The sequence below is a fragment of the Halarchaeum sp. P4 genome, from assembly GCF_051195175.1.
In the GTDB taxonomy this organism is placed as follows: Archaea; Halobacteriota; Halobacteria; order Halobacteriales; family Halobacteriaceae; genus Halarchaeum.
Genome location: NZ_JBNTKC010000002.1, coordinates 319,165 through 428,062, shown reverse-complemented (window position 1 = coordinate 428,062; position 108,898 = coordinate 319,165). Strand labels below are relative to the sequence as shown.

Genomic DNA, 108,898 nt, shown 5'->3' with positions numbered 1-108,898 from the left:
ACGCGCTCCTCGTCGCTCAACAGCTCCTCCGGCGGCTCCGACTCCGCTGACGTCTTCGTCTCTGGCTCCGCTGGCGGAGTTTCCGGCTCGGCCTCCGGACTCGACGTTGGCGCCGACGCCTCGGACTCCGGCGGGGAGTCAGTCCCCGGGGCGGTCGGTCGGACGTCGAGGCTCCCGCGGCCGCCGAAGCCCCGCCACGCGTACGCGATGAGGACTCCGACGACGAGCGCGCCGACGACGAGGCCGCCGATGAGGGTCCACGGCGTGCTCGCGCCCTCGACGAACACGACGGTCGGACCGCCGGTGGGGAACGACTGCGGACCGCTCCACGTCAGCGCGCCGTTCGACAGCTGCGTCTCCGGTTCGGCGCTGTCGGGCGTGTAACCCTCCGGCGGGTAGACCCGGAGCGTCTGACTCGCGTAGAGGTTGCCGAACCAGCCGCCGGCGAACACGTCGCCGAGCGTCAGCTGGTCGCCGGAGGCGTTCGCGAAGTTCGTCCACGTGAAACTGAGCGTGAGCCGGCCGACCCCCGTGCCGTCCGAGTGGTTTGTGACGTCGTGGCTACGGGAGGGGTCGGTGATGCGCATCGAGCGGCCCGTCTTCTGGGCGGCGGTGTCCGCTGCCGAGCGGAACGCCGCGAGCGACGGGCCGCCCTGACCGCTCTCGAACTCCGTCGAGAGGCGCTCGAACGCCTGTCTGTCCGCGGAGTCGTTCAGTGGGTATGCCACCGTGACGGTCCACCGCGCGTCCCCGTCCGACTGGAGGTGGACGCCGATCGTGGTGCTGGAGGAGGCGGGCGCCGCGGTATCGGCGGGGGCGGCGACCGCACCGGCGGGGAGGGCGAGGACGACGGCGGTGACGGCGAGCGCGAGGAGGGCGGCCTGCCGCATGATCAGTTTTGAGTGGTCCTCCCGGCGGCAAAACGCTTTCCATCACCCGCACGGCGGACGAAAATCGGCTGACGCCCGTCGGACGTCCGCGAATGCTCCGCATCGTTTTTGTCGACAGCCACGCAAATGACGCGTATGCCACGGCTCCCCGTGCTGCTCGCCGCCCTCCTCCTCGTCGCCGTTCCCGCGCCCGCGTTCGGCGGTGTGACGGCGGACGCCCCCACGCTCAGCGGGGATACGACCGCCGCAACCTCGCCCGTCGAACTGGGTGACGTCGACGGGAGCGCGACGAACGTCCTCCTCCTCGACGGCCCCCAGACGTCCGGCTTCGCCCGGGCCGACACGGCCGTCACGGTCACGGTCGCCGCGTCCCACACCGACCTCGACGGCCGCTACTCGACCTACGACTTCGAGGCGCGCTGGGCCGCTGCCTCCAACGACAGCGAACGCCTCGCGGTCGTCCGGAACGCCACCGACGCCGCCGCGAACTGGACCGCCGACATCGCCAGCGACGAGGCCACAGCGCGCGAGGCCTACCTCGACGGCGACATCTCCGCTGGAGCGCTCGTCCGGCAGGTCGCCCTCGACAGCGCCCGCGCCGACGCGCTCGCAAACTACCTCGCCACCGTCCGCGAACGCACCAGCGCGCTCTCCGAGGAGAATGCCAGCGAGATGCGGAGCAGAATCGCCGCGCTCCGCGGGGAAATCGCCGCCTACGGCGCCGGCACTGACGGGTCGCTCCGCGACGAACTCGCCGCTGCCGTCGCCGGTGACCGCCCGCCCATACGCGTCTACGTCGCCGCCTCCGAGAACGGCCTCGTCCTCGCCGCTCTCGACGACGGCACTTACTACCACACGACCTACCGCGTCGACAACTACGACGCCGCACCCGCCCCGAACGTCGACCTCGGGGCGTTCCTCGAGTCGCTCCAGCGCCTCTACCCGACGACGATGAACCTCTCCGCCTCGAACGGCGGCCGCCAGTCGTTCGGCGCGCCCGCGGACGCCCACCTCTATCAGGCCGTCCTCGGCTACAGCCGAACCACGGACGTCCAGAGCACGCTCGTCGTCTACTTCGACCCGAGCACGAACAGCGTCTACCGCGAGGACAAACGCCTCGCGACCGACGACATCGTCACGCGCGACGCCGTCACGCGCACGGAGGACAACACGACGCTCGTCGTCAACCGGACGTACGCCGGCGGCCCGCTCCGCGTCGCCGTCCAGAACGCCACCGGCGCGCCGCTCACCGCCGCCGTCCGCGTGAACGGCACGCCGGTCGGCACGACCGACCCCGACACCGGCGCCGTCTGGGCGCTCTCGCCCGCCGGCGCGTACAACGTCACCGCCGAGCGCGGCGAGACGACGGTAACGATCAACACGACCGCTGTCGACCCCACCTCCGACTGACCCGTACCTTCTTCAGCGGTGACGCGGCCACTCGGGGAGGTGCCACCAGACTCGCGCGGCGTCACCCCCGTCGTCGGTGTCGTCACCCTCCTCGCGTGCTGTGTCGTCGCCGGGAGCGTCCTCGCCGTCACCGTCACCGACGCCGGAACGGCCGCGCTCACCGCGCCCGCAGAACCCGTCGTCCTCGACGTGAGCGCCGCGAGCGACGGCACACTCACACTCACGCACCGCGCAGGGCCGACGCTCGACGTGCATGACCTCCGTGTCGTCGTTGCCGTCGACGGCCGGCCGCTGCGCTCACAGCCACAAGTACCGTTCGTCGGCACACCCGGCTTCGACGGCGCGCCCGCCGGTCCGTTCAACGCCGCCACCGACTCGACGTGGACCGCGGGCGAACGTGCGACTCTCTCCGTCGCCGGGACGAACGCACCCCAGTTCCGCCCGAGCGCGCTCGTTACTGTACAGGTCTATCGGAACGACGCCAGAATCGCCGCCGTCGAGACGCGGGTTACTCCTGCGTCTGCTCCTCGGGAACGCGCGCGAGCGTCGTGATGGCGACGTCCGGCTTGTAGGAAGGCCCCATCGTCCGGTGTTCGATGGCCTCGAAGCCCGCGTCCCGGAACATCCGGTCGGCCTCCGCCTCGTCGTAGAAGAGCATGATGGCGTCAGCGAGCTTCTGGAAGAGCGTCGAGCGCGGGTAGTTCGGGCCGACGACGAGCACCTTCCCGCCCGGCTTCACGACGCGGCGGAACTCCCGGAGTGCCGTGACGGGGTTCGGCCAGTACTCGATGGACCCCGAGGACCACACCACGTCGAAACTGTCGTCCGCGAACGGCAGGCGCTCGGCGTCGCCGAACGTGAACTGCACCGGGTCGTGCTTGCCGAGCTTCGCCCACGCCTTCTCCAGTTGCCCCTCGCTCTGGTCGAGCGCGTAGACGTCCTCCGTGTACTGGAGGAGGCCCTCCGTCCCGAAGCCCGTCCCACAGCCGACGTCCAGCACCCGGTCGTCGGCGTCCAAGTCCAGCATCTCGAGGGCTTCTGCCCGCATCGACTCGTTCCAGATGAACGGGTTGACGCGGTCGTAGACCTTCGAGAGATACCGGTAGAAGAGTCGGGCCCGCGCTTTGTCTTCGAGGACTCCCATTGTCGACTCGTAGCCAGGCCTCGGACATAAGTTCCTGTCTTTCAGCCGCTCGTCGGTTTCGCAACTACCTTATACGCGTTCGTTCAATTCCTCCCCGTTAGCCCATGCCGAGGCCAGAGGTTCTAGAACGAATACAGGAGGCCGAGCAAGACGCCGACGACATCGTCGCCGACGCCGAGCAAGAACGCGAGGAGCGCCTCGCCGAGGCCCGGCAACGGGCCGATGAAATCCGGCAAGAGGCCGAACAAGAAGCGACCGAGCTGAAAGAAGAGCGACTCGCCGAGGCCCGCGAGGAGATCGAGGCCGAGAGCGAACGCATCATCGAAGAGGGCAACGCGGAGCGCGAACAGCTCCGTGCGACGGCCGAAGAGAACGCCGACGAGGCCGTCGAATACGCCCTCGAGGAGTTCGAGGAGGCGGTGCATGCTCAGACCTGAGCAGATGAGCAAGGTGTCCGTGACGGGCACCAAGAACGTCATCCGGGACGTCATCGAGGTCACGCACGACCAGCGCGTCGTCCACCTCACCGACTACGACGAGAGCGTCGAGGGCTTCTCCTCGGGCAACCCGCTCGAGGGCGCCGACGAGGCGTCCGAGAAGCTCGTCACGGTCCGCTCGCTCATCAACATCCTCGACGTCTCCGAGGAGGACGCGGGCCCCGCCCGCATCGTTACCGACGAGGCGCTCGAGGAGGAGTTCGAGGAGGTCCGACAGCAGGTCAACGAGCTCGACGACCGCCGCGACGCCATCGAGGGTGACCTCGAGGACATCGAGGAGGAAATCGCCGCTGCCGAGCCGTTCGTCGAGCTCGGCATCGACCTCGACCTGCTCCACGGCTACGAGAACCTCGACGTCGTCGTCGGGAGCGGTGACACCGACGCCGTCGGCCACGCACTCGCCGACGCGAGCCAGATTCAGTCCTACGAGGTCTTCAGCGAGGGCGACGTCTTCGCCGCCGTCGCGTACCCCGAGTCGGGTGCGCCCGAGGACGCGCTCTCCGAGGCGCTCGTCGGCCTCGACATCGAGCGCTACGCGATCCCCGACGTCAAGGGGTCTCCCGACGAGTACCTCGAACACCTCGAACACCGCAAGCAGCAACTCGAGTCCGACCTCGAGAGCGTCGAGTCCGACCTCGAGAGCCTGCGTCTCGAACACGCCGGCTTCCTCCTCGCCGCCGAGGAGAAGCTCAGCATCGAGGTCCAGAAGGCCGAAGCGCCGCTCCACTTCGCCACGACCGAACACGCCTTCTTCGCGGAAGGCTGGATCCCGACGAAGGACTACGAGGGGTACGCGAGCGCCCTCAAGGACGCGCTCGGCGAGCGAATCGAGGTCGAGGAACTCGAGCGCGCCGAGTACGAACCCCCGGAGCACGAAATCGGTCACGGCGAGCAGGAAGCCGCGACCGACGGCGGCACGGCCGACCAGCCGCCCGTCGTGCAGGACAACCCGAAGGTCGTCGAGCCCTTCGAGATGCTCGTCCGGGTCATCAACCGACCGAACTACTTCGATCTCGACCCGACGATCATCCTCTTCCTGACGTTCCCGGTCTTCTACGGCTTCATGATCGGGGACGTCGGATACGGTGTCCTCTACACCGCGGCCGGTTGGCTGATGTACACGCGCATGGACAGTGACGCGCTCGCCGCCCTCGGCGGTGTCACCGTCATCTCCGGGGTGGCGACCATCGTCTTCGGGATACTGTACGGGGAAGTGTTCGGCTTCCACCTCATCAGCGAGTACGTCTGGAACGGCCACCCGCCGCTCCACAAGGGCCTGATGCCCGCGAACGCGCAGTGGGCGCGGCTCTGGCTCATCGTCTCCGTGCTCGCCGCACTCGTCCACCTCACGCTCGGCTACGGGATTGATACTTACAAGCGCCTCCGTCACGGGGCGTGGGACGCGCTCACCGAGGGCGCCTCCTGGGCGATCCTCATGGTCGGGCTGTGGGTCTGGATCTTCAGCCGCGCGATGGAGAGCGCGAAGCCCGCGCTCCTCTTCGACGCACTCTCCGGCCAGCCGCTCGGGTTCACCGGGTTCTCGCCCACTGTCGGGTGGGTTGCACTCGGTATCGGCGTCGTCGGCTACGCCCTCCTCATCTACGCGGAGGGCGCCATCGGCGCCGTTGAGGGCGCGCTGAACTCGCTCACGCACGTCCTCTCCTACACGCGGCTCGCCGCGGTCATGCTCGCGAAGGGTGGGATGGCGTTCGTCGTCAACCTGCTCTTCTTCGGTGCGTACGAGACCGAAGGCGAGTTCCACTTCATGACCAGCCACGGTTGGAGCTACGTACAGTCACACCACCCCGAGGCGCAGTTGATGTTCGGGGGGCTCGTTCACGGCCCCATCACCGCCGTCATCGGCGGTCTCATCATCTTCGTCCTCGGTCACGCCTTAGTGCTTGCCCTCGGTGTCACCAGCGCCGGTCTACAGGCCGTTCGTCTGGAATACGTCGAGTTCTTTGGGAAGTTTTATGAAGGCGGTGGGGAGAAATACGAACCGTTCGGCCACCAGCGAACCTACACCACACAGGATTAACCAATGTACGACATTCTCGTCGCAGCCATCAACATGTTCGGACTGATCGCACAGCAGAGCGCGGAAGCGACCGTTGCGTTCCCCGCAAAGGCGGGTGCCGCACTCGGCGTCGGTATCGCCGCGCTCGGCGCGGGTATCGCGGAAGGTGGCATCGGTGCCGCCGCCGTCGGCGCTATCGCGGAGGACCGCGACTTCTTCGGCATCGGTCTGCTGTTCACCGTCCTGCCGGAGACGCTCGTCATCCTCGCGATCGTCGTCATCTTCATCGTTTAAATCCACGATGAGTCTCGAAACGGTCGCGGAAGAAATCAGGAAGGAGGCCGAGGAGACGGCCGAGGCCATCCGGCAGGACGCCGAGGAACAGGCCGAAGATATCGTCTCTGCGGCCGAATCGGAGGCCGAAGACATCGTCTCTGCGGCCGAAGCCGAGGTCGAGCGGGAGATCGACCAGCTGCGCGAGCAGGAGCTCTCTAGCGCGAAGCTCGAAGCCAAACACGAGCGGATGAGCGCGCGGCGCGAAGCGCTCGACGACGTCCGTGACCGTGTCGAGTCGCGTATCGCCGACCTCGACGCCGACCAGCGTCGGGAGCTCACCGAGTCGCTCCTCTCCGACTCCCTCGCGGAGTTCGCGGAGGACGAACAGCTCGCCGTTCACCACGCGCCCGGCGACGCGGACCTCATCGAGGACCTCGTCTCCGAGCGCCCGAACGTCGCCGTTGCCGGCGAATACGACTGTCTCGGCGGCGTCGTCGTCGAGAGCGAGAGCTCGCGCGTCCGAGTGAAGAACACGTTCGACAGCGTCCTCGAGGACGTCTGGGCGGACGAACTGAAGCAGATTTCGAACCGACTGTTCGACGAGCAATGAACGTCATCAGTCGCGACGCGTCGAACTACTCCTACGTGAACGCCCGTGTGCGTTCGCGCTGGGCGGCCCTCTTCGGCGAAGAGGAGTACGACAAGCTCACCCGCATGGGTCCGAGCGAGATCGCCCGCTTCATGGAGGAAACCGAGTACGGCCCCGAGGTCAACGCGCTCGGGTCGCGCTACACCGGCGTCGACCTCATCGAGTACGCGCTCAACCGGAACCTGGGCCGGCACTTCGAGGACCTCCTCGAGTGGTCGCAGGGCACGCTCTACGCCCTCATCTCGCGATACCTCCGCAAGTTCGACGCGTGGAACGCGAAGACGGCGCTCCGCGGCGTCTATTCGGAGACGGACTCGACCGTCATCAAGGACGACTTCATCCACGCCGGCGAGTTCGACGAGTCGCTCCTCACCCGCCTCCAGGAGTGCAAGACGGTCGAAGAAGTTGTCGAGACGCTAGAGGGCACGCTCTTCGGCGAGCCCCTCCAGGAGGCGCTTGGCGACTACGAGGAGACGGGGTCACTCGTCCCCCTCGAGAACGCCGTCGACTGGACGTTCTACGACAACCTCCTTCGGGGCCTGAACGCCGCGACGGAGAGCGGCACGCGGGAGTTCGTGAAGTTCCTGCAGGCCGAAGTCGACTTCCGTAACGTCCGGAATGCGTTCCGTCTCGCCCGCAGCGGCGGGAACATCGACCCCGCGGACTACTACATCAAGGGCGGACGGCTCTTCGAGGCGAACGAGCTCTCCTCGCTCGTGGACAACCGCGATGAACTCGTCGCTCGGCTGCGCGGCAGCCGCTACGGCGACGAACTCGGCCCCGCGCTCGAGACGCTCGAGTCCACCGAGTCACTCATCGGCTTCGAGCATGCGCTCGACGGCGCGCTCCTCGGCTACGCCGACCATCTCTCGCACGTCTTCCCCCTCTCGGTCTGTCCCGTCCTCGCGTTCATCCTCGCGAAGGAACGGGAGGTCGACAACATCCGCGCCATCGCGCGCGGCCGGGAAGTCGGGCTGAGTCAGGAGGAGATCGAGCGGGAACTGGTGATCCTATGAGCCAGGAAATCGCCGTCATCGGCACCGCCGAGTTCACGACGGGGTTCCGCCTTGCGGGCGTCCGCGAGTTCCGGAACGTCCCCGAGGAGGAGAAGACGGAGAAACTCGACGACGCCGTCGAGGACGTCTTCGCCACCGAGGACATTGGCATCATCGTGATGCACGCCGACGACCTCGACTACCTCTCCCGGAAGGTCCGGGAGCGGGTCGAGACGAGCGTCGAACCGACCGTCGTCACCATCGGTGGTGGCGCCGGCGGAAGCAGCGGGATGCGCGAACAGATCAAGCGCGCCATCGGGATCGACCTGATGGCGGAAGACGAAGGTGAGAACGAATGAGCCAGGCAGACACCGTAACAGACTCCGGCGAAATCGCGAGCGTGAGCGGTCCGGTCGTGACCGCCACGGGCCTCGAAGCCCAGATGAACGACGTCGTCTACGTCGGCGACGAAGGGCTGATGGGAGAGGTCATCGAGATAGAGGGCGACACCACGACCATTCAGGTCTACGAGGAGACCTCCGGGATCTCCCCGGGTGAGCCCGTCGAGAACACCGGCGAACCCCTGACCGTCGACCTCGGTCCGGGCGTGCTGGACACCATCTACGACGGCGTCCAGCGTCCACTCGACGTCCTCGAGGACGAGATGGGTGCATTCCTCGACCGTGGGGTCGACGCCCCCGGGATCGACCTCGAGAAATCGTGGGACTTCTCCCCGACGGTTTCGGCGGGCGACGTCGTCGAACCCGGCGATGTCGTCGGTACCGTCCCCGAGACGGTCAGCATCGAGCACAAGGTCCTCGTCCCGCCGACCTTCGAGGGCGGCGAAGTCGTCGAGGTCAACGAGGGCGAGCACGTCGTCACCGAGCCCGTCGTCGTCCTCGACAACGGCGAGGAAGTGACGATGCACCAGGAGTGGCCGGTCCGTCAGGCCCGTCCCTCCACGGAGAAGTTCACGCCGACCGAACCTCTCATCACGGGGCAGCGCGTGCAGGACGGCCTCTTCCCCATCGCGAAGGGTGGGACGGCGGCCATCCCCGGTCCATTCGGCTCCGGGAAGACCGTCACCCAGCAGCAGCTCGCGAAGTGGTCCGACGCGGACATCGTCGTCTACATCGGCTGTGGCGAGCGCGGGAACGAGATGACGGAGGTCATCGAGGACTTCCCCGACCTCACGGACCCGAAGTCCGGCAACCCGCTGATGGCGCGGACGACGCTCATCGCGAATACGTCGAACATGCCGGTCGCGGCCCGCGAGTCCTGTATCTATACGGGTATCACCATCGCGGAGTTCTACCGCGACATGGGCTACGACGTCGCGCTGATGGCCGACTCCACCTCTCGGTGGGCGGAGGCGATGCGCGAAATCTCCTCGCGGCTCGAGGAGATGCCCGGCGAGGAGGGCTACCCGGCTTACCTCGCGGCGCGCCTCGCGCAGTTCTACGAGCGCGCGGGTCGCTTCGAGACCCTGAGCGGCACCGAGGGGTCCGTCTCCGTCGTGGGCGCGGTCAGCCCGCCCGGTGGTGACTTCTCCGAGCCGGTCACTCAGAACACGCTCCGTATCGTGAAGACGTTCTGGGCGCTCGACGCGGACCTCGCGGAGAGTCGGCACTTCCCGTCGATCAACTGGACGGAGTCATACTCGCTCTACAAGGACCAGCTGGACCCGTGGTTCGAAGAGAACGTCTCGCCGGACTGGCCGGAGGAGCGTCAGTGGGCGGTCGACGTCCTCGACGAGGAGGACGAACTGCAGGAGATCGTCCAGCTCGTCGGGCGTGACGCGCTGCCGGACGACCAGCAGCTTACGCTCGAGGTCGCGCGCTACCTGCGTGAGGCCTTCCTCCAGCAGGACGCCTTCCACGACGTCGACACCTTCTCCCCGCCGGAGAAGACCTTCCGCATCCTCACGGCGATCCACACCTACAGCGAGGAGGCGTTCGCCGCCCTCGAGGCAGGTGCGCCGGTCGAGGAGATCACGTCCATCGACGCCGCGCCGCGGCTCAACCGTATCGCGACGCAGGAGGACTACGAGGAGTACGTCGACGAGCTCGAAGAAGAGATTACGGAACAGCTTCAGGCCCTGTACTAATGAAAGAGTACCAGACAATCACGGAAGTCAGCGGCCCGCTGGTGTACGTCGAGACGGACGAACCCATCGGCTACGACGAGATCGTCGAGATCGAGACCCCGAGCGGCGAGATCAAGCGCGGCCAGGTCCTCGAGACCGCCGAGGAGTTCGTCGCGATTCAGGTCTTCGAGGGAACCGAGGGTATCGGTCGGGACGCGTCCGTCCGGTTCCTCGGCGAGACGCTCAAACTCCCCGTCACCGAGGACCTCCTCGGGCGCGTCCTCGACGGCTCCGGGAACCCGATCGACGGCGGTCCCGACATCGTCCCGGACGAACGCCGCGACATCGTCGGCGCGGCCATCAACCCGAACGCGCGCGAGTACCCCGAGGAGTTCATCCAGACGGGTATCTCCGCCATCGACGGGATGAACACGCTCGTTCGCGGGCAGAAACTCCCGATTTTCAGCGCGTCCGGGCTCCCGCACAGCGAGCTCGCACTCCAGATCGCCCGACAGGCGACCGTCCCGGAGGACGTCGCCGAGGAGGGCGAGGAGACGGAGTTCGCCGTCGTCTTCGCCGGCATGGGTATCACGCAGGAGGAGGCGAACGAGTTCATGGACGACTTCGAGCGCACGGGCGCGCTCGAGCGTTCGGTCGTCTTCCTAAACCTCGCTGACGACCCCGCCGTCGAGCGGACGGTCACGCCGCGGATGGCGCTGACCACCGCCGAGTACCTCGCGTTCGAGAAGGACTACCACGTCCTCACGATCCTCACGGACATGACGAACTACTGTGAGGCGCTGCGCGAGATCGGCGCGGCACGCGAGGAGGTCCCGGGGCGCCGTGGCTACCCCGGATACATGTACACCGACCTCGCCCAGCTCTACGAGCGCGCCGGGCGCCTCGAGGGCGAGGAAGGGTCGGTCACGCAGATCCCGATCCTCACGATGCCGGGCGACGACGACACGCACCCGATCCCCGACCTGACCGGGTACATCACGGAGGGGCAGATCATGCTCGGCCGTGAGCTGAACAGTCAGGGTGTCGAGCCGCCCATCGACGTGCTGCCGTCCCTCTCGCGGCTGATGGACGACGGCATCGGCGAGGGCGTCACGCGCGCCGACCACAGCGGCGTCTCGGACCAGCTCTTCGCCTCCTACGCGGAGGGGAAGGACCTTCGCGACCTCGTGAACATCGTCGGTCGCGAAGCGCTCGACGAGCGCGACAACAAGGTCCTCGACTTCGCGGAGGCCTTCGAGGAGAAGTTCGTCGACCAGGGCTTCCACACGGACCGCACCATCGAGGAGACGCTCGATCAGGCGTGGGAAGTCCTCTCCATCCTCCCGAAGACGGAGCTCTCCCGTATCGACGAGGATCACATCGAGGAGTACTATCACGAGGAACCCGCCCCCGAGGCCGAGGAGGCCGAGGGTGGCGACGCCGAAGAAGCGGAGGTCTAACTCACGATGGCCGAGGACGTCAAGCCGACGCGCAAGAACCTGATGGAGATCGAGGACCGTATCGACCTCTCCGAACGGGGCCACGACACGCTCGAGCAGAAGCGTGACGGCCTCATTATGGAGTTCATGGACATCCTCGACCAGGCCCAGGACGTCCGGTCGGACCTGGAGCAGGACTACGAGGACGCCCAGCGAACCATCAACATGGCGCGCGCCATGGAGGGTGACGTCGCGGTGCGCGGCGCGGCCGCGGCGCTCAAGGAACACCCGGAGATCACGGTGGAGTCGCACAACATCATGGGCGTCGTCGTCCCGCAGATCGAGGCGTCGCGCGTCCGGAAGAGCCTCGACCAGCGTGGCTACGGCGTCATCGGCACGAGTTCCCGCATCGACGAGGCCGCGGAGGCCTACGAGGAACTCCTCGAGACCATCGTGCTCGCCGCGGAGGTCGAGACGGCGATGAAGAAGCTGCTCGACGAAATCGAGAGCACGAAACGCCGCGTCAACGCACTCGAGTTCACCGTCCTCCCCGATCTCTACGATTCGCAGGACTACATCGAGCAGAAGCTCGAGGAGCAGGAGCGCGAGGAGATCTTCCGCATGAAGAAGGTGAAGAACAAGAAGGAAGAAGAGGAGCGCGCGGCGGCCGCCAAAGCCGAAGCCGAATCTGAGGCCGAGACCGAGACGGCGGACTGACGCGACGCTTCGCTTCTCTTCGCTCTCTTTGTCGTCGGAGCTATGGCGCCGGCGCGCGAATGTCCGGTCATGTCCTGTCAGCGCTGTGGCGCCGAGACGGTGGCGTTTCGCGTCCCCACGACCCTCCGCGAGCACCTGCCGGACGACCGGCCGGGCGCGGAGCTCTGCACGCGCTGTCTCGCCGTCGCGCCCGTGGACGACCCGCCCGAGGACTATCCGGACTTCCGCGAACAGGTGAGCGGGGCGTTCCCGCGCAACGACGAGGCGGGCGTCGCGCTCGCGTGCCTGCTTGCGCTCTTGGAGTCGCTCGTCCTCTACCGCGAGGAGGTGGCGGCCGTCGCGACGTACGCGGAGACGCACGGCGCGGACACGCTGATGTTTTTGGAGCGCGTCGCATCGGACGACTCGCTCGATCCGTACTTCGACGTCGGCCGGCGCGCGCGCCAACTCGAGCAGTTCATCTGACGGACGCGGACGTCCTCGCTGTCGGGCCGTAACCTCTTATCGCGTGCTCCTGATAGCGTGTCGCATGGAATCGCTCGCGACGCGCGTCACCGAGACGCTCGCGGAGGAGATTGGCGAGGGGCCGTTGATCGGCGTGAGTTACTACGACGAGGACGGCGTCGGGCACGTCTTCCGTTCGGAGTGGGCGGCGGAGCGATACGACCCGGCGGAGATCGACGAGATCGTCGAGGAAATCCGCTTCGAGGGGCTCGGTCAGGTCGTTCACGAGGGGACGCAGAAGGAACGCCTGCATGCGACGGTGCGCGTCTACGACGACGTCGTGAACGTCGTAGTGCCGGTGGAGGAGACGCGCGGCGTCGCGCTGGCACTGCACCGCGATGGTGACTACGCGGTTCGTGGGGTCGTCGGCCACATCGAGCGGACGCTGGACGACGCGGGAGCCATCGAACGCTATTCGGGGTGAGTGTCGTCGCGCGGGAACAGGCAGAAATAGTGACGGCGGAGGCGAGGCGTGCGCGTCGTCGCGTTCAGACGGCGCCCTGGATGACGCCGCTGGTGCGGACGACGAAGTAGCAGACGAAGGCAAGTGCGAGGAGCCACTGACCGACGGAGACGTCCTCGGCTTCGCCGGTGGCGGCCTTGACGATTGGGTAGGAGACGATGCCGGCGGCGATGCCGTAGGCGATGCTGTACGTGAACGGCATGATGAGGATGGTGAGGCCGGCGGGGATGGCGTGCGTCACGTCGTCCCAGCGGACCTCGGTGACGTTGGAGAGCATGAGGACGGCGACGACGACGAGGGCGATGTGGCTGGCGTACTGGGGGATGGCGGCGGCCAGCGGCACGAAGGCGAGCGAGAGGAGGAAGAGGACGCCGACGACGAGCGCGGTCATGCCGGTGCGGCCGCCTTCCTCGACGCCGGTTGCGGACTCGACGTAGGTGGTGACGGTGGAGGTGCCGAGCATCCCGCCGACGGTGGTGCCGACGGCGTCAGCCATCAGGGGTTTGTCGGCGTCGGGGAGGTCGCCGTTCTCGTCGAGGAAGCCCCCGACTTGGCCGACGCCGACGAGCGTGCCGGCGGTGTCGAAGAAGTCCACGAAGAAGAACGTGAAGACGATGAGCGCGAAGCCAAACGCCTCGACGTTCTCGAAGCCGCTAAGGAAGGCGCCGACGAGCGGCGTGATGTCGTAGGTAGCGTCGGGGAAGGCGCTCGGTTGGACGCCGCCCTGCTGGACCCAGCTCCCGATGAGGGTGCCGGGGGAGACGACGCCGGCGAGGGTGAGGACCGCGCCGACGGCGGTAGTGGCGAGGATGCCGATGACGATGGAGCCCTTGACGCCGCGGGCGTAGAGCGCGAACGTGAAGAAGAGGCCGAGGACGGAGAGGACGGCGACGGGGTTCTGCGCGAGGTTCCCGAGCGTGAGGAGGGTCGCGGGGTCGTCGACGACGACGCCCATCGCCTGCAACCCGATGATGGCGAGGAAGAGCCCGATACCGGTCCCGACGGCGAACTTGACAGGTTCGGGGAAGAGCTTGATGACGTACTCGCGCGCGCCGACGGCGGTGAGGACGATGAAGAGCAGACCTTCGACGACGACGGCGGCGAGCGCGGTCTGCCACGGGATGCCGAGGGTGCCGACGACGGTGAAGGCGAAGAAGGCGTTGAGGCCGAGGCCGGGCGCGAGGCCGAACGGCCGGTTCGCGTAGAACGCCATCACGAGCATCGCGACGGCGGAGGCGACGAGCGTGACGACGGCGATCATCTGGATGGTCTGGGCGTCGCTGTAGCCCGCGAGGTCGATGCCCGGCGTCTTGCCGTCCGCGGCGAGGATGGTCGGGTTGACGACGACGATGTACGACATCGCGAGGAACGTCGTGATGCCGGCGACGACTTCGGTCCGGAGGTCGGTGTCGTGCTCCCGGAAGCCGAAGTAGTCCGCGAGTGTATCGGTGAGCCCCATAACGTATGCCCGTGCATAGCTCCTGCTGTCGACTTAACGCTTACCAACTCTGTTGCACAAATGTGGGTATCTCTGACGACTACCGAGTCTGACGACACACGAGCGTGTCGAAAACGAGCGGGGGGTCGCGGGCTCAGTCGAGGCGGGCGAGCGCGCCGGTGGGGGCGCCGGTGCGCTCGGTGGCGCGTTCGATACCCTCGTCACCGGCGGCGATGAGCGCGAAGACGCCGCCGACGTCCGCGTCGGCAGTGTCGACGATGTCGAGGAGGAGTTCCTGGGTCTCGCCGGAGCGGATGAGGTCGTCGACGACGAGGACGGTCTCGCCGGCGTCGACGGCGGACGCGGGGAGGTAGTAGGTGAGTTCGATGCCGGACTCGAGGCGCTGGCGGGCCTCGATGAACTCGTCGACCGCCGTCTCCTTGGATTTCTTCGCGTACGCACAGCGCGCGTCGTAGTAGGAGGCGAGCGCGGCGGCGAGCGTGATGCCGTCGGTGGCGGCGGTGAGGACGACGTCCGGGCGGCCGAAGTCGAAGGACTCGGCGGCGACGGGCGCGACGAGGTCGAGGAACGCCTGGTCAAAGACGACGCCGGAGTTGTCGACGTACCCCTCCTCGTCGAGGCGGACGCGGTCCTCGAGTTCCGCACGGAGGACGCGCTCGCCGACCTCGGAGACGACTTCGCGGGCGCGCTCGGCGCTCGGGAGGACGTGGCCGTTCACGTAGCGGTTCAGGTCGCCCGCCGGCAGACCGGTCTCCTCGGCGAGTTCGTCGTAGGTTCGTGTCTCCTTCAGCGTCCGCAGGACGGAGACGGCCTGCAGCTGGAGGGCGGCCTTCTCTGCGCGGTTCATACCGCTAGTCACGTTTGCAAAACCTTGAATAGCTCGGATTACTTTCCGGAAGAAAAATCGCAGTCTTGCGTAATCGTGCTGTTATTCGTCCGCGTCGAGCAGTTCGGAGGCGGTGACGAGCGCCTCCATCTCGACGCCGTGCTCGGCGAGGAGTTCCTCGCCGCCCTCCTCGCGGTCGACGACGAGGAGCGCGCGGTTGACCTCCGCGCCGGCGTCGCGCAGCGCCTCGACGGCGTCCACGGCGGACTGGCCGGTGGTCGCGATGTCCTCGACGATGACGACCTCCTCGCCGTCCTCGAGGCGTCCCTCGATGCGGTTGGCGGTGCCGTACTCCTTGGCCTTCTTGCGCGCGATGACGTAGGGGACGTCCGCGGTGATGGCCGTCGCCGCCGCGAGCGGGACGCCGCCGAGGGCGACACCGCCGAGTTTCGTGTCGGCATCGACGCGCTCGGCGAACGCCTCGGCGATGAGGCGCAGACAGCGCGGGTCCGTCTCGAAGAGGTACTTGTCGACGTAGTAGTCCGAGGTGCCGCCGTGCGACAACTCGAACTCGCCGTACTGCACCGCGTCCGCGTCCTGTAGGGCCGTGATGAGTTCGTCGTCCGTCATTGGACGAACGAGGGGTTGGGACGCCGATAAACGACCCGATTGTTCGCGGCCGCGCCGGGCCGCCTACGCGTCCCGCGCCGCGCGGATGTCGCGGAACGTCGTCACCTCGATGTCGCGCTCGGCCGCGCCCGCGACGACGCGCTCGACGCGCTCGGCGGTGACGGTGTCCCACGCGCTGTGGCCGGCGAGGACGCCGACGCCGCCACGGTCCGCGAGCGCGTCGAGGTACGCCTCCACTTCGAGGTCGGTGAGGTGGCTGGTTTCGAGGTAGGAGCGGCGTAGCTCGGAGAGCGGGCGGCCGGGCGGGTTCGGGAGCGAGCGGACGCTCGCGTTCCCCAGCACGTCGTAGTGGTTGGAGACGAGTTCCCACGTGCGGACGTCCGCGGCGTCGTACGGCAGGACGAACGACTGGACGTCGAGGCCCATCTCCTGAAAGTCCTCGGCAGAGCCGACGATTTCGTCGTGGAGTGTCGCGTCGGTCGGCCGGAGGACGCTCTCCCCGGCGTCGAACGAGGCCCCGAGCGGCGTCTCGAAGACGACGGTGGGGCCGTCCTCGCTCGGCCGCGTCTCGCAGACTCGACCGATTGCGCGCCGGTCGCCGTCCACGACTTCGTACTCGTCGCCGGGGACGACGCCGTGGTCCTCGCCCGGGTAGACGTGCTCGTCGACGACGACCCGGTCGTCCGCCGCGTCGGCGTCGCACTCGAGGCGGTGGGTGCCCGGATAGCGGTGCCGTCGCCCGTGCGAGACGATCTCACAGCCCGCAGCTTCGAGCTCGTGGAGGCGCGCGGCGTCGTGGGTGTCGGGGCCGCCGACCCACGAGGAGACCACGGCGAAGCAGGCGGGGACGCCGGCGCGTTCGAGCACCGGCCACACTTTCGCGTCGTCGGCCACGTGGCCGTCGTCGAACACCAGCACGAGTCGTCCGTCGCTCATGGGGGCTGCTGTCGCGCACAGTGCCTAAAACGGTCGGATACCGGTCATCGAGGAGGCGCCGTGGCGAGCGCGCTACCAGGGTTCGTCCTTCAGCCCGAGGAGGTAGGCGACGCCGTTGGTGAGGACGTGGAGCACGGGCGTGAGGACGAGCACGACGAGGACGACGGGGAGGGTGAAGGTGTCGCGGAACCAGCCGGGCGCGGCGACGGCGGCGAGCGCGAGGGCGACGACGACGAAGTCGAGTTGGTCGAGGAGAGGGAAGGCGGCGCCGCGCTCGCGACCGCTGCGGCGTTTGATGAAGGAGGCGAGGATGTCGCCGAGCATCGCGCCGAAGGGCAGCGCGAGCATGACGGCGGGCGGGAAGCGGGGGAGCGAGACGCCGAGCGCGCCCGAGACGGCAGGCGCGGTGGCGTTGAGGACGAGCGCGAGCGCGGCGCCGGCGAGGGTGCCGACGAGGGTGCCGCGCCACGTCTTCCCGTCGCCGAGGAGTCGTTTGCCGTCCCGCCACGTCCGTCCGCCGTCGATGGGGCGGCCGCCGCCGGCGAGGACGGCGGCGTTGTTCGGGACGTACGCGGGGAGCATCGTCCAGAACGCGATGAGGACCGCCGTGACTGCGTTCATGCCTGTCGGGACTTTCGCCGGGCGCTTAACGACTGGGTATCGCCGGCGGGGACAGTTAAGGCGCTCCCGGCGGAATCCCGACACATGATTCCGCCCATCGCGTCGCGCTTCGTCGCCGGTGAGACGCCGGCAGAGGCGCTCGAACACATCGAGACGCTGAACGACCGGAACGTCACGGGCATCCTGAACTTGCTCGGCGAGCACTACGAGGAGCGCGCGCCGGCGGACGCGGACGCGGAGACGTACCGGCGGCTCGTCGGCGACATCGAGGACGCGAGCGTCGACGCCTGCCTCTCGGTGAAACCCTCCCAGATTGGCCTCGGCGTCGGCGACGACGTCTTCGAGGAGAACCTCGGCCGCATTGTCGAGGCCGCCCAGGAGGAAGGCGTCTTCGTCTGGGTCGACATGGAGGACCACACGACGACGGACGCGACGCTTGATGCCTACGAGCGCTACGCGACCGAGTACGACGGCGGCGTCGGCGTCTGCGTGCAGGCGAACCTGAAGCGCACCGGCGAGGACCTGACCCGCCTCGCGGGCATCCCCGGGAAGGTCCGACTCGTGAAGGGCGCCTACGACGAACCGGCGTCCGTGGCTTATCGGGACAAGGCCGAGGTGAACGAGCGCTACCGGGAGTACCTCGAGTACATGTTCCGCGAGTTCGAGGACGGCGTCGCCGTCGGGAGCCACGACCCGGAGATGATCGACCACGCCATCGACCTCCACGAGGAATACAGCACCTCCTTCGAGTTCCAGATGCTGATGGGGGTGCGCGAGGACGCGCAGTTCGACCTCGCCGAGGAGTACGAGGTCTACCAGTACGTCCCCTACGGCGGGAAGTGGTTCTCTTACTTCTACCGGCGCGCGATGGAGCGCAAGGAGAACCTCCTCTTCGCGCTCCGGGCCGTCCTCGGACGCTAACCCTTATCTGCACGCCCGCTAACCAGTACGACAATGAGTACGTGGAAGCGGGACGCGGCGAGCGGCCTCGTCGTCCTCGTTCCGATATTCGTCACGCTCTACCTCCTCTACTGGGTGTTCTCGAAGATTGCCGCCCTCGCGCTCGTCGCGACCCAACTCGACAACCCGTATCTCGCGGTCGTGCTGGCGCTCGTCGTGCTGGTCCTCGTGATTTTCGCGGTGGGCTACCTGATGCGGACGGCGCTCGGGACGTTCCTCGAGGACCAACTCGACGACGCGATGAACCGCCTGCCCGGCCTCCGCATCGTCTACAACGCCTCGAAGATGGCGGTGGAGACGGCGCTGAACGGCACCGAGGAGTTCCAGAAGCCCGTGAAGGTCGAGACGTGGGACGGCATGCGGATGACGGCGTTCCGCACGGGTCAGCGCGCGCCGGACGGCCGCGAGTTGCTCTTCATTCCGACGTCGCCGAACATCACCTCCGGGTTCGTCGTCGAGGTCGAGTCCGAGGACATCATCGAGACGGGCGAGACGTCCGAGGACGCGCTGACGCGCGTGCTCTCCGCGGGCTTCGGGAGCTCCGAGCAGGAGGACGTCCAGAAGTACCTCGACGGCGACGACGAGGACGAGACGGCGAGCGGGGACTGACGGCCGCAGTGTGCGCCGGCGGGACGCCATTCCACGGCGGCGCTCGCCGCGACGAGAGGTCGTAGGGCTTTATCGGTCGGGGGCCTGAACCAACGACTCGATGGACGCTTGGCTGTGGGTCCTCGCGGCCGTACTGCTGGTGTGGGCGCTCGTGTCGACGCTCGACCGGAACGGGATGCTCCCCGAGTACGTCGGCACGATGGGCCCGATGGTGACTGTGCACACGAAACGTGGCCGCGAGCTACTGAACTGGCTGGCGAGTCCGAAGCGCGCGTGGCGGGCGTGGGGGAACCTCGGGCTCGGCGCGGCGCTGATGGTCGGGCTCGGAATGTTCGCGTTCCTCGTCGCGAGCGCCGCGAGCATCGTCCAGAACCCGCCGGCGGCGACGTCGCCGGTCTCACAGCCACGCAACGTCCTCGTGATTCCGGGCGTGAACGAGTTCCTGCCGCTGGACGTCGCGCCCGAAATCGTCCTCGGCCTCCTCATCGGGATGGTGGTCCACGAGGGCGGGCACGGCATCATGTGCCGCGTCGAGGACATCGATATCTCCTCGATGGGCGTCGTCCTCCTCACCCTCATCCCGATGGGGGCGTTCGTCGAACCGGACGAGGAGAGCCAGAAGCAGGCCGCCCGGGGCGGGAAGGCCCGGATGTTCGCCGCGGGCGTGACGAACAACTTCGTCCTGACCGCGCTCGTCTTCCTCTGTCTGTTCGGCCCCGTCGCGGGCGCCATTTCGGTCGCGCCGGGCGCGGCCGTCGGCGGCGCGCTCCCCTCCTCGCCGGCCTCGCAGGCGGGCATCGGGCAGGGCGACCGCGTCGTCGCCGTCGAGAACCAGACCGTCGCGAACAACTCGGACTTCGAGGCGACGCTGGCGGCCTTCGAGGACCGTGCGGTCTCGGTGCGCCTCGCGTCCGGCGAGACGGCGACGGTGAACCGCTCGCTGCTCGTGCAGGCGGCGCCGACGGCCGGGCCGTTCTCGTCCGTCTCCATCAACACGACGGTGACGGCGGTGAACGGCACGCCGGTCTACACGCGCGCCGGCTTCGAGGACGTCGCGTCGAACCACTCGCTGGCGTCGCTCACGCTGCTGAATCGCTCGTCCGGTGAGACGCGGACGGTGACGGGGCCGCTCGGCGCGCTCGCGGTCGTCCAGCAGGACGGTCCGGCGGCAAAAGCGGGCCTCCCGACGGGTGAGCCGCTCGTCATCACGCGCCTCGACGGCCAGCGCGTCGTCGACTACGACGACGTGAGCGCGGCGCTCGCGGACACGAAACCCGGCGACACCGTCGGCGTGACCGCCTACGCCAACGGGTCGTTCGAGAACTACACGGTGACGCTCGGCGACAGTCCGAACTCCGAAGTGGGCTTCCTCGGCGTCCTCGGGACGTACGGCACGTCTGGAGTCTCCTTCACGGACTTCGGCGTCCACCTCTATCAGGCGGGAACCTACCTCTCCTACATGAGCGGTGAGACGGGCGGTGACGGCGTCGCCGGCTTCGTCCGTGCCGTCGCGGCCACCCTCTTCCTGCCGTTCATCAGCCTCGTCGACCCGTCGCTCACCTACAACTTCGCGGGCTTCTACGGCTGGAACCTCAACTTCTTCACCGTCGAGGGCGCGCTCGGCGGCCTCGGCGGCGGGGCGTTCCTGCTCGCGAACGCCCTCTTCTGGACCGGGTGGATCAACCTCAACCTCGCCTTCTTCAACTGCATCCCGGCGTTCCCGCTGGACGGCGGCCACCTCCTGCGCACGAGCGCGGAGGCCGTCGTCTCCCGACTCCCGATCTCGGAGAAGCGCGCGGCGGTCCGAGCCATCACCACGGGTGTCGGCCTCATCATGGGGGTCAGCCTCGTGTTGCTCGTCTTCGGCCCCCGACTGCTCGGGTAGGCGCGGGCGCGACTGGAAAAACCCTTGAAGGGACCGTGCCAACCGTCATGTATGGTTGAGGCCCCCGAGACGGCGGAGGGCTGGTACGCCCTGCATGACTTCCGAACCATCGACTGGGACGCGTGGCGCGACGCCCCCGAGCGCGAGCGGCGGCGCGCCCTCGATGAGGCCGAGTCGTTCCTCGCCGACCGCGAGGCGCTCACCGGGAGCGAGGAGGGCGATTCGGCGACGTTCAGCGTGCTCGGCCACGACGCCGACCTGCTGTTCGTCCACTTCCGCCCGTCGCTTGACGAGTTGGACCGCATCGAACGCGCCTTCGAGGGGACGGCGTTCGCCGAGTACACCGAGCGGACCTACTCCTACGTCTCCGTCACCGAGGTCTCGGGCTACGTCAGCGACGAGTACTTCGAGGACCCGGAGAGCGTTGACGAGGGCCTCCGTCGCTACATCGAGGGGAAGCTCACGCCCGAGATTCCCGAGGACACCTACGTCTCCTTCTACCCGATGAGCAAGCGCCGGGACCCCGAGTACAACTGGTACGACCTCTCCTTCGAGGAGCGCGCCGATCTGATGGCGGGCCACGGCGATGTCGGCCGCGAGTACGCCGGCAAAATCACGCAGGTCATCGCCTCCAGCGTCGGCCTCGACGACTGGGAGTGGGGCGTGACGCTCTTCGGCGACGACCCGACGGACATCAAGGACATCGTCTACGAGATGCGTTTCGACCCGGCGTCCTCGAAGTACGGCGAGTTCGGCGACTTCTACGTCGGCCGGCGCTTCCCGCCCGCCGACCTCCCGGCGTTCATGGCCGGCGAGACGGTGCCGACGCCCGAGGGCGAGGGCGGCCATCACGGCGAGTCCGGACACGGCCACGGCGAGGGCGGTCACGGCCACCATCACGGCGGCGACGCCGAGTCCGAGGGCGAGGAGAGCGAGGCGTCGCTCCGCGAGGAGCTCGCGGACCTCGACGTCTACGCCGGCCAGCCACACGGCGAGGACGTCTACGCCGTCGGCCTCTACTCCGAGGCGGACGTCGATGAGCTCGAGGCGGAAGTCGATGACCTCGCCGAGAGCTTCGACCACTACGACACCCACGAGGGGACGGACGTCTACGCACCCGTCGACGGCGAGGGTCCGGCCGCCGTCGTCTCCCTCTGGGAGACCCAGAGCGCCGCGGACACGGCCGCCGGCTTCCTCACCGACCTCCCCGGCGTCACGAATCGCGTCGGTGAGGCCGAGGACGGCTGGGGGACGATGGGGATGTTCTACACCGTCAAGCCCGAGCACCGCGAGGACTTCGTCGAGAAGTTCGACGTCGTCGGCGACGCGCTCGCCGACCAGGAGGGCCACCGCGAGACCCGCCTCCTCGCGGAGACGGACGACGAGAACGCCTTCTTCATCGACTCGCGCTGGGCGTCCAAGGAGGACGCGATGGCGTTCTTCCGCAGCGACGCCTTCCGCGACACCGTCAAGTGGGGTCGCGATGTCCTCGCGGACCGCCCGCGCCACGTCTTCCTCGCGTAACCCCCGGACGGCCTCCCGGTCGTCGTTCTTTCACGCCGTCGAGCGACGCCGCTCCCGTCGACTCCCCCTGGGTGCTACTGACTAGCACGCTACTGTGTCGGGTGTGCGTCGCCACGCGGTCACGCGATTCCTCTCCGTCCCTCAGTAAAAAGCTACGAAACAGGACGACCCCCTGGCTTCGCGTGGAAACCGCAATACTGCGTGGGGTCGGCCCGACCGACGACCACTTTCACTCCGCACTCCGCGACGGAAAAAGGCGGCCGCGCTCAGTCAGCGAGCAGGCCGGCCTCGCGCAGGTCCTCGCCGTCGACGCTCGTCCGGTAGTCCTCGTGGGCCATCCCGTCGAAGCGCTCGACGCCGAAGTTCTCCGCGTAGAGCTCCGCGACGCGCTCCTGCTCCTCCTCGGAGAGGCGCGGCGTCTCGGGGGCCGCGCTCCACTCGTCGATGTCCGCCTTCGAGCGGAACGTCGGCGTGACCGATGCGACCTCCTCGCTGGCGAGGAGCCACTGGATGGCAGCCTGCCCCAGCGTGCGCTCGCCGTCGCGCTCGAGGAAGCGCAGCGTCTCGATCTTCTCCCAGCCCGTCTCGTACCACTCGTCCGGCCGGAAGCCCCGGTGGTCGCCCGACTCCAGCTCGGTGTCCGAAGTCACCTGCTCGTTCAGCAGGCCCGAGGAGTGCGGGACGCGCGGGATGAGACTCGTGTCGGCGCCCTGCTCGCGGACGTACTCCACGAAGTGCCGGTGGACGTCCTGCTCGAGGAGGTTCCCGACGTACTGGACGCCGTCGAACTCCTGGTCGATGGCGAACTCGCCCTCCGCGAGCCAGCCGATGGACGGGCCGAGCGCGAGGCCGATAGCGCCGACTGCGCCCTCCTCGCGGAGTTCGTCCAGCAGTTCGAGGACGTCCGGCGTGATCTCCTCGACGTTCGCGTTGTGGAGCTGGAGGTAGTCCACGTAGTCCGTGTCGAGCCGGTCCAGGCTCCTCTCGACGGCGTCACGGAGGTAGTCCGCGTCCATCTCCTTCGGGAGTTCGCCGTGGCCCGCCTGCGGGTTGTTGTAGAAGTCGTAGCCGACCTTCGTCGCGACGACGATGTCGTCGTGCTCCGCGAGCACCTCGCCGACGAGCTCCTCCGAGCGGCCGTGGCCGTAGACGTCGCCCGTGTCGAAGTACGTGATGCCCTGCTCGAGCGCGTACTCCATCATCTCGATGGCGTCGTCCTCGTCGCGGTCCCCCCACCAGTCGGTGCCGACGGTCCACGCGCCGAACCCGACTTCGCTAACCTCGACGCCAGACTCCCCGAGTTCGCGATAACGCATACGTGACCGTTGGGGCGAGCGACACTTAGCGGGTACGGTTCCGCCGTCACGCGCCGCGACGCCGTCGTCGCCCCCGGCTCGACACCACACTTTTGCCCGTGGTCTCCGTTCACACACCCGTGCTCGAACTCTACCAGGCCGAAGGCTGCCCGCACTGCGAGAAGGTCCGGCAGAAACTCAGCGACCTCGGCGTCTCCTACGTCGCGCACAACCCCCGTCAGCCCGGCGGGATGGGTGGCGACGTCCGCAACGAGGTCACCTACCAGGAACTCACCGCCGGCGGCGAGGACCAGATTCCCTTCCTCGTCGACACCGACCGGGAAGTCACCATGTACGAGAGTGACGACATCGTCGAGTACCTCGAAGAACACTACGCGTAACGTTCGGCGACGCGCGAACGGCTCCACGGAGAGCCGTCGCTTCTCACTATCGTTCGCAGAGAAAGTGCACCGGCCGGGAATTGAACCCGGGCTATGAGCTTGGGAAGCTCATGTCCTACCACTAGACCACCGGTGCACACGTCGTGTGCCCCGTGCATCGCGGACTGCCGTTCCGCTCAACACCGGTGTGCTCGCTTCGCGTCTTTCGCTAATCCGCTCTCCCACTTGAACGTAGCGCTTCCGGAGTGGACGGCCGTTCACCTTCTCGGGGGTGGCGAGTGGGTTTTAGTCGCCAGCGGGCGAAACGCCGACGATGACGGATATCGAACCTCTAGACCTGCGCTTTTCGGCCGACGAGCTCGCCGAACAGCGCGCGCACATCGAGTCGTTCATCGAGGAGCGCCTCGACGCGGCGGGCGTCGAACGCGCCGTCCTCGGCCTCTCCGGCGGCGTCGACTCGACGACGACGGCCTACCTCGCCGTCGAAGCCCTCGGAAAGGAGAACGTCCACGGCCTCGTGATGCCGGGTGAGGTGAGCGACGCGGACAACATGACTGACGCCGAGCGCGTCGCCGAGGAGTTGGGCATCGAGTACGACGTCCTCGAAATCAACCCTATCGTGGACGAGTTCCTGAACGCCGTCCCGGAGGCGGAGGGTGACCGGCTCGCCGTCGGGAACGCCCGCGCGCGGACGCGAGCGGTTCTGAACTACCTCGTCGCGAACCACGAAGGCGGGCTCGTCCTCGGGACGGGCAACCGCACGGAGGCCGCCATCGGCTACTTCACGAAGTACGGCGACGGCGCGGTCGACTGCCACCCCATCGGCAACCTCTACAAGCAGCAGGTCCGCCAGCTCGCCGCGGACCTCGGCGCCGCACAGGAACTCGTGGAGAAGACACCGACCGCCGGCCTCTGGGCGGGCCAGACCGACGAAGAGGAAATCGGCATGGACTACGACACGCTCGACGCCGTCGTCGCGCTCACCATCGACGGCGAGGTCCCGCCCGAGGCGACCGCCGATATCGCGGACACCACCGTCGAGAACGTCCAGCACGTCCGCGACCTCCACGCGAAGAGCGAACACAAGCGCCACGTCCCGCCCGCACCCGAGCAACTGTTCTGAGGCCGTCGCCGCGGCGCCGGCGGGATCGGCGTCGGACGGCCGGTTCGCGTCCGCGTGTCGGCGCTTTCCAAAGGTCTTTGCCGCTCGCCGGGCTACGTTCGGCCAATGGAAGAGGCCGACCGGGCCCGTGCCGCCGCGCGTGAGGCGGTTCGGGACGTCGAACCCGCAGACCTCCGCGCCGCCATCGACGAGCGGCTCGCCGAGGGGTCCGCCGTTCCGGGAGCGCTCGTCCTCCTGAGTTCGCGCGCGGTCCCCGGACAGGCCGACGAGGACGGCCTCGACCGGCGTGCGGCCGGCGTCCAACTCGTCTACGAGGGTCTCGCGCTCACGCGCGACCTCGTCGAGGAGGAGCCGTGGCTGGCGAACGAGGCGTCCGATCTGCCGGCGGACCTCGACGTCCTCGCGGCGGACGTCCTCGTCGCGCGCGGCTTTCGGTTGCTCGCACGCACCGACGCCGCGGATGCCGCCGTCCACACCGTCCGCGAGTTCGGCCGCGAGCGCACCGACACGCAGGAGCACGTCGAGTCCACCTCGCGCACCCTCGAGGCGTCCGTCTTCGATCTCGCGGCCGTCGCGGGCGCGACGGCGGCCGGCGGTGACGCGCCGCTCTCGCTGCGCCAGTACGCGGTCGGCCTCGCGGACTCGTGGGGCGCCCCGCCGCTCGGCGGCCCGGAGGACGTCCTCCCGGAGCCCATCGAGGACGTCCTCACGCGCGTCGCGGGCGGCCCGGCCGCCGACGGCGACGACGCGGCCCGTCCCTCCGCGACCGACCCCTGAGAGTGCCACCCGACCGGGGCGAGATTCGCCGATGAAACGGCGGCGCTCCCGGCCGACTGACGCCCGCGAATCGAAACCCCTAAAGTCGGAACCGGACTACGAAAGAGTGCCTGCCTGGGTAGCTTAGCGGTAAAGCGCGTCCTTGGTAAGGACGAGACCCCGGGTTCAAATCCCGGCCTAGGCTCTTCTCGCTGTCTCACGCCGACGAGCGTTCGCTCTCGTTCTCGCGTCGCTCTCCCGGATAGCCAGTAGTCCCGTCCATCGCCGTCGCTGGCCGTTCACGTAGCGGTGTCGCACGCACGAGAGTGGGTGGCGACGCTGGCCGACTCGGGAAAGGGGTGAGAACGGGAGAGGGGAATAGAGCGCGTTAGACGGATGGGAACGTACGGAACGCGCTCGGTTGCCCGGAGGGTCCCGATACACGTAAAACTTCGTCAGACGGCATTCGGGGGGAAGGACTACGGCGGGCGCGCCCCACCTCGCGAGCATGCACGGAACCGGTGTGCCGCTGGCGACGCCGTTCGACGACGCGGGCGACGTCGATCACGACGCCCTGCGCGAACTCACCGCGTGGACGGCGGAGCGCGGCGTCGACTTCGTGGTGCCCTGCGGGTCGAACAGCGAGTCCGAACTCCTGACAGTCGAGGAGCGCGCGGCAGTCATCGAGACCGTCGTCGAGGCGGCGCCCGCGGACACCCCCGTGATGGCGGGGACGGGCCATCCGGGGCTCGTGGAGACGCGCGAGCAGACACGTCGCGCGGCGGAGGCGGGCGCGGACGCGGCGCTCGTCGTCTCGCCCTACTACTACAAGCACGCGGAGGCGTCCATCGGGACGTACTATCGGGAGGTGGCCGACGCCGCGCGGCTCCCGGTCTACCTCTATAACGTCCCGAAGTACACGGGCGTCACGCTCTCGCCGCGCCTCGTCGGCGAACTCGCTTCCCACCCGAACGTCGCGGGGATGAAGGACTCGGGGAGTGACCTGGAGGGGCTCATGCAGTTCCGCGAGGCCACCTCCGAGGAGTTCGAGTTGTTCGCGGGGAGTGGGGGGACGTACGCGCACGCCCTGGAGGCGGGCGCGGACGGCGGCATCCTCGCGCTGGCGAACGTCCTCCCGGAGCGCACGGCCGAAATCTACCGGCTCCACGAGGGGGGGAAGGACCGCGAGGCCCGGCAGGTGAACCGTCGGTGCGTGCGGCTGAACCGCGCGGTGACGAGCGAGCACGGCGTGCCGGGGCTGAAGGCGGCGATGCGGGTGCGCGACCTGCCCGCCGGTCGGGCACGCAGCCCGCACCAGCCGGTCGGCGACGACGTCGCGTCGAAACTCGACGGCCTCGTCGCCGAGGCGTTGCCGTAGCTAGTCCTGGACGGGCGTGGCGCGCGTCGCGGTGGCCTTGAAGGAGGCGACGACGGCACATCCAACGGAAATATCGAGGCGCTCGACGCTCTCGGCCGTGAGCAGCGCGTCCAGCGGCGCGTCCGCGCCGACATCAACGCGCACGCGGGTGACGGCGTCGCCGGACTCGACGTCCGTGACGGTGCCCTCGAAGCGGTTGCGCGCGCTCGTGGCGTCGCTCGGCGGCACGTCGTCGGGCGCGTGGAGGGTGACGGCGTCCGCGCGCACCGACACTTCGACGTCGTCGGTGTCCGGCGGGACGAGCGCGCGGACGGGGCCGGCGGCGGTTTCAACGGTGCCGAGTTCGCCGGTGCGCTCGACGACGGTGCCGGCGAGGACGGCGACGGTGGTTTCGGCGATGGCGGCGTAGCCCGCGCGGAGGCGCTCGAAGCGCGCGAGGAGCGCGCGGGCGTCCTCGGTGAGCGTGGTGCCACCACCGGAGGCCCCGCCCCGCGTCCGTTCGACGAGCGGGCCGAAGGCGTCCTCTAACTCGTCGAGGCGGCCGTGGGCGCGCGAGTAGGAGCGCCCGAGGCGCTCGGCGGCGGCGTTCAGCGACCCCGCGGTGTCGATGGCGCGGAGCAGGGCGGCGTCGCGCGCGCCGAACGCGACGTCGTCGGCGTACAGGCGGGCGTCGAAACCGGCGTCCATGCCCTCCCTTCCCGCCGGCCCAGCAAAACGGTTATGTCGCCCCGCCCGAACCGTTGTATCTATGAGGGAACAACGGTCGCGGCGCGCGTTCCTCGCGACGGCTGGCGCGGCGGGTGTCGGGTTGCTCGCCGGCTGTGGCGGGGCGAGCGGGGGCGAGCGGACGTCGACGCGCCGCGGCGACTCACTCACCGTCTTCCACGCGGGCAGCCTCACCGCGGCGTTCGACGACCTCGAGTCGGCGTACACGGAGACGCGCGACGTCGCCGTCGCACAGGAGTCAGCGGGGTCGGTGCGGTCGACGAAGAAAATCACGCAGCCACCACACCGCGCTGCCGACGCCCTCGCCGTTGCGGACTATCGGCTCCTGCGGGACGGGCTCCTCCCTGACTACGGCGACTGGTACGCGCTCTTCGCGACGAACGCGATGACCGTCGCCTACACCTCGGACTCGAAATACGCCGACGAGTTCGGCCCCGAGACGTGGTGGGACGTCCTCGCGCGCGACGACGTCACGGTCGGGCACTCCGACCCCGCCGTCGACCCGAACGGCTATCGCGCGCTGATGGCGATGCACCTCGGCGCGACTGCCTTCGAGGGCGAGCGCCTCTACGACGACGCGACGGCCGAGGCGCTGGCGGCGAACGCCACCGTCTCGGCGAGCGACGAGGTCGACCTCCTCGGCCAACTCCGTTCGGGGAAACTCGACTACGCGTGGTCCTACCGGTCGTTCGGCGCGAGCCACGACGTCGAAACCGTCGACCTCCAACCCGAAGTCGACCTCTCGACGGCCACGGAGGCCTACGCCGAGCACTACGCCTCGGTGTCCGTCGAGGCCGGCGATGCCACCTACACGGGTGCGCCCATCGCGTACGGCATTACCGTCCCGAGCACCGCCGAACACCCCGAACGCGGCGCGGACTGGATTGCGTTCGTACTCGGCGACGGCGCCGACCACCTCCGCGCGAACGGCTTCGACGTCCTCGACACCGCCGTCGTCCCGAACGCACACGCCGATGCCGTCCCTGACTCCGTGTTGGAACGAGCGGAGGCACGCGAAACGCTCGGGCCGCTCGCCCTCTAAGCCGTGCGGACCCCAGACCTCGACGCCCGGACGCTCGTCCTCGGCGTCGCCGGCGTCCACGTCACGGTGTTCGCGCTCGCTGGGTCGCTCGGCCACCCGACCCTCTACGTCGTCTTCGCCGTCGCCAGCGCCGGCTTTTTGGGACTGCTCGCCGGTCGTGGCGCGTTCGGTGTCGCCGCCGCGCTCTGTGGGGGGACGCTCCTCGTCGCGCTCGCCTACCCGCTCGCGACGCTCGTGACGTTCACGACGCCGACCGCGGTACTGGATGCCCTCGCCCGCCCGGACGTCCGCCGAACGCTCTACGTCTCCGTCTACGGCCCCCTGCTCGCCACGCTGCTCGCTGGCGTGCTCGGTGTTCCGCTCGCTCTCCTCCTCCGCCGGGGGTTCGCCGGGCAGGCCGCGATCGAGGCGCTCGTCGACCTGCCGCTCGTCGTCCCGCACAGCGTCGCCGGCCTCGCTGTCCTCCTCGCGTTCGGCCAGAACGGCGCGTTCCCCACGCTCCCCGTCCTCGGGGCGACGCCCGGCCTCGTCCTCGCGCTCGCGTTCGTCGGCGCGCCCTACCTCGTGAACGGCGCGCGCGAGGGCTTCGAGGCCGTCGACCGGGACGCCGAGCGCGCCGCGCGCTCGCTCGGCGCCTCGCGCTTCGAGACGTTCCGCCGCGTCACCGGCCCGCTCGCGGTTCGCGGCGTGCTCTCCGGGGCCGTCCTCTGCTGGGGGCGCGCCGTCTCCGAGTACGGCGCCGTCGCCGTCGTCGCCTACAACGTCGCCGTCTTCTACCCGCCCGCCGGCGAGCGCGTGCAGGCGATGTTCGGCTCCGTCTTCGTCGTCCACGAGCTCGACGTGAACTTCCAGTCCGCTGTCGCCGTCGCCGTCCTGCTCCTAGTGGTGTGCGTCGCCGTCTTCCTCGCCGTCCGCGCGCTCACCCGCGAGACCGGGAGGTGGACCTAGATGCTCCACCTCGACGTTCAGACGACCGTCGGCGCGGACGCCTTCGACGTCGCCGCCGACCTTACCGTTCGGGACGGCGAGACGCTCTGTCTCCTCGGCCCCTCCGGGAGCGGGAAGACCCTCCTCCTCGAGGTCATCGCGGGCTTCCGAGACTACGACGGCACCGTCGAACTCGACGGCCGCGCGCTCGACAATCGCCCGCCCGACGAACGGGACCTCGGCGTCGTCTTCCAGCAGTACGCGCTCTTCCCCCACCTCACCGTCCGCGAGAACGTCGCCTTCGGCACGAACTATCACGACGACGTTCGGGACCCGGACGCACTCCTCGAGCGACTCGGCATCGCGGACCTCGCCGACAGGGCACCCGAAACGCTCTCCGGCGGCGAGAAACAGCGCGTCGCCCTCGCGCGCGCCCTCGCCGTCCGCCCCGACGCCTTCCTCCTCGACGAACCGCTCTCCGCGCTCGACGTGCCGACCCGCGAGCGCCTGCGTGCGGACCTCGTGGACCTGCTCGCCGACGAGACCGCCGTCTACGTCACCCACGACCGCACCACCGCGCGCGCCGTCGCCGACCGCGTCGCCGTCCTCCGTGACGGGCGTATCGAGCACGTCGGCCCCGTGCGCGAGGTGTTCGAACGCCCCGCGAGTCGCTTCGTCGCGGAGTTCACCGGCGCGAACTGCGTCCGGAGCGACGCCCTGCCCGACACCCTCGACGCACCCGAGGGCCTGCTCGCCGTCCGCCCCGAACACGTCACCGTCGGGACCGAGGCCGGCGATGGCGGTGGCGTGCCTGCGACCGTCGAGCGCGTCGTCCGCGAAGACGCCGCCGTCCGTGTCACGCTCGCCGTCGGCGACGCGACCCTCGTCGCCTACACCGCCGAACGGCCGTCCGCCGACCCCACCGTCGCCGTCCCCCGCGAACGCTGGCACCGCCTCACGTGAGCTATGCCTTTATCCGATCGACGGCCCTCGCCTCGCGCATGGAACGCGACCGCTGGGACGCCCTGTTCACGCGGGCGGCCGACTACGACGTGAGCCTCGAGGAGGTAGCGGCGGCGCTCGGCGAGCGCCGGGGTGACGATGACTGACGACGACTTCGCCGACGCCCCGGACGTCTCGCGCGTCGTCGCGGACGCCGACGTCCTCGCCGCCGACCTGCTCGTCGGTGGCGACGCCCGCGACGCCCTCGACGTCGTCCGCGCGCACTCGTGGGTGACGCTCGTCGCGAGCGACCCCCTCCTCGACGACGCCGAAGCCGTCATCGCGGACCTCGCAGACGCCGACCTCGCCGCCGACTGGCGCGAGAGAATCGAAGGCCTCGTCGAGCCCGTCGACCACCCCGACGGTGACCACCCCGCGCTCGCTTCCGCCGCCCACGGGAATGCCGCGCACGTCCTCACCTTCGACGACGCGCTCCGGAACGCGAAGACCAACGCCACCGTGAAGAAGTACGTCACGACGAGTTTCACGACGCCGAAGGGGTTCGCGCGCCTCTTCGACCCCGAGCGCCTCTACCCCGAGATTGTCGGCGGCGACTACCCCGGTCCGGACCGCGACCCGCGGGCCTGACGCCGACTCGCGCGTCGCCTCTCCGTCCGTCTACTCGCGCTTCGCCAGCCAGTCCGCGAGGTCGTCGAGCGCGCGCCCGCGGTGGGAGAGTTCGTTCTTCCGCTCCGTGCCCATCTCCGCGAACGTCTCGCCGCCATGCTCGAAGATGGGGTCGTAGCCGAACCCGCCCTCGCCGCGCGGCGCGACGATTTCGCCCGGAATCTCGCCGTCGAACGTCTCCACCGTCTCCGCGTCCGCGTACGCCACCGTACAGCGGAACGACGCCGAGCGGTCCTCGAGGCCCTCGGCGAGGTGCCAGACGCGCTCGACGCCGAGCGTGTCCTCAACGTAGGAGGAGTACGGCCCCGGGAACCCATCGAGCGCGTCGATGAAGAGGCCGGCGTCGTCCACGATGACGGGATCCACGCCGCCCGCCGCCTCGAACGCCTCGCGCGCGCCGCGGGCCGCGATGTCCGCGAGGCTGTCGCTCTGAATCTCCGCGTAGTCGTAGTCGAACTGCTCGACCTCAACGTACTCGGAGAGATACTCGGTCGCCTCCCGGACCTTCCCCGGGTTCGTCGTCACGAACTGCAGGCTCATGGGTGAGCCTGCGACGCCGCGCCTCAAAGAGAATGCGAAAACTCAGTCGTCGACGACGACTTCGACGGCCTCGTCCACCGCGGACTCCTCCTCGCTCTCGCCCTTCTGCTGCTGCCAGAGGAGGACGCCGGCGACCGCGAGGACGACCCACGAGCGCCAGTTCGCGAGGTTCAGCGTGTAGCCGACGCCGAACGGCTTCTCCACGAGCATCCCCTCGCCCGGCTGCCAGTAGGCGGACAGCATGTTCGAGAGCGACGGGCGCTCGAAGTTGTACGGCACACCGAACAGTTCCCCGGAGGAGGGTTTCTCCGACATACCTCGGGCTATGGAGGGCGGTGGGAAGAACCTTTCCGCTTTCTCACTGGTAGCGCCCCCGGCCCTCAATCTCGCGCAACTGCTCGATGACCGCCGGGTCGCCCGCCTCCCGGTACGCGGCCTCCGCGGCCTTGATCAGGGGGTCGGGGTCGTCCGCCGTCCCGCGAATAGCGCCCTCGAAGACGTGGAGGTCCATCGCGTAGTCCTCTGCGTCGTCCGTGTAGTAGCCGAGGCCGAAGTCGATGAGGTGGACGCGCTCCTCGCCGTTCGATCCATTTCGCACGACCCGGACGTTTCGCGTGGTGGGGTCGCCGTGGACGAAGCCCGCGTCGTGAATCGCCGCGAGGTGTTCCGTGACCGCCGCCACGCGCGCCTCGCTCAGCGCGTCCCGCAAATCCGCGTCGCCGACGCGCTCCAGTTCGAGCGTGCTCCCCGGGACGTCCACGTCGAAGACGACGGGCGTCGAGACGCCGTTGCGCCGCGCCTCCGAGAGCAAGCGCGCCTCGTGGGTCGTGCGTTCCCGGCGGAGGCGCGCGTCCAGCGCGTCGTGGCGGTACGCCTTCGGCCGGCGCGTCTTCGACACCGTCTCCGACCCGACGTCCACGACGGCCTCCGCGCCCCGGACGTCCGACGCCTCGCCCGCGCCCGCGAGCAGGACGTCCTCGTCGGCGTCGCGCCACGTCACGGGGACTTCGTCCGGCCGGAAGTCCGGGTCGACGTGGGAGTCCTCGACGGCGAGCGTGTCGCCCGCCCGGTACATCTTCGCGCCGAGCACCGCGATCATCCCCGCGTTGTCACGCAAAAAGCGTGGCTCGGGCGCGTAGAACACCGCGCCGCGCTGCTCGCACATCGACTCCAGCATCTCGCGGAGGCGGGCGTTCTGCCCGACGCCGCCACCCAAGACGAGTTCGTCCCGGCCGGTCAACGAGAGGGCTCGCTCCGCAACCTCCGTCAGCATCGCGAAGACGTTCTCCTGGAGGCCGCGGCAGACGTCCTCGACGGGCGTGCCGTCGTCGTACTCCTGCTTGGCGGCGCTCATGATGCCCGAGAAGGAGAAGTCCATCCCCTTCACGACGTAGGGCAACTCGACGTACTCGCCGTCCTTCGCGTGCTCCTCGACCTTCGGGCCGCCCGGATGCGACCAGCCGACGTGGCGCGTGAACTTGTCGAGGGCGTTCCCGACGCCCGTGTCCATCGTCTCGCCGAGCACGCGATAGCGGCCGTTATGGTAGCCGAGGACGTGCGCGTTCGCGCCCGAGGCGTTCAGACAGACCGGCGAGTCGAACCCCGAGCGGTGGCGCCCGATTTCGAGGTGCGCCACCATGTGATTCACGCCGACGAGCGGGACATCGAGTGACTGGGCGAGTGCGCGCGCCGCCGACCCGACGATGCGGAGACACGGCCCGATGCCCGGCCCGCGCGCGAACGCCACCGCGTCGATGGGGCCCTCGGCGTTCTCGAGGGTGGCCTCGATGACCTGCGGAATCGCCTCGCGCATGTGCTCGGCGGCCTCGCGCGGGTGAATGCCGCCGCTCTCGGGCTGATACGCCTCGGACTCGATACGGACCGAATCAGTTTCCGAGTCGAACACCGCGGCGCTCGCGCACCACGCCGTCCCCTCGATCCCGACGACGCGCATGAAAAGGAGGGAGTTACCCGATTAGTTCCACTCGGTGTAACCGCACTTCCCGCAGTGCTTGCGGTCGGAGTGGTCCGCGAGGAACGTGTCGCCACAGCGCGGGCACTGCTCCTTGGTCGCCTCGCCTTCCTCATTGTAGTAGTCCGAACGGGGCATTATTCCTCAGCCTCCGCCTCGGCGGCCTCGCCCTCGGCGTCCGCGCTGATCTTGTTCCGCTCGAGCATGTGGTCCTGCTCGACGTCGAGGGCAGCCTCAGGGGACTCGTAGACCTTCGCGTAGCCCACGGTCTTGCGCATCCCGAACTTCGTGTCGAGGTTGTGAATGACGACCTCGTCGCTGTCCTTGTCCAGCGTCGCCGCGAGCGAGTCGCGGACGGAGAGGCGCGACGGCGTCGCTTCCTCGTGCGTTATCTCGAACTGGACCTGCCGGCGGTGAAGGAGGGGATTGTCCTCCTCACTGAGGATTTCGATTTCCATGGTCAGTTGTCATTGACTAAGGCGTCGAACCGAGTAAAAGCATTACGAACGACCTTTTGCTGCGCTCGGTGCGCGGAGCGCGCCGAGCGCAGCAAAAGATCGACCAAAAGTCGTCGTCGCCCCCTATGGGGGCGCCTTGACCCGGGCGTGAAGCGCTCGGACAATCGCGCGACTACTGGGTCCTAACGGACCGCTCGTCGCGCGAACGCTCGGTCGCCCGACCGAACGCTTTTCTTGTCCTCCGCCATCTCCCCACCTATGCCCCCCACGGTAGTTCGATGAGCACGGCGTCGCTCCAGCGCCTCGGTCTCGCCGTAATCCTCGTCGGCGGCTTCCTGACGACGACCAGCACGGGAATCTTCGCCGCCGTCGGCTTCTACGGGATGCTCGCGGGCCTCGCTGTCGTCGCGCTCGCGTGGCTCTACGACTTCGAGCCACGCTCGTAGGAGACGTCGACGGGGAGTAATTAGCGCTCGACTAACTGCCAGAACTCCGCGGTCGTCTCCAACTCTCCTGCGAGCTCTCGGACGCGCTCGCGGAGGCCGGCGCTGACGTTCGCGCGCACCATCCCCTCGCCGGGCTGGCCGTAGACGACGGTCGCGTCCGTGGGCGCGTAGAGCACCGCGGGGACAGTCGCGAGGTCCTCCTCGCCGGTGACGACGATGCGCGTGGGTTCGTCGGCGTCGATGGCCGCGACGAGTTCCTCGACCAGTTCGGCCGAGAGCGTCCCCGGCTCGGACGCGACCTCGACGACCGTGGCGGCCGCGGGCAGGTTCGCGGCCACCTCCGGGTCGACGGCCTCGCGCTCGGTCTTCCCGTCCACGACGGCGACGTGTGGAGTGACGCCCGCCTCGCCGAGGTGGTACGTGACGACGTCACCGACGGTGACGATGGGGTCGCCGGCGTCCGCGAGGAGGTCGAACGCGTCCGTGAAGACGGGGCCGAGCGGCTCCTTGAACGACGCGCGCGCGCTCTTCGGGAGGGTGGCGACGGCGTCGGGCACGACTCCTCGTTAGCGGACCTTCAGCGCGTACTCGCCGGGCTCCGTGACCTCCATCTTCTCCGCGATTTCGGAGTTCTCGGGGTGCGTGATGACGACGTAGCCCGCCCAGTCCTCGGTGAGGTCGTTCGACCCGCAGTAGGGGCAGACGTCCTCGTCGGGTTCGACGATGCGGTGGCAGTCGTGACAGGCGAGGCGGTTCGACGCCATCTATTCGGCCTCCGGGTTCTCGTCCGCCGCGCGGAGCCACTCGTGCTTGCCGAGACCGGGCTGTTTCGCGGTCAGACCGATCTTCGACTCGCGGGGGTTGCGCTCGTCGATGCTCTTCGTGACGATGCGCGCGCGGACCGCGTCGCCGACGCCGAGGATGTCGCTGGACTCCCGGGAGGAGAGCTGCTGGTTCTGCTCGTCGTAGGCGAGATACTCATCAGAGATCTGGCTGACGTGGAGCAGGCCGTCGACGGGGCCGATGCCGACGAACGCCCCGAAGTTGACGACTTCGACGACTTCGCCGTCGATGACCTCCTGCATCTCGGGGTCGAACGTGACGGCGTCGAACTCGGCTTCGTAGTAGACACCGGGCCGGTTCGGGAGGACCGCCCCGTCGCCGATGTCGTGGACCTCCGTGACGGTGACGACGCTACCGAGGTCCTCGTCCATGCGCCCCTCGAGTTTGTCCTGGAGCAGCCGTTTCACCAGGTCGGGTGAGACGTCTGCGAGGTGTCGCGGGGGAACTTCTACCGTGTCCTTCAGGCGTGCGCGCTTGTACATCTATGGTTGAGTGCGTGTGAGTTGATTCCGGCCCCTTAAATGGATTACCGGAACGCCGACCGCGAGCACGCGCTCGCGGAGGGGGCCGTCGTTCGTGCAGACGGCGTCCACCGCGCCCGACTCGGCGAGCGCGACGAGTGCGTCGTCCGCGTACTGTCCGTCCGTCTCCTCGGTGTCGCAGCGGGCCGCCAGGTCGGTGCCGACCGACGCCGCGGTCGCTTCCTCGCCGTTGCCGTCCGCGAGCTTCGCGAGCTCCGCGCGGACGACGTCCGGCACGACGGCGTCGTAGTCGCCACAGACCCGGTCGAGTTCGTCGAACACCCGGACGCCCACCTCAACGGGCATCATGAGGGCGTTCGCGTCGACGGCGACCCGCTCCGACATCGCTACCCCTGCAGGCGGCCGATGCCGATGAGCCGCCAGCGCGCGCCGACGCGCCGATTGATGGCGATGACGTCGCCTTCCTCGGCACAGACGGGGCGCTTGAGGTTCACTTCGCACTCGCCGTCGCGCGCGGACGTGACTGCGCCGACGGTGGTGGCGGTGCCGACGGTGAGCATCAGGGGCTCGCCGGTGTTGATGGGTTCGATGGTCTCGCCTTCCTCGGCGCCGACGAGGCGCTCGAGGAGGTCGACCTCCATCTCGAAGGACTCCCACGTCGGCGGGAGCGCCTCGGGGTGGCCGGCGACCTGGCCGGCAAGCGCGTCGCCCTTCGTGAGGCTCGGGTCGAGGCCGGTCCCCACGCCGAGGAGACCGCCGGGGGAGACGGTCTCGACGTTCTCACCGCCCGCCTGGAGCGAGCGGACGTTCGTCGTGATGGGCTGCCACTCGGACTGGCCGCCCTCCTCGATTTCCCGGCCTGGCCGGAGTTCGAGGTCGTCGCCCTCGTCGAGTTCGCCGGCGACGAGACTCCCGCCCAGGACGCCGCCGGTGAGACCTTCCCACGTGGTGCCGGGGCGGTTGATGTCGAAGGAGCGCGCGACGTACATCCGGGGATCTGCCTCGGGGTCGCGCTCGGGTGTCGGAATCTCCTCCTCGATTGTCTCGATGAGGACGTCGAGGTTGATCTCCTGCTCTGCCGACACCGGAACGACGGGCGCGCCCTCGGCGACGGTGCCCTCGACGAACTCCTCGATCTGCTGGTAGTTCTCGCGGGCCTGCTCGGCGTCGACGAGGTCCACCTTGTTCTGCGCGATGACGATGTTCTCGATGCCGATGATGTCGAGCGCCATGAGGTGTTCCTCAGTCTGTGGCTGGGGGACCTCCTCGTTCGCGCCGACGACGAGGACGGCGCCGTCCATGAGCGCCGCACCCGAGAGCATCGTCGCCATGAGCGTCTCGTGGCCGGGCGCGTCGACGAACGACACCGTCCGCGCGACCTCGGTGTCGACGTCGTGGTCGTCACAGTGCTCCTCGACGGTGTAGCATTCGGGGGGTTCCTCTTCGGGGCAGCGACGGAACGTCGCGTCGGCGTACCCGAGACGGATGGAGATGCCGCGCTTCATCTCCTCGGAGTGCTGATCGGTCCATTCGCCGGACAGTGCGCGCACGAGAGTCGTCTTCCCGTGGTCGACGTGTCCGACCAGACCGATGTTCACCTCCGGTTGTCGGTGAGTTCCTGCCATGAAGTAATCTTGCGGGTACTTCGCCCCGCAGAAATGATAAAGCCCCCGATTCGGCGCGCCCTGGCGGCCGCTCGCGCGCCGACGTGGACGTATTTACGAGAGGGGGAAACTATTTCTTAGACGCGTCTAATCCATACGTATGAACTACGTCGCCACGCCCGACCGTCGCCCGAGACGGGCACTCCCTCGCCAGCGGAGGCGGGTGTCGTGAACTCGTTCGCCGACTTCTTCGTCTCAGTCACCGGACCGAACCCCGTGATTCAGGCGCTCGTCGGCGGTATCGTCATCGCCGTCCTCAACCTCATCGGCGCGCTCGGCATCCTCGTCTGGCGCAACCCCTCGGAGCGCGCGCTCGACGGTGCGCTCGGCTTCGCGGCCGGCGTGATGCTCGCCGCGAGTTTCACCAGCCTCATCCTCCCCGGCATCGACGCCGGCGGCCTCGTCCCCGTCCTCGTCGGCCTCACGCTCGGTGTCCTCGTCCTCGACCGCGCAGACCGTTGGGTTCCCCACGTCCACGTCCTCGTCACGGGCCGCAAGCGCCCGGACTCCGGCAAGGTCGAACCCGACGGCGGCGAGAGCGAGGCGTCCTCCGCCGGCCTCGACATGGACGGCCGCGTCGCCTCCGTTCTCCTCTTCATCGTCGCCATCACCATCCACAACCTCCCGGAGGGGCTGGCGGTCGGCGTCGGCTTCGGCTCCGGCGACCTCGGCGAGGCGCTCCCGCTGATGCTCGCCATCGGCCTCCAGAACATCCCCGAGGGGCTCGCCGTCGCCATCGCCGCGCGGAACGCCGGCCTCGGCACGCGCTTCTACGCGATGGTCACCGGCCTGCGCGCGGGACTCGTCGAGGTGCCCGTCGCCGTCTTCGGCGCGTGGGCCGTCCTCGTCGCGGCGCCCATCCTCCCCTACGCGATGGGGTTCGCCGCGGGCGCGATGCTCTACGTCATCTCCGACGAAATCATCCCGGAGAGCCACGCACGCGGTTACGAGCGTACCGCCACGCTCGGCACGATGGCCGGCCTGATGGTGATGCTCACCCTCGACGTCGCGCTCGCCGCCTGAGCGGACGGGACGCTTAACCGCGTCAGCCACTTCCCCTCTGGCGTGCGCGAGTTCGGCTTCGAGTTACGCCTCTGTGCCCACCTCGAACGAGACTACCCGGTGGTGTCGCGCCAGCTCGGGACGAGCGTCCGCGCCGCCGGCGGGCGCATCGTCGACGTCGTCTGCCTCACGCGTGGCCCCGACTTCGACGCCCGCACCGAACTCACCCCGGCGACGATTCCACCCGAAATCCTCGCGGCGGACGTCGGCGTCGGCCGCTGGCGTCGCGTCACCGACGCCTTCGACGGCCCGCCCGCACGCGCCCGCTCGCTCGCCGAACGCGGCCGCGACGCCGGCTTCCTCGAACTCGCCCGACGGGACGGCCACGAAGTCGTCCGGCAGACCGTGCGCTACCCCGACGACTGGGTCGGCGACATCGTCGGCATCGAGAACAAACCCGACCTCGACACGCCCGGCAACCTCGCCGACCAACTCCGCCACGACGTCTCGCTCGGCGTCCTCGACTACGCGATTCTCGCCACGGAGTCCTACGTGACGCGCGCGCACCTCAACCGCCTCCCCGACGAAGTGGGCGTCTGGCGCGTCGACGTCGACGACACGGACCCCATCGAAGTCGTTCGGGAGCCGACGCGCCTCGACAGGGACGACTGGGGCCTCGAACCCGGCGAGACACACCCCGGCAGTCGCGAGGTCCACCCCGTTTCGCCCGACGCGAAAGCCATCCAGCGCCGCCGCGTCGCCGAGCGCGCCTACGGGAAGGGCTGGCGGACGTACGAGCTACCCGGGTGCGCGAACATCGACCCCGACTGGGGCGCGGAAGCCGGTATCGAGACGCTCCCCTTCTGTGCGTACAAGGACCGCCTCGTGGCCGCCGCGAGCGAGTGCGGCCCCGACTGTCCGGGCTACGAGGAAACCGAGGCATCCGACGTCGATTTCGACGCCGAGCGCGCCGCCCGGCAGGCGTGGACGCCCGAGTCGGGGAGTGTGCGCCACCAGTCCGGCCTCGACCGCTGGACCTAGAGCTCGAAGACTTCGCCGTCGATGCCGAGGGGCTCCTCGAAGGCCTCCTCGGGTGGGTAGCGGTGCGCGACGTGCACGACCCGGAGCTCGTCGGCGTTCAGGTCGTCCGCGAGCGCGAGCGCGCCCTCCTTCGTCATGTGTTTCGTGCCGAACGTCCGCGGGACGCCGTCCGCGTCCTCGTCGCGCCCACCGAGCGGGTGGTACTCGCAGAGGCTCGCGGGGACGATGCCGTCCGCGAGCAGGAGGTCGGGGTCGCGCAGGGCGTCCCGGGAGTCCGCGGGCACCCGATAGCTCGTGTCACCGGAGAGCGCGAGTTTCGCGCCCGTCTCGGGGTTCTCGACGACGACGCCGTAGGTGAGGAGCGGCGGGTGGTCGACGGGGACGAGCGTGACGTCGAAGCCACACACTCGGAAGGTCTCGAACGGCGTCTGCGGGTGGACGGAGACGGTGTCGAGGTAGTCGTACTTCCGGCGTATTGTCGCCGCGACGGACTCCTCGGTGGCGGGGTCGGTTTCGTCCGCCGCGTAGACGGGCAGGTGGTCGAGGAGCCGGTAGACATTCCCCATGCCGTCCAAGTGGTCGAAATGAATGTGGGTGACGACGGCGGCGTCGGGGAGCGCGACGTCCTCGCGGAGGAACTGTTGGCGGAAGTCCGGGCTGGTATCGACGAGGAGGACCTCGCCCGTCTCCTCGTTCTTCACGTGCACCGAGGAGCGGGTGCGTTCGACGCCGCGTTCTTTCGCGGCGAGGCAGGTGTCGCAGTCACAGCCGGGCCGGGGCGTGCCCGCCGTGTCGCCGGTGCCGAGCAGGGTGACGCGCATCACCGGGTACGTCGTGGGGCCCGCTCTTAACTCCCGTCACATCGGCACACGCCGCGACGGCCGCGGGCGGGCGCGGCGACGGCGTCAGTCGCGTGGCTCCGCCGAGTCGGGTCAGTCGTCGGCGTGTGCGTGGTCGTGCTCCTCCTCGTCGGAGTCGATGGCCTCCTCGAGGCTGTCGAGGTTACGGAGGTGGTCGCGCTCCTCGAAGGACTCGACGGCGTCCAAGAGGTCCTCCTGTGAGAGCGTCGTGCGGTCCTCGACGAGCGCGTCGAGGACGGCTTCGCGGAGGACGAGGCGGAGGTCGCTCCCGGTGAGGCCGTCGGTGTTCGCGGCGATCTCCTCGGGGTCGAAGTTCTCCACCTCGATGCCGCGCGTGACGATGCGGATGATGTCCGCGCGCATCGGCTCCGTCGGCTTCGGGAAACTGAGAATCTCGTCGAAGCGCCGCCAGACTGCGGCGTCGAGTTCGTCCGGGTGGTTGGTCGCGCCGACGAGCAGGACGTCGTCGCGCACGAGACTCATCTCGTCGATGGCCTTCAGGAGCGTGTTGACGGCGCGCTTGATGGCGGCGTGCTCGTCGCTCGTCCGTGTCTTCGCGACGAAGTCGAACTCGTCGATGAAGAGGATGCAGGGCGCGAGGCGTTTGGCGACCTCGAAGACCTTCTCGACGTTCTTCGCCGTCTCGCCGAGGTACTGGCTCGTGATCATCGAGAGCTTCACCTCGACGAACGGCAGGTCGAGGCGGTGGGCGAGCCCGCGCGCCGTTGAGGTCTTCCCGGTGCCGGGCGGGCCGACGAAGAGGAGCTTCCCGACCTCGACGAGGCCGACTTTCGCGAGGTAGTCGCGGTGCTCGATGGCCTTCGAGACCTTCGCGGTCTCGGCCTGCTGCTCGTCGGTGAGGACGAGGTCGTCGAGCGTCGTCTCGATTTCGGCGGGCGCCTGCACCTCGACGAGGTCGAGCATCTCCTCGTCGTCCTCGTCGAACATCTCCTCGAGGAGGCCGTCGATCCACTGCGGGTCGGCCTGCACGGGCCGGTTGGCCTCGCGCGCCGCCTCGTAGTCGACGCCGTCGAAGTCGTCCTCGTAGACGGCGGCGAGCGCGGGGTTCTGTGCGAGCCGCTCGGGCGTCGCGCGGTTCGCGTACCACTCCTTCGCCATGTCGTCGTCGACGAGGCGGATGCGACCCGAGAAGGAGTCCTGCTCGGTGAACATCAGGCTCGCGACTTCGTCCCACGGGTCGGCGATGCCGGTCGCCTCCGCGACGGCTTCGCCGGTCGCCTGTGGTGGTCGGGGAACGCCGTCGCCGTCCCAGAGCGCGCTCCGGACGGCCGGCGGGAGGTCGTTCTCGTCGAGGTCAGTGTTGCGCTCGTAGACGCGTGCGGTCAGAAGGAATTCCACCACGTCGAGCGCCCGGTCGGTCATTACCCCCTAATTTGACGCTCGCGCCGCATAAGACCGTCGGACGACCGGCCGCTCAGGACTTCCGGACGAAGAAGACGACCGGCCGACTGTGCTGGTAGCCCTGATGGGTGCGCTCGGTGTACCGGCTGGTGTCGATGGTCTCGCGTACCTCGTCGGCGTTCCGCTCGAGCGTGATGATGACGGGCGCGTCGCGCTCGCCGAGTGTGTCCTGCTGGGTGGTGCTGGCGACGCGTGCACCGTACTGGCTGAAGTACCACGGGAGCGGGAGGCGCGCGAACCACCCCTCGTAGCCACCGGTCGAGATGTTCAACGTCGGTTGGCGTGTGAGGTCGTTCGGGTTCGAGAACTCGGAGCCGTAGAACAGCACGTCGATGCCCTCGTGGCCGACCGAGCGCTCCCGGACTTCGGCGAGCGTTGGCTTCATTTCGCCGGCCGGCTGGGCGTACTGGACGAGCGGGTTCGAGGGGTCCTGCGGGGCGGCGTAGCTCGTGTAGCCGGCGACGCCGCCGACGCCCGCGGCGCTCACGAGCAACACGGCGGCGGCGACGCGGAACGCGAACACGTCGCCCGAGGCGTACCCCCGCTTGCCGATGCGGTAGACCCACGCGACGCCGACGGCGGCGGGGAGCGCGAGCGGCGCGACGACGTGTGTCGCGAGCCACCCGGCCATGATGTCGGTGATGATGGCGTAGCCGAGAACGCTCGCCGCGCCCCAGTAGAAGCAGAACTCGACGATGTCGCGTGGCTCCGTACTGCCGTAGCGCTCCTTCAGGAAGCCGACGACGGCGAAGCCGAGCGTGACGCTCGCGGTGAGCGCGAGAATCTTCGCGAAGCGCGCGAAGAAGTCGACGGTGGAGTGCTCGCTCATCCCGGCGTGCCCCCACGTGCTCGCGAACTTCGACCACGTGCCGAGCGTCGCCGTCCCGACAACCGAGAGGAGCGCGTCCAGACTCGTGAACGCCCCGTACACCTCGGGGATGGGCGCGTAGAACGCGACGACGACGACGAACCACCCCGCGGCCGACGCGACGAGCGGGAACGCCCACGGCCGGAGGTCGCGTGCCGTGTCCCGAACGAGGTCGTAGGCGGTTCGCCCGGGCCCGTCCTCGGTGAGTCGCGCGACCAGGAGGCGTCTGTCGACGACGAGGGCGAGTGAGCCGAGCCACGCCACCGGATAGAGGAGGGCGTTCTCCTTCATTGTGAACGCGAGCGCGAACGGGAGCGTGCCCGCGTAGAGGTAGCGCGCCTTCCCGGTGGCGCGCGCGCGCAACCAGAAGCCGAGCGCCGCCATCATGCACGCGGCGACCATCAGGTCGTTGCGCATGAACCGCGAGTAGTAGAGGAGCGGCGCGCTCGCGGCGAGCAACAACCCGAACGCGACGACTTCGTCGTCGGCGAGGTGGTCCCGGTAGAGGTAGGCGCAGAGTGGGAGGAGCGCGCCGAAGACGGCGACGACGAGGCGCGCGGTGAAGTCGGAGGCACCGAACACGTCGAAGACGACGCCGTTGACGTGCGGGAGGAAGGGACCGTGGATGATGGGGCGATACTCCCACTGGCCGACGGCCATGTAGTGGAGAATCCAGTCCGCGACGCGCCCCTCGTCCTGGTGGGCGACGCGCGCGCCGAGCGCGAACAGGCGGGCGCCGAGCGCGAACGCCGCGACGACGAGGAGGGCGGGGAGGGGCCGGCGGAACCGACGAAGGCGCGGGTCCATGGCGCTACGGTGGGCCGGTGCGCCTAAAACGCTTTAGGAGACGAAGCGGGTGTGGCCGTCGCTCAGAAGTGTAGAGCGACGGTGTAGGTCGGCCGGCGGAAGCCACACGTGGAAACCACGGTAGCCTGAAAGGGGCCACCCGACCGTGCCGTCTCTTCACTCTCGTCGCCGCACCCGTAAAAGCCCCGCGATGGGCGGTGCTCCCTATTCGTCGGGGTGACAGCGCTTGATGGCCTCTCTGACGGCCTCCTTGCGCCCGAGGAAGGTGAGGTGGTCGCCCTGCTGGAGGGTGAAGTCCTCGCTCGGGACGGAGTTCTCGCCGTCACGGCCGACGAGCGCGATGATGCAGCCGTTGGGCAGCTGCTCGTCGAGTTCGCCGATGGTGCGCCCCACGAGGTCCTCGGCGGTGACCTCGATTTCCTGGACGTCGCCGGAGCGCCCGATTTCGGTCATCCAGTTGGAGAGCGCGGGGCGCTCGATGAGGTTGTCGATGCTCCACGCGGTGGCGAGCGAGGAGGAGACGGCCTTCACGCCGAGCTCGCTGAAGGCGTCGATGTTGTCGGGGTTGTTGACGCGCGCGATGATGGTCTCGGGCTCGAACTTCGCGTCGACGAGCTGGCTGACGAGCAGGTTCGCGTCGTCGTCGCCGGTGGCAGTGACGACGATTTTGGCGTTCTCGATGCCCGCCGACCGTAAGACGTCCATGTCCGTTCCATCCCCGTGGTGGACGGTGAAGCCGCGTTCGCGAGTGAGTTCGACGGTCGATTCGTCCTGTTCGACGATGACGACGTTCTCACCGCGGTCTTCGAGGCGCTCTGCGAGCGCGCGACCCACGGTGCCGCCGCCGATGACGATGACACGCATTGGTATGACGTTGAGGAATTCTGCGATGTGTCGTGCGAGGCCGCCTTCGAAGACGACCGTGATGAGGATGGTGAGGAAGACGATGCTGACGAGCGCGTTCGCGGCGTCGTGCATCCCGTGTGCCCGGAGTTCGACGGCGAAGAGCGTCGCGACGGACGCGGGGATGATACCCCTGGGACCGACCGCGCTGACGAACGCGCGCTCGGCGAGCGTGAAGCGGTCGCCGTAGGTAGAGAGGAAGACGCCGATGGGACGCACGACCGCGGCGGCGCCGACGGCGACGGCCAGCCCCGCGACCCCGAAGCGGAGCAGGTCGTCGAGCGAGAGCAGAGAGGCGAGCGCGATGAAGACGAAGGAGAGGACGAGAAGCGTGATGTCGCCCTTGAAGGACTCTATCTCCTCCTCGTAGGGGAGGTCGGCGTTTCCGAGAATGATGCCGGCGGTCGCGACGGCAGGTAGGCCGGACTCGCTGAGTCCGCTGAGTTCGGCGAGCGCGTAGGCGGCGAGCGCCGACGCGAGGATGACGAGTCGGGCGTTCTGGACGGCGTTCCCGGGCGAGAGGTCGATCTTTCGGAGGACGACCCACGCGACGCTCGCGACGACGAGACCGGCGACGACGCCGACGCCGATGCGCGCGGAGAAGCCGCTGACGATTTCGCTCGTCGTCGCGGCCGTCTCCGCGCTCACGATTTCGAACGCGACGACGGCGAGGACGGCGGCGGTGACGTCGTTCACGACACCCTCGGTTTCGAGGGCGGCGCCGACCCGGTCGCGGACCGGCACGACTTCGAGGATGGGCGTGATGACGGTCGGCCCCGTCGCGACGAGGAGCGCGCCGATGAGGAACGACACGTCCCACGGCTGGCCGAGGAGCACCCGGACGAGGACGGCGGTGCCGACGAGCGCGACGGCCGCGCCGATGGTGACGAGTCGAAGCGTCTCGCGGGGTGCCTCTCGCAACTTCTCTATTTTCAGGTGGAACGCGCCTTCGAAGACGATGATGGCAACGCTCAACCCGACGATGCCGCCGAGCGCGCCACCGAAGAGCTCGCGGACGTTGAGTACCTGACCAACGCCAACACCCGCGAGGATGAGGAAGAGCACACTCGGGACGCGTAATCGCGCCGCTACGAGCTGGGCCGCGACGCCCAGCACGAGAATGAGCGCGACGAACGTGATGAGTGACGATGCTGACACGGGTTCCAGTAGGGTATTTTGGGGGGTATAGGATAAATGGGGGCGGTCGAGAGCCGGCAAACGACGCCGGGTGGCTGTGCGATTGACACAGTCAGCGCCTGACTCGGCGCCTACTGTCGCTCGAGGTAGTGGAGGACGCCACGGACGTTCATCTTCGTCTCCTCTACGGCCTTGTGGTCGGGCCAGACCTTACGCGTGTCCGCGCGCTCCGCGAAGTACTCCGCGAGCGCCTCGTCGTCCTCGAAGTCGTCGCGCTTCAAGCGCACCCGGTCGACCCACTTCGTGAGGACGTCCTCGTAGTCGTTCAGGACGCCGTGGACGTCCCCGGGGCCGGGCCCGAAGTGCGGGTAAAGGAGGACCTCGGGGTCGAGGCCGCGGATCGTCTCCACGTCGTCGATACACTGCTCGAGGTCGAAGTTCGGCGGCGGACTCGTCTCCTTTATCTCCCCGAGTTCGGGCACCCAGATGCCCGCGGCGTCCGCGGTGTGGACGAAGCCGTCGACGTCGTCGCGGACGACGACCTGATGGGGTGCGTGGCCGGGGACGTGGTGGGCGGTGAGCGTCCGGTCGCCGAGGTCGATGTCGTCGCCGTCCGCCAGTTCGACCACACGCTCCTCGGGGACGGGCTCGGGCTCGACGTAGTAGCGCCACTGGTCGCCCACGGCCCGCTTCGTCCCCTCGACGAGGCGTTCAGGGTCGACGAGGTGCGGCGCGCCGATTTCGTGGGCGTAGACGTCGGCGTTCGGGCAGGCCTCCGCGAGGAAGCCCGCGCCGCCCGCGTGGTCGAGGTGGACGTGCGAGACGACGATTGCGCCGAGGTCCTCGCGCGCGACGCCGACCGAATCGAGGGCGTCGAGGACGCGCTCGTGGTGCGTGCCGATGCCGGTGTCGAGGACGGCGGGACGCTCGGCGTCGACGACGTACACCGCGCCGTAGGCAGTAGTGTCGTACATGCCGGTGTCGACGTAGTAGACGTCCGTGCAGGAGTCGACGGGTTCGACGTCGCCAGGAGCCATACGCGGATGGGCGACGGGGAGCGCGAAAAAACGTTCGCCTCCGGCGGCTCCGTCGCCGTCACCGCCCTCGCCGCCGCGCCCTGCACGCAATGCGCCATCGTTTTGCCCGCCGCCCGAGAACCCGCGAGTATGCTCAGCCGGCAGTTCGTCCGGGAGAACCCCGACGTCGTGCGCGACGCCCTCGAGAAGAAGGGCGTGGACGCCGACCTCGACCGGATTCTCGAAGTGGACGAGGAGTGGCGCGAACTGAAGAAGAAGGGCGACGACCTTCGCCACGAACGCAACGAGGTCTCCTCGAAAATCGGCCGACTCAAACAGGAAGGCAAGGACGAAGAGGCCGAGGAGGCCATCGAGCGCTCGCAGGAACTCAAGGACGAACTCGAGGAGGTCGAGGAACGCGCGGACGAACTGGAGGCTGAACTCGAACGCCTCCTCCTGACGCTCCCACAGGTGCCCGCCGACGACGTCCCGGTCGGCGAGGACGAGTCCGAGAACGTCGAGCGCCGCCGCGAGGGCTTCGATGACCTCCGAGAGCTCCCCGAGGACGTGACGCCCCACTATGACCTCGGCGAGGAACTGGACATCCTCGACTTCGAGCGCGGCGCGAAAGTCTCCGGCGGTGGGTTCTACTTCGCGAAGGGCGACGGCGCGAAACTCGAACACGCCCTCGTCCAGTTCATGCTCGACGTCCACCGCGAGCAGGGCTATGAGGACGTCTTCCCGCCGATTCCGGTGAACTCGGCATCGATGGAGGGCACCGGCCAGTTCCCGAAGTTCGTCGAGGACGCCTACCGCATCGGCGACGTGAACGAGGCCGACTACGAGGACGACGACCTCTGGTTGCTCCCGACTGCCGAGGTCCCGGTGACGAACATGTACCGGGACGAGATTCTGCTCGACGACGACCTTCCCCTCAAACATCAGGCCTACTCGCCGAACTTCCGCCGCGAGGCCGGCGAGCACGGTACTGAGACGCGCGGCATCGTGCGCGTCCACCAGTTCAACAAGGTCGAGATGGTGAACTTCGTCCGGCCCGACGAGTCCGAGGACCGTTTCCACGGCCTCGTCGAGGAGGCCGAGGAGGTCCTCCAGCGCCTCGAGCTTCCGTACCGTATCCTCGAGATGTGCACGGGTGACCTTGGCTTCACGCAGGCGAAGAAGTATGACCTCGAGGTGTGGGCGCCTGGCGACGACATGCCCGAGGGCCCCGACGTCGGCGGCCGGTGGCTCGAGGTGTCCTCGGTGTCGAACTTCGAGGACTTCCAGGCGCGTCGCGCCAGCATCCAGTACCGCCCCGAGCGCCACGAGTCCGCCGAGTACCTCCACACGCTGAACGGGTCGGGCCTCGCCGTCCCGCGTATCGTCGTCGCGATTCTGGAGTACTACCAGAACGAGGACGGCACCGTCGACGTACCCGACCCCCTCCAGCCCTACATGGGCGGCCAGGAGGTCATCGAGGGCCACGAGAAGGTCGGCGAGTCCGCGCTCGGCGCCGGCGAGAAGGAGTAACCGCGACGGCACAGCCGTCGCGAAGAAACGAGCGGGGAGCGTGCGACCCGCGAGTAACGCGGGCCCGAGCAACGCGAGGGGCCCCGGGAAGACGAGCGGAGAGCACGATGACCCGCGAGTAGGTGGGGCTGAGCGGAGTGAAGGCCCACCGAACGACGAGCGCGAGCGACCGACGGGAGCGAGACGCGAGTCGCGGGGCACTCTCCGCGTTCCGCGCGCACCGCCGTTGCGATAGCGCCACTTTTCCTCGCGCACGCACTAGACAGGAGCGAATGGACCTCCACGTCCGCTACGAGGGCGACGACGACCCGAAGAAGTGCACGGCGCGGAAGCTCGCGCGCTTCGACATGACGGAGCTCCATCGCTCCGCGCGCGCGACACCATTTGGTGTCGTCCTCAACCCGCACGCGGACACCGCGCTCTCGCCGGCGGACGCGGAGTACGCGAACCTCGTCGCGCTCGACTGCTCGTGGGAGACGGCGGGCCGGGCGACCTTCGAGATGCCGGGCGAGCACCGCGCGCTCCCGTTCCTCGTCGCCGCGAACCCCGTGAACTACGGCAAGCCCTTCCAGCTCAACACGGCGGAGGCGTTCGCGGGCGCGCTCTGCATCCTCGGCGAGCGCGAGCACGCCGAGGAGGTGTTGAGCAAGTTCACGTGGGGCCACACCTTCTTCGAGTTGAACGAGGAGCCGCTCCGGCGCTACAGCGAGTGTGAGACGTCCGCGGACGTCGTCGAGATACAGCAGGAGTACCTCGACGCCGGCGAGGAGGAATAGCGAACCCTGCGGCTAGAGAGTGGAGATAGAGTCGGAAAACGCGGGGGCGGCGATTACGTCGCGCGGCGCTCGCGGGCCTTCGCGCGGAGCTTGCCGTAGCCGCACTTGCGGCAGTGGTCCGCTTCCTTGGGGTTTCGCGCGTTACAGCGCATGCAGATCTGCTTGTCGAGGAGGCGGTCCTCGATGGATTGCTCGGGCATACCCGTCAAATCGGCGCGGAGGCGGTTAAGGTTTTAGAAACGTCGGTCTACTCGTCGGGGTACTTCGGCTCGAACTGCTCGGCGCGTTCGAGCGCGGTTTCGACGACGTCGCGCACGTCGCCGTGGTAGGTACCGCCGTGCCCGCTGTACATGTGTTCGACGTCGACGGGCATCCGATCGAGGAGTCGCTCGATGCTCCGGACGAGTTCCTCGCGGGACTGGCCGGGCATGTCGGTGCGCCCGAAGCTCCCGTAGTCGAACGCGCCGTCGTCGTGGACGACGACGTCGCCGGAGAAGAGCGTCGTCTCGGAGACGAACGCGAGGTGGTCGTCGGCGTGGCCGGGCGTGTAGACGGCCTCGAAGGTCTCGTCGCCGATCCGTACCTCGTCGCCGTCGGCGAGTTCGTGCGTCCGGCGGGGGTGGTCGGCGTACGCGTAGACGTCCGGGTCGAAGGCCTCGCAGACGGCCTCGAGCTCCTCGACGTGGTCGGCGTGCTGGTGGGTGAGCACGACGGCGTCGAGCGAGTCGGTGTGCTCGGCGACGGCGTCCTCGATGCCGTCCATCGAGCTGGCGTCGACGAGGACGTCCCGCTCGCCGAGGGCGAGGTACGCGTTACACGTGAACGATTCCGCGTCCGCAGTCGGTTCCTCGACACGCATACGTCGGCCTAGGCGCGCCGGTTTTAAATAGTCGGTTCTTTTTTGGAGCCGAAACCACAATATACGGGTATGGGCTTCGGAAGCTACGACGAATCCGAGCAGGAGCGTCAGCAACTCGATTCCGCGGACGACGACGGCGAGGGCGTCCAGACGGAGCACAACGCCCACGAGGGGCAGGTCGAGTACGAGATTGACGCCAGCAACGACGAGCTTCTGGAGAAACTGCAGGACATCAAGGAGAACTAGGGCGTGAAGGCCGGCACCCGCGCGCTCGGGCTCGCGGAGTCCTACGCGGGTGACGCCTCACGGAGCACGCTCGCAGGTGCCGTCGTCCGCGCGGACCGCATCGTCGACGACTTCTGTTTTCGCTCGTTCACTGTTGGTGGCTCGGACGTCACCGACGCTGCGATTGACGTCTGGGAGTCGCTCGAGCGCCCGGACGTCCAGTACGTCCTCGTCGCGGGTGTCGCGCTCGCGTGGTACAACATTCTCGAGCTCCACCGGCTTCACGAGGCGACTGACCGGCCCGTCCTGTCGGTGAGCTTCGAGGCAAGTGCTGGCCTCGAGGCTGCCATCCGTCGGGAATTCTCGGGCGACGCGCGCGACGCTCGCCTCGCCGCGTACCGCGCGCTCCCCGAACGCCGTCCGGTCTCGGTCGGCGACGATACGGTCTACGTGCGGAGCGTCGGCTGTGAGAACCCCGACTCGGTCGTTCGCACCTACACGCCCGAGGGTGGCCGTCCCGAGCCGCTCCGCGTCGCGCGCGAGGCGGCGCGCGCCGCCGACGACTACCGCTGAACCCCGGGGGCTTAACGCCCTCCGCGACGACGCACTCGTTATGAGCGAGACGGACCTCGAACAGATGGAGGGACTCTGCGTGGAGGGCTGCGAGCGCTGCCCCGACCTCGTGGAGTCCCGCAGCCGTATCGTGAACGGCGTCGGTCCAGAGGACGCGGACGTCGTCTTCGTCGGCGAGGGCCCGGGCGCGAACGAGGACGAGCAGGGCGAACCGTTCGTCGGGCGCTCCGGGGACGTCCTCGACGGCGCGCTCGCCGACCACGGCCTCCGACGGCAGGACGTCCGCATCACGAACTGCGTGCGCTGTCGCCCGCCCGAGAACCGCGACCCGACGGACGAGGAACTCGCGAACTGCCGACCCTACCTCGAGGCCGAACTCGAACGGATTTCGCCGGAGGTCGTCGTCGCGCTCGGCAAGGTGCCGGCCCAACACCTCCTCGGGCGCGACGTCGCGGTCACGAAGGAGGCGGGCACCGTCGAACCCGTTCAGGTCGGCGACGTCCGCCTCGACGTCCTCGTCTGCGTCCACCCCGCCGCGACGCTCTACGACCGCTCGCAGGAGGCGACCTTCGAGTCGACAATCGAGACGGCCGCGACCATCGTCGGCGCCGAGGGCGGCCAGTCCTCGCTCGGAGACTTCTAAGGGAGCTATCGTTCCGAGGGGTCTTTCTCGTAGGCTCGCAGCCGCTCGTACTCCTCGGACGTGATGCGGATGACGGTGCCGTGTTTGAAGCCGTAGGGGAAGGAGAACTCCTCGTCGGCGCGCTCGAACTCCGAATCGAGGGAGTCCGCGACGAACGGCACGTAGCCCTGTGTCTCCGGCGCGCCGCCGAAGTAGTCGAGGAACAGACACCAGCGGCCGTCGTCGAGTCGCACGGCGGTCGGCGCCTCGTAGCGCGCGCCTTCCAGTCCCTCCATCGTCCGGTCGAACGCCGACACGCGGGTGAACGGGCCGGTCGGCCGGTCGGCCTGCAGGAGGACGATGCCCTCGGGGTTCGCGTCGCTCTTCACGAAGCAGTAGTAGGCGCCGTCCTCCTCGTACATCGCGGAGTCGATGACGCCGCTGTCGGGTTTCTCGTAGAGGAGGTCGGGCTCGGAGAACGTCTCGAAGCTCTCGGTCCGCGCGTAGTAGATGGCGTGCTTCGCGTAGTCGTCGCGCTCGTGTGTGGACGACCAGTGGACGACGTAATCCCCGTTCTCGCGGTCGTAGGTGATGTCCGGCGCCCAGAGACAGCCGAACTGGCCGTCACCGAGTTCGACCATCCGCTGGTCGGACCACTCGACCAGGTCATCGGACTCCCAGAGCACCAGCGAGTCGCTCCCGTTGCGCGTGATCTCCTCCCACGACCCGTCGTACTGGTTGGGCATCCCGTACGCGAGGCTGAGGTCTGTCGCCATAATGACGAAGCTCCCGTCCTCGGTTCGCGTTATGGCGCAGTCCCGCACGCCCTTATCACCCTTGTAGCTCCAGAGGACGGGATCGCCGCCGTTCACCGCCTCCCAGTTGAAGCCGTCCTCGCTCACGGCGAAGTGGACTTGCTCGCCGTCCGGCGTCCGCTTCTCCCTGAAGTGTACGAACAGGTATGCGTCCATACCCCCGCGGTTGTGCAGTGGTACCGTAGTCCTTCGGTTTCCGGAACGACTGGACGCGGCAGGGAAACCGACTTGGTTCGCCGTCCCCCACGCTCCTGTATGAGCACGCAGTCTCCCCGCGAGACGACGGCGGACGTCGTCGTCGTGGACTACGGCCTCGGGAACCTCCGGAGCGTGACGCGCGGCCTCGAGCGCGCCGGCGCGCGCGTCGAGGTGTCCGACGACCCCGACGACCTCCCGGACGCGGACGGCGTCGTCCTCCCGGGTGTCGGCGCGTTCGGCGACGGCATGGAGAACGCCGGCCCGTTCCGCGACGCCCTGCGCGAGGTCGCGGAGTCCGACACGCCGCTGTTCGGCATCTGCCTCGGGATGCAGATGCTCCTCGACACGAGCGAGGAAGCCGAACGCGAAGGGCAGGGCGACGTCGAGGGCCTTGGCCTCATCCCGGGGACGAACGTCCGCTTCGAGAGCGACGACCTGAAAGTACCGCACATGGGCTGGAACGAACTCGACGTCACTCGCGAGCACCCGCTCGTCGAGGGGGTCGACGGCGAGTACGCCTACTTCGTCCACTCCTACTACGCGGAACCCGAGGACGACAACCACGTCGTCGCCACCACCGACTACGGCGCGGAGTTCGCGTCCATCGTCGCAAACGACGACGGCACCGTCTTCGGCACCCAGTTCCACCCCGAGAAGTCCGGCGAGACCGGCCTGCAAATCCTCCGGAACTACGTCGACCTCTGCGCCGAGGAGTAAGCGATGAGTCGTCCGCGGACGCGCGAGCGTTCGCGCCTTTTCTCGCTACACGAGCCGAACGTTGTCGACGTACCGCGTGACCTCGGTCTCCCAGACGACCGCGATACCGACGGCGACCAGCCCCTCGCCGTCGTGTCTCACGGGATACTCGTAGGTCCGCCAGCCCGCGTGGTCCTCGACGGCTTGCGTGGTGTCGAAGTCGCTCTCGGTGAGTTCGCGCTCGGGGCCCGCGTAGGCGGCGACCTTCGTGATGGTGTTGAACGACTCCTCGGGGCTCCAGACGTCGACGGTGAGCGTGTCGACGCCGCCCAAGTCGACGTCCTGCGCGACCCAGAGCACCCCGTCGTCCTGCCGGCCGTCGATGAAGAAGGAGACGGACTGCGACCCGTCGCTCGCCCGGTCGCTCGAGGCGGCGATGGTGGTGGCGACGGGCTGGCCGGTGTTCGGGTCGGTCGGGAGCTCGCGGCCCGTCTCCCACTCCGCGAGCCCGTTCTCGAAGCTCGCGTTCTCGACGCGGGGCTCGGGTTCGTCCGTCGGCGCGCTACAGCCCGCGAGCGCGGCCAGCCCCGCGGTGGCGAGCACACTCGTGGTCGTGAGGAGACTGCGGCGGTCCATGCCGGGGCCGTCGTGCGCCGACCTCAAAACGACTGTCGCCGCGCGTCCTCGACCGCCCGGAGCGTCGGCCCGTACTCGCGGAGGTCGGCGGCGAGGCGCTCGAGGTCGTCGGTGTCGCCGAAGGCGTAACAGCCGTCGAGGTAGGGGAGCGCGGCCCGCATCCCGGGTGCCACAGGCTGCCACTGCGGATCGGTGGCGAGCGGGTTCAGCCAGAGGACGTGCTCAGCGTGCCCCGAGAGCCACGCCATCTCCGTGCGCAGTGTCCCAGTGTCGCCGCGCTCGACGCCGTCGCTGGCGACGACGACGGTGCCGCGCCGGTCGACGGCTTCGGGTCGCTCCTCGTGGAGCGTCGCGAGCGCGTCCCCGATTTGGGTGCCCCCACCCCACTCGACGCCCGTCGCCTCGAGCGCGCGGCCCGCGGCGTCGACGCTCTCCGCGTCGAACGCCTCGCTGACGTCCCGGAGCGCGGTGTCGAAGAAGAAGACGGGGGTGTTCCGCCACGTCTCGCGTATCTCGCGGCAGAACGCGAGCAGGGTGTCCCGGTCGAGCGCGTCGAGGACGGAGCCGCTGACGTCCACGAGGACGACGCCGCGTGCGGCCGTTCGCCGGCGCTCGCGCTCGGGGAGCGAGAGCGGGACGCCGCCGTAGCTCGCGCTCTCGCGGAGCGCGCGCCGGACGTCCGGGCGGCCGTCGCCGCCGGTCCAGCGCCGCCCGGGGAGCGACGCGACGGCGTCCGTGAACGCCCTGACGGCCGCCGCGACGTCCGCGTCGCCGACGCTATCGAGGGTGACGCGCTCGCTCTCGCCGTCCGCGCTGTACTGGTTGCCGGCACTCCCGCCCGCGGACGCGCCGACGCCGCCTTCGAGGCCGCCGCCGGTCGCGCCGCCCATCGACGCGCTCTCGTCGCTGACGGTCTGCCCGGGCGCGTCCGCGACGCCCTCGGCGCTCGTGTCGAGGGTCGCGGGGCCGTCGTCGTCGTCCGTGCCGTAGGTGGCGTCCCCGCCGCGGAGGCGCGTCCAGAACGTCTCGAAGTGCGCGTCGAGCACCTCGTCGTCGCCGGGGCGACTGCAGAGCGTCGCGTGCAGGGCCGCGCGCACGTCCGCCTTCCCGGGGTCGTCGAGCGCGGTGAGCGCCTCCGCGGCGGCGACGGCGCCGTCGCCGGGCACGCGGACGCCCGCGTCGCGGAGTTCGTCGACGAACCGCACCAACTCCGCACGGAGGTGGTCGGCGATCACGTCCGGCCGGCGGCCTCCGCGAGGACCGCCTCGATGGCGTCCTCGTCGAACTGCTCGACGTCCGCGGCGTCCTTCAGGAGACAGCCGAGCGTCGCCCGCACGGTGTCGGCGTCGAGTTCGTCGTAATCGAGCGCGGCGAGCGCCTCCGCCCAGTCGAGCGTCTCCGCGACGCCCGGTGGCTTCCGGAGGGGGCGTTTGCGCAGCGCGCCCGCGACGCCGCAGACCGTCGCGGCCGTCTCGTCGTCCAACGCGGGGACTTTTCGCGCGACGATTTCGCACTCGCGCTCGAACTCGGGCGGTTCGACGTGGAGGTAGAGACAGCGCCGCTTCAGCGCGTCCGAGAGCGCGCGCGTCCGGTTCGACGTGAGCACGACGATTGGCGGTCGCTCGGCGGAGACGGTGCCGAGTTCGGGGATGGAGATCTGGAAGTCGGAGAGCACCTCGAGGAGGAGCGCCTCGAAGGCCTCGTCGGCGCGGTCCACCTCGTCGACGAGCAGGACGGGCGGGCGCTCGCCGTCGTCCGCGGTCGCGAGCGCCTCCATCAGCGGGCGTTCGAGCAGGTACTCCTCGGAGAAGACGGAAGCGTCGCCCTCGACGCTCGCCTCCTCGCCCTCGACGGCGAGCAACTGCTTCGTGTAGTTCCACTCGTAGAGGGCGTTCTCCGCGGTGAGGCCCTCGTAGCACTGGAGGCGGACGAGGTCGGTGTCGAAGCCGGCCGCGAGCGTCTTCGCGAGCTCGGTCTTGCCCGCGCCGGGCGCGCCCTCCACGAGCAGCGGTTTCCCGAGTCTCAGCGCGAGGAGCGCGCTCGTCACGACGTCCTCTGAGGCGACGTAGTTCTGGGCGTCGAAGGCCGCGCGCACGTCGGCCTCCGTCACGTCCGCGAAGGCGGTCATCGCCCACCCCTAGACGCCCGACGGTGAAAAGCCCCGACGCTAGAGGAAGTTCCGGACTTCAGAGTAGTACATGTCGTGGTGGTCCACGGCGCCGATTCGCTCGGCGATTTCGGCGGCGAGGACGTGCCAGCACCGCTGCGTGGGGTCGTCGGCGTCGAGATTGTACTGGCTGTCCCGGCAGGTGCAGCCGCCGTCCTCGACGACGTACTCGTCCTCGTGGCCGACGACGACGGTGAAATCGTTGTACTGCTTGACCCGGCCCTCGCCGACGGCGTCGACGGCGCGTCGTCCGCGGTCGCCGTGGACGGCGAGGAGTTGGGCGACGATGTCGGGCGTGAGTTCGCCTGCGTCCGCGAGCGAGTCCCGCCACTCCTCGTCCGCGCTCCCGTCCGCGTCGCCGGCGTCGGTCTCGACGTCGTCGGCCGTCACTGCCCATCGGTACTCGACGGCCGTGTAAAGAGCGTGTGGTTCGACGCCGGTCCGCCGGTCCCGTGGATGCGTGTCGTGCCCTTTAGGGGCGCGCCGCCCCGAGTATGCGCCATCATGGACGTCACGGAGGGGGCGGTAACGGTCGAGGTCCCCGAGCAGTCCGGGGAGGCCATCGAGGACGGCGTGTTCTTCAACCCCGAACAGGAGTTGAACCGGGACCTGACGGTGGCGACGCTGCGCGCCTACCGCGAGCGCGAACCGCGCGCGGAGACGTATCTGGACGCGATGGCCGCGTCCGGGGTTCGTGGCGTGCGTGCCGCCGCTGATGGCTGGGACGCGACGCTCGTCGACCGCGACCCGGACGCCGTCGCGCTCGCGGAGGGGAACCTCGCGCGCAACGACTGCGAGGGCGAGGTGCTCCACGACGACGCCAACGCCGTGCTCTGGGACCCCCAGCGCGCGTTCGACGTCGTTGACCTCGACCCATTCGGCACGCCCGCGCCGTTCCTCGACGCCGCGTTCGCGAACACCCGCGACATGGTCTGCGTGACGGCGACGGACACCGCGCCGCTCTGCGGGGCGCACTTCCAGTCCGGCATCCGCAAGTACCAGACGGTCCCCAGAAACACCGAGTACCACGCCGAGATGGGCGTGCGCGTCCTCCTCTCGGCGATGGCGCGCTCGGCGGCGCGCTTCGACGTCGGCGTCACGCCCCTCCTGACGCACGCGACCCGCCACTACGTCCGCACCTACGTCGACCTCACGCATTCCGCGAGCGCCGCGAACGACGCCGTCGACGCTCTCGGGCACGTCTATCACTGCCCGGAGTGCCTCTGGCGCGAGCACGACTACGGCCTCCACGCCGCCCGCCCGGACGCCTGTCCGAACTGCGACGGTCACAACCTCCTGAGCGCCGGCCCGCTCTGGCTGGACGCCACCCGCGAGGACGCCTTCGTCGCGAACGTCCGCGACCAGCTCAGCGAGGACATGAATACCGCGGAGAAGGCCGACGACCTCCTCGCCGACCTCTCGGCGGAACTCGACCAGCCCACCCACTACGACCAGCACAAGCTCTACGGGCGCTGGGGCGAGCCCGCCGTCGGCATGGACGAGTTCCTCACCGCCCTCCGTGACGCCGGCTTCGACGCCTCCCGCACCCACTACGGCGGCACGACGTTCAAGACGGACGCCGATGTCGCCGAGATTCGCGACGTCGCGCCCTGAGGTGTTTTTACGGCCGGAGCGAGTCCGTCCGGTGTGCAGCGGCCCGTGACACGACTCGACGACGCGCGCGAGCTCGTCCGTGCGGTCGTCGCGGAGGCCCGCGACGACGGCATCACCTTCCTCGCCGCCGCCGTCGCCTACTACGCCTTCGTCTCGCTCGTCCCGCTCCTCCTGCTCGCGCTCGCCGTCGGGTCCGCCTTCGGCGGCGAGCGCCTCGCCGGCTACGTCGTCGGGACCACCGGCGCGTTTCTCACGCCCGCGGGACAGGAACTCGTCCGGAGCGCCATCGAGAACGCGGCCGGCCGGAAGGGCGCCACCGTCCTCGGCGTCCTCCTCCTCGCGTGGTCCGGGCTTCGGGTCTTTCGCGGCCTCGACATGGCGTTCGCGCGCGTCTACGGGAAGCCGAACGCCGAACCGCTCCGCCAGCAACTCACCGACGGCCTGCTCGTCTGCTGTGCGGTCGGCGCCGCCGTCTTCTGCGCCGCTGGCGTCGGCGTCCTCGTTCCCTACGCGTTCGGCGGCACGCTCGGCGACCTCCTCGGCACCGTCGCGCTCGTCGCCGTGCTCTTCTGCGTCTTCTTCCCGCTCTACTACGTCTTCCCGGACGTCGAACTCCACCACAGTGAGGTGTGGCCGGGTGCCGCGTTCGCCGCCGCCAGCTGGACGCTGCTCGCGGACTGCTTCCGGCTCTACACGGTCTATATCGACGACTATCGGGTGTACGGCGTGCTCGGAGCGGCCGTCCTCCTGAGCACGTGGCTGTACGTCTCCGGGACTGTTATCATGGTCGGGGCGGTACTCAACGCCGTGCTCGCGGGACGAACAGACGAGACGGAGGCTGCACCGGACGATGAGCGGGTCGCGACGGACGGCGGGCGAAACGAGCCGACGCCCGACGTGACCGAACTCCAGCAGCGCGTCGAGCATCTCGAAGCCGAACTCGAGGAGAAGACGATGAGTCGGAGCGCCCTCGAATCTGAGCTGAAGGGCTACGTCCGCTCGCGCGTTCGGCGCAACCACGCCCGCGGCTGGGGACCCTATCTCGTGTTGCTCTACGGCACCGTGATGACGCTCGGGGCGTTCTACTGGCTGGAGGGCGGGTGGTCCATCGCCGCCATGCTCGTCGTCTGGCTCTCCACGCTCGGCCTCTACGTCCTCATGGTGCTGTTCGGTGTCGGGCTGAACGCCCTCGGCGTGCCCGGGAAGGCGGTCGGCTGGCTCCGCTCGAAGCAGTGAGGGGCGTCGGCGTCACGGGCGCGCTGACGGACGCCGTCCCGCCCGCGCTCGTCCCCGTTCTCGAAGTTCTCACGCAACTCGGCGACGCGTGGTTCGTGCTGGTCGCCGTCGCCTCAGTCCACTGGCTCGCGCCGCGCTACGGCCTCATTGATGAGCGCGACGCCTTGCGCTACGTCGCGCTCGGGTTCGCGATATTCGGCACCGTCGTCGGCCTGAAAGCCGTCTTCGCGCTCGGCCGCCCGCCGGCGAGCGTCGCGCTCGTCGCCCACGACGGCTACGGCTTCCCGAGCGGCCACGCCGTCTCCTCGGCGGCACTCTACGGCGGTGCCGCCGCCCTGCTCTCCCGGCCGCGTTGCCGGCACCGCTGGCTCGCCGCGGCGGGCCTCGTCACCCTCGTCTGCGCGACGCGCCTCCTTCTCGGCGTCCACTTCCTCGTCGACGTCGTCGCCGGCGTCGCCGCCGGCGCCGTCCTCGCTGGGGTCGTCCTCGCCGTCACGCGCGAAGGCCTCCTGCCGGGCTACGCCCTCGCGGCCGCCCTCGGCGTGTTCGGACTCGGCGTCGCCGGCTCGACCGTCGAGGCGCTCGCGGCCTGCGGGCTCGGCGTCGGCGGCCTCGTCACGATCGTCGCCGTCACGCGGCGCCCCACGGTCGTTCGCGGGCCGGTGCGGCCGCTCATCGCGCTCTGTGGCTACGTCGTCGTCGGCGGCCTCGCGCTCGCCGCGCTGAAAGCGCCGCTGCCGGTGTACGGTGTCCTAATAACGAGTGGTGTCGCGGGTGCCGGTGTCGTCGCGCTCCCGGCTACCCGGTTACCCCTTCAGAACTTCTCGAGGTAGCGGTCCTTCTCCCACTCGGAGACCTGGATGCGGTAGCCAGTGTGCTCCTCGCGCTTGGCCTCGATGAACTTCTCGGTGATGTGGTCGCCGAGCGCGTCCTGGACGACTTCGTCCTCCTCGAGGGCGTCGACGGCCTCGCCGAGGTTGGCGGGGAGCGTCTCGATGCCGTGCTCCTCGCGCTTCTCCTCGTCGAACTCGTAGATGTTCTCGCGAACCGGGTCGGGTGCCTCGAGGCCCTGCTCGATGCCGTCGAGACCCGCGTGGATGAGCGCGGCGAACGCGAGGTACGGGTTGCAGGACGGGTCCGGGAAGCGCGCTTCGATGCGGGAAGCCGCGGGGATGCGCGCCGCGGGCTTGCGGATGAGCGCGGAGCGGTTGCGGTCGGACCACGCGACGTAGACCGGCGCCTCATAACCCGGGACGAGGCGCTTGTAGGAGTTCACGGTCGGGTTCGAGACGGCCGTGATGGCGGGCGCGTGCTCGAGGATGCCCGCGAGGAACTGGTGGGCGGTCTCGGAGAGGTCGAACTCATCACTCTCGTCGTGGAAGGCGTTCTCGCCGTCCTCGAAGAGCGAGAAGTGCGTGTGCATGCCGGAGCCGTTGATTTCGGCGATGGGCTTGGGCATGAAGGTCGCGTGCAGGTCGTGCTCCGCGGCGATGGCGCGGACGACCGTGCGGAACGTCGCGACGTTGTCAGCCGTCGTGAGCGCGTCGTCGTACTCGAAGTTGATCTCGTGCTGGGACTCGGCGACCTCGTGGTGGGAGGCCTCGATCTCGAAGCCCATCTCCTCGAGCCCGCGGATGATGTCGCGACGGACGTCGGCCGCGAGGTCCTTCGGCGCGAGGTCGAAGTAGCCACCGACGTCGGAGAGCTCCGTCGTCGCGCGGCCGTCTTCGTCCTCCTCGAAGAGGAAGAACTCGGGCTCGGGCGCGGCGTTGACCTCGTAGCCCATCTCCTCGGCGCGGTCGATGGCGCGCTGGAGCACGCCGCGCGGGTCGCCCTGGAACGGCTCGTCCGTCGACGTGTTGATGACGTCGCAGATGAGGCGCGCGGACGCCCCGTCCTCGCGCTTGCGCCACGGGAGGACGGCGAACGTCTCGGGGTCGGGCTTCAGGCGCATGTCGGATTCCTGAATGCGGACGAAGCCCTCGATGGAAGAACCGTCGAAGTAGATACCGTCAGTAAAGGCCTTCTCGGCCTGCTCGGCCGGTACGGAGACGTTCTTCACCGTACCGAGGATGTCCGTGAACTGCAGGCGAAGGAAGTCGACGTTCTTCTCCTCGATCTCGTCCAGAACGCGCTGTTCCGTCTCGGTGAGGCCGCCGTCTGCGGCGTAGTTACCGTTCGTCATTGGTTACGTCATTCGATGCAAACACACGGATTACTAAAGCGGTTCCGGTCGTTGCAATTCTTTTCGTCACACCGGGAAATGGACGTTCGTTAAATTCTAATCCCCCTATCTCCTCTGTGGCTGTATGACCTACGAGAACCTCGACGCGAAACTCGTCAACGAGTTGCTCGGCGACGGCCGCGCGAGTCTGCGCAGCCTCGCGGAAGAACTCGACGTCTCCGTGACGACCGTCTCGAACCACCTGACGGACCTCGAAGAGGAGGGCGTCATCGGGGGATACACGCCCCTCGTGGACTACGACGAACTCGGCTACGACGTGACGGCCGTCCTCCAGCTCAAAGTCGAGGGGAACGCCCTCCCCGACCTCACCGACCGGCTGCGCGAGCACAAGCAGATGGTCTCCGTCTACGAGGTGACGGGTGACTACGACGTCATCGCCGTCGGGAAGTTCCGCGACACCGACGACATGAACTACCTCATCAAGGAACTGCTCGGCGACGCCGACATCAAGGAGTCCTCGACGAGCGTCGTGTTGAACGCCGCCGCCGAGAACGAGCAGTTCGAACTCGACGTCGAGGCGTAACGCGCCACAGACACACGCCGTTCTCCGCCGTCATCGCTCCGCCGCGCGTAGCCGCCGCTCTCGACGAAGCGCCAAAGAAGAACGACGTGGGGCCGAACGGTCGTCGAACGGTTCGGGGAGCGTAGCGTCGCGAGCGCGGGCGACTCGCCCGCGCCGCGCTCGTGGGATCGGTGGGTCGGTGTACGCTCGGGGTGCTCGAAACCGAGTTTACATCATGCCGCCCATGCCGCCCATGCCGCCCATGCCGCCGGCGCCGCCGGGGCCACCTTCGTCGTCGCCCTTGTCGGTGGAGAGGTCGCCGGCGGAGATGATGTCGTCAATTTTGAGCACGAGGTTCGCGGCCTCGGTGGCACTGGAGATGGCCTGCTCCTTGGCGTGGGCCGTCTCGACGACGCCCGCGTCGAGGGAGTCCTCGAGGTCGCCCGTGAGGACGTTCAGGCCGGTGCGGCTCTCGCCACTCTCGTGTGCGGAGCGCAGGTCGACGAGGATGTCGATCGGGTCGAGACCGGCGTTCTCGGCGAGGACGCGCGGGACGAGTTCGAGGGAGTCCGCGAACGCCTCGACGGCGAGCTGCTCGCGACCGGAAACGGAGTCCGCGTAGTTGCGGAGCTGGTCGGCGACCTCGACCTCGATGGCGCCGCCGCCGGGGAGGACGCGGCCGTCCGAGATGGTCTGGGCGGCGACGTCAAGGGCGTCGGTGACGCCGCGCTCGAGTTCGTCGACGACGTGGTCGGTGGACGCGCGGAGGATGAGGGTGACGCCGTGGGCGGTCTCCTCGGTGCCCTCGATGTAGAAGAGCTCGTCCTCGACGTCACGACGGATGCTGCCGCGACCGAGGTCCTCGGCCGTGAGGGAGTCGAGGTCGGAGACGATGGCCGCCCCGAGGACGTCCTTGAGGAACTGGATGTCGGACTTCTTCACGCGGCGAACCGCGAGGATGCCCTCCTTCGCGAGGTAGTGCTGGGCCATGTCGTCGATGCCCTTCTGACAGAGGACGACGTCGGCGCCGGAGTCAGCGATCTTCTGGACCTTCTCCTTGAGCTGCTTCTCCTCCTGGTCGAGGAACTGCTGGAGCTGGTCGGGGCTGTCGATGCTGACGGAGGTGTCGGCGTTGGCCTCCTCGACTTCGATGGCCTCGTTGAGGAGGAGGACGTCGGCGTCGTCGAACTCGGTCGGCATCGAGTCGAGGACGGGGTCCTTGGAGACGGTGGCGCCCTTGAGGAGCTCGGACTCGGAGACGGCGCGACCGGTCTGCGTCTCGACGTTGATGTTCGCGACGTCGACGACGGTGGAGCCGTCCTCGGCCTCGACGGAGACGGCGCGGAGCGCCTCGTAGAGGAGGCCGCTGAGGAGTTCCTTGTCGATTTCGGCGCTCTTGCCGGTCATGGAGGTCTCGGCGACGGCGCGCACGAGGTCCTCGTCCTCGGGGTCGACGTCGACGGCTTCCTCGTCGACGAACTCGCGGGCCTTCTCGCTCGCGAGGTTATACCCCTTGATGACGGCGGTCGGGTGGATGTCCTGCTCGAGGAGGTCCTCGGCGTTCTTGAGGAGTTCACCCGCGATGGCGACGGCAGTCGTCGTGCCGTCGCCGGCCTCGTCTTCCTGCGTCTCGGCAACCTCGACGATCATCTCGGCCGTCGGGTTGTCGATGTCCATCTCCTCGAGGATGGTGACGCCGTCGTTCGTGATGGTGACGTCGCCCATCGAGTCGACGAGCATCTTGTCCATCCCCTTCGGGCCGAGCGTCGAGCGCACGGCGTCCGCGACGGCCCGCGCCGCCGAGATGTTGTGTTCCTGAGCGTCCTTGTCCTTTACGCGCTGCGCGTCCTCACCCATGATGACCATCGGCTGGCCCTGCATACGTCGCTGAGACATCGTCACCGCATCGATTGTTTGCCCTTCTATATAAAACTTCCGCCGACGGGCGAGCAGGACAGCCGCGAGAGCGGCTCACGGGGCGAAATAGTGTGTTAGGCCTTGTCGTGATTCGCCCTATTCGACGTCGGTTTCGTGCTCGAGGAGTTCCGCGACCGCGAACTCGTCCTGCACGGTGTCGATCTCGATGCGGACCTGATCACCCATCTTCGCGTCCGGGACGAGGACGACGAAGTCCTCAACGTGCGCGATGCCGTCGCCCTCCTCGCCGATGTCCTCGACGTCCACGACGTACTCCTCGCCTTCTTCGACCGGAACTGGCGTGTCTTCGGCTGACATACTCGCCCAGTCTCCCGCCGACGGAAAGAACGCTGGGGCCGTCGGGTCCGAGACAGCCACCACGATTTTGCCGGCGCGCGCCGACCACTCAGACATGTCAACACTCACCGATGAGGACGTCGGGAAGGTCCTGCGTGACATCGAGGGCGAGGAACTCGGCGTCGTGACCGCCGTCGAGGGAAACACCGCGTGGGTCGACCCTGATCCCGGCATCGGTGACGCCGTTCTGGCTGCGCTCGGCTGGAGCGCCAAGGACGAGGACGACTACACCGTCGACGGCGAGCTCGTCGACACCGTCACGAACGAGGAAGTCCGCGTCGACGCCGACCTCTAGGGTCGGACACGTCTTGCGACGAACGCGACGCCGTCATCCTGTCGGCCACGCCGACGTCCGCCTCGTCGGCACAGAGACGTCTAGCCGCGACTGGTCGGTTCGGTTTCAGTAGAAGCGCCGGGACTGGGATTTGAACCCAGAACCCCGTAAGGGGACACGCTTTCCAGGCGTGCGCTTTGCCATTCGGCCATCCCGGCCTGCAGTCCTTGCTAGTCGGGTCGCCGGTTTAAACCCTTCTTTTCGAGGCAGGCGTGAGGGTCCGTCACGGTTCGGCGGCGTGTGCGCCGAGCGCGCCGGCGACGCCGACGACGACTGCGAGACCGACGAGAACGGCGATACCGGGGCCACCGGCGTAGGCGTGATAGGCGAACGCGAGGATGAGGAAGGTGAGCGCGGCGACGGCGCCCCACGCGGCCGTTCGCGCGAGCGTCATCTAGTCGCGCTGGGCGGCGACGGCTTCGATTTCGACTGCGACACCCTTCGGGAGGTCGGCGACGGCGAACGCGCTGCGCGCGGGCGGGTTGTCCGCGAAGTACTCGGCGTAGGCGTCGTTCATCTCGGCGAAGTCGTCGATGTCGGCGAGGAGGACAGTGGTCTTGAGGACGTCCTGCATCGTGAGGCCCTCCTCCTCGATGATGGCTTTCACGTTCTCGAGGCACTGTCGGGTCTGGGTGGCGACGTCCTCGTCCCTGAGGTTCTCGCCGTCGGGCGTCAGCGGAATCTGACCGGCGGTGTAGACGACGTTCCCGTCGGTGGTGGCTTGGCTGTACGCGCCGACGGCCGCCGGAGCGTCCGGCGTCTCGATGATGCGCTTCATGCCTCACGTGTCGTCGTCCCGGACCTTAACTATGGGCGCGTTCGACCGGGTCGGCGGGGTTTTCCGGGGCGCATCCCGAACAACCGAATATGCGTCGCCCCCGTCTCGCCTGCGCCGCTGTCGTCTCGCTCGTTGCGTCGCTCGCCGCGGTGGCGCTCGCGCGTGCGCGCCGTCGTGCGGCCGACGTCCCGCTGAGTCCCGTGACGGCGGGACCACACGTCGGCCCGGATTTCCCGGAGCGTGCCGGCCTGACGACGGGCGTGGAACCCGACGGGGAGATGGACGACATGGCGGACTACGCCCGCTCGGACTTCGACCCCGAGCGCGTCCATCCCGAAGTTCGACGGTTCTACGAGGAGACGGGCGATTACCGGATGACGGCCACCGTGACGTGGCACCGTGGCTTCCGCCTTGGGGCGGCACTCGCGGCGCGCGTCACCAGCGCCGTCGAGCAGTTGAACCTCCCCGGTCCCTACGAGGACTCGACGGTCGCACTGACGAGTCGCTTTGCCGAGGTCCGTGCGGACGTCGACCCGCGTGACGAGGTGCGGGCGTGGGTGCGGACCGACCGCGAAACCGGTGAGGCGGTGTTCGTCGCGCTCTACGGGAGCCACGAACGCGGCGGCGGACGCGACGGGAACGCGGAGCGATACGCGAACGACTCAGGCCCTTCCGGGTCCGCTGGCTCACGTCCAGCAGCGCGATACGTGAACATCGCCGTCCCGCTCCCGTGGGCGAACCTCTCGACGGTCCTCCACCTCGACCACACGGACGAATCGGGCCGCGGCGGTGACGAGGACGGCGAGGGCGAGCCTGACGGGACGGGCATCGCGCTGACGACGCGCGCCGGCGCGGAACCGGGGCTCTACCTCGTGACGCCGCTCGGGACGTTCGAGCTGCCGCTCGAGCAGCGCTTCACCGTCCGGCCGGACGAGTCGGGGATCACGGCGACGCAGACGATGTGGGTCTGCGGGGTGCGCTTCCTCACGGTCGAGTACGACGCGGTCCGGGAGTCAGACGAGTAGTTCGACGTCGTAGCCCTCCGCGCGGAGTCGGTCGAGCAGTCGCTCCACGTGGTCCTCGCCGCGAGTTTCGAGGTCGAGTTCGACCTCGGCGGCGTTCATCGCGACGTCCCGGTTCGTCCGGTCGTGCTGGATGGCGTAGATGTTCGCACGCTCGTCGGTGAGGACCTCAAGGAGTTTGTCGAGCGCGCCCGGGCGGTCCTTCAGGACGGTGCGGAGCTTGACGTAGCGGCCCTGGTCGACGAGGCCGCGCATGATGACGGTGGTGAGGAGGTTGAGGTCGATGTTCCCGCCGGAGAGAATCGGGACGACGGTCTCGCCCTCCTCGTAGACGTACTTCCCGGTGAGGAGCGCGGCGAGCGGGACGGCGCCCGCGCCCTCGACGAGTGTCTTCCCGCGCTCCAAGAGGAGGACGAGCGCGTTCGCGATTTCGGCGTCGCTGACAGTGACGATTTCGTCGACGCGCTCGCGAATGACGGGGAAGGTGTGCTGGCCGACGCCGCGGACGGCGATACCGTCGGCGATGGTGTCGACGCTCTCGAGTTTCTGGACGCTCCCCTTCCGGAGGCTGTCGGCGACGCTGGAGGCGCCTTCGGCCTGCACGCCGACGACGGTGACGTCCGGCGCGATGCCCTTGACGGCGGTGGCGACGCCCGCGATGAGGCCGCCGCCGCCGACGGGGACGACCACCGTGTCGACGTCGGGGAGGTCCGCCATGATTTCGACGCCGATGGTGCCCTGCCCGGCCATCACGGCCTCGTCGTCGAAGGCGTGGACGTACGTCCGGCCCTCCTCGGCCTCGATGTCGTGGGCGCGCTCCTGTGCCTCGTCGTAGTCGACGCCGTGCAACTCGACGGTGGCGCCGTAGCTCCGCGTGGCCTTCACCTTCGAGATGGGCGCCGTCTCGGGCATGACGACCGTCGCGTCCACGCCGGCGCGGGTGGCGGCGAGCGCGACGCCCTGCGCGTGGTTGCCCGCGGAGGCCGTCACGACGCCGGCGTCGCGTTCGGCGTCGGTGAAGCGCGTGATGCGGTTCGCGGCACCCCGGACTTTGAACGACCCGGTGCGCTGGGCGTTCTCCAGCTTCAGGTGGACCTCGGCGCCGGTCATCGACGAGAAGGTGTAGGAGTGATCGAGCGGCGTGTGTCTGGCCACCTCCGCGACGGCGGATTCGGCCTCGCGGACGTCCTCCAGTTCGAGCATACTGGCAGTAGACGGAGGTGTCCCTAAGCGGTTCGGGTCGCCAGAGAACGGAAGCGTGTGACGTCTATACCGTCACGCGCGACCACCATAATACCGCGGATACCGGAGTGAAAGTGAAACTGGTCGCGCCGGCGTGCCGCCACCTCCGCTTCCCGCCGTGCCGGGACCCGCAGGCCTTTCCTCAGCCCACACGGACGACCGATGTGGACTCCCGACTGGTCGCCACGTGGCGTCGCGTGCTCGCGCTCGCGTGGCCGGTGATGGCCTCCCAGACGCTCCGGACGCTGATGCGGACCGTTGACGTCCTCGTCACCGCGACGTTCTCGCCCGCCGCCGTCGTCGCCGTCGGCCTCGCCGACCTCTACGCGCGCGTCCCGCTGCGCATCGGCCTCGGCTTCGGGAGCGCCGCCATCGCGCTCGCCAGTCAGGACACCGGCGCGGACGCCGACGCCAACCGCGCCGAAGCCGTCTCCAGCGCCGTCGTGATGGGACTCCTCGCCGGCGTCCCCATCGCCCTCGCCGGCGTCTTCCTCGGCGGCCCGCTCATCCGCCTCTTCGGCGCCACCGGCGACACCGTCGTCCTCGGCGCCACCTACCTCGGCGTCGTCCTCGCCACCGCGCCCGCGCGCCACGTCTCGCTCGTCGCCTCACGCGCCCTCCAGGGCACCGGCGACACCCGCACCCCGATGTACGTCACCGGCGTCACGAACGTCACCAACATCACGGGGTCGCTCGTCCTCGGTCTCGGCCTCTTCGGCGTGGCCTCCTACGGCGTCCTCGGCGTCGGCGCCGCCACCGCCGTCTCGAACGTCCTCTCCGCCGCCTTCCTCCTTGCCGCCATCCGCTACCGGAAGGACGACCTCTCGCTCGTCCGCCCGCGCGACCTCGTCATCGCGCGCCAACTCGTCACCGTCGCCGCGCCCAAAATCGCCGAGGGGTTCGCCACCACCATCGCCGAGTTCCCGTTCAACGCCCTCCTCCTCGGCTTCGGGACCCCGGTCAACGCCGGCTTCCAGATCGGCCGCCGCGTCTACCAGCAGGTCACCGGCCCGCTCTCCCGGGGCTATCGCACCGCTGTCGGCGTCCTCGTCGGGCAGTCGCTCGGCGACGGCGACGCCGCCGAAGCGCGCTTCCGTGGCTGGGCGACCACCGGCCTCGCCGTCGCGACCGTCGGGAGCATCGGCCTCGCGCTCGTCGCCCTCGCGCCCGACGCCGTCCGCCTCCTCGCCGGCGGGTCGCCCGACGCGCTCCCCTACGCGACGTCGTTCGCGCGCGTCTACGGCTACACCGCCGCGTTCGTCGCCGGCTTCACCGTCCTCTCCGGCGCCTTGGGTGGGGCCTCCGAGACCCGCATCCCGCTCTTCGCGCGCACCACCGGCGTCTTCGGCGGACTGGTCGGCGGCACCTACGTCCTCGGTGTCCTCCTCGGTTGGGGGCCGCTCGGGGCCTACGTCGCCGTCGGCGGGCAGTACGTCTGGATGGCCGCCGTCGCGCTCGTCGGCTTCGCCTACTCCGACTGGGCGACGCGCGCCGCCGAGATGATGGCCGAACGCGGGAGCGTCGCAGACTGACAGCCACAGGCGAGACTGCCCGCTCGGCACTCGCCGTCGAAAAAGTGGAGAACCGTTCGGTCGCGCTCGACTCGGCCGATTACCGCTCGTCGACGGACGTGAACTCCTGGTCCGTCGGGCCGACGTAGCGCGCGCGCGGGCGGATGAGGCGGTTGTCGTCGTACTGCTCGAGGACGTGGGCGATCCAGCCGCCCACGCGGGACATCGCGAAGATGGGCGTGTAGATGTCGACGGGGATGCCCATCTGGTAGTAGGTGGTCGCGGAGTAGAAGTCGACGTTCGGCGCGAGGCCCTTCTCCTCGGCCATGTACTCCTCGATGGCGACGCTCATCTCGTACCACTTCGTGTCGCCGGCGGCCTCGCCGAGCTCCTCGGACTGCTCGCTGAGAATCTTCGCGCGCGGGTCCTTCACGTTGTAGACGCGGTGGCCGAAGCCGGCGACGCGGTCGCCGCGCTCCAGGGCGTCCTCAACCCATTGGACGGGGTCCTTCTCGGACTCATCGACTTCCTTCAGCATCTCCATGACGTTCTGGTTCGCGCCGCCGTGGAGGCTACCGCCGAGCGTCCCCACCGCGGAGGTGACCGCGGAGTGGAGGTCGGCGAGCGTGCTGGAGGTGACCATCGCGGAGAACGTCGAGGCGTTCAGGCCGTGGTCGGCGTGCAGGACGAGCGCCTGGTCGAAGACGTCCTCCATCACGTCGTCGGGCTCCTCGTCGTTCAGCATGTAGAGGAAGTTCCCGGCGTGACTGAGGTCCTCGCGGGGCGCGACCGGCTCCTCGCCGTCGCGGATGCGGGTGAACGCCGCGATAATCGTCGGGATTTTCGCGGTGATGCGTTTGCCCTTCGCGAGGTTCGCCTCGCGGTCCGTCGGGTCCGTTTCCTCGTCGGCGTCCTCGTCGAACGCGGAGAGCTCCGAGACGGCGGTCCGGAGGGCCGCCATCGGCACCTCGTCGGACTCCGCGAGGTCCCGAACGGTCTCGAGGACGGCGTCGTCGACGCTGCGCTCGGCGGCCATCTCGGCCTCGAACGCCTCGAGCTCCGCCTCCGTCGGGAGTTCGCCGTGCCAGAGGAGGTAGAGGACCTCTTCGTACGACGCCTCACGCGCGAGGTCCTCGATGGTGTAGCCACGATAGACGAGCTGTCCCTCGTCGCCGTCGATGTAGCTGAGCTCGGACTCAGCCACGAGCACACCCTCGAGCCCCTTCTTGAGTTCGTCGGACATACCCGACGGTTTTTCACGGTGTTGCAAAAGGGTTGCCTATTATCCATACTCGTCCGGTGACCGTACGTGGGATTTCATCGCTTGACGCCGACACTGTCTGGAAAACCACACACTTCCGGTGGGCGTCCGACGGGGATACTGACGTAGCGTTCCGCATGACAGAACGAATGGTCGTCGCGTTCGGGGTGTCGTTCTCCGTTCGGGTCGCCGGCCGCACCGCCTCGCCCACGTGACTTTTTACGCCCCCGCCGCCATCGTCACCCTATGCCTGGCCGCGTCGAGTACGAACCCGCGAGCGTGAAAGACCTCCTCGCGGAGATGAAGGACACCGCCGAACTCCTCATCGACCTCTCCTATTCGGCGGTCCTCCACGGGAGTCCGGACGTCGCCGAGGAAGTCCTCGAACTCGAGGAGCGCATGGACGTCCTCCAGTTGCGCGCCCGGATGAGTCTCCTGCTCGCCGCGCGCAACCCCGAGGACGCAGAGACGCTCGCGCCCGTCCTCGGCATCATCGGCGCCGCCGAGAAAGTCTCCGACGCGAGCGGCGACATCGCCAAAGTCGTCCTCGAGGAAGTCGGCGTCCCGGACGCCATGCGCGGCGCGCTCCCCGAGGCCGTCGAGCGACTCGTTCGGGGCGAGCTCGCCGACGACTCGGTGTACGCCGGCCGGACGCTCGTCGACATCAACCTTGAGACCGAGACGGGCGTGCGCGTCATCGCCATCCGGCGTGGGGGCGACTGGATACCCAACCCCGGCCCCGAGACGACGCTCGAGGCCGGCGACGTCCTCCTCCTGCGCGGCCCCGAGGAGTCCATCGGCGACGTCTACGAGCACGCGACCGGCGAGCGCTACGAACCCCCCGAAGCGGGCGAACCCGACATCGTCGACCTCGAGCGCGCCGTCGACTCGCTCGTCCTCATGAAGAACATGAGCGAGCTCGCTGTCGACCTCGCCTACGGGAGCGTGCTCTTCGACAGCGACGACATCGCCCGCGAAGTCGTCGAACTCGAAGCCGAAGTCGACGCGCTGGAGGCGCGCTTCGAGGCGTGGACGCTCCGGGCGGCCGCCGACGTCGAGGACCCCGTCTCGCTGCGCGGCCTCGTCCAAATCGCGAACGCCACCGAGGTCATCAGTGACGCCGCGCTCGAAATCTCCGAGGGCGTCCTCCGGGGCCTCGACACGCACGTCGTCGTCCAGGAGGCAGTCGAGGAGTCCGACGAGGTCATCGTCCGCACTGCCGTCGCCCCCGACAGCCCCCTCGACGGCACGACGCTCGGCGACGCCGAGGTGAAGACGGAGACGGGGATGCGCGTCATCGCCGTCCGGCGCCCCGACGCCGACGCCGACACCACCGGCGGCCTCCGCGCCGACACCGAGGACGCCTGGGTCATCCAACCCGGCCCCGACACCGCGCTTCACGCCGGCGACGTCCTCCTCGCGAAAGGGACGCGTTCCGGCGCCGAGCGCCTCCGCGAACTCGCGGGCGCCGAGGAGGCGTAGGGCGACGCGGCGCTGCGGGCCGTTCCGGGACACTCAATACGCCCCGGCGAGCGCCACTAGACAATGACGAGCCTCGGCACGGCGAGCGCGGCCCCCGGCGAAATCGACACGGGCCGGCTCACGGTCGGCGAGACGCGCGACGGCACGGCAGTCGGGCTGCCAGTCGCCGTCATCAACGGCGCCGACGACGGTGAGACACTCTACATTCAGGCGGCGAGCGACGGCGACGAACTGAACGGCGTCGGCGTCGTCTCGCGCGTCGTCCCGCGACTTGACCCCGCGGAGTTGTCGGGGACGGTCCTCGTCGTCGGCATCGCGAACTACTTCGGGTTCCAGGTGGCTGAACACCGCAACCCAATCGACGACACCAAACTCAACCGCGCGTACCCCGGCGACGCCCGCGGGTCGTCCTCCGAGCGCATCGCGCACGCGACGTTCGAGGCGGCGACGCGCGCCGACTACGTCCTCGACCTCCATCAGGGTTCGACGAGCAAGATGATAAACGAGGTGCGGGTGCGCTGTGGCCGCCATCACCGCCTCCACCGCAAGTGTCTCGAACTCGCGAAGGTCTTCGACTGCGGCCACATCCTCGACCAGAAGGGTCCGGAGGGCCAGCTCGCACGCGCCGCGCCCGACGAGGGCGTCCCCACCATCGACCCCGAACTCGGCGGTGCCGTCGGGTGGGACGAGGAATCCATCGAGTACGGCGTCCGCGGCGTCTTCAACGTCCTCAAACACTACGGCTTCCTCGAGGGCGAGACGACGACGCGCCCGCAGACGCGCGCGCACGCGTTCGACCGCTACGGCGCGCCCTCCGGCGGCCTCGTGGACTTCCAGGTCGACCTCGGCGACGAGGTCTCCCGGGGCGACACGCTCTTTCGCGTGACGGACGTCTTCGGGCAGGTGAAGGCCGAAGTCTCGGCGGACAACGACGGCGTCTTCTGGCGCTCGCGGCGGCTCCCGCAGGTCGCCACCGGCGAGTACGTCTGTTCCGTCGGCACCACCATCGACCAGTACTGACTCATGCTCGAGTGTCGCGCCTGCGGCCGGACCTACGACGCCGGCCCCGATGAGCCGTGGCGCTGTGCGTGTGGCCACGCCCTCGACTTCGCGGAACGCCCGCTCCCCGAGGGCGGCCCCGACGTCGACCCGACGGAGGGCCTCTGGACGTTCGCGGCGTTCCTGCCTACCGAGGCGCACGTCACGCTTGGCGAGGGGTTCACGCCGCTCGCCGACGCCCCCGAGTGGGACGCCCAGTTCAAACTCGACTACGTCCTCCCCTCCGGGAGCTACAAGGACCGCGGCGCGACGGTGATGCTCTCGCGCGCCGCCGACCTCGACGTCGAGCGCGTCCTCGAGGACTCCTCGGGGAACGCGGGCGCGGCGGTGGCGCAGTACGCGGCGCGCGCCGGCGTCCCCGCCGAAATCTACGTGCCGGCGTCCGCGAAACCCTCGAAGCTCCGCGCCATCGAGCGCGCGGGCGCGACGCTCGTGCAGGTCCCGGGCACGCGCGCGGACGTGACGGACGCCTGTCTCGAGGCCGTCGAGGACGACGACGCGGGATGGTACGCGAGCCACGCGTGGAACACCGCCTTCTACGCGGGCACCGCGACGTTCGCCTACGAACTCGCCGCCCAGCGCGACTGGGACGTCCCGGACGCCGTCGTCCTCCCGCTCGGGCACGGCACGCTCTTCCTCGGCGCTTACCGTGGATTCCGGGCGCTCCGCGACGCGGGGTGGACGGACGAGATACCCAGACTGCTCGGCGTGCAGGCGGCCGGCGTCGCGCCCGTCGCGACGGAGTTACACGGCGAGACGGCGGGCACGAACGGCGTCGCGGACGGCATCCAGATACGCGAGCCCGCACGCTTCCCGCAGATTCTCGACGCCATCGCGGACTGCGGTGGGGACGCGATCGCGGTCGGCGGCGAGGCGACCGAGGAGGCGCTGGACGCGCTGCATCGGGCGGGATTCTACTGTGAGCCGACGAGCGCGGTGGCGGCCGCGGGGCTGGCGGCCTATCGCCAGTCGGGCGCGCTCGCCGACGAGGACGACGTCGTCGTCGCACTCACCGGGAGCGGCCTGAAGAACTGAGGTCGGGAGGCGGTACTGCGGCGGAGGGCGTGCGCCGGAACCGCCGGCGGACGGGCCGTCAGGGACGGCCGTCAGTCACGAGGCCCGCTGGGGCGGGCGTTATCGGACCGTTTCGAGGTCGACGAACGCGTCGCCTTCGGCGGTGAGCCACGTCGTAACGAGTTCGTCGTCGTCCGCATCGGCGGGGAAGACGGTACAGTGGTCACCGTCCTCGTACTCCTCGACGCGACAGGTGAGGTCGAACTCCGGCCACGACTCCGTCTCGGTCGCGAGCCGGATGTCCCCGTCGTCGGGGACGGCGCTCGCGACGGAACCGCGGGTCATTCGACCACCTCTCGCGTCACCGATGGCGCGACAGTGTTGGTTCGCATCGGACACCTGTATCGACTCGGCGCAGACATATATAGCCGTTCATCCACTACGAAAATAAAATCGAAAGCGTTCAAATACCGGCGCGTAGCCGGCCATCAGGTCTAAATACGGCCATCGGAGACCTCTCCACTGTCTGGTAGTTATCGCTCGGGGTGGGTCGGCGCGTCCCACTCGCCGCGCACCAGCGGCCGGGCGACGTGCCGGCGCGCGCACGGCGGCACCTCGTACCACCCGACGTCGAGGGCCCGCTCGATCGGTTCCTCGACCTTCCCCGGTGCACTCGTCGAGCAGTCCCGACACCGATAGCCCTGGTCCGCGCCCGCCGACTCCATCGTCCGCCCGCACTCGGGGCAGACCGGCGTCGCGGGTTCGGTCGTCACCCGCTCGCGGAGCGCGAACTTCTCCAGTTTCAGCGTCCCGTCGCTCACCTCACCGCAGACCGTCAGGACGTCGCCTTCACGGAGGTCACGCACCCGCTCGCGGAAGCGCTTCGTCGGCTCGAACGCCGCACACCGTACTCTCCCGGTGTCGTCTTCGAGGTCGAAGAAGACGTGCCCGCCCCGGCGCGTCTCGGGCGCCGAGGTGACCGCCCCGTCCACTCGATACGCGTGGCCGTCCGCGAGGTCGGCGAGCGCGTCGGCGTCGCGCAGGTGGACGTCCGTCCCCTGGTTCGTCACGAACAACTGGGCGAAGTCGGTCGGCTCGGCGTCGATCCCGTCCGCGACCGCTCGGCAGGCCTCGGGGTCGTCGCCGCGAATCCCGTGGAGGATGGGCCCGGGCGTATGCGGGACGCAGACCGACTCACCCTCCCCGCGGTCGACGGTGTCCCACGCGTCCGGGTACTGCTCGTCGGCCGCCGCGAACACCGAGTCGTGCTCGACGTCGCGCTCCGTCCCCCAGCGTGCCTCCTCGCGGTAGGAGATGTACTCGTAGGTCCAGTCGTCGAACGCACGCCACGCGCCGACCGCCGCGAGCGCGCCGATACGGCCCCGGCCGTTCTTCCACCCCGCCGAGCGGTAGCCGCACTCGTCGACGAGCGCCGTCGCGTCCGCGATACGGTGGTGGTCGCGCACCGCGTCACGGGCGAAGTCCGCGACGGCGTCCGGCACCGCCGCGGGGTCGCCCGGACGGCCGGGCGCGACGACGAGCCCGGGGTTCGTCTGGTCGTCGCCGACCTCCGCCGCCCCCCCGACGGCGTCGCGCGCCACCTCGAACGCCACCTCGACCGGGGCGTCCGTGTGCACCGCGAGCGCCGCGTTCCCCCGCGTCTTGTGTTCGACCGCGGGATTCAGGCGGACGAGGAGGACGCGCTCGACGCCGTGGCCGCGCGATTCCAGCGTCTCCGCGACGCGCGCCGCCACGTACGTCGTGCACATCCCGAGCGTCCGGGAGTCCGTGTCGTCGATGCCGACCGTCGTCACGTCCCAGTCTACCCGCCACGCCTACCTACGGCTTTCGACGCCGGCCGCTCGCCCTTCCCCACGGCAAAATGCATATATGTGCATACCGACCTAGAGTCCTGTATGTCACGGTCGGCACTCATCGAGAACGTTACCGCGATGCTCCAGGACGCGGGGTTCACGGTGAGCGACCGCTGCGTCATCCGCCCGAAGAGCTTCGACGTCGCCGCGCGCCGCGGCGAGGACCTCCTCTTCCTGAAGGTCCTCGGGAACGTCGACGCCTTCGACGCGCCCACCGGCGCCGAAATGCGTCGTCTCGGCCACTACCTCCACGGCACCCCAATCGTCATCGGCCTGCGGACCCGCGACCAGGAACTCGAACCCGGTGTCGTCTACTTCCGCCACGGCGTCCCGGTCATCAGCCCCGACACCGCGCTGGATCTCTTCATCGAAGGCGTCCCGCCGCTCGTCTACGCCGCGCCCGGCGGCCTCTACGTCAACATCGACGGCGACGTCCTCGCGGACGAACGCGAGGAACGCGGCTGGAGTCTCGGCCGCCTCGCGTCCGAACTCGGCGTCTCGCGTCGCACCGTCTCGAAGTACGAGGACGGCATGAACGCCAGCATCGACGTCGCCGTCAAACTCGAGGACGTCTTCGGCGACGCGCTCACCAGCCCCGTCGACGTCCTCGACGGCGCCGACGACGTGCGCGACGCCGACCCGACGCCCGATGACCCCGAGGCCGACCCCGAGGACGAACCCATCGTCGCCGTCCTCACCCGCGCCGGCTTCGACGTCCATCCCACCGTCCGCGCGCCGTTCAAGGCCGTCGGCGAGGACACCGAACGCCCGAGCGGCCTCCTCACCGGGCACTCCTCGCTCACCGACGCCGCCGTCAAACGCGCGCGCATCATGGCGAGCGTCGGCCGCGTCACACGCACGCGCGCCGTCTACTTCGTCGACGAGTCCAAGAAGGAGTCCATCGGCGGTACCGCCATCATCGAGCGCGAGGAACTCGAGTCGATCGACGACCCCGCGGAGTTCCGCGACCTCCTCCAGGAGCGCGGCGACGACACCGACATCGAAGCGTAATACCCCTCTTTCTTCCCTCTCGACGCGCTACGTCTCGCCATGAGTGACATCGAACTCTACGTCCTGCCCGGCTGCCCGTACTGTGCGAAAGTCACCTCGAAACTCGACGAACTCGGCCTCGACTACGAAGCCCACGAGGTCCCCCGCTCGCACGACCAGCGCGAGGAGGTCGAGGCCGTGAGCGGGCAGACCGGCGTCCCCGTCCTCGTCGACCCCGAAAACGACATCGAGGGGATGCCGGAGAGCGACGATATCGTCGAGTACCTCGAATCGACCTACGCCGCGTAAGCGACACTCGCCGCCGAACTTTTTTCGAGCGACGACCCCGTAGCTCTCGGCGTCGCGCCCCGCAGAAGAGATAGCGACCAGCAGGTCGGCGTCGCTTAGACGCCCGTCGAGTAGCGCAGCAGTCCCGCGATGCCGCCGAAGGCGTTCAGGAGCTGCTCGCCCTTCTCGAAGTCAGTCGAGATGAACGTCGTGTCCGTCCCGCGCTGGTCGGCGATGTTCATCAGATGGTCGATGACGTCCTCGCGCTCGCCCTCCTCGACCGTCTCGCCACACTCCCCGCATTCGTGCTCGGGAATCGCGTCTGTGCGGCGGTCGAGGAGTTCGCGCTCCTCGTGGCCGTTCGAGCACTCGTAGGTCACGACGTCCTGCCGGAGGTCCTCGCTCAGGAGGAGCGTCTCCACCGAGCCCATGATGAGGTTGCGGCGCGTCGCCTCGAAGCCATACGTGGCGAGTTCGCCGTTGTGGAGTTCCTTGAAGAAGCGCTCCATTGCGTTCTTGTCCTCCATGAGCGCCGCGTCCGCGAGCGCGTCCTCGCCGGCGTCGACGAGGTCGTAGAGGCCGGACTCGTCCGTGTAGGAGACGTCGAACTTCCCGAGGACCTTGTCCTGCAGTTCGTGGTGGAGGTAGTCGCCGTCGAGGAATTCGTCCTTCGTCGGGGACGGACCGCCCACCAGCACGCCGTCGAGCTCGTGGCGGCGCGGGACGAACAGGTCGTCCGCCATCTCCGCGACCTCCTGGTAGAAGTTGTCGATGGCCTCGAGGCGCAGACGCGCGAAACGCTGGGCGGACTGGCCACCTTTGCGCTGCTTGCCCGGCACCAGCGAGGAGGCGGACTTCACGGGCTCGACGCGCTTGCCCTTCAGCCACCCGACGTTCGCCTCTCGCCGGTCGAGGACGATGAGCCCGTAGAGGCCCTTGTCCGCAAACATGTTCTCCAGCGGCTCCGTGAGGAACTCGCTGTCACAGTGATAGCGGAACGACTGCACGGGCTCGGGCGGTGACTCCAAGACCTCCGTCACCATGTCCGACTGCCCGCCGCCGACGTCGATGGACCCCGAGAAGAGGACCATCCCGTTCTCCGGCGGGTAGGTGTCGTAGTAGCGCAGGCGGTCCTTGATGGACGTCAGCGCGTCCTGCACCGCCGTTCGAGTCTGCTTCGATTTGATGTTCGACGCCTCCGAGTGCTCCTGTGTGACGTGGGCGACCACGTCGGAGACCTGCTTGTCCTCGGGGACGTAGATGGAGACGAGTTGCGTCCCGCTCCCGGAGTAATCCTGGAGCTTCTCGATGACCTTCCGGAACTCGTACTTCCGGCGGTCCTCGGACGCCTCTTCGCCCTGCTGCTCGCTCATTACGGTGTACTAGGGGCGCGTATCGGTAAGTACCCTTTGACCTACGAGCTTTTGCAGCGTTTGAGCGCCGTTGGGCGCTCTGCAGTTGCAAAAGGTCGCGGTCTAGTACCCGCGTTCGATGAGGTAGTGGGCGATTTCCTCGAGGAGGTAGCGCGCCTCGTTGTCGGGGAGGACTTCGAGTTCGCGCTTGCCCTCCTCGACGAGGTCTTCGGCGAGGTCACGTGCGTAGTCGATGCTGCCGGCCTCCTCGAGTTTCGCGACGGCGGCGTCGATTTCCTCGTCGGTGACGTTCTCGGGGTCCTCGGCGTCCACGAGGTCGTCGACGTCGACGCCGTGGTCGCGTGCGTGGACGGTGATGACGGTCTGTTTGTCCTCGACGAGGTCGCTCCCGCGCTGTTTGCCGAGCTTCTCGGAGGGGACGGTCAGGTCGAGGACGTCGTCCTGAATCTGGAAGGCCTGCCCGACGTTGACGCCGTACTGGTAGAGGGCGTCGATGACGTCCTCGTCCGCGCCCATGACGATGGCGGGGACGCTCGCGGCGGCCCCGTAGAGGACGGCGGTCTTGCGCTCGACCATGTCGAGGTACTCGTCGACGTCGACGTCGGTGCGGGTCTCGAAGTCGACGTCGAGCGCCTGGCCCTCGCAGATGCGCGTGCAGGTCTGCGCGAGGAGTTCGATGGCGTCGAGGCTGGACGCGGCCGGGGCCTCCGTCCGGAGCATGATCTCGAACGCCTTCGAGTAGAGGGTGTCGCCGGCGAGGATGGCGGTCTCGGTGTCGTACTCGCGGTGGACGGCGGGGACGCCGCGACGGAGGTCGTCGTCGTCCATGATGTCGTCGTGGATGAGGGTGAACGACTGGATGACCTCGATGGAGACGGCGGCGGCCATGACGTCGACGGGTTCGCCGTCGACGGCGGGGAACGCCTGGTAGTCCTCGGCGAGCGGTTCGACGTCCGCGAGCGCCTCCGCGACGAGCAAGGCGACCGTCGGACGGAGGCGCTTCCCGCCCGCCTCGAGCAGGTAGCGGGAAGCCTCGTAGAGTCGTTCGGGTTCGTCCATCGGGAGCTCCTCGTCGATGGCGTCGTTGACGAGTTCGCGTCGGTCCTCGATGGCGGACAGCACCGTGTCTTCGCGCGTGTTCTGTGTCATTTATTCTGCAAGTTGGATGGTCGTTCCGTTTCGGGGGATGTGTACGTCCTCGCCGGGCGTGTAGCCCTGTGATTCGGCGAGGGTGACGTAGGATGCGATACCACTGAGCGTCTGGTGTGCGGGGACGACGTTCTCGGGGCGGAGGCGTTCGAGCATCTCGTAGTGGCCTTCGTCTCGGAGGTGGCCGGAGACGTGGACGTCGTCGTAGAGTCGGACGCCGCGCTGGCGGAGCAGGGTTTCGAGTCGGTGGCGTTGGCCTTCGTTCGTCGGCTCCGGAATCGTCCGGGCGCTGAAGACGACGGCGTCCCCGGCGTCGAACTCGAACGGCGTCTCGTTGCGCGCCATGCGGGAGAGCATCGCGCGCGGTTCGCCCTGATGGCCGGTGACGACGAGACAGAAGTCCTCCCGGCCCTCGTTGGCGACGCGGCGGAGCGCGCGCTCGATGCTCGCCCGGTGGCCGTGCGCCTCGACGTCCTCGGGTATCGGGTAGTCGAAGTGGCGCGCGGTCGTGGCGTAGGTCTGCATCGAGCGGCCGAGCAATATCGGCTCGCGCCCAATCTCGCGGGCGAACTCGACGATGCTGGCGACGCGGGCGACGTGGCTGGCGAACGTCGTGGCGACGAGCGCGCCGTCGGTGTCGGCGAGGCTGTCGAAAACGTCCCGGAGGCGCGCGCGGGCGACCGACTCGCTGGGCGTGCGGCCCTTACGACCCGCGTTCGTGCAGTCCTCGATGTAGGCGAGGACGCCCCGATCACCGAGTTCGGAGAACCGCTCCACGTCGATTGGGTCCTCGATGACCGGCGTGTGGTCGAGGCGCTTGTCGAGGCCGTAGACCACCGCGCCCTCCGGCGTGTGGAGGACGGGGTTGACCGCGCCGACCGTCGAGTGGGTCACGTGGACGAACTCCAGCTCACAGCGCGCGCCGATGGGAATCGTCTCGCCGGGCTCCATCGACACGAGCGTGTTGTCCGTCTCGAAGCGCTCCTCGCCCGCGAGCTGGTCCTTCACGAGTTCGAGGGTGAAGGGCGTCGCGACGATGGGGGCGTCGTAGCGGTGGGCGAGTTTCCCGACCGCGCCGACGTGGTCGAGGTGGCCGTGCGAGAAGACGATGGCCCGCACCGACCCTTCGAGGTCGCCGACGGCGCGGTCGTCGGGAATCGCGCCCAAATCGATGAGGTCGAGGCTGTGCATCCGCTCGACGGCGACGTCGTCGTGGAGGAGGACCTCGGAGAGGTTCAACCCCATGTCGAAGATGACGACGTCGTCGCCGGCGCGGACGGCCGTCATGTTGCGACCGACCTCCTCGTATCCCCCGATTGTCGCGATTTCTATCTCCATGCGTGTTCCTGACCGCCACCGGCGTCCACCACCCACGGCCGTCGGTCCGACGCGGCCGTCAGACGGTCTACCCGCTGATGTCGGCGTGGACGCGTCGGCGCGGAGTACGACCCCCGCGCCTAAAAACAGCGGGGATTCCGCCCTCACGCGCGTCGATTGGGAAGGGGCTTTGTGCCCGACGGCGCAACGACGCGACGATGCCGGTGACGCTCCTCGGCGCGTTCACGTCCGCGGTCCTCCCCATCGTCGCGATTGCCGCCGTCGGCTACCTCATCGGGACGGCGACCGACGTCGACGTCGAACCGCTCAACACCGTCGCGCTCACCTTCTTCCTCCCCGCGCTCGTCTTCCACGGCGTCGCCACCACCGACCTGAGCGGGGACGCCGTCGTCTCGCTCGTCGGCGCCGTCCTCGCCTACGCGCTGGTCGTCATGGCCATCGCCTACGCCGCCGGGCGCGCCCTCGGCCTCCCCGACTCGCTGCTCTCGGGCGCCGTCCTCGCGAGCGCGTTCCCGAACTCGGGGTTCGTCGGCATCCCGCTCTCCGCGTTCGTCTTCGGTGACCTCGGCGAGACCACCGCGACGCTCTTCCTCACCACGCAGAGCGTCCTCCTCTACACGCTCGGCGTCTACGTCGTCTCCGCGAGTCACGACTCGACGGCCGGTGCCGCGAGCGCGCTCCGGGAGGTCTTCCGCCTCCCGCTCGTCTACGCCGTCGCCGCCGCGGCGCTCCTCCGATTCCTCGGCTGGGTGCCGCCCGTTGATGGCACGTTCATGACCACGGTGGATAGCGTCGGCAGCGCCTCCATCCCCCTCATGCTCACCGTCGTCGGCATTCGCCTCGCCGACGTCGAACTCGGTCACCTTCGCCGCGCCGTCTTCCCGAGTACGCTCAAACTCCTCGTCGCGCCCCTCGTCGGCGTCGCCATCGCCCTCGTCGTCGGCTTCGCCGACCCCGCCGTCGCCAACGTCTTCGTCCTCGAGTGCGCGACGCCTGCCGCCGTCACCCCGCTCGCCATCGTCATCGCCTACAGCGACGCCGGCGACGAGTTCGACACCGCCGACTACATGAGCACCGTCATCTTCGTCACCACCGTCCTCAGTGTCTTCGTCCTCACCGGCCTCGTCGCCGCGATACAGGCGGGCTGGCTCTTCTGACGGCTGCCCCTGCCCCAGTGTCCTGTCACCTGACTGCCGCCGCACATTCGACCGGTCCACCGAGCAATCTCTCCCAATAGATACTAAATCTGATACTCGATTCTATCCGAATATATTACCCAAGAACGCGTTCGATAACATAGTCATCTAACAACGATGTTTTCATCGATGTCAAATCTAACCTCGGATGATTTGGGATTTCAGGGCTACTATTCCGCTATCCCTCTGCTGACTATACTTCTCTCTAATCTAATATTCGCCGAATTGACTTAGGTAGACGATGGTACCTAACACAAAATATTTGGCAGAAAACTCACAATAGAGGGATGCTCTATGAGGAAACCCGCGATGAAGCGGCGTACGTTCCTCAGGGGGATTGGGAGTACACTGACTATCAGCGCGTTGGGGGCAGCCTCGGCGACGGCGTCCGACACGAGGTTCGACGTCGTGGAGTCCGAGACGAGCAACACGCTCCACGACGTCGCGGCCACGTCCGGGGGACTCTACGCGGTCGGGACGTCCGGCGTCGTCCTCACGCGGACCGAGGGCCTCTGGAAGAAGGTCCTCGACGGCGGTCCGTCCGGCAACGGCAACTCGCTCTACGGCGCCGACGTGACCGACGACGGCGAGCGACTCTGGTTCGTCGGTGGGTCGGGGGCCATCGGCGAGTACGACGTCTCCACCGGGACGCTCTACAATCACTCCGCGCCCAACGACGTCACGAACAACTTCAACGACGTCGCGGTGACCGGGACGGCCGGCGAGGCGAACGTCTACGTCGCCGGCGACTCCGGCCACATCTACGCCAGCTTCGAGAACGGCGAGGCCGGCAGCTGGGACGGGACGACGCCCGGCTCCGGGTCGGCCATCACGGCCATCGACTTCCACGGGCCCAAGTCCGGTCACGCGGTCGACGGGAACCAGACTGTCTTCTCGACCGCCGACGGCGGCTCCTGGGACAAAATCGGCATCGAGAACGCCAACTACAACTTCTACGCCGTCGACTCGGACGCGAGCGACGACGTCGAAGTCGCGGGCGGCGGCGGCTCCGTCTACGAGTGGGACGGCGCGACGTGGGTCCGCTCGGACACCGGCGACGCGTCCCTCCGCGACGTCGACGTGACCGGCCAGACCGGCTACAGCGTCGGCGGCGGCGGGACGGTCTTCGAGCAGACGGACGGCGCCTGGTCGCAGGTCGCCACTCCGACCGGGCAGAACCTCAAGGGCGTCGTCGAAACCGACGGCCTCGTCGTCGCCGTCGGCGCCGGCGGCACCGTCCTCGAAGCCTGAGACGCACCGTCCTGAACCGTCGGTGACTCGCCGTCGCGCGAACGGCCGCCGTCCGGCGGTTCGCGCGAGTCACCGCGCGCACTCTCCTTCCGTATTTCGGCGAGGCCGAGCGGGTCGCGTCGTGTCCTGTCGCCCCGCCTACATCGAGGTGGGCGCTTCGACGCCGAGGACGTCGAGGGCGTTGGCGAGGGTGTTGCGGGCGGACGCGACGAGCGCGAGGCGCGCACCGCGGACGGCGGGGTCGACGTCGTCGGCGAGGACGGGGCACTCGCGGTAGAAGGCATTGAAGGCGTCCGCGTACTCGCGGGCGAACGTCGCGACCTGATGGGGCTCCAAGTCCTCGGCGGCGGCCTCGATGACGCCGGGGAAGCGTGCGGTCTTGCGCAGCAGGTCGATTTCGGCGTCGTCGTCGAGGACGCTGGCGTCGACCTCGGCGGGCTGGTCGGCCTCTTCGAGGATGCCACAGCAGCGCGCGTGCGCGTACTGGACGTAGGGCGCGCTCTGGGCCTCGAAGTCGAGCGCCTCCTCCCACTCGAACGTGATGGCTTTCGCGGGCTGCTTGGAGACGATGTCGTAGCGGACGGCACCCACACCCACCTGCTCGGCGATGCGCTCGACGTCCTCCTCGTCGAGTTCGTCGTCGCGGATGCGCTCGTCGAGGCGGGACTCGACCTCGTCGCGGGCGCGGCGGATGGCCTCGTCGAGGAGGTCGTCGAGGTCGACGCCGGTCCCCGCACGGGTGCTCATCTTGCCCTCGGGGAGGTTGACGTAGGAGTAGATGACGTCGTCGAGTTGCTCGGTGTCGTTCCCGAGAAGTTCGAGGGCCGCCTGCAGTTGGCCGGCCTGCAGTTTGTGGTCCTCGCCGAGCACCGTAATCGAGCGGTCGTACTCCTCGAACTTCCACTCGTGGTGGGCGAGGTCGCGGGTCGTATACAGACTCGTCCCGTCCGAGCGGAGGAAGACGAGTTTCTTCTCGTACCCCCACTCGGAGAGGTCGAGTTGCCACGCGCCCTCCTCGAGGACAGCCTCGTCGGTCTCCTTGAGGCGCTCGGCGAGTGCTTCCGTGGAGCCGTCGAGCATGAACTCGGTCTCCTTGACGAACTCGTCGAACTCAGCGGGGAGGCGCAGGAGACACTCCTGCATGCCGCTGAGGACTTGGTCGACGACGCGCTGGACGCGCTCGTAGGTGTCCTCGTCGCCCGCCTCGAGACCCTGGAGGATGGCCTGAATCTCGTCCTCGGCCTCCTCGACGGCCTCGGGGTCGGCCTCCTCGAGGTACTGGTTGCCCTTGCGGTAGTAGCGCACGAGGTCGTACTCGATGCGGTCGCGCTCGGGGTCGCTCTCGAGGTCGTCCTCGTCGAACGTCTCGTAAGCCCACGTGAAGACGGCCATCTGCCGGCCGGCGTCGTTCACGTAGTACTCCTTGGTGACGTCGTGGCCTGCGTAGTCCATGAGGCGCGCGACGGCGTCGCCGACGATGGGATTGCGCGCGCGGCCGACGTGGACGGGGCCGGTCGGGTTCGCGGAGGTGTGCTCGACGAGGACGTCCTGGCCGGTGGCGGGCAGGTGGCCGTACTCCTCCTCGCGGCCCGCCTCGAGCGTGTCAGCGTAGTAGGCGGGGGTCGGCAGGACGTTCACGTAGGGACCCTGTGCGCGGACCTCGCTGACGTAGGTGAGGCCGTCCGTCTCGACGGCGTCGGCGATGCGGCCGGCGACTTCGGGGGGTGCGGCCTCCGCCGCGCCCGCGAGTCGGAACGCCGCGCTGGAGGCGAGCACGGCGTCCACGCCCTCGGGGGGCTCCTCGATGCCGAGGTCGTCCGACGGGAGGTCGAGGTCCTCGAGCGCCGCTTCGAGCGCGTCCTCGACTTCCGCGCGGAGTGCTAGGAACATGCTACGGTGTGCGCTACGCGGGCTAAAATGCGTTCTGAAACTCGTGGCGCCATACGGTCAGTGCGCGTGGACGCGGACGCGGGCGGGTTCGCTGACGCAGTAGTCCTCGAGGAACGCGTCCTCGCCGCCGACACTGACGCGGCCGTCGCCGGTGTCGAGGACGAGGGCGTGCTCGACGCTCATCCGGCTGTTCGTGGGTTCGACGATGCCCTGCCGGGTGTCGACGACGCGGCCGGCGAGGCGACGGGTCGCGTCCCCGGCCCCCGAGTCGGTGGGAGCGGCGTCGAGCGCGGCGTGGACGTCGTGGCCGGCGTTCGCGTGGAGCGTCGCGTCGAAGACGGCGCGGCGGAAGCTCCGGTACTCGGTGGGCGGGTCGAGCGGGCGACACACCGCGAGTTCGTCGCCAAGCCCCCAGTAGTCGCCGAGGAACGCGGTGACCACGACGCTCGCGAGCCACGGCTGCTGGAAGCCGATGGCGCGCTCGTCGCCCCCGCGGTGCGAGAGGACCCCCTGCGGGGCGATGAACGCGCGTTCGAGGTCGCCGGCGAGGAAGGTCGGGGTGGGGTAGGCGGTGTGCCGGACGACGTTGGCGACACCGTCGAGGTCGACGTCGGTGGGGTGGTCGTCGCAGAGGAGGAGGAGCGTGAGGACGTCGCGGTCGACGGCGTCCCGGAGGTCGTCGGCGAGGGCGGGGAGGTACTGGGTGGGGAGCAGCAACATCAACTCCTCGTCGACGCCGCGGACGATTTCGCGGAACCGGTCGAGCACCGTTCCGGGCGTCTTGACGACCTCGAACTGGCCGGCGCGCGAGGCGGGGCGCTCGTAGCGCCGCTCGACCGCTGACTCGACGGTCTGGACGGTCTCGGCGACCGTCTCGAACGCCTCGGCGGGCGGGACGGGGCGGACGGTCGTCGGGGTGACGTAGTCGCGCATCTCGAGGAAGCCCTCGGCATCGAGGCACTCGCAGACGTCGTAGGCGTAGCGTTTGGAGACGTCAGCGGCGTCGGCGACGTCGCTCAGCGTGGTCTCCCCGAGTTCGACGACGGCGAGGTACGTCTCCGCTTCCTTCTCGGAGAACCCAAGGTTCGTGAGTTCGGTGACGAGGTCTTCCATGCCCCGCCCCGAGCGCGGACGCCCGCGGATATACGTCTCCCGGTCTCCGCCGGCGCTCGGTGAACTCCGAGTTCATCATGCGCTCGCTGTGGCGCAGACTATCGCGCACTGAGGGCGCTCCAGTAGCCGGTTTCGCCCGCCGAGGACTGTCACTCGTCTGTGTTTGCTGTGCCAGTTCAACAAACGATTTACTACTATCAGGATTAATCCAACAACGTTTATTGTAATCTACTTTCGTGCTGGTAACGCATGCCACACGACGACACGCTGCCGTCGCTCGACCTCTCGCGCCGACGCGTACTCCAGACGACCGGCGCGGCTGCCGTCGCGAGCACGCTGCTCGTGAACGCCGCGCCCGCCGCCGCAGCAGAAGACGCGTCCCGCGTCGACTCGCTCGTCGAACAGCTCACCCTCGACGAGAAGATTCAGCTCGTCCACGGCCACGAGGGGCCCGCGACCGGCTACATCCCGCCGGTCGAGCGCCTCGGCATCCCCGACCTCAAGATGAGCGACGGGCCGCTCGGCGTCCGCAACGGCGAATCCACCGCGTTCCCCGCGACCGTCGGGCTCGCCGCGTCCTTCGACCGCGAGCGCGTCACCGAGGAGGGGAGCGCGATGGGTCGGGAGGCCCGCGCGAAGGACCAGGACGTCCTCCTCGCACCCGCGATGAACCTCGCGCGCGTCCCCGTCAACGGCCGGACGTTCGAGTACTTCGGTGAGGACCCCTTCCTCGCCGGCGAACTCGCCGCCGCGTTCACCGACGGCGCCCAGTCCGAGGACGTCATCGCGACGGCGAAACACTTCGTCGCGAACAACCAGGAGGACAACCGCGGCGGGCCGCTCCAGGAACTCCCCGGCGTCAGCGTCGACGTCTCCGAACGCGCGCTCCGCGAATGCTACCTGCCCGCGTTCCGCGCCGCCGTCCAGGAGGGCGGCGTCGGCGCCATCATGGCCGCGTACAACCGGGTCAACGGCACCTACATGACCGAACACGACGTCCTCCTGCAGGAGGTGCTGAAGGACGAATGGGGCTTCGACGGCTTCGTCATGTCCGACTGGGGTGCAACCCACGACGCTGTCGACGCCGCGAACGGCGGCCTCGACCTCGACATGCCCGGCACCGCCTACCCCTCCATCCCCGGCTACTTCGACGAGGAACTGAAGACGGCGGTCCAGCAGGGGCTCGTCAGCGAGGAGCGACTGAACGAGATGGTCCGGCGCATCCTCCGGCAGATGGAGCGCTTCGGCGTGCTCGACCGCGGCGACGACGCCGAGACGCCGAGCGCCGACTACGACGCCCACCGCGAACTCTCGCGCGAACTCGCCGAGGACGGTGCCGTCCTGCTGAAGAACGAGAACGACGTCCTGCCGCTCGACGCCGCCAGCATCGACTCGCTCGCGCTCGTCGGCTCCGACCCGCGGACCTTCCGCATCGGCGGCGGCGGGAGTTCGAACGTCGACGCGACGGGTCGTGTCGGCCCCGTGGAGGGGATTCGCAACCTCGTCGGCGACGACGTCGAGGTCACCGTCGTCGACTCCGACGGCTACCGGCTCGTCGACGCCGAACACCTCTCGACGGCCGACGGCGAACCCGGGCTCACCGGCCACTACTACGACTCCACGGACTTCTCGGGCAGCGCGGTCGCGACCCGCGTCGACGACCACTTCCGTTTCTCCGACGACAACATCGACGTCGAGGGCATCGACCCCGAATCCTTCTCCGCGCGCTGGACGGGGACGCTCACCGCGCCCGCGAGCGGGACGTTCGAGTTCGCACTCACCAGCCAGAACGCGAGCAGCCTCACGGTCGACGGCGAGACGGTCGTCGACAACGGCGGCGGGTTCCTCGGCACGAACACCGTCACGGGCAACCTCGACCTCCAGCAGGGCGAGACCTACGACGTCACGCTCGAGGTGGCGAACCCTTCGGACTCCGGCGAGACCATCCTCGGCCTCCAGTGGAGTCGCCCGGACGTCGACCCCGTGCAGGAGGCCAGCGACGCCGCCGCGAACGCGGACGCCGCCGTCGTCCTCGCGAAGGGGAGTTCGACGGAGAGCAGCGACCGCGACGACATGACCCTCGACGGCAACCAGAACGACGTCGTCGCCGCCGTCGCGGACGCGAACGAGACCACCGTCGCCCTCCTGAACACCGGCGGCCCCATCACGATGCCGTGGCTGGACGCCGTCCCGAGCGTTCTCGAACTCTGGTACCCCGGCCAGGAGGGCGGTGCGGCCGCCGCGAACCTCCTCTTCGGCGAGGCCGAACCCGGCGGTCGCCTCCCGCTCACCTTCGGGAAGTCGATGGACGACTACCCCGCCGACGAAATCCACGAGTACCCCGGCGAGAACAACGTCGTCCACTACGACGAGGGCGTCTTCGTCGGCTACCGCTGGTTCGACCAGCAGGAGACCGAGCCGCTCTTCGCGTTCGGTCACGGCGAGACCTACACCGACTTCGAGTACGCGGACGCCTCGCTCTCCCGGCGGAAGACCACGCCCGACGCCGGCGTCACCGTCAGCGTCGACGTGACGAACACCGGCGATCGCGAGGGGACCGAGACGGTGCAGGTGTACGTTCGGGAGGTCGACCCCGCTGTCGAACGGCCGCCGCGGGAGCTCAAGGGCTTCGCGAACGTGACCGTCCCCGCCGGCGAGACGAAGACCGTCGAAGTCGAGCTGGGTCGCGACGCCTTCCAGTACTGGGACCCCGAGACCGAGGAGTGGACGGTGAACGACGGCGCCTTCGAGGTCGAGGTCGCGGCCTCCTCGCGCGACGTCCGGGCGACGAAGCGACTCACCGTCGCCGGCGGCGCCGGGACCGCCGCGTCGCCGCCGTCGAACGCCCCGGACACGCCCGCGAGCGAGAACGCGTCCGAGAAGGCACGCGGAGCGGACAAAGGCGGCGACTCACCGGGACGTAGTGTCGCCGATATCGTCGCCCGACTCCTCCCGTAACACCGCGTCTGCGGAGGGACCGACGCTCAAACGCGCGCTACACCCACCCGAAACCCCTTCCCGACGACACGCGTCGCGTCGTCCATGCGCCGCCTCCCCGTGCTCGCCCTCTGCGCGCTCCTCCTCGTCACGGCCGGCGTGCCGGTCACCGGTTCCGTCGCCGCGGACGACGCCGACACCGACTCGCCGCTCTCGGGGCTCACCTACTTCCCCATCTCGGATCCACAGCCGACGCCGCCGCTCTCGGTGGGGTTCTCCACGCGGGCGAACGCCTCGGTCTTCCTCGTCGCGGAGAACGCCTCCGGGGCGGTGCTCGGCCACACCGACCGCCTCGACCTGCGGCGCGGCTCCGCGGTGGACGGCCTCGACGTGCCGACGCGCGCGAACGTCACGGGCGTCCATCGGGTGCGCGTCGTCGCGTACAACGACTCGAACGCGAACGGGGCGTTCGACGCGTCCGACGCCGCGCTGAACGCCTCGACCGACCGCCGGTGGGTCCTCTTCACGCAGGAGACGACTGCCGACTCGCTCGCCGTGACGCCTGACCCCGCCGTCGCGGCGACGCCGACGATGCTCCACCTCGCCCTCGGCGTCGAACGCTCGGTGTCGCTCCGCCGGGTCGCCGTCTACACGGACTACCGCGCGGGCCTCGACGGCCTCGCCGCGCGAAACGTCACGGTTTCGGCCGGGAGCACGACTGTCACGGCGTCGACCGTCTCGATGCGGCAGGGCGTGCTCGTCGCGACGCTCCCCCGGACGCTCGACGTCACGGCGCGCGAGTCGGTCACCGCGACCCTCGACGGCGTCCGCGTGCCCGACCCCGGACGCGAAGGGGGCGTCACGCTCGTCCTGAACCCCGAGTCGGCGGCGCTCGCCGGGACGAGCACGTTCGACATCGTGAAGGAGACGACGCCCACGAGCGCGGACGGGGGGCACGAGCCGTTCTGGCTGCTGTTCATCGCCCCCGCGCTGTTCGCCGTCGCCGTCTCCGTCGTGGTCGTCGCCCTCGTGCGCGTGAGGCGCGACTGACGCGCGGCGCGTCGCTCAGAGGGAGACGGTCTCGCCGTCGTCGGGTATCACGACGTCCGCGACCGCCTCGCGCAGGTCGTCGCGTTCGAGCAGACAGTGGTTGATGGCCTCCATGTGGACCGCGACGACCGGGCAGTCGGCGTGGTCGACGACGCGCCGGACGTCCTCGGCGTCCATCGTGATCGGCTTCCCGTCCTCGAACTGCGCGGCGCCGGCGTTCACGACGACAGCGTCCGGGTCGTGCGCGTCGACGGTTTCGGGGACCGGGTCGTACCAGACGGTGTCGCCCGCGAGGTAGAGCGTCTCCGTGCCCTCGAGGACGAACCCGCAGACGGGCGCCATCGCCTCGGCAGTCTCGCCGTGGCCGTGGCGTGCGGGCGTCCGGTGTATCGTCACGCCCTCGAACGACTCCGCGTCCCCGACCGGCCGGACGTCCGTCAGGCCGTCCTCGCGGAAGGCGTCGGCCTCCGCGGGGTTGCAGAAGACGGGCGTGTCCGGGTCGACGGCGTCCGCCCACTCGTCCCAGTGGTCGGTGTGGCGGTGTGTGACCAGCACCGCGTCGTGGTCGAGGTCGGCGTCCGGCAACTCGACGAGCGGGTTGGGCCGCTGGCGCGGGGTGTTCTCGACGGGCGGGTTCGCGCCGGCCTCGGAGAGCATCGGGTCGACGAGGAAACGCACGCCGTCGAGTTCGACGACGAGCGTCGCGTGGCGCACGAGCGTGATGTCCATGTGCGTGCCGACGCGCGCCGGCGGATTGAACCTAGGCGAGGCGGTGCGGGTCGCCGCGACCGGCGTCTCGCCACGCTTTTCCTCTCTCGCCCCCGCTAGTGGTGTATGCCCGAGCAGGTGGATTCGCCGAGCTACCACCACGAGAACCACACGGCCGCGCAGACGTGCGGCTGGACGGCGAACGCCCTCCGCGGGGAGGGAACCTGCTACAAGCACGCGTGGTACGGCATCCGGAGCCATCGGTGCATCCAGATGACGCCGGTCGTCCGGTGCAACGAGCGCTGCGTCTTCTGCTGGCGCGACCACAACGGCCACGCGTACGAACTCGACGGCGTCGAGTGGGACGACCCCGAGGCCGTCGTCGACGCCTCCATCGAGTTGCAGAAGAAACTCCTCTCGGGGTTCGGCGGGAACGAGAACGTCCCGCGCGAGCGCTTCGAGGAGGCCCTCGACCCGAAGCACGTCGCAATCAGCCTCGACGGCGAACCGACGCTGTATCCCTATCTGCCCGAACTACTCGAGGCGTTCCACGACCGCGGTCTCACGACGTTCCTCGTCTCGAACGGCACCCGGCCCGAGGTGCTCGCGGAGTGCGACCCGACCCAACTCTACGTCTCCGTTGACGCCCCCGAGCGCGCGACGTTCGACGACGTCGTGGGCGCGACCGAGGACGACGCCTGGGAGTCCCTCGTCGACACCCTCGACGTCCTCCACGACAAGGAGGAGACCCGCACCGTCCTGCGGACGACGCTCGTGAACGGCGAGAACATGCGGAACCCGGACTGGTACGCGGGTCTCTACCGGCGCGCAGACCCGGACTTCGTGGAGCTGAAGGCCTACATGCACGTCGGGCACTCTCGGGGCCGCCTCGACCGGTCCTCGATGCCGTCCCCGGAGGACGTCGAGGCGTTCGCCGAACGGGTGCAGGAGCACATGCCCGACCACCCGGTGTTGAAGACACAGGAGGCGTCCTCGGTCTCCCTGCTCGCGCGCGAGGAGGAGACGTGGGTGCCCGAACTCGCCGCCGGTGGGGGCTTCTACGGCTAACTCAATTCTGAGACGCGTCCCAAAAACATTATGCACGGCTGGCGGCTAGTCGGGCGTATGTCACGGGCAACGTCCGCGGTCGGGTACGACGAACTCGCCGCGCTCAAACTCCTCGCGCTCGAAGGCGCACGCCGCGGCGAAGTGAAGGTCTCCTGTGGGGACCTCGCCGAGCGCCTCGACGCCTCCACACAGACCGCCTCCCGCCGCCTCCAAGCCCTCGAGGAGGCGGGCTACGTCGAGCGCGACGTCGTCAGCGACGGCCAGTGGGTCGCCATCACCGACGACGGCGAACGCGTGCTCCACCGCGAGTACGAGGACTACCGGCGCGTCTTCGAGACCACCGCCGACCTCGAACTCAGAGGGTCCGTCACCGGCGGGATGGGCGAGGGCCGACACTACATCTCCCTCCCGGGGTACAAGCGCCAGTTCGAGGAGCGCCTCGGCTACGAGCCCTTCCCCGGGACGCTGAACGTCGAACTCGACGAGCGCTCCCGCCGCGAGCGCTCCGCGATGGAGTCCTTCGAGGGCGTCCCCATCGACGAGTGGGAGGATGAGGAACGCACCTACGGCTCGGCCACCTGCTACCCCGCCGTCCTCGAGGCCGACGGTGAGACCTACGAGCCGGTCCACGTCATTGTCCCCGACCGCACCCACCACGACGAGACGCAGGTCGAACTCATCGCCGCGGACAAACTCCGCGACGAACTCGACCTCTCCGACGGCGACGAGGTGACCGTTCATGTCACACAGTAACTCCGTGAGCGCCGACGCCGAGCGCGACGAGGCTGTTGCCGCCGCCGTCGCCGCCATCGAGCGCGGCGACCCCGTCCTCGTCCACGACGCCGCCGACCGCGAGGGCGAAGTCGACCTCATCTACCACGCCGCGGACGTCACGCCCGACGCCGTCGCCCGCATGCGCAACGACGCCGGCGGCCTCGTCTGTGTCGCGCTCTCCCACGAAGTCTGCGAGGCCTTCGAGTTGCCGTTCCTCGCGGACGAGCTCGACCACCCCGCCGCGACCGACGAGAGCCTCGGCTATGACGAACGCGCGTCGTTCAGCCTCACCGTCAACCACCGCGACACCTACACCGGCATCACCGACGACGACCGCTCGCTCACCATCCGCGAACTCGCCGACGTCGCCGCCGACCCCGACTCAGTCGAGTTCGCCGCCGAGTTCCGCTCGCCCGGCCACGTCCACCTGCTCCGCGGCGCGCCCCACGGCCTCGCGGACCGCGAAGGCCACACCGAACTCGGCCTCGCGCTCTGTAAGGCCGCCGGCCGCCCGCCCGCCGCGGTCGTCTGCGAGATGCTCGACGACGAGACCGGCGGGGCGCTCTCGCCCGCCGACGCCCGCCGCTACGCCGACGAGCACGGCTTCGTCTACGTCGAGGGTCGGGACCTCCTCTCGCTTCGCCGCTAACGAGGAACGTTGATAACGTCGGGTGCGCAACCCTCTCCCAATGCCTGGCTTCGAAGAGATGCGCGCCGAGCGCGACTCCCTCGACACCATCTGGATGAACGGCGAGTTCACCGACTGGGAGGACGCGACGACGCACGTTCTGACGCACGGACTCCACTACGGCACTGGCGTCTTCGAGGGCGTCCGGTGCTACGACACCGAGAACGGCCCCGCCATCTTCCGCTGGGAGGACCACCTCGAGCGCTTCTACGCCTCCGGGAAGCCCTACGACATGGAGATTCCCTACGAGCCTGAGGAGCTCACCGAGGCGGCGCTCGAACTCCTCGAGCGCAACGAACTCGAGTCCTGCTACATCCGCCCCGTCGCCTACTACGGCTACCACCAACTCGGCGTCTCGCCCGGCGACTGCCCGGTCGACGTCGCCATCGCCGCGTGGCCGTGGGGCGCCTACCTCGGCGAGGAAGCCCTCGAGAACGGCATCGACGTCATGATCTCCTCGTGGCGCAAGCACGCCTCCAGCCAGATTCCGACGAACGCCAAGACCACCGGCCTCTACGTCAACAGCCTCCTCGCCGGCGAGGAAGCCCGTCGCAACGGCTACGAGGAAGCCATCGTCCTCAACAAGGAGGGCGGCGTCGCCGAAGGTCCCGGCGAGAACCTCTTCATGGTCCGGGACGGCGAACTCTACACGCCGTCGCTCTCCGAGAGCATCCTCGACGGCATCACCCGCGACACCGTCATCACGCTCGCCGAGGAGCGCGACATCCCCGTCCACGAGACGTCCATCTCGCGCGGCGAACTCAACACCGCCGACGAGCTCTTCTTCACCGGCAGCGCCGCCGAGGTCACCCCCATCCGCAAGGTCGACAACGTCGTCATCGGCGACGGCTCGCGTGGCCCGGTCACCGAGGAACTCCAGCAGGCGTTCTTCGACCTCGTCGACCGCACGACTGACGAGCACGACGACTGGTTCACCTACCTGTAACGGTCGTCCGACCACTTCTTCGACGCTCGCGACAAACCGAAACAGGACCGCCGCGCCCGTACTCTCGCGGCTATCGCCGCCCGAGGTATCCGGGTGCTCGTCGAGCGCCCTATTCTTCGCGCCGCAAACGCTTCACGACGAACGCTTTGTCGAGGTCCGCGAGGAACTGGCCGAGTTTCGGGCCCTGCTCCTCGCCGAAGAAGAGCTGATAGCCCGTCGCGAAGAAGTCGCCGATGTCGATGTCGTGGCGCTTCGCCGTCTCGTAGATTTCGCCCTGCAGAGTTTCGCCGTCGGGGTCCTCGGATTCGATGAAGTCCGCGAGCGCGTCGAGCGCCGCCGCCGTCTCGTCCTCAATGTCGACGTCCGGCATCGTCTGGCGCTCGATGCGGTAGTTGTACTGGTTGTCGGTGCGCTCGGCCCACTCGCGGGCGCGCTCGACGCGCTCGAGGGCGGCCGCGATGTCCTCCTCGGAGGCGTCCTCGGGGATGTGGCCCTCGCGGCGCGCGATCTCCTCGCGCAGCTCGGGGTCCTCGGTCATCCCGAGGACGGCGGCGAACGTGTAGGGGAGGCGGATACGCTCCTCCTCGACGTCCTCGACGAGGAACGGGTAGACGCGCTCGGCGAGTTCCTCCTCCTGTTCGGTGCCCTCCTCCTCGCCGAAGTAGAGGCGCTCGAAGCGGTCGAACTCGTCCACCAGCAGGTCGATGCGCTCGATGGAGAAGTCCCGTGCCTTCTTCGGGTTCTTGGAGAAGAAGAACCGGAGGACTTCGGGTTCGACGAGCTTGAGGACGTCCGAGACGAGGACGACGTTCCCCGCCGAGGAGCTGAACGGTTCGCCGTCGAGCGTGAACCACTCGTAGACCATCGGCGTCGGGGGCTCGATGTCAAGGAGGCTCTCGGCGATGTCCGTCCCGGAGGGCCACGAGCCCTCCGCGTGGTCCTTGCCGAACGGCTCGAAGTCGACGCCGAGCACCTTCCACTGCGCCGGCCACTCGAAGCGCCACGGGAGCTTGCCCTCCCGGAGCGTCGCCGTCCCCTCGTGGCCACAGCCCTCGATGGTCTGGTCGCCGGCGTCGAGGTCCGTGCACTCGTAGTCGACGGTGCCGGCCTCGGCGTCGATGTCGGTGACGGTCTCGGTCACCTTCCCGCAGTCCTCACAAATCGGGTTGAACGGGACGTAGGTCTCGTCGACCTTGTCCTGGTACTCGCTCAGGACGTCGCGGGCGTCGTCGGCGTTCGCGAGCAGGTCGCGGGTGACGGCCTCGAGTTCGCCGTCCTCGTAGAGCGCGGTGTTCGAGACAGTCTCGACGTCGACGCCGAGGAGGTCCGCGGAGTTCTCGATGAGCGCGGAGAAGTGCGCGCCGTAGGAGTCACAGCAGCCGAACGGGTCGGGGATGTCCGTGTAGGGGTGGCCGAGGTTCCGACCGAGCGCGCCCGCGTTCACGTCCCCGAGGTCGACGATGTCGCCGTCGAGGTCCGCGAGCTTCCGGGGCAGGCCGCGCAGCGGGTCGCGGTCGTCCGAGGTGAAGAGCTGCCGGACCTCGTGGCCGCGTTCGCGGAGCACCTCCGCGACGAAGTAGCCCCGCATGACCTCGTTCATGTTCCCGAGGTGCGGGACGCCGGAGGGCGAGATGCCGCCCTTGATGACGATTGGGTCGTCGCCGCCGCGCTCCTCGACGTGGTCGGCGGCCTCGTCCGCCCAGAAGACGCGTTCGCCGGCGAGCGTTGCGTGCGGGTCGTGTGCCCCGTGCTTGTCGTCGCTCATTCTTCGGAGACCCAGTAGTCCATCCCGGCCGCGGTCCCGTCCGGGACGATGTCGGTGCCGTCGTGTTCGCCCCGAAGGACGGCGTCGAGGACGGCGTTCGGCTCGGTGCCGTCGAGGACGATGGTGCGGACGCGCGAGCGCTCGATGAGCTTCGCGGCGAGCAGGTCGACGGGCGCGGAGCTCCCGGCACTCATCTCGATGCCCGCGATGACGTCCACGAGCTCGGCGGGCGTGATGCGGTCGTAGCGCTCGGCCGTCTCGTCGGTCTTCGGGTCCGCGCTGTACACTCCCGGCACACTCGTCGCGTAGACGAGGAGGTCAGCGTTCGTGTACTCGGCGAGCGCGGCGCTGACGGCGTCCGTGGTCTGGCCGGCAGTGACGCCGCCCATGATGGCGACGTCGCCCCGACGCATCGCCTCACCGGCTTCCTCGTAGTTCTCAGCGGGGCTCGGCGCGGCGTCGTCGCCGAGCGCCGCGATGAGGAGTTGGGCGTTCAGCCGCGTGACGGAGATGCCGATGTCGTCGAGTTCGACCTCGTTCGCCCCGAGCTTGCGCGCGGTCTCGATGTAGCTTCGTGCGACCCCTCCACCGCCGACGACTGCGCCGACGGAACACCCCTCGTCGACCAACTGGTCGATGACGTCGGCGTACTGCTCGACCCGCTCGTGTGCGAGGTCGGGCGCGAGCACGCTTCCGCCGACGGAGACGACGACTCTCATAATTACCGCGAGTTAGCTCTGTCGCGGCCTTAAGGGTTGTTAAGCGCCGACGGCGGCGTTCGGCGTGCGCGTCACGGTTTATCCGTTTTCCGGCTGTACCGTGATAGCGTGGCACTCACGTCCCCGCTGCCCGTCGGCGTCGCCCTCGTCGTTCCCACCGTCCGTGGTGCGCCGACCCATCACGTCCGCCCGGAGTGGGCGAAACGGACAAACCGCACGCTCCCTTTCGCCGTGGTATGTACGTACTCGACGTCGCCGCGCCCGCGGGCCGCGACCCGTCGCCGGTCGTCGACCGACTCCTCGCTCGCTTCGAGGAGTCGGGGCAGGTCGCAGTCGTCCGCCGTGACACGGTGCTGGACGCGCCCGACCACACCACCGTCCGCGTCGGCGACGGCGGCTGGCGCTCGACCAGCGGGACGGACATCGACTTGGACGCCGCCCTCGACACCCTCGCCGCCACGCACGCGTACGCCATCACTATCGGCTTCCCGGACGCGGCGCTCCCCCGTCTCGCAATCGGAGACGTGGACGTTGAGGACCCGCTCGCACGCGTGAGCGGTGCGGACGACGTGGACGTCGATGCGGTCGCCGACGCGCTCCACGAGACGGAGCCACACGAGTCGCTGTCCTCGCTGGTCGCGGCGGCGAAGCGCTCGCCGGACGCGGAGTTCTCGGGCGCCATCGCGACGTTCACCGGCCGGGTGCGCGCGAAGGAGGACCCCGAGGACGCCCGGACCGAGGCGCTGGAGTTCGAGAAGTACGACGGCGTTGCCGAGGAGCGCTTCGAGGAGATTACGTCCGACATCGAGGCGCGCGACGGGGTCTACGAGGTGTTGCTCCACCACCGCACGGGCCGCATCGAGACGGGCGAGGACATCGTCTTCGTCGTCGTGCTCGCCGGCCACCGCCGCGAGGCGTTCCGCGCCGTCGAGGACGGTATCGACCGCCTGAAGGACGAGGTCCCGCTGTTCAAGAAGGAAGTCACCGTCGACGACACCTTCTGGAGCCACGAGCGCGACGCCTGACGCGCGCCGTCGTCCCGCCCGCCGATTCGCCCCAGTTCTCCGCCCCGAACCCGTGCCACTCGACCACAATGATGTATCGATGACTGTTCTCCAGTCTATTGGCTCAGAATGGGTAATAAAACGTCTAAAAGAATCTGAGTCGGTTTTGAAACGTCCGTGAAGTGTCGCGAAACCCGTTCTGACCTCCGAAGGGACGCGAAACGACCCTAGCGTTCCTCCCCTTATACGATGTCTCGGGAGATAGGGGAAAGTGGCTATGAGCGCAACTGCCCAGCCCTCCACGGACGAGCCCGAGAACGAGTCGGTCGACAAGGAGTCTCGGCTCCTCTCGTACCTGCGCGAGAAGGCAGCCGACGGCGAGCTCTACTTTAAGAGCAAGTTCATCGCCGAGGAAGTCGACCTCTCCGCGAAGGAGATCGGCGCGCTGATGGTGAAACTCAGCGACTCCGCCGAGGACCTCGAGATCGAGAAGTGGTCGTACACGTCCGCGACCACGTGGCGCGTCCAGCACGCCGACGTCTGACCCGCACCGCCGCCCGACTGATTCGGTCCCCTACCCTCCCCTGACTCGGCGCCGTCGGGCGATTCGGCGTCGAGTCGAAGTCCCTTTCTCGCAGCGCCCCGTCACACCCGAGCGTGTCGTTCGGCTCCGCCCTCACGTCCGCCATCCTCCCCGTCCTCCTCGTCGCCGGCGTCGGCTTCGCCCTCGGGCGCGTCCGCGACATCCAGGTGGACGCCCTCGGGACGGTGACTGTCTACGTCCTGATGCCCTGCCTCGTCTTCTACAGCCTCGCGACCACCTCGCTCAGCGGCGGCGCCGTCGCCAAAATCGGCCTCGGTGTCCTCGCCTTCACCGTCGTCATGACCCTCGTCGCGGAGGCCGCCGCGCGCCTCCTCGGCTACGAGGAGCCGTATCGCGGTGCGCTCGTCCTCACCTCCGTCTTCCCGAACGCCGGCAACTACGGCATCCCGCTCTCGCGCTTCGCCTTCGGCGGCATCGGGCAGAGCGTCGCCGTCCTCTACATCGCCGCCCAAGCCGTCCTCATGTACACGCTCGGCGTCTTCCTCGCCTCCCGCGGCGGCGACGCCGACCTTCGGGAGGCCGCCACCGAGGTGTTCCGCCTCCCGCTCGTCTACGCCGTCCTCGCCGCCGGCCTCGCACGGTTCTTCGGCGTCGTCCCCGCGAGCGACACCGCGCTCATGCAGACGATACGACTCGTCGGCGACGCCTCCATCCCCGTCATGTTGCTCGTGCTCGGCATCCAACTCGCTAACACTCGAAGCGGGTCGGCACTCTCGCAGACGAGTACGCCCGCGCTCCTGAAACTCGGCGTCGCCCCGCTCGTCGCCGTCGCCGTCGTCGTCCCGCTCGGCTTCGCGGACAGCGCCGTCGCGCGCGTCTTCGTCCTCGAGTGCGCGATGCCCGCCGCCGTCACGCCGCTCGTCCTCACGATGGAGTTCTCCGGCGAAGGCGGCAAGTCCGTCACTGCCGCCGAGTACGTCAGCACCGTCGTCCTCGTCACGACGCTCGCCTCCGTCGTGACGCTCGCCGCCCTCATCTGGGCACTCCAGACCGGACTGCTCGGCGTTTGAAACCACTTAACCCGGTCCGGTCTCTAAGTGTGGGTATGTCGGCGGACCGCCCCGACGCGCCAGCGCCGCACGCGCTCTCGTCGGTCTTCTACGTCTACGACGTCGTCCGCGAGGGCGACCAGCTCGTCTACTACGGCGAGCCCCTCGTCGACCGGCAGACCCTCCACCAGACCGCGTGGCCGCTGTTCAGCGAGCGCGGCTACGAGGTCAGCATCGAGTCCCGGCCCGGCGAGACGGTGCTCGTCGCCGAACCTGCCACCGAACAGGGCGACGAGTTCCCGTGGACGAACATCGCGCTCGCCGGCCTCACCGTTCTCACGACGCTCTACGCGGGCGCACAGTGGTACCACGTCGACCCGCTCTCACTCGATGTCCTGCGCGCGCTCCCCTTCGTCGCCGCCGTCATGGGTGTCCTCGGCGTCCACGAGTTCGGCCACTACCTGATGAGCCGCTACCACGACGTCGACGCCAGCCTCCCCTACTTCATCCCCATCCCGTTCACACCCATCGGCACGCTCGGCGCCGTCATCAAGATGAAGGGCGTGATGCCCGACCGGAAGGCGCTCTTCGACATCGGCGTCGCCGGACCCATCGCCGGCCTCGTCGCCACCGTCGTCGTGAGCGCCGTCGGGTTGCTCCTCCCGCCGATTAGCGTCCCGCCCGCGCCCGAGGGCGCGGTCAGCATCGCCTTCGGCAACCCGCCGCTCCTGCGCGGCATCGCGTGGGTGCTCGGCCAACCCCTCGAGTACGGCGACGGCCTCGCCGTGAACCCCGTCGTCTTCGGCGGCTGGGTCGGGATGTTCGTCACCTTCCTCAACCTCCTCCCGGTCGGCCAACTCGACGGCGGACACGTGATGCGCGCCGTCTTCGGGCCGTCCTACGAGCGCGTCGCGCCGCTCGTCCCCGGCGCGCTCTTCGGTCTCGCGGGCTACGTCTACGTCGCGCTCGACGCGCCGAACGGCGCGAGCGTCTGGCTGATGTGGGGCGTCATCACGTCGATTTTCGTCTTCCTCGGCACCGCCCACCCCATCGACGAGGAGCCCCTCGACAGGAAACGCCTCGTCGTCGCCGCCGTCACGCTCGTCCTCGGCCTCCTCTGCTTCATGCCCGTTCCCATCCGCATCATCGGGTGAGCCCTATTCGCCGTGCGTGTAGCCGGCGTCCGGCAGCGGCTCGCCGTCCATCGTCACGCCCTCGTCGGTGACGTCGCCGACGACCGACAGCGGGACGTCCAGCAGGTCGCGCACCGTCCCGACGGCGTCCGCGGGGAGCGTACACACTAACTCGAAATCCTCGCCGAACGTCACCGCGCGCCACAACTTGTCGGCGTCCGCGCCGCCGGTCTCGCCGAGCGCGTCCGCCACCGGCACCGCGCCGGCGTCGATCGCGAACCCGACGTCCGAGGCTTCGGCGAGCTGGTGGAGCGAGCGCGCGAGGCCGTCGCTCGAATCCATCATCGCCGTCGCGTACTCCCGGAGCACGACGCCCGCAGCCACGCGCGGGGTGAACCGGAAGAGGTCGTTCCCGCGCTCCGCCTCGCCCGCCGCGAAGGCGTCGAGCGCCGCGGCGCTCCGGCCGAGCGACCCCGTCACCGCCACCACGTCGCCGGCTGAGGCGCCGTCGCGCGTCACCGGGTCGTCCGTCTCGCCGAGCGCCGTCGTCGCCACTGTGAACTCGTCGTGGTCGTCCAGGTCGCCGCCGACGTACTCGGCGTCCACGCGCTCGCAGACGTCGAGCGCGCCCCGTACGAACGCCTCGATGTCGTCGGCTTCGAAGGTGGGTGCGCCGTAGACGCCGACCGCGCCCGTCGCCACCGCGCCCATCGCCGCGACATCTGAGAGCGATGCGCCGACCGCGCGCCACCCCTCCGTGTACCGCGTCGTGCCCGGCGGGAAATCCGTCGTCTCGTGGAGCATGTCGATGGTCACGACCGTCCCCCCGACCACCGCGGCGTCGTCGCCCGCCGCGTCGACGAGGTCGCCGACGAGCGCGAGCGCCGCTCGTTCGTCCATACCTCGCACCTCAGCGTCCCCACTCAAAACGTCACCGTTTCGCACACTCCGCACGGGTCGGTGGTTTTACGCGCCGGCCACGCGTCCCGTCGATGGATGGAGTTCGACTCTCGGGCGATACTCGTCGGGTTCCTCGGTGCCGCCGCCGTCCTCGGCATCCTCGTCTGGTTCGTCGGCGTCGGGGAGATACAGCGCGTCCTGACGATGCTTTCACCCGTTACGCTCGTCCTCATCGTCGCCGTCGGCGTCGTCTGGCTCGCCGCGTGGGGACTCGCGCTCTGCCGCGTCCTCGACGCCCTCGGTATCCGAGCGAGCGCGTGGGACGGCTTCCTGCTCTACGCGTCCGCCGCGTTCGCCAACAACATCACGCCGTTCGGGCAGGCCGGCGGCGAACCCTTCAGCGCCCTCCTCATCTCGCGCGCAACCGACAGCGAGTACGAGTCCGGTCTCGTCGCCATCGCCAGCCTCGACACCCTCAATTTCGTCCCCTCGATACTGTTCGCGCTCGTCGGGCTGAGCTACTACGTCGCGCGCTTCGCCGTCGGCGACAGCGTCCTCCTCGTCCTCGGCATCGTCGTCCTCCTCGCCGTCGGCATCCCCGTCCTCGCGTATCTCGGCTGGCAGAACCGCCACGCCGTCGAGGACCGCCTGGCGGGCGTCGTTCACCCGGTCTGGAGCGCCGCCGGCCGCCACCTCCCCGGTATCGGCGTTCCGAAGCGAGAAGGCGTCGTCCGCCGCATCGACGGCTTCTTCCGCGCCATCGAGCGCGTCGCCACCAGTCGGCGCAACCTCGCCGTCGCGCTCGCCTACTCCACGTTCGGGTGGCTCTGCATGTGCGTCGCACTCTACCTCTCGCTGTGGGCGCTCACGCCGGCGGTCGACATCAACGCCGCTGTCGTCTTCATCGCTGTCCCCGTCGCCTCCATCGCGAGCATCACCCCGCTCCCCGGCGGCACCGGCGGCGTCGAGGCCGCCCTCGTCCTCCTCATCGTCCCGATTACGGGCGTCTCGGCGGTCACCGCGACGTCCGCCGCGCTCGTCTTCCGGGGCGCGACCTACTGGTTCCCCATCCTCCTCGGCGGCGGCGCCACCGCGTGGCTGGAAGCCAGGGCGGGGCGCTAACGATGGGTTTAACCTTCGGCGACGAGCACTAGTCGCGTAATGGCAACCCTCTACGATGCCCCGACGGACGAGCTCCTCGAAGCGCTCGCAGACGACCTCGACGACCGACTCGAAGCCCCCGCGTGGGCCGAGTTCGCGAAGACGGGTCACGACCGCGAGATGCCGCCCCAGCAGGACGACTTCTGGGCGCGCCGCGCCGCCAGCATCCTCCGCAAGGTCGCCATCGACGGCCCCGTCGGCGTCGAGCGTCTGAGCACCGAGTACGGCTCCCTGGCGAAGGGGTCGACGCGCTACCGCGTCAGCCCCGCGAAGAAGACGGACGGCTCCAAGAACGTCATCCGCACCATCCTCCAGCAGCTCGAGGACGAAGGTCTCGTCCAGGAGCAGGGCTCCGAGGGCCGTATCGTCACCGGTGACGGCCGCAGCCTCCTCGACGACACCGCCGGCGAGGTCCTCGAGGAGCTCGACCGTCCCGAGCTCGAACGCTACGTCTAACGCGTTCACACCGCCGAGATAGCCCCCAAACTGCTCCCGACGCGAGGCCTCGTCAGCCCGCGTGCGTCGGCCCGCTACGTAGTCTCGCGTGGCGGCACCCCGCTCGTAGAGGGAGCCCCAATTTCTCGCCCTTACCGTTCGAACGCCCCGCGAGCCACCGGCTCGCGTTTTTTCGTGGAGGGTTTTGCGACGAGCGGGTCGCGCCAGCGACTTCGAGTCGGAAAACGGTCCGAGGCGAGCCCCAATTTCTCGCCCTTACCGTTCGAACGCCCCGCGAGCCACCGGATCGCGCCTTTTTCGTGCAGGTGTTGCGCCGACCTTCCTGCAGGAAACGGCACCCAACTAAGGCTTTTTCCCCGTTGAGCGTCTACGTGGAGGTATGAGTGAGACTCCCGACGACGACCGATTGGAGGAGCTTCGCAAGCAGAAGATGGAGAAGCTCAAGCAGCAACAGCAGGAGGGCGGTGCCGGCGGCGCTGGCGGTGCCGGTGAGGCCCAGCAGCAGGCCCAACAGCAGGCCGAACAGCAGAAGAAGGCGATGCTTCGGCAGTACCTCTCCGACGGCGCGCGCCGCCGGCTGAACTCGGTGAAGATGAGTAAGCCCGAGCTCGCCGAGCGCGTCGAACAGCAGGTCGTCGCGCTCGGCCGCTCCGGCCGGATTCAGGACCAGCTCGACGAGGACCAGATGAAGGAGCTGCTGCGCGAGCTGAAGCCGGACTCGAAGTCCTTCGACATCCAGCGCCGCTAGACGGGAACTGCCGGACGCGGTGGCCGCGAAACCGAACGGGTTTTTCTCCTTCGTGTTCCACGTTCGACAATGGTTTCGGGTATCGCCACCGCCGTCGTCGCCGCCTTCGTCTGGGGCGGCTACCTCTACGCGCTGAAGCGCCACTTCTCGGACTACTCCGGCGCGGTGGTCGCGGTGGTGATGAACGTCTGCGCGACGGCGTGGTACCTCCCGACGGCCGCGCTCTACCTCGGGGGCTTCCCCGCGGTGCCGTCGCTCGACCCGATGAGCCTCCTCGTGACGGCCGGGACGATTGCGCTCGCCGCCGCGGGCTTCCTGACGTTCATGCACGCGATCTCGGACGGCGACGTCTCGCTCGTCGCGCCCATCGCGAAGGTCGTGCCGGTGTTCGTCCTCCCCATCGAGGTCCTTCTCCTAGAGGAGGTATTCGGCCCGCTGCAGGTGCTCGGCGTCGTCTTCGCGACGGCTGCCATCTACCTCGCGAACTACGAGGGCGGCCCGCTCCTCGGCCCGTTCCGGAACCTCGCGTCCTCCCGACCCGTCCAGCTCGCGTTGCTCTCGGCGGCGTGTTACGCGGTGAGCGACGTCGGGAAGCGTCTCGTCCTGCAGGGCATCGACTTCCCGGGGTCGATCTGGATTCCGGTGAGTCTCCTCGGTGCCGCGGTCGTCCTCGCGCCGATCGCGTACCGCGACTGGCCGGCGGACGGCGTCCGCGACGACCTGCCGCTGTTCGTCGCGGCGGCGGCCGTCGTCGTCGTCGGCCGCGTCCTCACGACGTTCGCGTTCTCCGTGACGTCGGCGTCCGTCGCGTCGACCATCATCAACGCACAGGCCGTCGTCGCCGTCGTCCTCGGCGGAATCTTGCTCGCCGAGGACGGGTTCCGGATGCGCCTCGCCGCCGCGGTGCTCGCCATCACCGGCATCGCGCTCATCGCGAGCTAGCTGATACCGTCGGTATCACCGGAAAGACGAGCGCGACTGGAAGAAGATGCGAGCGGGACCGCCGCCTCGGCGCGTCGCCGCGCTCCCACGCGCGTCCGAAGGACAGCCTTGAAGCGCGCCGGCGTCGAATCCCCCTCTATGTACGACCGACTCAAGGGCTTCCGGGATTTCTACCCCGGGGAGATGCGTGCTCGACGGGAGGCGATGGACGCCGTCGAGGACGCGGCCCGACGCTACGGCTTCCGGGAGATCGGGACGCCGGCGCTCGAACGCGCGGAGATGTGGACGGACAAGTCCGGCGGCGACATCGTCACCGAACTCTACGACTTCGAGGACCAGGGCGGCCGGCACGTCACGCTGACGCCCGAACTCACGCCGACGGTGGCGCGGATGGTCGTCGCGAAACAGCAGGCGCTCAGCAAACCCATCAAGTGGTACTCGACGCGGGACTTCTGGCGCTACGAGGAGCCCCAGTCCGGGCGAAACCGCGAGTTCTACCAGACGAACGTGGACGTCTTCGGCTCCAGCGAACCGGAGGCGGACGCGGAGGTGCTCGCGACGGCGGCGGACGCGCTCACCGGCCTCGGGCTGACGGGCGCTGACTTCGAGTTCCGCGTCAGCCACCGCGACGTCCTCGGCGGCGTGCTGAACAGTTTCGATGCGGACGTGCAGGTCCGGGACGCGATTCGCGTCGTCGACAAGCGCGCGAAACTCGACTACGACGACTACATCGACCGACTCGCGGGCACGGGCCTCTCGGTCTCGCAGGCAGAGGCGTTCGACGACGTGGTCGCGTCGAACGACCTCGAGGAGCTCGTCGACTTCGCGGACACCGAGCGCGTCACGGACGCCGTGGAGAACCTCCGCGCAGTCCTCGCGGCGACCGAGGACTACGGCGTGCGCGAGTACGTCGACGTCTCGTTGACGACGGCGCGCGGCCTCGACTACTACACGGGCGTCGTCTTCGAGTGCTTCGACTCCACGGGCGAGGTCGGGCGCTCGGTCTTCGGCGGCGGGCGCTACGACGACCTCATCGAGTCCTTCGGCGGTCAACCCACGCCCGCCGTGGGCTTCGCGACGGGATACTCGACGCTCCCGCTCCTCTGCCAGCGCGCGGGCGTCTGGCCGGAGGAGGAGGTCCGGACGGACTACTACGTCCTCCAGGTCGGGGACGTCCGCGAGGAGGCGGCGGGTGTCGCGCGCGCCCTCCGCGAGCGCGGGCACGTCGTCGAGACGGACGTCGCCGGCCGCTCCTTCGGCTCGCAGATGAACTACGCGGACTCCATCAACGCCGAGACGGTCGTCATCGTCGGCGAGCGCGACCTCGAGGAGGGCAACGTCACGGTGAAGAACATGTCTTCGGGCGACCAGACGCAGGTCCCCCTCGACGAGTTCCCCGGCGAGCACGACGAGCCCCGCTACGCCGACTTCGAGTAGGCGATGCGTCGCGCGTTCCGGCTCGCCTACGATGGCCGCCCATTCTACGGCTTCCAGCGCCAGCCGGACGTGCCGACGGTCGAGGACACGCTCTTTGACGCCCTGCGCGCGCACGGCGCCCTCGCCGAGTCGGCCGACAAACCCGAGGGGTACGCGGCGGCCGGGCGGACCGACCGTGGCGTCTCGGCACGCGCACAGACCGTCGCGTTCGACTGCCCGGAGTGGCTGACGCCGCGCGCGCTGAACGCCGAACTCCACGACGCGCTCTGGGCATGGGCGCACGCCGACGTCCCCGGCAACTTCCACGCCACCCACCACGCGCGCTACCGCGAGTACGTCTACCACCTCTACGCACCCGAGGCGGACCCCGGACGGGCGCGCGAGGCCGCACGCCGACTCTCCGGCGTGCACGACTTCCACAACCTCACGAGCGACGAGACGGGGACCGAGCGCGACCTCACGCTGTCCGTCGAGTCGGCCGCCGACGGCGACTTCCTCGCCCTGCGTGCGCGGGCAGGTGGGTTCCCGCGCGGCCTCGTCCGCCGACTCGCCGCGCTCGTTCAGAGTGTCGCGACGGGTGCTGCGCCCGTCTCGAAGGTCGAGCGCGTCCTCGGCGCCACGGAACTCGCCGGCCCCGAGGGCGTCCCGGAGGCCGCGCCCGAACCGCTCGTGCTCGTCGACGTCGGCTACGGCGACGTGACCTTCGAGCGGGACGCGCGCGCCGCCGCGGACACCCGGGCGTTCTTCGCGGACGAACGCGCCCACCACCGGGCGCTCGCGCGCGTCGCCGACACCGTCGCGGACGGGGTCGAGCGCCCGCGCGACGGGTGAGGAACGCTTAACAGCGACGCGACACCACTGTCAGCCAATGAGTAGCGTCCCCGAGCGGGAGGAAATCGAGACGGCGTACAAGTGGGACCTCGAGAGCGTCTACGAGTCCACGGAGGAGTGGGAGGCGGACTTCGAGTGGGCGAAAGAGCAACTCTCGAAGCTTCAGGAGTACGAGGGGCGCATCACCGAGGACGGCGAGACCCTCCTCTCCTTCCTCGAGGAGTACGAGGAGGTCGCGCGCACGGTGTCGACGCTCTCCTCGTACGCGCGGATGCGCGCCGACGAGGACACCCGCGACCAGGACGCGCAGGCGCTGAAGTCGCGTGGCTCCGCGCTCTCCTCGAAGCTCTCGGCGGCGACGAGCTTCCTCGAACCCGAACTCCAGTCGCTCTCCCGGGACGAACTCGACGCGATGGTCGAGGCGACCGACGGGCTCGAGCTCTACGACCACTACCTCGACGACGTCTTCCGGATGAAGGAGCACACGCGCTCGGCGGAAGTCGAGGAGCTCATCTCGGAGTTCGGCGAGGTGATGGGCGCCCCTGGCGACATCTACGGGATGCTCACGAACGCCGACCTCGAGTTCCCGACCGTCGAGGATCCCGAGGGCGAGGACGTCACCATCACGCAGTCGAACCTCACGACGCTCCTGAAGGAGCGCGACCGGGAGTTCCGCCGGACCGTCCACGAGTCCTTCTACGAGCGCATCTCCGAGGTCCGGAACACCATCGGCTCCTCGCTGCAGTACTCCACGAAGGCGGACGTGAAGATGGCGCGTGCACGCGGCTACGACACTGCCCGCGAGGCGGCGCTCGACGGCCCGAACATCCCCGAGGAAGTCTACGACAACCTCGTCTCGACGGTGCGCGAGAACCTCGATGCCCTCCAGCGCCACGCCGACCTGAAGGCGGAGGCGCTCGACGTCGACGACCTCCAGATGTGGGACCTCTACATGCCGCTCACCGACGCGCCGGAGCCCGACATCGACTACGAGGACGCCTGCGACTACATCGTTGAGGCCGTCGAGCCGCTCGGTACGAACTACCAGAGCCGTGTCGAGGAGGGCCTCGATTCGGGGTGGGTGGACGTCTACGAGAACCGTGGGAAGCGCTCGGGCGCGTACTCCGGCGGGACCTACGACACCCAGCCGTTCATCCTGATGAACTACCAGGGTGACCTCGACTCCGTCTACACGCTCGCGCACGAACTCGGGCACTCGCTGCACAGCCAGCTCTCGAGCGAACACCAGCCCTACGTCTACAACGACTACGAGATCTTCGTCGCGGAAGTCGCCTCGACGGTCAACGAGAGCCTCCTCACGCACTACCTGCTGGAGAACACCGACGACGACGCGCTGCGCGCGCACGTCCTCGACCAGTACCTCGAGCGCTTCCGCTCGACGCTCTACCGGCAGACGCTCTTCGCGGACTTCGAGCACACCATCCACACGATGGAGGAGAACGGCGAACCGCTCACGCCGGACGCGCTCGACGAGGCGTACGGCGACCTCAAACGCGAGTTCTACGCGAACGCGGTGGTCGACGACCACATCGCGCGCGAGTGGATGCGCATCCCCCACTTCTACTACAGCTACTACGTCTACCAGTACAGTACGGGCATCAGCGCCGCC

114 protein-coding genes and 3 tRNA genes (2 of these 117 running past the window's edge) are annotated in these 108,898 nt (G+C 68.9%); 66 read left to right on the top strand and 51 right to left on the bottom strand.

Annotation, left to right across the window (positions count from 1 at the left end):
• Positions 1 to 890, bottom strand: the 5' portion of a protein-coding gene (locus tag ACQUS8_RS10375; RefSeq protein WP_435100602.1) for a helix-turn-helix transcriptional regulator. It extends 181 nt beyond the left edge of the window; only the first 890 of its 1,071 coding nucleotides appear in the window; it begins with the start codon at positions 888 to 890; its stop codon lies off the left edge, out of view.
• Between the two features lie 135 nt (positions 891 to 1,025).
• On the opposite strand from ACQUS8_RS10375, the gene ACQUS8_RS10370 reads away from it, so the two are divergent.
• Positions 1,026 to 2,300: a DUF7096 domain-containing protein gene (locus ACQUS8_RS10370; RefSeq protein ID WP_435100599.1), complete on the top strand. Its 1,275-nt coding sequence runs from the start codon at positions 1,026 to 1,028 to the stop codon at positions 2,298 to 2,300.
• 39 nt (positions 2,301 to 2,339) lie between these two features.
• Positions 2,340 to 2,852: a type IV pilin gene (locus ACQUS8_RS10365; RefSeq protein WP_435100596.1), complete on the top strand. Its 513-nt coding sequence runs from the start codon at positions 2,340 to 2,342 to the stop codon at positions 2,850 to 2,852.
• Here the strand turns inward: ACQUS8_RS10365 and ACQUS8_RS10360 are convergent.
• Positions 2,809 to 3,444: a methyltransferase domain-containing protein gene (locus tag ACQUS8_RS10360; RefSeq protein ID WP_435100593.1), complete on the bottom strand. Its 636-nt coding sequence runs from the start codon at positions 3,442 to 3,444 to the stop codon at positions 2,809 to 2,811. The genes ACQUS8_RS10365 and ACQUS8_RS10360 overlap by 44 nt on opposite strands.
• Before the next feature lie 104 nt (positions 3,445 to 3,548).
• Here ACQUS8_RS10360 and ahaH point away from each other — a divergent pair, with 104 nt between their 5' ends.
• The 11 genes from ahaH (at position 3,549) to ACQUS8_RS10305 (ending at position 13,048) form a co-directional block, all read left to right on the top strand.
• The gene (ahaH, locus tag ACQUS8_RS10355) at positions 3,549 to 3,881 is read left to right on the top strand and encodes an ATP synthase archaeal subunit H (protein WP_435100590.1); all 333 of its coding nucleotides are present in this window, start codon (positions 3,549 to 3,551) and stop codon (positions 3,879 to 3,881) included.
• Positions 3,868 to 5,979, top strand: coding sequence for a V-type ATP synthase subunit I (locus ACQUS8_RS10350; RefSeq protein WP_435100587.1), 2,112 nt, complete (start codon positions 3,868 to 3,870; stop codon positions 5,977 to 5,979). The genes ahaH and ACQUS8_RS10350 overlap by 14 nt, the downstream gene beginning before the upstream one ends.
• Positions 5,980 to 6,012: 33 nt before the next feature.
• Complete coding sequence (locus tag ACQUS8_RS10345) at positions 6,013 to 6,252, top strand: F0F1 ATP synthase subunit C (protein WP_435101036.1); 240 nt, start codon at positions 6,013 to 6,015, stop codon at positions 6,250 to 6,252.
• A gap of 7 nt (positions 6,253 to 6,259) precedes the next feature.
• Positions 6,260 to 6,844, top strand: coding sequence for a V-type ATP synthase subunit E (locus tag ACQUS8_RS10340; protein WP_435100584.1), 585 nt, complete (start codon positions 6,260 to 6,262; stop codon positions 6,842 to 6,844).
• Entirely contained in the window at positions 6,841 to 7,899 is a 1,059-nt protein-coding gene (locus ACQUS8_RS10335) for a V-type ATP synthase subunit C (protein WP_435100581.1), read from the top strand. Before ACQUS8_RS10340 ends, ACQUS8_RS10335 begins: the two co-directional genes overlap by 4 nt.
• Positions 7,896 to 8,237: a V-type ATP synthase subunit F gene (locus ACQUS8_RS10330; protein ID WP_435100579.1), complete on the top strand. Its 342-nt coding sequence runs from the start codon at positions 7,896 to 7,898 to the stop codon at positions 8,235 to 8,237. Before ACQUS8_RS10335 ends, ACQUS8_RS10330 begins: the two co-directional genes overlap by 4 nt.
• Positions 8,234 to 9,985: an ATP synthase subunit A gene (locus ACQUS8_RS10325; protein WP_435100576.1), complete on the top strand. Its 1,752-nt coding sequence runs from the start codon at positions 8,234 to 8,236 to the stop codon at positions 9,983 to 9,985. Before ACQUS8_RS10330 ends, ACQUS8_RS10325 begins: the two co-directional genes overlap by 4 nt.
• Positions 9,985 to 11,424, top strand: coding sequence for a V-type ATP synthase subunit B (locus ACQUS8_RS10320; protein WP_435100573.1), 1,440 nt, complete (start codon positions 9,985 to 9,987; stop codon positions 11,422 to 11,424). Before ACQUS8_RS10325 ends, ACQUS8_RS10320 begins: the two co-directional genes overlap by 1 nt.
• 6 nt (positions 11,425 to 11,430) lie before the next feature.
• Positions 11,431 to 12,120 (top strand): V-type ATP synthase subunit D, encoded by a 690-nt coding sequence (locus ACQUS8_RS10315; protein WP_435100570.1) that lies wholly within the window; start codon positions 11,431 to 11,433, stop codon positions 12,118 to 12,120.
• Between the two features lie 69 nt (positions 12,121 to 12,189).
• Positions 12,190 to 12,585 (top strand): DUF6276 family protein, encoded by a 396-nt coding sequence (locus ACQUS8_RS10310; RefSeq protein WP_435100567.1) that lies wholly within the window; start codon positions 12,190 to 12,192, stop codon positions 12,583 to 12,585.
• Positions 12,586 to 12,649: 64 nt separating this feature from the next.
• Positions 12,650 to 13,048, top strand: a complete 399-nt coding sequence (locus ACQUS8_RS10305; protein ID WP_435100564.1) for a hypothetical protein — start codon at positions 12,650 to 12,652, stop codon at positions 13,046 to 13,048.
• A 64-nt stretch (positions 13,049 to 13,112) separates the two neighbouring features.
• Here the strand turns inward: ACQUS8_RS10305 and ACQUS8_RS10300 are convergent, their stop codons facing one another.
• From ACQUS8_RS10300 to ACQUS8_RS10280, 5 genes are all read right to left on the bottom strand, one after another.
• On the bottom strand, positions 13,113 to 14,546 hold the full coding sequence (locus ACQUS8_RS10300) for an NCS2 family permease (protein WP_435100561.1): 1,434 nt from the start codon (positions 14,544 to 14,546) through the stop codon (positions 13,113 to 13,115).
• A gap of 133 nt (positions 14,547 to 14,679) precedes the next feature.
• Positions 14,680 to 15,393, bottom strand: a complete 714-nt coding sequence (locus tag ACQUS8_RS10295) for a phosphoribosyltransferase family protein (protein WP_435100558.1) — start codon at positions 15,391 to 15,393, stop codon at positions 14,680 to 14,682.
• An 81-nt stretch (positions 15,394 to 15,474) separates the two neighbouring features.
• Positions 15,475 to 16,002, bottom strand: a complete 528-nt coding sequence (gene pyrE / locus ACQUS8_RS10290; protein ID WP_435100555.1) for an orotate phosphoribosyltransferase — start codon at positions 16,000 to 16,002, stop codon at positions 15,475 to 15,477.
• Positions 16,003 to 16,065: 63 nt separating this feature from the next.
• On the bottom strand, positions 16,066 to 16,938 hold the full coding sequence (locus ACQUS8_RS10285) for a polysaccharide deacetylase family protein (RefSeq protein WP_435100552.1): 873 nt from the start codon (positions 16,936 to 16,938) through the stop codon (positions 16,066 to 16,068).
• 72 nt (positions 16,939 to 17,010) lie between these two features.
• Positions 17,011 to 17,559 (bottom strand): CDP-2,3-bis-(O-geranylgeranyl)-sn-glycerol synthase, encoded by a 549-nt coding sequence (locus tag ACQUS8_RS10280; RefSeq protein ID WP_435100549.1) that lies wholly within the window; start codon positions 17,557 to 17,559, stop codon positions 17,011 to 17,013.
• Positions 17,560 to 17,643: 84 nt separating this feature from the next.
• Here ACQUS8_RS10280 and ACQUS8_RS10275 point away from each other — a divergent pair, with 84 nt between their 5' ends.
• The 4 genes from ACQUS8_RS10275 (at position 17,644) to ACQUS8_RS10260 (ending at position 22,537) form a co-directional block, all read left to right on the top strand.
• Positions 17,644 to 18,480 (top strand): proline dehydrogenase family protein, encoded by an 837-nt coding sequence (locus ACQUS8_RS10275; RefSeq protein ID WP_435100546.1) that lies wholly within the window; start codon positions 17,644 to 17,646, stop codon positions 18,478 to 18,480.
• Between the two features lie 33 nt (positions 18,481 to 18,513).
• The gene (locus ACQUS8_RS10270) at positions 18,514 to 19,128 is read left to right on the top strand and encodes a DUF502 domain-containing protein (RefSeq protein ID WP_435100543.1); all 615 of its coding nucleotides are present in this window, start codon (positions 18,514 to 18,516) and stop codon (positions 19,126 to 19,128) included.
• Positions 19,129 to 19,228: 100 nt separating this feature from the next.
• Positions 19,229 to 21,013 (top strand): site-2 protease family protein, encoded by a 1,785-nt coding sequence (locus tag ACQUS8_RS10265; RefSeq protein WP_435100540.1) that lies wholly within the window; start codon positions 19,229 to 19,231, stop codon positions 21,011 to 21,013.
• 51 nt (positions 21,014 to 21,064) lie between these two features.
• Positions 21,065 to 22,537 carry a heme-binding protein gene (locus ACQUS8_RS10260; protein WP_435100537.1) on the top strand — a complete coding sequence of 491 codons (1,473 nt, stop codon included), beginning with the start codon at positions 21,065 to 21,067 and terminating at the stop codon, positions 22,535 to 22,537.
• Positions 22,538 to 22,803: 266 nt separating this feature from the next.
• On the opposite strand, the gene ACQUS8_RS10255 is transcribed toward ACQUS8_RS10260, so the two are convergent.
• Positions 22,804 to 23,853: an aldo/keto reductase gene (locus ACQUS8_RS10255; RefSeq protein ID WP_435100534.1), complete on the bottom strand. Its 1,050-nt coding sequence runs from the start codon at positions 23,851 to 23,853 to the stop codon at positions 22,804 to 22,806.
• Positions 23,854 to 23,972: 119 nt separating this feature from the next.
• On the opposite strand from ACQUS8_RS10255, the gene ACQUS8_RS10250 reads away from it, so the two are divergent.
• Positions 23,973 to 24,233: a glutathione S-transferase N-terminal domain-containing protein gene (locus ACQUS8_RS10250; protein ID WP_435100531.1), complete on the top strand. Its 261-nt coding sequence runs from the start codon at positions 23,973 to 23,975 to the stop codon at positions 24,231 to 24,233.
• Positions 24,234 to 24,298: 65 nt separating this feature from the next.
• On the opposite strand, the gene ACQUS8_RS10245 is transcribed toward ACQUS8_RS10250, so the two are convergent.
• A tRNA-Gly gene (locus ACQUS8_RS10245) sits at positions 24,299 to 24,369 on the bottom strand.
• A gap of 177 nt (positions 24,370 to 24,546) precedes the next feature.
• On the opposite strand from ACQUS8_RS10245, the gene ACQUS8_RS10240 reads away from it, so the two are divergent.
• The 4 genes from ACQUS8_RS10240 to ACQUS8_RS10225 all read left to right on the top strand — a co-directional run bounded on the left by ACQUS8_RS10240 (position 24,547) and on the right by ACQUS8_RS10225 (position 27,490).
• Complete coding sequence (locus ACQUS8_RS10240) at positions 24,547 to 25,356, top strand: NAD+ synthase (RefSeq protein ID WP_435100528.1); 810 nt, start codon at positions 24,547 to 24,549, stop codon at positions 25,354 to 25,356.
• Between the two features lie 105 nt (positions 25,357 to 25,461).
• Positions 25,462 to 26,133, top strand: coding sequence for a DUF7114 family protein (locus tag ACQUS8_RS10235; protein WP_435100525.1), 672 nt, complete (start codon positions 25,462 to 25,464; stop codon positions 26,131 to 26,133).
• 112 nt (positions 26,134 to 26,245) lie between these two features.
• Positions 26,246 to 26,317, top strand: a tRNA-Thr gene (locus tag ACQUS8_RS10230).
• A gap of 303 nt (positions 26,318 to 26,620) precedes the next feature.
• Complete coding sequence (locus ACQUS8_RS10225; protein ID WP_435100522.1) at positions 26,621 to 27,490, top strand: dihydrodipicolinate synthase family protein; 870 nt, start codon at positions 26,621 to 26,623, stop codon at positions 27,488 to 27,490.
• Here ACQUS8_RS10225 and ACQUS8_RS10220 read toward each other — a convergent pair whose 3' ends face one another.
• Entirely contained in the window at positions 27,491 to 28,177 is a 687-nt protein-coding gene (locus tag ACQUS8_RS10220) for a TOBE domain-containing protein (RefSeq protein ID WP_435100519.1), read from the bottom strand.
• Positions 28,178 to 28,238: 61 nt separating this feature from the next.
• Between ACQUS8_RS10220 and ACQUS8_RS10215 the strand changes: the two genes are divergently transcribed.
• The 4 genes from ACQUS8_RS10215 to ACQUS8_RS10200 all read left to right on the top strand — a co-directional run bounded on the left by ACQUS8_RS10215 (position 28,239) and on the right by ACQUS8_RS10200 (position 31,775).
• Positions 28,239 to 29,258: an extracellular solute-binding protein gene (locus tag ACQUS8_RS10215; protein WP_435100516.1), complete on the top strand. Its 1,020-nt coding sequence runs from the start codon at positions 28,239 to 28,241 to the stop codon at positions 29,256 to 29,258.
• A 3-nt stretch (positions 29,259 to 29,261) separates the two neighbouring features.
• Positions 29,262 to 30,206, top strand: coding sequence for an ABC transporter permease (locus ACQUS8_RS10210; protein WP_435100513.1), 945 nt, complete (start codon positions 29,262 to 29,264; stop codon positions 30,204 to 30,206).
• On the top strand, positions 30,207 to 31,148 hold the full coding sequence (locus ACQUS8_RS10205) for an ABC transporter ATP-binding protein (protein ID WP_435100510.1): 942 nt from the start codon (positions 30,207 to 30,209) through the stop codon (positions 31,146 to 31,148).
• 138 nt (positions 31,149 to 31,286) lie between these two features.
• Entirely contained in the window at positions 31,287 to 31,775 is a 489-nt protein-coding gene (locus ACQUS8_RS10200) for a DUF7384 family protein (RefSeq protein ID WP_435100507.1), read from the top strand.
• 30 nt (positions 31,776 to 31,805) lie between these two features.
• Here ACQUS8_RS10200 and ACQUS8_RS10195 read toward each other — a convergent pair whose 3' ends face one another.
• From ACQUS8_RS10195 to ACQUS8_RS10175, 5 genes are read right to left on the bottom strand one after another with little or no spacing between them, the layout of a single operon-like run.
• Positions 31,806 to 32,354, bottom strand: coding sequence for an XTP/dITP diphosphatase (locus tag ACQUS8_RS10195; RefSeq protein ID WP_435100504.1), 549 nt, complete (start codon positions 32,352 to 32,354; stop codon positions 31,806 to 31,808).
• 42 nt (positions 32,355 to 32,396) lie between these two features.
• Positions 32,397 to 32,669, bottom strand: coding sequence for a DUF5808 domain-containing protein (locus ACQUS8_RS10190; RefSeq protein WP_435100501.1), 273 nt, complete (start codon positions 32,667 to 32,669; stop codon positions 32,397 to 32,399).
• A 43-nt stretch (positions 32,670 to 32,712) separates the two neighbouring features.
• Positions 32,713 to 34,308 (bottom strand): bifunctional N(6)-L-threonylcarbamoyladenine synthase/serine/threonine protein kinase, encoded by a 1,596-nt coding sequence (locus tag ACQUS8_RS10185; RefSeq protein WP_435100498.1) that lies wholly within the window; start codon positions 34,306 to 34,308, stop codon positions 32,713 to 32,715.
• A 21-nt stretch (positions 34,309 to 34,329) separates the two neighbouring features.
• On the bottom strand, positions 34,330 to 34,464 hold the full coding sequence (locus tag ACQUS8_RS10180; protein ID WP_435100495.1) for a 30S ribosomal protein S27ae: 135 nt from the start codon (positions 34,462 to 34,464) through the stop codon (positions 34,330 to 34,332).
• Entirely contained in the window at positions 34,464 to 34,784 is a 321-nt protein-coding gene (locus ACQUS8_RS10175; protein ID WP_435100492.1) for a 30S ribosomal protein S24e, read from the bottom strand. The genes ACQUS8_RS10180 and ACQUS8_RS10175 overlap by 1 nt, the downstream gene beginning before the upstream one ends.
• A gap of 278 nt (positions 34,785 to 35,062) precedes the next feature.
• Between ACQUS8_RS10175 and ACQUS8_RS10170 the strand changes: the two genes are divergently transcribed.
• Entirely contained in the window at positions 35,063 to 35,230 is a 168-nt protein-coding gene (locus ACQUS8_RS10170; protein ID WP_435100489.1) for a hypothetical protein, read from the top strand.
• A gap of 20 nt (positions 35,231 to 35,250) precedes the next feature.
• Here the strand turns inward: ACQUS8_RS10170 and ACQUS8_RS10165 are convergent, their stop codons facing one another.
• The 5 genes from ACQUS8_RS10165 to ACQUS8_RS10145 are packed head-to-tail and all read right to left on the bottom strand — an operon-like array spanning position 35,251 to position 38,180.
• The gene (locus ACQUS8_RS10165) at positions 35,251 to 35,787 is read right to left on the bottom strand and encodes a GTP-dependent dephospho-CoA kinase family protein (protein ID WP_435100486.1); all 537 of its coding nucleotides are present in this window, start codon (positions 35,785 to 35,787) and stop codon (positions 35,251 to 35,253) included.
• 9 nt (positions 35,788 to 35,796) lie between these two features.
• Positions 35,797 to 35,994 (bottom strand): transcription elongation factor subunit Spt4, encoded by a 198-nt coding sequence (spt4, locus tag ACQUS8_RS10160; RefSeq protein WP_435100483.1) that lies wholly within the window; start codon positions 35,992 to 35,994, stop codon positions 35,797 to 35,799.
• Entirely contained in the window at positions 35,995 to 36,555 is a 561-nt protein-coding gene (locus ACQUS8_RS10155; protein WP_435100480.1) for a DNA-directed RNA polymerase, read from the bottom strand. It abuts the gene before it with no gap.
• Positions 36,556 to 36,939, bottom strand: a complete 384-nt coding sequence (locus ACQUS8_RS10150; RefSeq protein WP_435100477.1) for a twitching motility protein PilT — start codon at positions 36,937 to 36,939, stop codon at positions 36,556 to 36,558.
• A gap of 2 nt (positions 36,940 to 36,941) precedes the next feature.
• The gene (locus tag ACQUS8_RS10145) at positions 36,942 to 38,180 is read right to left on the bottom strand and encodes a translation initiation factor IF-2 subunit gamma (protein ID WP_435100474.1); all 1,239 of its coding nucleotides are present in this window, start codon (positions 38,178 to 38,180) and stop codon (positions 36,942 to 36,944) included.
• Positions 38,181 to 38,387: 207 nt separating this feature from the next.
• On the opposite strand from ACQUS8_RS10145, the gene ACQUS8_RS10140 reads away from it, so the two are divergent.
• Both ACQUS8_RS10140 and ACQUS8_RS10135 read left to right on the top strand, forming a co-directional pair.
• Positions 38,388 to 39,242: a ZIP family metal transporter gene (locus tag ACQUS8_RS10140; RefSeq protein ID WP_435100471.1), complete on the top strand. Its 855-nt coding sequence runs from the start codon at positions 38,388 to 38,390 to the stop codon at positions 39,240 to 39,242.
• A 42-nt stretch (positions 39,243 to 39,284) separates the two neighbouring features.
• Complete coding sequence (locus tag ACQUS8_RS10135; RefSeq protein WP_435100468.1) at positions 39,285 to 40,262, top strand: DUF5787 family protein; 978 nt, start codon at positions 39,285 to 39,287, stop codon at positions 40,260 to 40,262.
• On the opposite strand, the gene ACQUS8_RS10130 is transcribed toward ACQUS8_RS10135, so the two are convergent.
• The 5 genes from ACQUS8_RS10130 to ACQUS8_RS10110 form a co-directional block, all read right to left on the bottom strand.
• Positions 40,259 to 41,083, bottom strand: coding sequence for an MBL fold metallo-hydrolase (locus ACQUS8_RS10130; RefSeq protein ID WP_435100465.1), 825 nt, complete (start codon positions 41,081 to 41,083; stop codon positions 40,259 to 40,261). The genes ACQUS8_RS10135 and ACQUS8_RS10130 overlap by 4 nt on opposite strands.
• 111 nt (positions 41,084 to 41,194) lie before the next feature.
• Positions 41,195 to 42,505, bottom strand: coding sequence for an ATP-binding protein (locus ACQUS8_RS10125; protein ID WP_435100462.1), 1,311 nt, complete (start codon positions 42,503 to 42,505; stop codon positions 41,195 to 41,197).
• Positions 42,506 to 42,557: 52 nt separating this feature from the next.
• The gene (locus ACQUS8_RS10120) at positions 42,558 to 44,219 is read right to left on the bottom strand and encodes a flippase activity-associated protein Agl23 (RefSeq protein WP_435100459.1); all 1,662 of its coding nucleotides are present in this window, start codon (positions 44,217 to 44,219) and stop codon (positions 42,558 to 42,560) included.
• 204 nt (positions 44,220 to 44,423) lie between these two features.
• Positions 44,424 to 46,289, bottom strand: coding sequence for a cation:proton antiporter domain-containing protein (locus ACQUS8_RS10115; protein ID WP_435101034.1), 1,866 nt, complete (start codon positions 46,287 to 46,289; stop codon positions 44,424 to 44,426).
• A 101-nt stretch (positions 46,290 to 46,390) separates the two neighbouring features.
• Positions 46,391 to 47,296: an MBL fold metallo-hydrolase gene (locus ACQUS8_RS10110; protein WP_435100456.1), complete on the bottom strand. Its 906-nt coding sequence runs from the start codon at positions 47,294 to 47,296 to the stop codon at positions 46,391 to 46,393.
• A gap of 129 nt (positions 47,297 to 47,425) precedes the next feature.
• Between ACQUS8_RS10110 and serS the strand changes: the two genes are divergently transcribed.
• Together serS and ACQUS8_RS10100 are read left to right on the top strand one after the other, a co-directional pair.
• A complete protein-coding gene (serS, locus tag ACQUS8_RS10105) occupies positions 47,426 to 48,805 on the top strand; it encodes a serine--tRNA ligase (RefSeq protein WP_435100453.1) in 1,380 nt (459 codons plus the stop codon).
• 272 nt (positions 48,806 to 49,077) lie between these two features.
• Entirely contained in the window at positions 49,078 to 49,581 is a 504-nt protein-coding gene (locus ACQUS8_RS10100) for a DUF367 family protein (RefSeq protein WP_435100450.1), read from the top strand.
• A gap of 53 nt (positions 49,582 to 49,634) precedes the next feature.
• On the opposite strand, the gene ACQUS8_RS10095 is transcribed toward ACQUS8_RS10100, so the two are convergent.
• Together ACQUS8_RS10095 and ACQUS8_RS10090 are read right to left on the bottom strand one after the other, a co-directional pair.
• The gene (locus ACQUS8_RS10095) at positions 49,635 to 49,781 is read right to left on the bottom strand and encodes a 50S ribosomal protein L40e (RefSeq protein WP_435100447.1); all 147 of its coding nucleotides are present in this window, start codon (positions 49,779 to 49,781) and stop codon (positions 49,635 to 49,637) included.
• Positions 49,782 to 49,828: 47 nt separating this feature from the next.
• Entirely contained in the window at positions 49,829 to 50,440 is a 612-nt protein-coding gene (locus ACQUS8_RS10090; RefSeq protein WP_435100444.1) for an MBL fold metallo-hydrolase, read from the bottom strand.
• 69 nt (positions 50,441 to 50,509) lie between these two features.
• Here ACQUS8_RS10090 and ACQUS8_RS10085 point away from each other — a divergent pair, with 69 nt between their 5' ends.
• From ACQUS8_RS10085 to ACQUS8_RS10075, 3 genes are read left to right on the top strand one after another with little or no spacing between them, the layout of a single operon-like run.
• Complete coding sequence (locus ACQUS8_RS10085) at positions 50,510 to 50,686, top strand: DUF5786 family protein (RefSeq protein WP_435100441.1); 177 nt, start codon at positions 50,510 to 50,512, stop codon at positions 50,684 to 50,686.
• Between the two features lie 3 nt (positions 50,687 to 50,689).
• Positions 50,690 to 51,238: a DUF99 family protein gene (locus ACQUS8_RS10080; protein WP_435100438.1), complete on the top strand. Its 549-nt coding sequence runs from the start codon at positions 50,690 to 50,692 to the stop codon at positions 51,236 to 51,238.
• Between the two features lie 40 nt (positions 51,239 to 51,278).
• Positions 51,279 to 51,881, top strand: a complete 603-nt coding sequence (locus tag ACQUS8_RS10075; RefSeq protein WP_435100435.1) for a uracil-DNA glycosylase — start codon at positions 51,279 to 51,281, stop codon at positions 51,879 to 51,881.
• Between the two features lie 5 nt (positions 51,882 to 51,886).
• Here ACQUS8_RS10075 and ACQUS8_RS10070 read toward each other — a convergent pair whose 3' ends face one another.
• The gene (locus ACQUS8_RS10070) at positions 51,887 to 52,831 is read right to left on the bottom strand and encodes a glycoside hydrolase family 43 protein (RefSeq protein ID WP_435100432.1); all 945 of its coding nucleotides are present in this window, start codon (positions 52,829 to 52,831) and stop codon (positions 51,887 to 51,889) included.
• A 99-nt stretch (positions 52,832 to 52,930) separates the two neighbouring features.
• Here ACQUS8_RS10070 and hisH point away from each other — a divergent pair, with 99 nt between their 5' ends.
• Positions 52,931 to 53,590 carry an imidazole glycerol phosphate synthase subunit HisH gene (hisH, locus tag ACQUS8_RS10065; protein WP_435100429.1) on the top strand — a complete coding sequence of 220 codons (660 nt, stop codon included), beginning with the start codon at positions 52,931 to 52,933 and terminating at the stop codon, positions 53,588 to 53,590.
• 45 nt (positions 53,591 to 53,635) lie between these two features.
• Here hisH and ACQUS8_RS10060 read toward each other — a convergent pair whose 3' ends face one another.
• The 4 genes from ACQUS8_RS10060 to ACQUS8_RS10045 are packed head-to-tail and all read right to left on the bottom strand — an operon-like array spanning position 53,636 to position 56,762.
• Entirely contained in the window at positions 53,636 to 54,205 is a 570-nt protein-coding gene (locus ACQUS8_RS10060; protein ID WP_435100426.1) for a hypothetical protein, read from the bottom strand.
• A 23-nt stretch (positions 54,206 to 54,228) separates the two neighbouring features.
• Positions 54,229 to 55,440, bottom strand: coding sequence for a VWA domain-containing protein (locus tag ACQUS8_RS10055; RefSeq protein ID WP_435100423.1), 1,212 nt, complete (start codon positions 55,438 to 55,440; stop codon positions 54,229 to 54,231).
• On the bottom strand, positions 55,437 to 56,333 hold the full coding sequence (locus tag ACQUS8_RS10050) for an AAA family ATPase (RefSeq protein ID WP_435100420.1): 897 nt from the start codon (positions 56,331 to 56,333) through the stop codon (positions 55,437 to 55,439). Before ACQUS8_RS10050 ends, ACQUS8_RS10055 begins: the two co-directional genes overlap by 4 nt.
• Before the next feature lie 39 nt (positions 56,334 to 56,372).
• Positions 56,373 to 56,762 carry a hypothetical protein gene (locus tag ACQUS8_RS10045; RefSeq protein WP_435100417.1) on the bottom strand — a complete coding sequence of 130 codons (390 nt, stop codon included), beginning with the start codon at positions 56,760 to 56,762 and terminating at the stop codon, positions 56,373 to 56,375.
• Between the two features lie 114 nt (positions 56,763 to 56,876).
• Here ACQUS8_RS10045 and ACQUS8_RS10040 point away from each other — a divergent pair, with 114 nt between their 5' ends.
• The 3 genes from ACQUS8_RS10040 to ACQUS8_RS10030 are packed head-to-tail and all read left to right on the top strand — an operon-like array spanning position 56,877 to position 60,055.
• On the top strand, positions 56,877 to 57,986 hold the full coding sequence (locus ACQUS8_RS10040; RefSeq protein ID WP_435100414.1) for a tRNA (guanine(26)-N(2))-dimethyltransferase: 1,110 nt from the start codon (positions 56,877 to 56,879) through the stop codon (positions 57,984 to 57,986).
• Between the two features lie 33 nt (positions 57,987 to 58,019).
• Entirely contained in the window at positions 58,020 to 59,222 is a 1,203-nt protein-coding gene (locus tag ACQUS8_RS10035; RefSeq protein WP_435100411.1) for a YihY/virulence factor BrkB family protein, read from the top strand.
• The gene (locus ACQUS8_RS10030; RefSeq protein WP_435100408.1) at positions 59,219 to 60,055 is read left to right on the top strand and encodes a phosphatase PAP2 family protein; all 837 of its coding nucleotides are present in this window, start codon (positions 59,219 to 59,221) and stop codon (positions 60,053 to 60,055) included. The genes ACQUS8_RS10035 and ACQUS8_RS10030 overlap by 4 nt, the downstream gene beginning before the upstream one ends.
• Here the strand turns inward: ACQUS8_RS10030 and glnA are convergent.
• Positions 60,037 to 61,407 (bottom strand): type I glutamate--ammonia ligase, encoded by a 1,371-nt coding sequence (gene glnA, locus ACQUS8_RS10025; RefSeq protein WP_435100405.1) that lies wholly within the window; start codon positions 61,405 to 61,407, stop codon positions 60,037 to 60,039. The two genes, ACQUS8_RS10030 and glnA, sit on opposite strands and share 19 nt — an antisense overlap.
• Before the next feature lie 124 nt (positions 61,408 to 61,531).
• Here glnA and lrp point away from each other — a divergent pair, with 124 nt between their 5' ends.
• Positions 61,532 to 61,990, top strand: a complete 459-nt coding sequence (gene lrp / locus ACQUS8_RS10020) for an HTH-type transcriptional regulator Lrp (protein ID WP_435100402.1) — start codon at positions 61,532 to 61,534, stop codon at positions 61,988 to 61,990.
• A 207-nt stretch (positions 61,991 to 62,197) separates the two neighbouring features.
• Here lrp and thsB read toward each other — a convergent pair whose 3' ends face one another.
• Positions 62,198 to 63,835, bottom strand: coding sequence for a thermosome subunit beta (thsB, locus tag ACQUS8_RS10015; protein ID WP_435101032.1), 1,638 nt, complete (start codon positions 63,833 to 63,835; stop codon positions 62,198 to 62,200).
• A 147-nt stretch (positions 63,836 to 63,982) separates the two neighbouring features.
• The gene (locus ACQUS8_RS10010; RefSeq protein ID WP_435100400.1) at positions 63,983 to 64,204 is read right to left on the bottom strand and encodes a TRAM domain-containing protein; all 222 of its coding nucleotides are present in this window, start codon (positions 64,202 to 64,204) and stop codon (positions 63,983 to 63,985) included.
• Between the two features lie 94 nt (positions 64,205 to 64,298).
• Between ACQUS8_RS10010 and ACQUS8_RS10005 the strand changes: the two genes are divergently transcribed.
• On the top strand, positions 64,299 to 64,538 hold the full coding sequence (locus tag ACQUS8_RS10005) for a hypothetical protein (protein ID WP_435100398.1): 240 nt from the start codon (positions 64,299 to 64,301) through the stop codon (positions 64,536 to 64,538).
• Between the two features lie 115 nt (positions 64,539 to 64,653).
• Here ACQUS8_RS10005 and ACQUS8_RS10000 read toward each other — a convergent pair.
• The 3 genes from ACQUS8_RS10000 to ACQUS8_RS09990 form a co-directional block, all read right to left on the bottom strand.
• Positions 64,654 to 64,735 (bottom strand) — tRNA-Ser (locus tag ACQUS8_RS10000).
• A gap of 65 nt (positions 64,736 to 64,800) precedes the next feature.
• Entirely contained in the window at positions 64,801 to 64,971 is a 171-nt protein-coding gene (locus ACQUS8_RS09995) for a hypothetical protein (RefSeq protein ID WP_435100396.1), read from the bottom strand.
• Positions 64,972 to 65,355: a Rid family detoxifying hydrolase gene (locus ACQUS8_RS09990; protein WP_435100394.1), complete on the bottom strand. Its 384-nt coding sequence runs from the start codon at positions 65,353 to 65,355 to the stop codon at positions 64,972 to 64,974.
• An 89-nt stretch (positions 65,356 to 65,444) separates the two neighbouring features.
• On the opposite strand from ACQUS8_RS09990, the gene ACQUS8_RS09985 reads away from it, so the two are divergent.
• Complete coding sequence (locus tag ACQUS8_RS09985; RefSeq protein ID WP_435100391.1) at positions 65,445 to 66,380, top strand: hypothetical protein; 936 nt, start codon at positions 65,445 to 65,447, stop codon at positions 66,378 to 66,380.
• Here ACQUS8_RS09985 and ilvA read toward each other — a convergent pair.
• A complete protein-coding gene (gene ilvA, locus ACQUS8_RS09980) occupies positions 66,369 to 67,580 on the bottom strand; it encodes a threonine ammonia-lyase (RefSeq protein WP_435100388.1) in 1,212 nt (403 codons plus the stop codon). The two genes, ACQUS8_RS09985 and ilvA, sit on opposite strands and share 12 nt — an antisense overlap.
• A gap of 203 nt (positions 67,581 to 67,783) precedes the next feature.
• On the opposite strand from ilvA, the gene ACQUS8_RS09975 reads away from it, so the two are divergent.
• Entirely contained in the window at positions 67,784 to 69,151 is a 1,368-nt protein-coding gene (locus ACQUS8_RS09975) for an MATE family efflux transporter (protein ID WP_435100385.1), read from the top strand.
• Positions 69,152 to 69,230: 79 nt separating this feature from the next.
• Here ACQUS8_RS09975 and citZ read toward each other — a convergent pair whose 3' ends face one another.
• The gene (citZ, locus tag ACQUS8_RS09970; RefSeq protein ID WP_435100382.1) at positions 69,231 to 70,373 is read right to left on the bottom strand and encodes a citrate synthase; all 1,143 of its coding nucleotides are present in this window, start codon (positions 70,371 to 70,373) and stop codon (positions 69,231 to 69,233) included.
• A 264-nt stretch (positions 70,374 to 70,637) separates the two neighbouring features.
• Between citZ and ACQUS8_RS09965 the strand changes: the two genes are divergently transcribed.
• The 3 genes from ACQUS8_RS09965 to ACQUS8_RS09955 all read left to right on the top strand — a co-directional run bounded on the left by ACQUS8_RS09965 (position 70,638) and on the right by ACQUS8_RS09955 (position 73,967).
• Positions 70,638 to 71,873, top strand: a complete 1,236-nt coding sequence (locus ACQUS8_RS09965; protein WP_435100379.1) for a potassium channel family protein — start codon at positions 70,638 to 70,640, stop codon at positions 71,871 to 71,873.
• A gap of 63 nt (positions 71,874 to 71,936) precedes the next feature.
• Entirely contained in the window at positions 71,937 to 72,893 is a 957-nt protein-coding gene (locus tag ACQUS8_RS09960) for a succinylglutamate desuccinylase/aspartoacylase family protein (RefSeq protein ID WP_435100376.1), read from the top strand.
• Positions 72,894 to 72,896: 3 nt separating this feature from the next.
• Positions 72,897 to 73,967 (top strand): pyridoxal-phosphate dependent enzyme, encoded by a 1,071-nt coding sequence (locus ACQUS8_RS09955; RefSeq protein WP_435100373.1) that lies wholly within the window; start codon positions 72,897 to 72,899, stop codon positions 73,965 to 73,967.
• A 99-nt stretch (positions 73,968 to 74,066) separates the two neighbouring features.
• On the opposite strand, the gene ACQUS8_RS09950 is transcribed toward ACQUS8_RS09955, so the two are convergent.
• Both ACQUS8_RS09950 and ACQUS8_RS09945 read right to left on the bottom strand, forming a co-directional pair.
• A complete protein-coding gene (locus ACQUS8_RS09950; RefSeq protein ID WP_435100370.1) occupies positions 74,067 to 74,291 on the bottom strand; it encodes a DUF7511 domain-containing protein in 225 nt (74 codons plus the stop codon).
• Between the two features lie 188 nt (positions 74,292 to 74,479).
• Positions 74,480 to 75,760 (bottom strand): TiaS agmantine-binding domain-containing protein, encoded by a 1,281-nt coding sequence (locus tag ACQUS8_RS09945; RefSeq protein WP_435100367.1) that lies wholly within the window; start codon positions 75,758 to 75,760, stop codon positions 74,480 to 74,482.
• 102 nt (positions 75,761 to 75,862) lie between these two features.
• On the opposite strand from ACQUS8_RS09945, the gene ACQUS8_RS09940 reads away from it, so the two are divergent.
• Positions 75,863 to 76,831: a transcriptional regulator gene (locus tag ACQUS8_RS09940; RefSeq protein WP_435100364.1), complete on the top strand. Its 969-nt coding sequence runs from the start codon at positions 75,863 to 75,865 to the stop codon at positions 76,829 to 76,831.
• A 39-nt stretch (positions 76,832 to 76,870) separates the two neighbouring features.
• Positions 76,871 to 77,119, top strand: coding sequence for a glutaredoxin family protein (locus ACQUS8_RS09935; protein WP_435100361.1), 249 nt, complete (start codon positions 76,871 to 76,873; stop codon positions 77,117 to 77,119).
• A 95-nt stretch (positions 77,120 to 77,214) separates the two neighbouring features.
• On the opposite strand, the gene prf1 is transcribed toward ACQUS8_RS09935, so the two are convergent.
• From prf1 to ACQUS8_RS09920, 3 genes are all read right to left on the bottom strand, one after another.
• Positions 77,215 to 78,471 carry a peptide chain release factor aRF-1 gene (gene prf1 / locus ACQUS8_RS09930; RefSeq protein ID WP_435100358.1) on the bottom strand — a complete coding sequence of 419 codons (1,257 nt, stop codon included), beginning with the start codon at positions 78,469 to 78,471 and terminating at the stop codon, positions 77,215 to 77,217.
• A 102-nt stretch (positions 78,472 to 78,573) separates the two neighbouring features.
• Positions 78,574 to 79,620, bottom strand: a complete 1,047-nt coding sequence (gene idsA3 / locus ACQUS8_RS09925; RefSeq protein WP_435100355.1) for a geranylfarnesyl diphosphate synthase — start codon at positions 79,618 to 79,620, stop codon at positions 78,574 to 78,576.
• Positions 79,621 to 80,958 (bottom strand): MBL fold metallo-hydrolase, encoded by a 1,338-nt coding sequence (locus ACQUS8_RS09920; protein WP_435100352.1) that lies wholly within the window; start codon positions 80,956 to 80,958, stop codon positions 79,621 to 79,623.
• Between the two features lie 203 nt (positions 80,959 to 81,161).
• Here ACQUS8_RS09920 and ACQUS8_RS09915 point away from each other — a divergent pair, with 203 nt between their 5' ends.
• Both ACQUS8_RS09915 and ACQUS8_RS09910 read left to right on the top strand, forming a co-directional pair.
• Complete coding sequence (locus ACQUS8_RS09915) at positions 81,162 to 82,115, top strand: AEC family transporter (RefSeq protein ID WP_435101030.1); 954 nt, start codon at positions 81,162 to 81,164, stop codon at positions 82,113 to 82,115.
• Positions 82,116 to 82,448: 333 nt separating this feature from the next.
• Entirely contained in the window at positions 82,449 to 83,405 is a 957-nt protein-coding gene (locus tag ACQUS8_RS09910) for a hypothetical protein (protein WP_435100349.1), read from the top strand.
• 138 nt (positions 83,406 to 83,543) lie between these two features.
• Here ACQUS8_RS09910 and argS read toward each other — a convergent pair whose 3' ends face one another.
• Both argS and ACQUS8_RS09900 read right to left on the bottom strand, forming a co-directional pair.
• Complete coding sequence (gene argS / locus ACQUS8_RS09905) at positions 83,544 to 85,295, bottom strand: arginine--tRNA ligase (RefSeq protein WP_435100346.1); 1,752 nt, start codon at positions 85,293 to 85,295, stop codon at positions 83,544 to 83,546.
• A 57-nt stretch (positions 85,296 to 85,352) separates the two neighbouring features.
• On the bottom strand, positions 85,353 to 86,408 hold the full coding sequence (locus ACQUS8_RS09900) for a TrmB family transcriptional regulator sugar-binding domain-containing protein (protein ID WP_435100343.1): 1,056 nt from the start codon (positions 86,406 to 86,408) through the stop codon (positions 85,353 to 85,355).
• A gap of 249 nt (positions 86,409 to 86,657) precedes the next feature.
• Here ACQUS8_RS09900 and ACQUS8_RS09895 point away from each other — a divergent pair, with 249 nt between their 5' ends.
• Positions 86,658 to 89,366, top strand: coding sequence for a glycoside hydrolase family 3 C-terminal domain-containing protein (locus ACQUS8_RS09895; RefSeq protein WP_435100340.1), 2,709 nt, complete (start codon positions 86,658 to 86,660; stop codon positions 89,364 to 89,366).
• 84 nt (positions 89,367 to 89,450) lie between these two features.
• Positions 89,451 to 90,395 (top strand): hypothetical protein, encoded by a 945-nt coding sequence (locus ACQUS8_RS09890; protein ID WP_435100337.1) that lies wholly within the window; start codon positions 89,451 to 89,453, stop codon positions 90,393 to 90,395.
• 15 nt (positions 90,396 to 90,410) lie between these two features.
• Here ACQUS8_RS09890 and ACQUS8_RS09885 read toward each other — a convergent pair whose 3' ends face one another.
• Positions 90,411 to 91,124, bottom strand: a complete 714-nt coding sequence (locus ACQUS8_RS09885) for an MBL fold metallo-hydrolase (RefSeq protein WP_435100334.1) — start codon at positions 91,122 to 91,124, stop codon at positions 90,411 to 90,413.
• Between the two features lie 105 nt (positions 91,125 to 91,229).
• Here ACQUS8_RS09885 and twy1 point away from each other — a divergent pair, with 105 nt between their 5' ends.
• From twy1 to ACQUS8_RS09865, 4 genes are read left to right on the top strand one after another with little or no spacing between them, the layout of a single operon-like run.
• Complete coding sequence (gene twy1, locus ACQUS8_RS09880) at positions 91,230 to 92,171, top strand: 4-demethylwyosine synthase TYW1 (RefSeq protein WP_435100331.1); 942 nt, start codon at positions 91,230 to 91,232, stop codon at positions 92,169 to 92,171.
• Positions 92,172 to 92,228: 57 nt separating this feature from the next.
• Entirely contained in the window at positions 92,229 to 92,924 is a 696-nt protein-coding gene (locus ACQUS8_RS09875) for a DUF120 domain-containing protein (RefSeq protein ID WP_435100328.1), read from the top strand.
• On the top strand, positions 92,911 to 93,594 hold the full coding sequence (gene ribB / locus ACQUS8_RS09870) for a 3,4-dihydroxy-2-butanone-4-phosphate synthase (RefSeq protein WP_435100325.1): 684 nt from the start codon (positions 92,911 to 92,913) through the stop codon (positions 93,592 to 93,594). Before ACQUS8_RS09875 ends, ribB begins: the two co-directional genes overlap by 14 nt.
• 40 nt (positions 93,595 to 93,634) lie before the next feature.
• Entirely contained in the window at positions 93,635 to 94,579 is a 945-nt protein-coding gene (locus ACQUS8_RS09865; RefSeq protein ID WP_435100322.1) for a branched-chain amino acid transaminase, read from the top strand.
• Between the two features lie 109 nt (positions 94,580 to 94,688).
• Here ACQUS8_RS09865 and lysS read toward each other — a convergent pair whose 3' ends face one another.
• Together lysS and pyrH are read right to left on the bottom strand one after the other, a co-directional pair.
• A complete protein-coding gene (gene lysS / locus ACQUS8_RS09860; RefSeq protein ID WP_435100319.1) occupies positions 94,689 to 96,344 on the bottom strand; it encodes a lysine--tRNA ligase in 1,656 nt (551 codons plus the stop codon).
• The gene (pyrH, locus tag ACQUS8_RS09855) at positions 96,341 to 97,063 is read right to left on the bottom strand and encodes a UMP kinase (RefSeq protein ID WP_435100316.1); all 723 of its coding nucleotides are present in this window, start codon (positions 97,061 to 97,063) and stop codon (positions 96,341 to 96,343) included. Before pyrH ends, lysS begins: the two co-directional genes overlap by 4 nt.
• 236 nt (positions 97,064 to 97,299) lie before the next feature.
• Here pyrH and ACQUS8_RS09850 point away from each other — a divergent pair, with 236 nt between their 5' ends.
• The 4 genes from ACQUS8_RS09850 to ACQUS8_RS09835 all read left to right on the top strand — a co-directional run bounded on the left by ACQUS8_RS09850 (position 97,300) and on the right by ACQUS8_RS09835 (position 100,814).
• Positions 97,300 to 98,088 carry a molybdopterin synthase gene (locus ACQUS8_RS09850; RefSeq protein WP_435100313.1) on the top strand — a complete coding sequence of 263 codons (789 nt, stop codon included), beginning with the start codon at positions 97,300 to 97,302 and terminating at the stop codon, positions 98,086 to 98,088.
• 256 nt (positions 98,089 to 98,344) lie between these two features.
• Complete coding sequence (locus tag ACQUS8_RS09845; protein ID WP_435100310.1) at positions 98,345 to 98,611, top strand: DUF7123 family protein; 267 nt, start codon at positions 98,345 to 98,347, stop codon at positions 98,609 to 98,611.
• A gap of 113 nt (positions 98,612 to 98,724) precedes the next feature.
• Positions 98,725 to 99,681, top strand: a complete 957-nt coding sequence (locus ACQUS8_RS09840; RefSeq protein ID WP_435100307.1) for an AEC family transporter — start codon at positions 98,725 to 98,727, stop codon at positions 99,679 to 99,681.
• A gap of 35 nt (positions 99,682 to 99,716) precedes the next feature.
• Positions 99,717 to 100,814 carry a site-2 protease family protein gene (locus ACQUS8_RS09835; RefSeq protein WP_435100304.1) on the top strand — a complete coding sequence of 366 codons (1,098 nt, stop codon included), beginning with the start codon at positions 99,717 to 99,719 and terminating at the stop codon, positions 100,812 to 100,814.
• Between the two features lie 3 nt (positions 100,815 to 100,817).
• Here the strand turns inward: ACQUS8_RS09835 and thiL are convergent, their stop codons facing one another.
• Positions 100,818 to 101,693: a thiamine-phosphate kinase gene (thiL, locus tag ACQUS8_RS09830; RefSeq protein WP_435100301.1), complete on the bottom strand. Its 876-nt coding sequence runs from the start codon at positions 101,691 to 101,693 to the stop codon at positions 100,818 to 100,820.
• Between the two features lie 96 nt (positions 101,694 to 101,789).
• On the opposite strand from thiL, the gene ACQUS8_RS09825 reads away from it, so the two are divergent.
• The 7 genes from ACQUS8_RS09825 to pepF form a co-directional block, all read left to right on the top strand.
• Entirely contained in the window at positions 101,790 to 102,815 is a 1,026-nt protein-coding gene (locus ACQUS8_RS09825; RefSeq protein ID WP_435100298.1) for a lysylphosphatidylglycerol synthase transmembrane domain-containing protein, read from the top strand.
• 39 nt (positions 102,816 to 102,854) lie between these two features.
• Complete coding sequence (locus ACQUS8_RS09820; RefSeq protein WP_435100295.1) at positions 102,855 to 103,310, top strand: 30S ribosomal protein S19e; 456 nt, start codon at positions 102,855 to 102,857, stop codon at positions 103,308 to 103,310.
• Positions 103,311 to 103,689: 379 nt separating this feature from the next.
• Positions 103,690 to 104,058: a DNA-binding protein gene (locus tag ACQUS8_RS09815; RefSeq protein ID WP_435100292.1), complete on the top strand. Its 369-nt coding sequence runs from the start codon at positions 103,690 to 103,692 to the stop codon at positions 104,056 to 104,058.
• A gap of 69 nt (positions 104,059 to 104,127) precedes the next feature.
• Complete coding sequence (locus ACQUS8_RS09810) at positions 104,128 to 105,000, top strand: EamA family transporter (protein WP_435100289.1); 873 nt, start codon at positions 104,128 to 104,130, stop codon at positions 104,998 to 105,000.
• Between the two features lie 138 nt (positions 105,001 to 105,138).
• A complete protein-coding gene (hisS, locus tag ACQUS8_RS09805) occupies positions 105,139 to 106,437 on the top strand; it encodes a histidine--tRNA ligase (protein WP_435100286.1) in 1,299 nt (432 codons plus the stop codon).
• Between the two features lie 3 nt (positions 106,438 to 106,440).
• Positions 106,441 to 107,268, top strand: coding sequence for a tRNA pseudouridine(38-40) synthase TruA (truA, locus tag ACQUS8_RS09800; RefSeq protein ID WP_435100283.1), 828 nt, complete (start codon positions 106,441 to 106,443; stop codon positions 107,266 to 107,268).
• A 37-nt stretch (positions 107,269 to 107,305) separates the two neighbouring features.
• Positions 107,306 to 108,898: the 5' portion of an oligoendopeptidase F gene (gene pepF, locus ACQUS8_RS09795; protein ID WP_435100280.1), read on the top strand. 204 nt of this gene lie beyond the right edge of the window; 1,593 of the gene's 1,797 nt are visible here — the first part of the coding sequence; it begins with the start codon at positions 107,306 to 107,308; its stop codon lies beyond the right edge, outside the window.

Excerpts from the sequence above, each read along its gene's own strand:
- ACQUS8_RS10370 (WP_435100599.1), top strand. The coding sequence starts at position 1,026 with ATGCCACGGCTCCCCGTGCTGCTCGCCGCCCTCCTCCTCGTCGCCGTT.
- ACQUS8_RS10360 (WP_435100593.1), bottom strand. The coding sequence starts at position 3,444 with ATGGGAGTCCTCGAAGACAAAGCGCGGGCCCGACTCTTCTACCGGTAT.
- ahaH (WP_435100590.1), top strand. The coding sequence starts at position 3,549 with ATGCCGAGGCCAGAGGTTCTAGAACGAATACAGGAGGCCGAGCAAGAC.
- ACQUS8_RS10350 (WP_435100587.1), top strand. The coding sequence starts at position 3,868 with ATGCTCAGACCTGAGCAGATGAGCAAGGTGTCCGTGACGGGCACCAAG.
- ACQUS8_RS10345 (WP_435101036.1), top strand. The coding sequence starts at position 6,013 with ATGTTCGGACTGATCGCACAGCAGAGCGCGGAAGCGACCGTTGCGTTC.
- ACQUS8_RS10340 (WP_435100584.1), top strand. The coding sequence starts at position 6,260 with ATGAGTCTCGAAACGGTCGCGGAAGAAATCAGGAAGGAGGCCGAGGAG.
- ACQUS8_RS10335 (WP_435100581.1), top strand. The coding sequence starts at position 6,841 with ATGAACGTCATCAGTCGCGACGCGTCGAACTACTCCTACGTGAACGCC.
- ACQUS8_RS10330 (WP_435100579.1), top strand. The coding sequence starts at position 7,896 with ATGAGCCAGGAAATCGCCGTCATCGGCACCGCCGAGTTCACGACGGGG.
- ACQUS8_RS10325 (WP_435100576.1), top strand. The coding sequence starts at position 8,234 with ATGAGCCAGGCAGACACCGTAACAGACTCCGGCGAAATCGCGAGCGTG.
- ACQUS8_RS10320 (WP_435100573.1), top strand. The coding sequence starts at position 9,985 with ATGAAAGAGTACCAGACAATCACGGAAGTCAGCGGCCCGCTGGTGTAC.
- ACQUS8_RS10315 (WP_435100570.1), top strand. The coding sequence starts at position 11,431 with ATGGCCGAGGACGTCAAGCCGACGCGCAAGAACCTGATGGAGATCGAG.
- ACQUS8_RS10310 (WP_435100567.1), top strand. The coding sequence starts at position 12,190 with ATGTCCTGTCAGCGCTGTGGCGCCGAGACGGTGGCGTTTCGCGTCCCC.
- ACQUS8_RS10305 (WP_435100564.1), top strand. The coding sequence starts at position 12,650 with ATGGAATCGCTCGCGACGCGCGTCACCGAGACGCTCGCGGAGGAGATT.
- ACQUS8_RS10300 (WP_435100561.1), bottom strand. The coding sequence starts at position 14,546 with ATGGGGCTCACCGATACACTCGCGGACTACTTCGGCTTCCGGGAGCAC.
- ACQUS8_RS10295 (WP_435100558.1), bottom strand. The coding sequence starts at position 15,393 with ATGAACCGCGCAGAGAAGGCCGCCCTCCAGCTGCAGGCCGTCTCCGTC.
- pyrE (WP_435100555.1), bottom strand. The coding sequence starts at position 16,002 with ATGACGGACGACGAACTCATCACGGCCCTACAGGACGCGGACGCGGTG.
- ACQUS8_RS10285 (WP_435100552.1), bottom strand. The coding sequence starts at position 16,938 with ATGAGCGACGGACGACTCGTGCTGGTGTTCGACGACGGCCACGTGGCC.
- ACQUS8_RS10280 (WP_435100549.1), bottom strand. The coding sequence starts at position 17,559 with ATGAACGCAGTCACGGCGGTCCTCATCGCGTTCTGGACGATGCTCCCC.
- ACQUS8_RS10275 (WP_435100546.1), top strand. The coding sequence starts at position 17,644 with ATGATTCCGCCCATCGCGTCGCGCTTCGTCGCCGGTGAGACGCCGGCA.
- ACQUS8_RS10270 (WP_435100543.1), top strand. The coding sequence starts at position 18,514 with ATGAGTACGTGGAAGCGGGACGCGGCGAGCGGCCTCGTCGTCCTCGTT.
- ACQUS8_RS10265 (WP_435100540.1), top strand. The coding sequence starts at position 19,229 with ATGGACGCTTGGCTGTGGGTCCTCGCGGCCGTACTGCTGGTGTGGGCG.
- ACQUS8_RS10260 (WP_435100537.1), top strand. The coding sequence starts at position 21,065 with ATGGTTGAGGCCCCCGAGACGGCGGAGGGCTGGTACGCCCTGCATGAC.
- ACQUS8_RS10255 (WP_435100534.1), bottom strand. The coding sequence starts at position 23,853 with ATGCGTTATCGCGAACTCGGGGAGTCTGGCGTCGAGGTTAGCGAAGTC.
- ACQUS8_RS10240 (WP_435100528.1), top strand. The coding sequence starts at position 24,547 with ATGACGGATATCGAACCTCTAGACCTGCGCTTTTCGGCCGACGAGCTC.
- ACQUS8_RS10235 (WP_435100525.1), top strand. The coding sequence starts at position 25,462 with ATGGAAGAGGCCGACCGGGCCCGTGCCGCCGCGCGTGAGGCGGTTCGG.
- ACQUS8_RS10225 (WP_435100522.1), top strand. The coding sequence starts at position 26,621 with ATGCACGGAACCGGTGTGCCGCTGGCGACGCCGTTCGACGACGCGGGC.
- ACQUS8_RS10220 (WP_435100519.1), bottom strand. The coding sequence starts at position 28,177 with ATGGACGCCGGTTTCGACGCCCGCCTGTACGCCGACGACGTCGCGTTC.
- ACQUS8_RS10215 (WP_435100516.1), top strand. The coding sequence starts at position 28,239 with ATGAGGGAACAACGGTCGCGGCGCGCGTTCCTCGCGACGGCTGGCGCG.
- ACQUS8_RS10205 (WP_435100510.1), top strand. The coding sequence starts at position 30,207 with ATGCTCCACCTCGACGTTCAGACGACCGTCGGCGCGGACGCCTTCGAC.
- ACQUS8_RS10200 (WP_435100507.1), top strand. The coding sequence starts at position 31,287 with ATGACTGACGACGACTTCGCCGACGCCCCGGACGTCTCGCGCGTCGTC.
- ACQUS8_RS10195 (WP_435100504.1), bottom strand. The coding sequence starts at position 32,354 with ATGAGCCTGCAGTTCGTGACGACGAACCCGGGGAAGGTCCGGGAGGCG.
- ACQUS8_RS10190 (WP_435100501.1), bottom strand. The coding sequence starts at position 32,669 with ATGTCGGAGAAACCCTCCTCCGGGGAACTGTTCGGTGTGCCGTACAAC.
- ACQUS8_RS10185 (WP_435100498.1), bottom strand. The coding sequence starts at position 34,308 with ATGCGCGTCGTCGGGATCGAGGGGACGGCGTGGTGCGCGAGCGCCGCG.
- ACQUS8_RS10180 (WP_435100495.1), bottom strand. The coding sequence starts at position 34,464 with ATGCCCCGTTCGGACTACTACAATGAGGAAGGCGAGGCGACCAAGGAG.
- ACQUS8_RS10175 (WP_435100492.1), bottom strand. The coding sequence starts at position 34,784 with ATGGAAATCGAAATCCTCAGTGAGGAGGACAATCCCCTCCTTCACCGC.
- ACQUS8_RS10170 (WP_435100489.1), top strand. The coding sequence starts at position 35,063 with ATGAGCACGGCGTCGCTCCAGCGCCTCGGTCTCGCCGTAATCCTCGTC.
- spt4 (WP_435100483.1), bottom strand. The coding sequence starts at position 35,994 with ATGGCGTCGAACCGCCTCGCCTGTCACGACTGCCACCGCATCGTCGAA.
- ACQUS8_RS10155 (WP_435100480.1), bottom strand. The coding sequence starts at position 36,555 with ATGTACAAGCGCGCACGCCTGAAGGACACGGTAGAAGTTCCCCCGCGA.
- ACQUS8_RS10150 (WP_435100477.1), bottom strand. The coding sequence starts at position 36,939 with ATGTCGGAGCGGGTCGCCGTCGACGCGAACGCCCTCATGATGCCCGTT.
- ACQUS8_RS10145 (WP_435100474.1), bottom strand. The coding sequence starts at position 38,180 with ATGGCAGGAACTCACCGACAACCGGAGGTGAACATCGGTCTGGTCGGA.
- ACQUS8_RS10130 (WP_435100465.1), bottom strand. The coding sequence starts at position 41,083 with ATGCGCGTCACCCTGCTCGGCACCGGCGACACGGCGGGCACGCCCCGG.
- ACQUS8_RS10125 (WP_435100462.1), bottom strand. The coding sequence starts at position 42,505 with ATGACCGACCGGGCGCTCGACGTGGTGGAATTCCTTCTGACCGCACGC.
- ACQUS8_RS10120 (WP_435100459.1), bottom strand. The coding sequence starts at position 44,219 with ATGGACCCGCGCCTTCGTCGGTTCCGCCGGCCCCTCCCCGCCCTCCTC.
- ACQUS8_RS10110 (WP_435100456.1), bottom strand. The coding sequence starts at position 47,296 with ATGGCTCCTGGCGACGTCGAACCCGTCGACTCCTGCACGGACGTCTAC.
- serS (WP_435100453.1), top strand. The coding sequence starts at position 47,426 with ATGCTCAGCCGGCAGTTCGTCCGGGAGAACCCCGACGTCGTGCGCGAC.
- ACQUS8_RS10100 (WP_435100450.1), top strand. The coding sequence starts at position 49,078 with ATGGACCTCCACGTCCGCTACGAGGGCGACGACGACCCGAAGAAGTGC.
- ACQUS8_RS10095 (WP_435100447.1), bottom strand. The coding sequence starts at position 49,781 with ATGCCCGAGCAATCCATCGAGGACCGCCTCCTCGACAAGCAGATCTGC.
- ACQUS8_RS10090 (WP_435100444.1), bottom strand. The coding sequence starts at position 50,440 with ATGCGTGTCGAGGAACCGACTGCGGACGCGGAATCGTTCACGTGTAAC.
- ACQUS8_RS10085 (WP_435100441.1), top strand. The coding sequence starts at position 50,510 with ATGGGCTTCGGAAGCTACGACGAATCCGAGCAGGAGCGTCAGCAACTC.
- ACQUS8_RS10075 (WP_435100435.1), top strand. The coding sequence starts at position 51,279 with ATGAGCGAGACGGACCTCGAACAGATGGAGGGACTCTGCGTGGAGGGC.
- ACQUS8_RS10070 (WP_435100432.1), bottom strand. The coding sequence starts at position 52,831 with ATGGACGCATACCTGTTCGTACACTTCAGGGAGAAGCGGACGCCGGAC.
- hisH (WP_435100429.1), top strand. The coding sequence starts at position 52,931 with ATGAGCACGCAGTCTCCCCGCGAGACGACGGCGGACGTCGTCGTCGTG.
- ACQUS8_RS10060 (WP_435100426.1), bottom strand. The coding sequence starts at position 54,205 with ATGGACCGCCGCAGTCTCCTCACGACCACGAGTGTGCTCGCCACCGCG.
- ACQUS8_RS10050 (WP_435100420.1), bottom strand. The coding sequence starts at position 56,333 with ATGACCGCCTTCGCGGACGTGACGGAGGCCGACGTGCGCGCGGCCTTC.
- ACQUS8_RS10040 (WP_435100414.1), top strand. The coding sequence starts at position 56,877 with ATGGACGTCACGGAGGGGGCGGTAACGGTCGAGGTCCCCGAGCAGTCC.
- glnA (WP_435100405.1), bottom strand. The coding sequence starts at position 61,407 with ATGACGAACGGTAACTACGCCGCAGACGGCGGCCTCACCGAGACGGAA.
- lrp (WP_435100402.1), top strand. The coding sequence starts at position 61,532 with ATGACCTACGAGAACCTCGACGCGAAACTCGTCAACGAGTTGCTCGGC.
- thsB (WP_435101032.1), bottom strand. The coding sequence starts at position 63,835 with ATGGTCATCATGGGTGAGGACGCGCAGCGCGTAAAGGACAAGGACGCT.
- ACQUS8_RS10010 (WP_435100400.1), bottom strand. The coding sequence starts at position 64,204 with ATGTCAGCCGAAGACACGCCAGTTCCGGTCGAAGAAGGCGAGGAGTAC.
- ACQUS8_RS10005 (WP_435100398.1), top strand. The coding sequence starts at position 64,299 with ATGTCAACACTCACCGATGAGGACGTCGGGAAGGTCCTGCGTGACATC.
- ACQUS8_RS09995 (WP_435100396.1), bottom strand. The coding sequence starts at position 64,971 with ATGACGCTCGCGCGAACGGCCGCGTGGGGCGCCGTCGCCGCGCTCACC.
- ACQUS8_RS09990 (WP_435100394.1), bottom strand. The coding sequence starts at position 65,355 with ATGAAGCGCATCATCGAGACGCCGGACGCTCCGGCGGCCGTCGGCGCG.
- ACQUS8_RS09985 (WP_435100391.1), top strand. The coding sequence starts at position 65,445 with ATGCGTCGCCCCCGTCTCGCCTGCGCCGCTGTCGTCTCGCTCGTTGCG.
- ilvA (WP_435100388.1), bottom strand. The coding sequence starts at position 67,580 with ATGCTCGAACTGGAGGACGTCCGCGAGGCCGAATCCGCCGTCGCGGAG.
- citZ (WP_435100382.1), bottom strand. The coding sequence starts at position 70,373 with ATGTCCGACGAACTCAAGAAGGGGCTCGAGGGTGTGCTCGTGGCTGAG.
- ACQUS8_RS09965 (WP_435100379.1), top strand. The coding sequence starts at position 70,638 with ATGCCTGGCCGCGTCGAGTACGAACCCGCGAGCGTGAAAGACCTCCTC.
- ACQUS8_RS09960 (WP_435100376.1), top strand. The coding sequence starts at position 71,937 with ATGACGAGCCTCGGCACGGCGAGCGCGGCCCCCGGCGAAATCGACACG.
- ACQUS8_RS09955 (WP_435100373.1), top strand. The coding sequence starts at position 72,897 with ATGCTCGAGTGTCGCGCCTGCGGCCGGACCTACGACGCCGGCCCCGAT.
- ACQUS8_RS09950 (WP_435100370.1), bottom strand. The coding sequence starts at position 74,291 with ATGACCCGCGGTTCCGTCGCGAGCGCCGTCCCCGACGACGGGGACATC.
- ACQUS8_RS09940 (WP_435100364.1), top strand. The coding sequence starts at position 75,863 with ATGTCACGGTCGGCACTCATCGAGAACGTTACCGCGATGCTCCAGGAC.
- ACQUS8_RS09935 (WP_435100361.1), top strand. The coding sequence starts at position 76,871 with ATGAGTGACATCGAACTCTACGTCCTGCCCGGCTGCCCGTACTGTGCG.
- prf1 (WP_435100358.1), bottom strand. The coding sequence starts at position 78,471 with ATGAGCGAGCAGCAGGGCGAAGAGGCGTCCGAGGACCGCCGGAAGTAC.
- idsA3 (WP_435100355.1), bottom strand. The coding sequence starts at position 79,620 with ATGACACAGAACACGCGCGAAGACACGGTGCTGTCCGCCATCGAGGAC.
- ACQUS8_RS09920 (WP_435100352.1), bottom strand. The coding sequence starts at position 80,958 with ATGGAGATAGAAATCGCGACAATCGGGGGATACGAGGAGGTCGGTCGC.
- ACQUS8_RS09910 (WP_435100349.1), top strand. The coding sequence starts at position 82,449 with ATGAGGAAACCCGCGATGAAGCGGCGTACGTTCCTCAGGGGGATTGGG.
- argS (WP_435100346.1), bottom strand. The coding sequence starts at position 85,295 with ATGTTCCTAGCACTCCGCGCGGAAGTCGAGGACGCGCTCGAAGCGGCG.
- ACQUS8_RS09900 (WP_435100343.1), bottom strand. The coding sequence starts at position 86,408 with ATGGAAGACCTCGTCACCGAACTCACGAACCTTGGGTTCTCCGAGAAG.
- ACQUS8_RS09895 (WP_435100340.1), top strand. The coding sequence starts at position 86,658 with ATGCCACACGACGACACGCTGCCGTCGCTCGACCTCTCGCGCCGACGC.
- ACQUS8_RS09890 (WP_435100337.1), top strand. The coding sequence starts at position 89,451 with ATGCGCCGCCTCCCCGTGCTCGCCCTCTGCGCGCTCCTCCTCGTCACG.
- ACQUS8_RS09885 (WP_435100334.1), bottom strand. The coding sequence starts at position 91,124 with ATGGACATCACGCTCGTGCGCCACGCGACGCTCGTCGTCGAACTCGAC.
- twy1 (WP_435100331.1), top strand. The coding sequence starts at position 91,230 with ATGCCCGAGCAGGTGGATTCGCCGAGCTACCACCACGAGAACCACACG.
- ACQUS8_RS09875 (WP_435100328.1), top strand. The coding sequence starts at position 92,229 with ATGTCACGGGCAACGTCCGCGGTCGGGTACGACGAACTCGCCGCGCTC.
- ribB (WP_435100325.1), top strand. The coding sequence starts at position 92,911 with ATGTCACACAGTAACTCCGTGAGCGCCGACGCCGAGCGCGACGAGGCT.
- ACQUS8_RS09865 (WP_435100322.1), top strand. The coding sequence starts at position 93,635 with ATGCCTGGCTTCGAAGAGATGCGCGCCGAGCGCGACTCCCTCGACACC.
- lysS (WP_435100319.1), bottom strand. The coding sequence starts at position 96,344 with ATGAGCGACGACAAGCACGGGGCACACGACCCGCACGCAACGCTCGCC.
- pyrH (WP_435100316.1), bottom strand. The coding sequence starts at position 97,063 with ATGAGAGTCGTCGTCTCCGTCGGCGGAAGCGTGCTCGCGCCCGACCTC.
- ACQUS8_RS09850 (WP_435100313.1), top strand. The coding sequence starts at position 97,300 with ATGTACGTACTCGACGTCGCCGCGCCCGCGGGCCGCGACCCGTCGCCG.
- ACQUS8_RS09845 (WP_435100310.1), top strand. The coding sequence starts at position 98,345 with ATGAGCGCAACTGCCCAGCCCTCCACGGACGAGCCCGAGAACGAGTCG.
- ACQUS8_RS09835 (WP_435100304.1), top strand. The coding sequence starts at position 99,717 with ATGTCGGCGGACCGCCCCGACGCGCCAGCGCCGCACGCGCTCTCGTCG.
- thiL (WP_435100301.1), bottom strand. The coding sequence starts at position 101,693 with ATGGACGAACGAGCGGCGCTCGCGCTCGTCGGCGACCTCGTCGACGCG.
- ACQUS8_RS09825 (WP_435100298.1), top strand. The coding sequence starts at position 101,790 with ATGGAGTTCGACTCTCGGGCGATACTCGTCGGGTTCCTCGGTGCCGCC.
- ACQUS8_RS09820 (WP_435100295.1), top strand. The coding sequence starts at position 102,855 with ATGGCAACCCTCTACGATGCCCCGACGGACGAGCTCCTCGAAGCGCTC.
- ACQUS8_RS09815 (WP_435100292.1), top strand. The coding sequence starts at position 103,690 with ATGAGTGAGACTCCCGACGACGACCGATTGGAGGAGCTTCGCAAGCAG.
- ACQUS8_RS09810 (WP_435100289.1), top strand. The coding sequence starts at position 104,128 with ATGGTTTCGGGTATCGCCACCGCCGTCGTCGCCGCCTTCGTCTGGGGC.
- hisS (WP_435100286.1), top strand. The coding sequence starts at position 105,139 with ATGTACGACCGACTCAAGGGCTTCCGGGATTTCTACCCCGGGGAGATG.
- truA (WP_435100283.1), top strand. The coding sequence starts at position 106,441 with ATGCGTCGCGCGTTCCGGCTCGCCTACGATGGCCGCCCATTCTACGGC.